This window comes from Tropicibacter oceani, from assembly GCF_029958925.1.
Classification (GTDB): domain Bacteria; phylum Pseudomonadota; class Alphaproteobacteria; order Rhodobacterales; family Rhodobacteraceae; genus Pacificoceanicola; species Pacificoceanicola oceani.
Genome location: NZ_CP124616.1, coordinates 732,394 through 846,954, shown reverse-complemented (window position 1 = coordinate 846,954; position 114,561 = coordinate 732,394). Strand labels below are relative to the sequence as shown.

The window sequence follows — 114,561 nt, the reverse complement described above, 5'->3', positions numbered from 1 at the left end:
TGCAACTCTGGCCCCGGATCGGCCTTGGCCATCAGGCTGTCCGGCACGTCGCGCCACAACAGCGTCGAAAGATCGACGTCCAGCGTCAGCGGCCAGCGCGACAGGATCGCCTGCCCGCCCTGCCCCGCGAAATAGCCAAAGCCCTGCGCATCCCTTGGCCCGCCCTTGCGCCCGTCGCCGTCCAGATCCAGCCCGGTGGTCATGCCGGTATTGGGACGCAGCGCAAAACGGTACGGCAGATCCAGCCCCCGCGCCGCGATCCTGTCTTGAAAGGCCTGCAAGGCGGCGTGCCCGGCGTCATAGTCGAAATCGGTCAACAGCAGGATTTCCGGCGCGGCGTTTGCGATGGTTTCGATCCCCGGCACGGGGTCATCCCTGAGAAGGTCGCGCAGCAACAGGCCCGGGCCCTTGCGGCTGAACTCTCCGGCATAGCTGGCCACGCGGATCGGATCAGCCGGGGCCGCGCAGGCAATCAGCAGGAACAGAAGGCTCAGGCAGCCGCGTGCAAATCCGCCTGCGCATAGGCGCGGCGGCGCTTTTCCTCGATCAGGTCGGCGATGCGCATCAAGGCAACGCCGCGCATGATCAGGCTTGCCGGCAGAAAGGCCCATGCGCTCATCGTCCAGATCAATGTTTGCGGGTCGGCCAGTGACAGTTTGTAGGCATAGGCCGAAGCGGCCTGCAAAACCGCCGGGATAATGAATGGCAGCAGAAACCCTAAGGCAACGTTAACGTGGCTGTCGCGCTTGAGGCGGCTCAGGATATCGCCCCCGGCCGTGGGGTCGAACAGCGGCAGGTTGACCCAGAAATTGAACGCGCCATGCCGGATGGGCCAGTTCAGAAGCCGCACGAAGACGACAAAGAACAACAGTGTCACCAGCGAAATCAGATAGGCCAGACCGGCGGTGGTCCGCAGCAGTTCAAGCCGGTCCAGCGACGTACCCTCGGGCGCAAGCAACACCATCAGCCGCACCGGAGAAAACGGGAAATCCATGGCGGCGCCGATCTGCCCGCCGATCACCGTCAGCAAACCGCTGATCGGCGTATGATAGACTTGGCCCCGGATGATCAGACAGATCAGCAGAATGGTCACGAACAGCGCCAGGAAGCGCATCCGGTTGTAAGGCGCCGCATCGCGGAATTCGATGAGGGAGGGGTAATCCGAAACGTATTCGACAAAGGTCAGGGTCGCCGCGACAAGCGACAAAAGCGCCACCATCTGGACGGCGTCTGCTGTCACACCCGGCAACATCATTGCTGGCATTGAAATCACCAATGCCACAAGAAACGCCCGTGCGCCCGCACTGACCATTCGTTTGATCACTGACCTGCCCCTTCAGTTCGGACGGGGTCGATGCGATGCCGCCCCCTTGTTCCTGACTGATATGACCGCCGATTGTGGCGGCTTGCCTCATTCTTGCCCAAGTTTTGCCCCTTTTCAGGCCACACGACAACATGCGCGAACCATGATCTACATATTTTGGACGATTTCGGGGTTTCAGTGGTGCGGGAATGCATCAATCCAGCGGCAAGACTGTGGCAAGCCTATGTAATTTAACTATATATTGGGATGCATTTGAAACGTGCCACAATTCGGGCACCTTGGGCGCAGAACAATTTCTTAACCTTTGACGGGAAACGCCGCCCGGGTGTCCGGACGGCGCAGCGGCATTTCAGTCAGGATTGGCCGGGGATCAGACCCAGGGACGGGCCTGTGCGGCCTTTTCTTCAAAGGCGTCGATCGCGGCGACCTTTTCCAAAGACAGGCCGATATCGTCCAGCCCGTTCATCAGGCAATGCTTCTTGAACGAATCGACCTCAAAGGCGAATTCCTCACCGTCCGAGGTGGTCACGACCTGGTTTTCCAGATCGACGGTCATGCGCGCGTTCGATCCCTTTTCGGCGTCCTTCATCAGGACATCGACGGCCTCTTGCGGCAGGACGATCGGCAGGATGCCGTTCTTGAAGCAGTTGTTGAAGAAGATGTCGGCAAAGCTGGTCGAGATGACCGACTTGATCCCGAAATCCTTCAGCGCCCAGGGCGCATGTTCACGCGACGAACCGCAGCCAAAGTTGTCGCCGGCCACCAGGATTTCCGCATCGCGGTACTGGGGCTGGTTCAGCACGAAATCGGGGATCTCGTTGCCCTGGCGGTCATAGCGCATTTCGTCGAACAGGTTCACACCCAGACCCGACCGCTTGATGGTCTTGAGAAAGACCTTGGGGATGATCATGTCGGTGTCGATGTTGACCAGCGGCATGGGGGCCGCGATCCCGGTGAGTTTTTCGAACTTTTCCATTTTGAGTTTCCTCGTGCTGATCGCCGTCACAGGGCGATTTCGAAGTCAATGTCCCGCGCGAAACGCGCGATAAAGCTGTCAGGGTCGGGCATGTGCCGTTCATGGTAGGGCCGGATCATCGAGGCATACAGATGAATGCCTTGGGTCTTTTCGGTCAGCCAGCCATCGACACCGCCCTTGGGGTTGAAAAAGGCGTCGGTAAACACCCCGCGCACCGGATAATAGACATCCGGCGACTTGAGATGCTTGAATTCGCCCTGATTGCGCATGGTATGCTTGAGCGCGCGCGGCCCGACAGAGGGGCGCGCCAGCCGAAAGGCCGCCAGCATCCGCTTGCCCGGGGGGGCCTTGGCCACCTTGGCCTGCTGCTGTTCGGTCAGCCAGTGCGGCACCCATTCGGGGTCCGCGAACCATTCAAGCAACAGGTTCAATGTGGGCGAGGTTCTGGGCAGCTTGAGCACCGCGCCGTTGACCGTGCCGCTTGGCTCGCGCCCGACATGATAGACGTCGGGCGACAAGGGGCGGTAACACAGCACATCGGCGTCGATCCAGACGCAGTCAGTCTTGCGCAGCAGGTGCAGCCGGAAGATATCCGACTGCATCGAGGCAGGGGCCCCTTCGTGACCGGCGGCCTTGGCATCCCAGATTTCCGCGGCGGGGCGGGTTTCCACCCCATCGGGAACCCTGGGCGCCGCGTCCATCTCTGAATAGTACAGAGTCACGCGGTGACCACGGTGAACGAAACTGGCCAGCGAAAGCTGGTGAAGCCAGTTCAGCTCACCGCCGATCCAAAGGGTGGCGACGTCCTGCAAGGCCGCGCCAGCCCCCTGCTGCGCAGGCGTTTTCACACCAGGTCCCGCACATCGGTCAGGTGACCGGTGATCGCCGCCGCAGCGGCCATCGCCGGCGACAACAGATGCGTGCGCCCCTTGTAGCCCTGACGCCCTTCAAAGTTGCGGTTCGAGGTCGATGCGCAACGCTCGCCCTCGGACAGCTGGTCGGGGTTCATGGCAAGGCACATGGAACACCCCGCAAGGCGCCATTCGAAACCGGCCTCCTTGAAGATGTCGGCCAGACCCTCTTCCTCGGCCTGCGCCCGTACCAGACCCGAGCCAGGCACGACCAAGGCGCGCATGCCTTCCTTGATCTTCTTGCCTTTCAGGATCTCGGCGGCGGCGCGCAGATCTTCGATCCGACCGTTGGTGCAGGACCCGATAAAGACCGTGTCGATCTGAATGTCGGTCAGTTTCTGACCCGGGGTCAGCCCCATGTATTCGATCGCGCGCTTTGCCGCCTCGACCTTGCCACCCTTGAAGCTTTCGGGGGCGGGCACCACGGCGGAAATCGGCAGCACGTCCTCGGGCGAGGTGCCCCAGGTCACGACCGGCTCGATCTCTTCGCCCTTCAGGGTCACGACCTTGTCCCAATGCGCGTCGTCATCGGAATACAGGGTCTTCCACCAGGCCAGCGCGGCCTCGAACTGGGCACCCTTGGGCGCGTGCGGGCGGCCCTTGACGTATTCAAAGGTCTTTTCGTCCGGCGCGATCAGGCCGGCGCGCGCGCCGCCTTCGATGGCCATGTTGCAGACGGTCATGCGGCCTTCCATCGACAGGTCGCGGATCGCTTCGCCGCAATATTCGATGACATAACCGGTGCCGCCTGCGGTGCCGGTTTCCCCGATCACGGCCAGCGTGATGTCCTTGGCGGTCACGCCCGGCTTGAGCTTGCCGGTGATCTCGACCTTCATGTTCTTGGACTTCTTCTGGATCAGCGTCTGGGTGGCCAGAACATGCTCGACCTCGGACGTGCCGATGCCATGCGCCAGCGCGCCGAATGCACCATGCGTGGCCGTATGCGAGTCGCCACAAACCACGGTCATGCCCGGCAGGGTCCAGCCCTGTTCGGGGCCGACGATGTGCACGATGCCCTGACGCACGTCAGAGACCGGGTAATAATGCACGCCGAAATCCTTGGCGTTCTTGTCCAGCGCCTCGACCTGGATGCGGGATTCTTCGTTGTCGATGCCCTTGGCACGGTCCAGCGTGGTCGGAACGTTGTGATCCGGCACGGCGATGGTCTTTTCCGGGGCGCGCACCTTGCGGCCCGCCATGCGCAGGCCTTCAAAGGCCTGGGGGCTGGTCACCTCGTGGACAAGGTGGCGGTCGATATACAGAAGGCAGGTGCCGTCGGCGTCTTCCTGGACGACGTGGGCATCCCAGATTTTGTCATAGAGCGTTTTGGGGGACATGGGTCCTCTCCCGTTCGTTATGTAAGGGGTCTGTGAAGGAGGTCTATCAAGACAGGGCGCGCCAACAGGCGCGGCGCCTCATAGGCGCGCAAGAACGGTGTGCGTTGCACCGTAGAACCGTTCGCGCAGGCGGGCGCGGTCGCCGACATTGAAAATTTTTGCCATGACAGGCGAGATACGCGCTTTGCCCGAGTCTATCAAGAGTTGGCTTTGCCGCGCATATCCCTGTCAGGCAATCAACCAGTCGCTGCGTCCCGTTATGTCGGCATAGTTGTCCGAAGAGCCCAGCCAATCCAGCGCTTCGTCGGGATCGACGAACAGGCACACGTCCAGAAATTCTGCTGACTGAGCGAAGGCTTCGTACATGCGTGCGATACCGTAGGCGGTACTGCCTTCGGGGGCATAGAGCGCGATCCGGGCGCTTCGCTTCAGTTCCGCACGCTCGTACTGTTGAGAGGTGGCCATTGTCATGATGTCGCCGCCGCGAATATCTGCGTCAGTCATGAGCGACAAATCGACAAAGGCGGTATTGCGCCGGTCCGAAGGAACCGAATGCCGCAGCGCAAGCCGTTCGATGAACCCGTCACCCATCTGGAACAGCCCGACAACCCGAACAACGAAAATTCCATCGTTCAGAAACAGATAGCGCAGTCTTTTCCGGCTTTCCAACATCTGACGGCTGTCCCTTCGACGCTTAAGCTGCAGAACAATAGCGCAATCCTTTGCGCAGACCACAGCGTTTCATCAAACACCGGCAAAGATGTCGCATTGAAGCGACGCGCTTGCGCACTTTTTATAGACGGTCTTTAACGAGGATCTCCCCGACGATGCGTAGCCCGCTGAACTTTGTGACCGTACTGATGATCGCCGTCCTTGGGGTGGCGGCCCTGACCGTGCAGGCCGACCAGGGGCCCTCGGTGACGGCCCCTGTCGTCACGCTGCACTAAAGCCCGCCCTTGCCTGCGCGCCATTGCGGTGCCAGTCTGATCCCGACAAGGGGCGCGCATGAATCCTGACACTACTCCACTGCAAGAGGCCCTCGCCCCGATCAGCACCGAGGTTAACGGCCTGCTGACCCAGGCCCAGGCCCTGCTGACCAACCTGTTGCGACCCTGGGCCGGGTATCAGCTGCTGATCGCGCTGGCGGTTTTCGTCTGCGTTCACCTGCTGGCGGCCGCCCTGCGCCCCAGGCTGAACGACTGGCTGCGCACGCGCGAAGGCTGGCCCAAGTGGAAACTGCGCATCGGCCTGATCGTCCATCGCCGGTTGCGCATGATCTTCTTTGTCATCGTGATCTGGATCGTCGTGCTGGTCATGCGCGAAGTGACCTGGCCGTCACGGTCCTATATCCTTGGCATCATTGCCAATCTTGCCACCGCCTGGCTTTTCATCGTCTTTGCCACCCGGCTGATCATCAATCCGCTGCTGCGCAACCTTGCCCGCTATGGCGCCTGGACCTGGGTGACCCTGTCGATCCTGGGCATCACGGACGAAACTCAGGCGGTGCTGGAGTCCATCGCGCTGACGATCGGCGAAACGCGTCTTTCGCTATGGCTGGTGGTCAAGGCGTTCGTGCTTTTGGCGCTGCTGATTGCCATTGCCCGGTTTGCCGCCAGCACCAGCGCATCGGGCATTCGCAACAACAAGGACATCAGCCCCTCGATGCAGGTGCTGGCGATCAAGTTCCTTCAGGTGGTTCTGTACGGCAGCGCCTTTTTCATGGGACTCAAGCTGGTCGGCTTTGACCTGACCGGTCTTGCCGTGCTGTCGGGCGCTATCGGTGTCGGCCTGGGTTTCGGGTTGCAAAAGGTCGTGTCGAACCTGGTGTCCGGCATCATCATCCTGCTCGACAAGTCGATCAAGCCCGGCGATGTCATCAGCCTGGGTGAAACCTTTGGCTGGATCCAAAGCCTGGGCGCCCGCTATGTCAGCGTCGTCACCCGTGACGGCAAGGAATACCTGATCCCGAACGAAGACCTGATCACCGGGCAGGTGGTCAACTGGTCCCATACCAACGATTTCGTGCGGCTGGATATCTACTTTGGCACCGCCTATTCGGACGACCCCCACCTGGTGCGCAAGATCGCGGTCGAGGCCGCGAAGGGCGTTGAACGCGTTCTCAGCTTCAAGCCGCCGGTCTGCCATATCGTCGGCTTTGGCGACAGCAGCGTGGACTATATCCTGCGCTTCTGGATCACCGATCCGACAGGCGGGCTGACCAACATTCGCGGCAATGTCTACCTGGCGCTTTGGGATGCGTTCAAGGAAAACGACATCTCGATCCCCTTCCCCCAGCGCGAAGTGAAGATCCTGGAAAACAACGGTTTTACCAATCCACAGGAAAAATCTTTGGACGCCCCGGACATTTAAAGGTTTGGTAAGGGTCCATGGGCAATTTGAGCCCATGTCTTACTCCGATGATAAATGGCACGACCTGGCCCGGCGGCGATACGCCGATGGGCCGGGTCCGCATGTCCCCGCCAGGGGCGAACGCCCCGCCGATCTCTCACTTGGCGCGGCGATCAGATCACTTGTTGCCCGCTGGAGCCGGCCCAAGGTCAAACTTGCGCCGCCCCAGGATGCCAGCGGCCGCCGCCTGCGCTGATCCTGCCCTGGGCAGGCGGCGGCCCCAGCACACCATGCGCACAGTCTGCCGGCCGATCACGCCCAAAGGTCGGTAGACAGGTATTTCAGGCCGCTGTCACAGATGACGATGGCGATGCAGCCTCCCCGCTCGGGACCCTTTAGCAGTCGGGCGGCGGCGCAAAGGTTCGCGCCCGCGGAATAACCGCCAAAAATCCCTTCGTGCTGCGCCAACAGCCGGGCATGGTCGCGTGCTTCCTTGCCGCTGACGGCCAGGTGGCCCGCCATTGGCACGCCGCGCAGATGCGCAAGATCGCCCATCAGATAGCCGCCGCCCTGGATCGGGTGATCCGGAGTGTCGACGGCCCCGCCCGCGATCGCCTGCGCGCCTTCTGGCTCGACCGCATAGCTGCGCACCCCCTGCCCCGCAAAGAACCGCGCGGCCCCGCCAAGTGTCCCGCCCGAGCCTGCGAAATCGCAAAACGCCGTCACAGCCCCGCCGGACTGCCGCCAGATTTCCGGGGCCGTGCCGGTTTCATGGGCCGCCGGGTTGCCCGGATGGGCAAACTGATCGGCCCGAAAGGCCCCGCGCTCTGCCGTGATCTGCTGCGCTTGCGCCTCGACCAAGGCAAGGTCAGCGCCTGAAACCTGGCCGGGGCGCCCGCCGCTGGCCTGCGGAACAAGGACCACCTCGGCCCCCAGCGCGCGCATCATTCGCGCCCGCTCGACCGAGTTTCCCGCGCTCATCACCGCAACGAAAGGATGTCCCAGCACGCCGCAGACAATCGCCAGGCCGGTGCCCATGTTGCCCGACGTCAGTTCGACCACGACCTGCCCAGGCATCAGCGTGCCATCCGCGCGCGCCGCTTCGATGATCGCCTTGGCGGCCCGGTCCTTTTTCGAAAAGCCCGGCAACAGATAATCCAGCTTGGCCAGGATGCGACCCTCAAGCCCCAGCTGCGCGGTCAACCGTGACAGGTCGACCAGAGGCGTGTCGCCGATGGCGTCGATGACTGAGGGCAGGATCATTGCGGGCTCTCGATGGCTTTGCCGCAGGCTGAAGTGCGGCGACAGGCCTGTCAAGCAAGGCGCTGTGACGAAACGTTGCGGCTGACAACTGGCCCGAAGGCCCGCATAGTTCCCCCAACCAACTGCAGGAGCGGAAGATGAGCGACGATATTGTTATCCTTGGCGGTGCACGCACGGCCATCGGCACCTTTGGCGGATCGCTGGCGGGCACGCCGCCCAGCGATCTGGGCGCAGCGGCGGCCAAGGCCGCGCTGGAACGCTCGGGCGTCGAGGGCGCCCAGATCGGCCACGTCGTTTTCGGCAATGTCATCAACACCGAACCCAAGGACATGTACCTGTCCCGCGTTGCCGCGATGAAGGCCGGAGTGCCGGACAGCGTGCCTGCGATGAACGTCAACCGGTTGTGTGGATCGGGCGCGCAGGCCATCGTTTCGGGCGCGCAATCGCTGATGCTGGGGGATGCCGAATTTGCACTGGTCGGCGGCGCTGAAAACATGTCGCGGTCGCCCTATATCGTTCCGGACCAGCGCTGGGGCGCCAAGATGGGCGATATCCGCACGCTCGACATGATGCTGGGCACACTGAACTGCCCCTTTGGCAGCGGTCACATGGGGGTGACGGCGGAAAACGTTTCGGGCGAACATGATATCAGCCGCGCCGCGCAGGATGCCTTTGCCCTAGAAAGCCAGACGCGCGCCGCCAAGGCCATCGCCGAAGGCCGCTTTGCCGACCAGATCACCCCGGTCGAGGTTCGCGTCAAACGCGACATGGTGCTTTTTGCGCAGGACGAACACCCCAAGGCCACGACGCTCGAGGCGCTGGCAGGCCTGCGCCCGGCCTTCAAAAAGGACGGCAGCGTGACGGCGGGCAACGCATCGGGCATCAACGACGGCGCGGCCGCGCTGGTTCTGGCAACGGCAGGGGCTGCGGCCAAGGCCGGTCTGACCCCGCGCGCGCGGATCATCGGCTATGCCCATGCCGGTGTGCGCCCCGAGGTCATGGGCATCGGCCCGGTCCCCGCCTGCCGCGCCCTGTTCGCCCGCACCGGCCTTGGCCCCGATGATTTCGACGTGATCGAAAGCAACGAAGCCTTTGCCGCGCAGGCGCTGGCAGTGAACAAGGAACTGGGGCTTGATCCGGCCAAGGTGAACCCGAACGGCGGCGCAATCGCGCTGGGTCATCCGGTCGGCGCCACCGGCGCCATCATCACCATCAAGGCGCTGTATGAACTGGAACGCATCGGCGGCAAACGCGCACTGATCACCATGTGCATCGGCGGCGGACAGGGCATCGCTCTGGCCATCGAACGCCTCTAATCAGCTTTGGCCACAACTTGCCGCGATCAAACCACGGGTCGCGGCAAGACCACTGCCCGTCTCAGCGCAGCTCGATCAGCACGCGGCCCGATTGGCCCCGTGCGTCGATCACCGACAAAACCGTATAGCCCAAGCCCGACACCGGGGCCGTGAACTCGGCCCCGCGCAGGTTGCTTGCCACCACAGCCCCATCCGCCAACAGCGTGTAGGGCGGGGTTCCCCCCCGCAGCTTGACCGGGATGACGCTGCCCGCCGCCAGTTGCGCACCCTGCGGTGGAAAGGTCAGTTGCAGATCGGGCGCCGCCTCGCGCGGGCCAAAGCGTTGCAGGTTCCCCGGCAGCCCGGCGCGACCAACCAGCAAGGTTTCTGGCGGCGGCGGAGGCAAGGGGGTCACACGTGGATCGGCGCGGCCAAGAACCTCGAACAGCATCGGCGCGGCAAGATCGCCGCCAAAGGCCCCGGGAACCGGCGTGCCATCAGGCCGACCCAGCCAGACCCCCGCCACATAGCGGCCGTTCCAGCCCAACGCCCAGGCATCGCGGTGCCCGTATGACGTACCCGTCTTGTAGGCCACCCGCCCCGGCGGTCCGGCCTGCGGCGGTGGCGCCAGTCCCGCCAGAATGTGCCCGACCTGCCAGGCCGAGGCGCGCGTCATGACCGGCCCCAGCGGCGCGGGGGCATCGCCCTTTTCCCAGATCAGCGCCTTGCCCTGACCACCGCGCGCCAAGGCGCCGTATAGCTGCACCATTTCTTCCAGCGTCACCCCGACACCGCCCAGCGACAGCGCCAGTCCCGGTGCACCGCCCTGCAGGCCCGGGTTGACCCCGGCACGCCTGAGCGCCGTCATCAGGTGCGCGGGCCCCAGCGCCTCGGTCAGGCGGATCACCGGGATGTTCAGCGACAGTTGCAGCGCGCGCCGCACCGGCAATTCCCCCCGGAAAATCCCGTCAAAGTTCTGCGGCGCATAGGTGCCGAACTGCACCGGCGTATCCAGGATCAGCGTTTCGGGATGCGCCAGACCACGATCAAACGCCAACCCGTAAACCAGCGGTTTCAACGTCGACCCGGGCGACCGTTGTGCCCGCGTCATGTCGACAAAGCCCTGCCCAACCGCCGCCGTGTACAAGGGCGATCCGACCGAAGCGAGGATTTCACCGCTTTCGATACCCGCCACGACCACGGCCATCGACAGGCGCGGATCGCGGCCCGCCATATAGGTGCGGGTCAGGTCCTCGATCGCGGTTTGCAGCGCGCGATCCAGCGTCAGGTCATGCCGCCCCGGCCCGCGCGCAATTGCGCGATCCGCCATATGCGGGGCAATCTGCGGCATCGCGTGCCGCCCCAAGGGGGCCGGGTCTGTCTGCCCTGCGCGGGCGTCTTCGGTGCCGATCACCCGGGCCTGCGCCATCCGGTCGAGCACCCGGTCGCGGGCCATGCGGGCGGCGGCAGCATTTCGGTCGGGGCGACGGCTTTCGGGGGCTTGCGGCAGGGCGACCAGCAGCGCCGCCTCGGCCGGGGTCAGACGCCCCGGTTCCTTGCCCAGCCAGACCAGGGATGCTGCGCGCAATCCTTCGACGTTGCCACCATAAGGGGCCAGTTGCAGGTACAGGTCCAGGATCTGCGCCTTGCTCAGCCGCCGTTCCAGCGCCAGCGCCAGCCGCACCTGCCGCAGCTTGCCCTGCCATTGGCCGGTGGTCCCGTCCTCGAGCAGGCGCGCGACCTGCATCGTCAGGGTCGAGGCCCCCGACACGATGCGGCCATGGCGCACAGCCTGCCAGGCCGCGCGCAGGGTCGCCTGTGGATCGACCCCCTTGTGCTGGTAAAACCGCTTGTCCTCGTAAGCGACCAGCATCTTGTAGAACAACGGGTCGACCTGATCGGCGGACAGGGCCATGCGCCACAGCCCGTCCTCGATGTGATAGGCGCGCAGCAAATGCCCGTTGCGATCACGCACCTCGGGGCTGGTGGCATGCACCATCACCGGCAGTTCCGTGGCATCGACGTAGCGTTCCAGCCCGTCGCGCATCGCGGCGACGGACCAGAGCATCACGACAAGGGCGACAAGGGCGCGGGTCATGTCACGGCAGGATCGTCACCGTCCCCGAGGCCGTCGTGGCGCGATAGTCGGGGCGGTACATATCCTCGACCAGGGCCGCGGGATGGTGGAACGTGCCGGGCGATACCGCCCGCAGGATATAGGCCAGCCGCACCGGGTCCCTGCCCGAATGCGTAACGGCGGCCAGGAACCGATCACTGCGGAACTCGGCATGATCGGCCTCGGACGGCTCCAGCCAGTCCAGCGCCCGCAGATCGCCGGCGCGCAGCAGGTTGGGGTTGTCGATCTCGAACCCCGCCGGCAGGGCATCGTCGATCATCAGGCGCGCGCGCGTGTCGTCCGAGGGGCGCACGGTCAGCACCGCGACCAGCCGGTCGCCCGCGCGGACCTGATCCCCCGGCGCTTCGCCCTCCATGGTGAAATATTCGCGCGTGATGGCATAGCCATAGCCCGTCGCCTCGCTTGCCCCCTGAGGAACGCCCAAGGTGGTCAGGGTGACATCGGTTGGCAGGCTGGCGGTGTTGCGGATCGTCATTGGTTGCAGCGTTTCACCATCGAGTTTGCGCACAAAGGGCCCGACCTGCGGCACCCCGTCCACCTCCAGCCCCGAAACCGTCGGGTCCTGCACCATGGCGTGGGCCGCCAACAGCGCCCAGGCCTGTTCCTGCGTCGACAAGGGCCGGGTGACAGAGGCGATCCGCGCCGTCAAAGCATCCAGATCCAGCGCGGTCGAGCGCGCCTCGACCGCAAGGGACAAAACCCCGGCGGCATCGCGGAAATCGCTGCCGTAATCGGCGCGGTACACCCGTTCGTCAGCCTGAGCCTGACCTGCGATGCGGGCGGCGGCCTTGGCGAACATCGCATCGGCGCGCGGCTGATCGCCATAGGCGGCCAGGGCCGCGCCCAGTTGGGCCTGCGCCAGCGGCGTGGAAAAGGCGTCGGCCTTTTCATCCGCATAGTACCGCAGGTCACCCATGGCGGCCCGACCTTCGCGGGCCAGCACCATCAGGGCATAGGCGATATCCTCGCCTCCCTCGTCGAAATCGGGCGCATAGGCGATGCGGTTCTTGAGGTTGTCCAGCGCGTTGCGCATGGCCAGATCAGGCACCGATCGGCCCGCAACCTGCGCCCGGCTGAGAAAGTCGGTGACATAGGCATCCAGCCAGAAATCCCCGGCTTCGGCGCGCCACAGCCCAAAGGCCCCGTTGGACGCCTGCCGGGTCAATACCTTTGTAATCGACTGGTCGATGCGCAGGGCGATCTGCTGCGCATCGCCGATGCCCAAAGGTTCGGCAATCGAACTGAGGTACAGCAGCGGCATGGCCTGCGATGTCACCTGTTCGGTGCAGCCATAGGGATAACGGTCCAGTTGCTCCAGCAGCCCCGGCGCATCGAACCGCGCCAATGGCCCGGCAGACACCAGGGCGGAACTGCCCTCGGGGCGCAGACCTGCAAACACCTCGCGGTCCAGCGCAAAGGATTGCCCCGAAGCCAGCGACAGCCGCCGCGTCGCGCCAATCGGCGGATCGTTGGCGCGCACCCCCAGCGTCAGCGTCTTGGTCAGGCGCTGGCCATCCGGGGTGGTCAGGGCGATGGCGATGGTGTGATCGCCGGTCTGATCTGCGGTCACCGGAATGGTCAAGGCCAGCTTGCCCTGATCCGCCAGCGCAACGCTGGCCGGAATGGCGGCGGCGTCCAGCGCCACACCGGTTGCCGTGACCGACAGCGGCATATCACCCGCCGCGCCCTTGGCATGGGTCAGCTCCACCAAAAGGCGCGAGGCATCGCCCGGCGCAAGAAAGCGGGGCAGCGAGGCGCTGATAACCACCGGATCGCGCACCAGAACATCGGCCTCGGCCTGTCCGACGCCCTTGTCAGACCAGGCCACGGCCATCAGCCGCACGGTGCCGTTGAAATCCGGGATATCAAACGACACCTCGGCGCGGCCCAGCGCGTCCACCGTCACCGGCCCCTGGAAAAAGGCGACCAAGGCTTCGGTCGGGGGTGGGCTTTGCATCCGCATCGAGGCCGAGCCATCGCCGCCCGAACGCACCTGCCCCATCGCCCCGTTCATGCCGTCGATCAACCGACCATAGATATCGCGCAATTCAACGCCCAGACGGCGCTGGCCAAAGTAATGGGCCGCCGGGTCGGGGCTGGCAAAGGCGGTCAGGTTCAGGATGCCCAGATCGACCGCGGCAACCGTGACATGCGCCGCCTCGCCCGCCGACAATCCGTCAATCTGAACGGCGGCGGTCAACGCGCTGCGCGGTGCGGCCTCGGTCGGGGCGTCAAAGCTGACGGTCAGCTTGCGATCCTGCGGATCGACCGCCGCATGGGCCAGACCCAGGGCGCGCGCCGGGTTGTGGCCTGCGGCCACATCCATCGGCCGGATCACCTGCGCCGTGACATAGACCCCCGCGCCCCACTCTTCGGTGACAGGCAATTGCAGCAGGTTTTCGCCCTCGGACACCTCGATGGCCTGCATCGAGATCACGCGGTCGGCCAGAACCGTGACCAGTGCCTTGCCCGCGTAGCGCGGCACCATGCGCAATTGGGCCACCTCGCCCGGCGCGTATTGGCGTTTGTCCAGCGACAACTCCAGCATATCCGGGGTGTCGGCGGCGTTGGCAGGCGCGTACCAGCCCGCGCTGAACGCCATCGACGCCGCGACATAGCCGCCGTCGGTGCGTTCCACGACCACCTCGTATTCGCCCCATTCCACATCGGCGGTGATCGCCATGGGATCGGCGCCCAGCGTCCCGGTGCCGCGCGCCACGGTGGTCCGTGTCGTCACCGGTTCCCAGTTCCAGTTGCCGTACAGCTGATACCACTGATAGCGCGTGTTCACGCGGTTGACCTGCCATGTGACCTGCATCGGTTGCGGTGTCAGGTCGGGGCCCAGCGCGATCACGTCGAACCGCGCCTCGGCCCCTTCGGGCAGGGTGTCGTCAAAGGCCGGGCGAATGCCGATCATCGGCGTCGGCGGCGCGACAGGCCGGGTGATGCTGCGTTCGACCGGACGGCCCGACCCTTCGGCGATGCGCAGGGTCACGCGGGCCTCCATCGGGCGACCCTCTGGATCCATATCCGGGAAAGGCAGGGTCAGGTCGGCCAGACCAGCGGGATCGGTGAACAGATCCGCGGCAAAGCTTTCGGTGCGCACGGCAATGCCCTGATCGTGGCGGCCAAAGCGGTAGCGCGGAAAGGCCTCCAGCCCGGATTGCGCGCGCAGCGTCAGTTCGCCCTCGATAGGCAGATCGCCTCCGGGCGCGCCAAACAGGTAGCGCGCATTGACCGTCAATTGCGGCGCGTCCAGCGGGTTGATCACGCCTTCGGGCAGGGTCAGGTCGAAATCAATGCGTTCGGGCACGAAATCCTCGACCAGCAGGGTTTGCGAGGCCAGGGCAGGTGCGTCCGGGTCGGCAAACATCTCAAGCCGCCAGGTCCCGCGCGGAACCGACCCCGCCAGCGGCAGGGCAAAAACATGCCCGCCGTCCAGACCGCCCGCCGACACGTGGCGCGAATACTCAACCCCGTCAGGGCGGGTCAGCACCGCCGTCACCGGCAGATCGCCCAGCGCCTTGGCCTGTGCATCGCGGGTCAGGGTGGTGACATGGATCACCTCGCCCGCGCGATAGGCCCCGCGGTCGGTGGTCAGAAAGGTATCAATCGGGCCAGAGGGCGCGCGCCCCTCGACGCCGCGATCGGACAGGTCAAATGCCGGGTCGGTCAGCGACAAGAACGCGATATCCTCGTCGCCCCGCTTGGCCACCACCAGCGCAGGCTGCGCGCCGCCAGCGCCGCGCAGCAGCCCGACGTCGAACCGCGCCACGCCCTGCGCATCGGTCTGCACCGTCTCCAGCACCCGGTTGGACCCGGACAGCAAGGCCACCTCAAGTCCCGTCATCGGCTGCGCATCGCTCAGGGCGCGGGCAAAGACGGTCAGCCCGTCGTTACCCTGCATCGTCGTCAGGCCAATATCGGACAGGATGAACCACTGCGTCGCACGCCCATCGTCATAGGGGTCGCTGCCCGGCGCCGAGGCCGTCAGCGCATAGATCCCCGCAGGCAGATCGCCCACCACACTGCCCAGCGGCAGGCGGGTCAGCACATCGGCGTTCAGGCGGTTTTCAACCTCGCCCGTGCCGGTCCAGATCTCTTCGGCGATATCGGCGCCAAAGTACTGTTCCTCATAGGCGTTCAGCGGCTGGCCGAAATAGTTGTCCTGAAGCGCGCGCAGCAGGTTGCGGTCGGACACGCGGCGCAGCGTCAGGGCGACCTGTGACAGGTTCACCGTTTCAATCGGCAGGCCCGCGTCGGCGCTGCGCGGCAGAACATACGCCCGACCCGGAAAGCCCACAGCCGGGCTGCGGTCGCGGACATAGGCGGTGATCTCGACATCGCGGACCAGTTCCTCGCCGCTCGCGGCGGGCAGGCCAGAGCGGAAGGTCACGGTATAGCGGCCGCCGTGTTCGACACCGCTGATGCAGATGCGCTGATCATCGGCTTCGATCGAAAGGCGCGGGTCGGGCAGTCGGACATAGGGGGCATAATCCTGCCCGGCACGGATCAACGGTTCGGAAAACTGCGCGCAGATGCGCGGCGTGGCGCTGTCGGCCTCGACCTGATGTTCCTGCACGCGGAAACCGTATTTGCCGACGGCATCGTCCAGCAGGCGGGTCACCTTGGGGTCGTCTGTCAGGCTTTCGGCCAGACGCAGCGGCGCAATCATGTCGCGCCCGCGCCCGGTCTTTTCCAATGCCTTCGCCATAGTGGTTAGCGCCAGCGCGCGGGGGGCGTCCCCGGCGCTGCGCAGATAGGCGTTGATCGAGGCAAGCAAGGCGCGATTTCGGTACATGCGCTGATCGCTGCCGCTCAGCGTTTCGGCGACTTCGGCGGACCAGTCGGCGTATTGCATCCACAGCGCCGGGTCATCAGTCTGGGCCAGCGCCGCGCCGGTCCAGTGGATGGCGTCGCGCAGATTGCCGGTAGACCGCGACTTGGTCGCGGCGTCCAGCAGCGCCTCGGGGGTCCATTGGCCGCCGCCGTGGCGAATGCCCAGGTTCCCCGCCTCGTTCCGGGCCTGTTCCAGGTCCGAATCGCGCAGAAAGGCCAGGTCGGGTTTGCGCTGTGCCGCCAGGTCCAGCTGGGCGCGGCCGACTTCGATCACCTGCGCGGAAATCGCGCCTTCATAGGGCTGGCGGTCGGTGATGTCGGTTTTCGGAAAACAGGCGTTTGACCGTTTGTTGAAGGTAAAAGCCTTGCAGGCAGAATTGGACAGGCACTGCGCCTCGCAGGCATCCAGCGTGGTGTCGAAAAGCGCCTGAAGGTCCGCGCCGTAGAAATCCACATCCCGCGTCACGATCAGCCGCCGGTCTGGGATCGCCTCTTGGGCAAGGGCGGCGGACGGGCTGACAAAACCCAGGACGAGGGCCAGAATAAGACGGCGCATGATAAAAACTCCTTTCAAGGAATGCCTCATGGTGACACGCGCCCTGACACTGTGGCAAGGATTCGGCTGTACCGGAAAACCATACCCGGCCGGGCTGATCCTTCATCGCGTGGACGGTTTCGCCGGTCATTGATCCAAGGTCCGAAACAAGAATTTTTTAAGCAGATTTTCACCCCAAGGCGGCAAAGTGCCCTCGCATTTCGGAGGGCAATGCATGGAGATGGCCGACCGTCTGGCCGAAGAACGACGCGCCCGCCTGTCGGCGGAACGCCTGCTTGAACTCAAGCAGGCCGAACTTGTCGCTGCCAACAGGAAACTGGGCGCCCATGCGCTGCAACTTAGCCACGAAATCACGGAAACCCGCGCCGAAGTCGCCGAGGTGCGGGACGAAAACCGGCGCGTCATCACGCAACTGGGCGAAGCCACCCAAAAGATCGAGCTGGTCGAAGACCAGCTGTGGAAGGCGCTTGAAACCGTGCGCGACGGGTTTGCCATGTTCGATTCCCAGAACCGGCTGGAAATCGCGAACCCCGCCTACATGTCGATCTTCGAAGGGATGGACTGCATCGACGTGGGCACGACCTACGCCGAAATCCTGAAAGTGCTGGTCGAAGAGGGGTCCGTGGACCTGCAGGGCGAAGGGTCCGAAGACTGGCAGGCGCGGATGTATGCCCGCTGGGCCGCAGACCCGATCCCGGCCGAAACCATCCGCCTGTGGAACGGGCGGTTCGTCAAGATCCAGGACCGCAGGACACCCGATGGCGGTGTCGTGTCGCTTTGCGTGGACATCACCGAACTCATGCGGATGTGGTCCGCCGTCGAGGAACTGCCCGACGGCTTTGTCCTTTATGACGAAGACGACCGTTTGTTGATGTGCAACGAGCCGTACAAAAAGATCTATGCCGCCAGCGCCCCCGCCATCGCCCCGGGCGCCACCTTTGAGGAAATCCTGAGGTTCGGACTGGATCGCGGACAATACGTCGAAGCGATCGGCCACGAGGACGAGTGGCTGGAAGAACGCCTGCTTGCGCATCGCACCGCCGACCGCGAACTGGAACAGCAACTGGCCGACGGCCGCTGGCTGCGGATTTACGAACGCGAAACGCGCGGCGGCGGACGGGTCGGCCTGCGCATGGACATCACCGAAATCAAGAAGGACCAGCAGCGCCTGAAAGAGGCGACCATCAGGGCCGAGGCCGCCAACCGTGCCAAATCCGCCTTTCTTGCCAACATGAGCCACGAAATCCGCACGCCGATGAATGGCGTCGTGGGCATGGCCGACCTGATGGCGGAAACCGACCTGACCGACGAACAACGCCTGTACCTCGATACGATCCGCAGCTCGGGCGAGGCCTTGCTTGTCATCATCAACGACATCCTCGACTACTCCAAGATCGAGGCGGAAAAGCTGCAGCTGCACCCAGAACCCTTTGATCTGGAACGCGCGATCCACGAGGTGATCATGCTGCTTCAGCCCACGGCGCGGGACAAGGACATCCAGTTGCTTGTCGATTTCGACATGTTCCTGCCCACCCGTTTCATCGGTGATCCGGGCCGCATCCGGCAAATCCTGACCAACCTGATCGGCAATGCCGTCAAGTTCACCGTCGAAGGCCATGTTTTGGTGCGGGTGGTGGGCATGGTCGCGGACAACGGCCCATCGGCGGTGCACATCACGATCGAGGATACCGGCATCGGCATCCCCGCCGACAAGGTCAACCATGTCTTTGGCGAATTCAACCAAGTCGAAGACGAACGGAACCGCCAGTTCGAGGGCACCGGTCTTGGGCTTGCGATCACCAAGCGCCTTGTCGAATTGATGGATGGCGAAGTCTGGGTCGATTCGGAATTCGGCAAGGGCAGTTGTTTCGGTTTGCGCATCATGTTGCCCACCGACGAACCCGCCACCTTCGAACGCGCCCGCCTGCCCGAACATCTGAAACGCGTGCTGGTTGTGGATGACCACAGCGCGAACCAGACGATCCTGTCCAAGCAGCTGGACATCCTCGGGCTGCACACCGAATTTTGCAAGACCGGGGCCGAGGCGATCGACCGGATGCAATCGCCTCCGGACCTGTTGATCGTCGAACAGGACCTGCCCGACATGCAGGGCCAGGAGCTGGCCGCGCAATTGCACCTGTCAGGGCACCGCGTTCCGGTGATCCTTCTGGCGGACAACCCGACGCAGCTGGCGTCGGTCAACCGTGCGGAAATCCAGGTCGTTCTGCAAAAGCCCGCGCCGCGCAGGCTTTTGTTCTCGGCGCTAGAATCGGTCAAGCCGGCCTCCTCGGCGCCAAGGCCGGTCGATCCGGTGATTGTCGAAAAACGCCCCGCGCCCGCCGCCATTGCCGAAGACAGCGAACCGCCCCTGGACGTTCTGGTTGCCGAGGACAACAAGACGAACCAGCTGGTGTTTCGCAAGATGGCGGCTTCTTTCAACGTCACCCTGCGCTTTGCCAACAACGGCATCGAGGCGATCGAGGCCTACAGGGCGCAGCGCCCCGACATGATCTTCATGGACATTTCCATGCCGCGCATGGACGGCAAACAGGCAACGCGGGAAATCCGCGTGCTGGAAGGCAAGGGGCCGCGCGTGCCCATCGTCGCGGTGACCGCGCATGCCATGTCAGGCGACCGCGAATCCATCCTTGAGGCCGGGTTGGACGACTATCTGACCAAGCCCCTGCGCAAGGCGGAACTGGGTCAGAAGATCCAGACCTACCGCAAAAAGATCCGCACCGCGAAAGCCTCGTGAGGTCAGGCCTGTGCGGCGCGCAGAAACACGGGCTTGTCCGGCTCGGACAGCTCGGGGCGGTATTCGTACCCACCGCTGTCGAAATCCGTCAGGCTGGCCGGATCGGTCAGGCGGTGTTGGATGATATACCGGGCCATCGCCCCGCGCGCCCGCTTGGCGTAAAAGCTGACGATCTTGGGCGTACCGTTCTTGTCTTCCATGAATTGCGGGGTGATGACCCGCAGCTTTAGTGCCTTGGCCGGAACCGCGCCGAAATATTCCTGGCTGGCGCAATTCACCAGAACATCGGTGCCCAGCGCCTGCCCCTGCGCATTCAGCGCCTTGGCCAACCCGTCGCGCCAATAGTCGTACAGGTTCCCGCCGCGGCGGGTTTTCAGGCGCGACCCCATTTCAAGCCGATAGGCCTGTATCCCGTCCAGCGGCCGCAGCAAACCGTACAGCCCGGAAAGGATGCGCAGGTGATCCTGCGCCCATCCCATTTCCTCGGCGTCCAGCGTGTCTGCCTCGAGCCCCTGATAGGTATCCCCCGCAAAGGCCAGCGCGGCGGGGCGGATGTCTTCGGACCCGGGCGTGTCGGTGTAGGCCTTGAAGCGGTCGCGGTTCAGGCGCGCCAGATCGTCCGACAGGTCCATCAACCCCTTGAGATCGCCCAGGGTCAGATTACGGGCCGTCCGGGCCAGCCGCCCGGCGTCATCCAGAAAATCCGGCGTGGTCATGTCGACCTTGCGTTCGGTCCAGTCCAGCCGTTTGGCAGGTGAAATCACAACCAGCATTTTGCCCCCAAGGTTTTTGGTGTCCGGTTCGATCTAGTGCGCCCACTGGCAAAGGTCCAGATCGGCGCCAAACCGGAAATCCTTGGAAAAAGACCGATTCGGGGGCATGCTGTCCGGATTGAACCGACTATTTCAGGAGACGATTTATGAAAAAGCATCTTGCTGCTGCCCTGTTGGCCTGCGCCGCAATCACACCCGCCAGCACGGCGATTGCCAGGGAAAAGACCTATTCGCCCCATCCCTGGGACAAGGGCTGTGACGCGGTCAACTGCTATGCGCCCTACACGTCCTACATGACGGGTCACTATTCGTACCTGACCTGCAAGGACCCCCACAAATACCTGACCTACCGCAACGGCGTGCTGCAATGCGTGCCGCACAAATACGTGGCGAAATAGGGCTAGGCCCCCTGCGCGTCGCGCAACACCGCAAGGAAGGCCGGGCCGAAACGCTCGGCCTTTTTGTCACCCAGCAGCCGCTGCATGGTGTTTTCGCACCCGGGGCGTTGTTCGGCCACCTTGGCCAACAAGGACGCCGAACACGACAGCGGTTTGTCCATGCCTTCGGGGCCGCGCACCAGTTGCGCCTGTGCCTCCATCAGCGCGTCATAGAGCGCCCCGGCATCGCGCCCGGCCAGTTTGCGGCGGGTCGGGTGCATCTGCTCGGCCTCGCCGTTGATCACCTCAAGGAAAGCCGCGCCATAGCGTTCCAGTTTCTTGGCGCCAACACCGCTGATCCGCGCCATGTCGTCCAGCGTGCGGGGCCGCTGCGTCGCCATTTCGATCAAGGTCCGGTCGGGAAAGATGACATAGGCCGGGGCACGCGCGGCCTCGGCCAGGGCGCGGCGCTTGGCCTTGAGCGCGGACATCAGCGGCGCGTCTTCCTCGCTGACCAGTTCCTTGACCGCCGGTCGGCGTTCCGTGGCGCGCACGACAGCGTCGCGGCGCAGCTGGATCGTGTCCTCTCCGCGCAACAAAGGCAGCGCGCGGTCTGTCATCACCAGCGCACCATGGCGATCCGCATCCGGGCGCATCAGGTCGTGTCCCATCATCTGCCGGAACACCGCCTGCCATTGCCCCTTGGACAGGTCCTTGCCCACACCGAAGGTCGGCAGATTGTCGTGACCGCGCGCGCTGATCTTGTCCGTCATCTTGCCCATCAGGATGTCGATCAGATGTCCCGCGCCAAAGCTTTCTTCGGTGCGCAGCGCTGCAGACAAGGCCTTGCGCACCGCCTCGGTGCCGTCGAACACCTCGGGCGGGCTGTCACACAGATCGCAATTCCCGCAGGGCTCGGCCTGTTCATCGAAATACCCCAGCAGGGCCTGCCTGCGGCAGCCCAGCGCCTCGGCCAGACCCAGCAGCGCGTTCAGCCGGCCGTGGTCGGCATCGCGCCGGTCCGCCGGTGCCAGCCCTTCGTCGATCTGGGTACGGCGCAGGCGAATATCCTCGGGGCCGTACAGCGTCAGGGTTTCGGCAGGGGCGCCATCGCGCCCGGCACGGCCGATTTCCTGGTAATAGGCCTCGATCGACTTGGGCAGATCGGCGTGGGCGACCCAGCGGATATCGGGTTTGTCGACCCCCATACCAAAGGCCACGGTGGCCACGACGATCAACCCATCCTCGGTGGCAAAGCGTTCCTCGACCGCGCGGCGATCTTCGGCCTCCATCCCGCCATGATAGTGACAGGCGGAATGCCCCTCGCTGCGCAGCGCCTGCGCCAGCGTTTCGGTCTTGGCGCGGGTGCCGCAATAGACGATGCCGGACTGGCCTTTGCGCGCGCCGGCAAAGGATAGGATCTGCTGGCGCGGCCCGTCCTTGGCCTGAAAGGCAAGGTGGATGTTCGGCCGGTCGAACCCGCGCAGAAAGGTCGACGGCGCCACGCCATCGAACAACCGCGTGACGATTTCTTCCTGCGTTTCGGCATCTGCCGTCGCGGTAAAGGCCGCCAGGGGCACATCCAGCGCGCGCCGCAACTCGCCGATGCGCAGGTAATCGGGGCGGAAATCATGGCCCCACTGGCTGACGCAATGCGCCTCGTCCACGGCAATCAGGCTGACGCCGGCCTGTGACAGCATCCGCTGGGTGCCGCCATTGGCCAGCCGTTCAGGCGCCAGATACAGCAGTTTCAGCGTGCCTTGCTGCAGCATGTCCCAGACTGCATCGGTTTCTTCCTGGGTGTTGCCACTGGTCAGGGCGCCCGCGGCGACCCCCGCCTCGCGCAGCCCGCGCACCTGGTCGCGCATCAGGGCGATCAGCGGGGAAATCACCACGGTGATCCCGCCGCGCATCAGCGCAGGCAGTTGAAAACACAGGGATTTGCCACCGCCCGTCGGCATGATCGCCAAGACGTTTTCGCCCCGTGCGACAGCCTCGACAATCTCGCCCTGACCGGGGCGAAATCCATCGAAACCAAAGATATCCTTCAAAAGCGCCTCGGCGGACGCAGTGTCGCGGGGCATGGGGGTCCTGCCGGTTTTTTACGAGATCTGCTTTGGTCGCGACAATCACATACTGGGAATCGGTGAATCAAGCCCCGATGACCAAAACGCGCAACGGTGAACAGGTTTTTCGACGAAAAACCTGTTCTTCTTCAACCGCGCTCAGAAACCGTAAAAGAACGAAGCGTTGTTCGCGAGAATGATCCGAAGCGCGTAAACCCCGATCAGCACCGCAAGCGGCGCAAGGTCAAGCCCGCCCATCGGCGGCAAAAGCCGCCGGATGCGGCTGTACAGCGGCTCAAGGATGCGGTTTAGGCCGTCCCAGATTTGCGCCACCAGCGGCTGGCGCAGGTTCAAAACCTGGAAATTGATCAGCCAGCTCATGATCACATGGGCGATGATGAAGAACCAGACAATGTCGAGGATCAGCATCAGGATCTGGAAAAGCGACTGCATCATATACCCTTTGTGTTCACTTGCGCCGCGCAAGACCTAAGCACTGCGTCCCCAAAGGGCAAGTCGGACGCAAGGTCGTGGTTGACGCGCCCGCCCCACAGGCGCACGAGGGGATCAACCGCAGGAGCCCCCCATGTATCCATTCATTCGTCTTTTCAAGGACATGTACCTTGCCCGCCGCGCGCCGCGTCTGAACATCCTGGACACCCATGTGTCGCACCACATCTGCTGGCCGCATGATCTGGACATGTGGGTCGAGCTGAACAACGGCCGGACCCTGACGATCTTTGATCTTGGCCGCATTCCCTTTGCCCAGCGCACCGGGCTGATCCGCACGCTGAAGGAACAGCGCTGGGGCCTGACGGTCGCCGGATCGGTCGTTCGCTATCGCCGCCGGGTGCGGATGTTCGACCGGGTCGAGATGCGTTCGCGGCTTTTGGCCTGGGACAAACGGTTCATGTACATCGAACAGGGCATGTGGAAGACCAACGGCGACTGCGCCAATCACGCGGTTTTCCGCACTGCCGTCACCGACAAGAACGGCATTGTCACCACCGACCGGATCATGCAGGCCATGGGCCTGCAAGCGACGTCGCCCGAGATGCCCGACTGGGTCGCCCGCTGGATCGAGGCCGAGGACATGCGCCCCTGGCCCCCCATGCAGGACACCGCCCCGGAATAAACCCGGTCAAGGGCTTGCCAGATCAGGCCCTTCCCTGTTCTATCGCGCCGAAACAGGGGGCAGGGCATGGCGCAACCATCACACCGCAAACGCATTTGGGGTTGGTTCTTTTTCGACTGGGCCAGCCAGCCCTACAACACCCTGTTGATCACCTTCATCTTTGGCCCCTACGTGGGCCAGTTGATCGGCGATGGATCGCGGGCGCAGGCGGCCTGGGGCTTTGGCATCGCGGCCGCCGGCATCGTGATCGCCTTGCTGGCCCCGATCCTTGGCGCCATGGCCGATACCGGGGGCAACCGGCTGCGCTGGATCTGGCTGTTCTCGGGGCTTTACGTGGTTGGATCGGGCATGCTGTGGTTTGCCGCGCCGACGAATTTCGACCTGTTCCAGACGCTGTTCTTCTTTGCGCTTGGGCTGATCGGGATGGAGTTCGCGACGATCTTTACCAACGCCATGCTGCCCGATCTGGGCAGCCGCGAGGAAATCGGTCGAATTTCCGGCAACGGCTGGGCCTTTGGATATCTTGGCGGGCTGCTGACCCTGGTCATCATGCTGGCCTTCTTTGCCGAAAGCCCCGAAACCGGGCTGACCTATGCCAAGCTGAATCCCCTGTTCGGGCTGGATGCCGAAGCCCGCGAAGGCACCCGTTTTGTCGGTCCGCTGACCGCGATCTGGTACGCGATCTTCATGATCCCCTTTTTCCTGTGGGTGCGCGACCCGCGCAGCGCGCCCGCCCCAAAGGGCGCCGTCCGCAAGGCGCTGCAAACCCTGTGGCGCAATATCCGCCACCTGCCCCGCCATCCGTCGCGCTTTGCCTACCTGGCCTCAAGCATGTTCTACCGCGATGCGCTGAACGGCATGTATACCTTTGGCGGCATCTACGCGGTTGGCGTTCTGGGCTGGACCGTGGTCGACACCGCCGTCTTTGGCATCCTGGCCATCATTTCCGGCGCCGTCTTTGCCATGATCGGCGGCCATTGCGACAGCGCCTTTGGCCCCAAGCCGGTGATCAAGGTCTGCGTCATCATCCTGATGGGCGTGGCCATCGGCATCGTCACGATTCAGCCCGGTTCGGTCCTTGGCATTCAGGTCGGTGCAGACTCGACCTTGCCCGACGTGGCCTTTTACGTCTTCGGCGCGATCATCGGCGCGGCGGGCGGGGTGATCCAGTCTGCCTCGCGCACCATGATGGTCCGGCAGGCCGACCCGGCCCATATCACCGAATCCTTTGGTCTTTATGCCCTGACGGGCAAGGCCACCTCGTTCCTTGCCCCTTTGCTGATCGGTGTGACGACCGCGCTTACCGGATCGCAGCAATTGGGCGTTTCCCCGCTGATCGCCCTTTTCGCCATCGGGCTTCTTCTGCTACGCTGGGTGCAACCAGACGGAGATTGACCCCATGTTCCGAGTGCTCTTGACCCTGTCCCTGGTCGCAACGCTGACCGCCTGTGTCGGCGGCGGGCAGGGGCGCGATATTTCCGGCGAAAGGATCAAGGCACCCGCGCAGCCGATTGATCCGGTCCTGTCGTCGAAACAGGCCAAACAACTGTTCGGCGCCAAGGCCAGTGCCTCGGCTCAGCCTTCCGCGCCGTTCGGGTCCTATTCCAAGGGCTGTCAGGCCGGGGCCGCCCAGCTGCCCGAAACCGGGCCGACCTGGCAGGCCATGCGCCTGTCGCGCAACCGTAACTGGGGCCAGCCCGAGCTGGTCGACTTTGTTCAGGACCTCAGCCGCAAGGCCGCGCGCCAGCCCGGCTGGAAGGGTCTCTATGTCGGCGATCTAAGCCAGCCGCGCGGCGGACCCATGCTGACCGGTCACGCCAGCCACCAGATCGGCCTTGATGCCGATATCTGGATGCTGCCTGCAAACGATCTGAACCTCACTGTCCAGCAGCGCGAGAACATCTCGTCCATCTCGATGCGCCGTTCGTCGGGCGCCTATACCAACAACAACTGGACCCGCGCCCATCACGAAATCATCAAGGCCGCCGCCAGCGACCCGCGCGTCGCCCGGATTTTCATCTTTCCCGGCGCCAAGGTGCAGATGTGCAACGATGAAAAGGGCGATCGCGCCTGGCTGCGCAAGGTGCGGCCATGGTGGGGACACCACTATCATTTCCACGTACGCCTGAACTGCCCCAAGGGCGCCAAAGGCTGCGTCGATCAAAGCCCGCCGCCCGCCGGGGATGGCTGCGCCGATGCCGAACAGTGGGTGCGCAACATCCTGAACCCGCCGCCGCCCGATCCCAACGCCCCTGCGCCCAAACCCAAGCGCGAACTGACCTTGGCGGACCTTCCCGGTCAATGCGGCCAGGTGCTGACCTCGAACTGAAACGGTCCAGGACATGAAAACCCCAAACCTGGGCAGCCTTCTGGCTGTCGGTCTGACTTGCCTTTTCGCGCAGGTCACAACCGTGCTGGCGGCGGAAAAGGCCACATATCTAGGCAGCTACACCTGGCGCAGCGGCGATGCCGAACTTGGCGGCCTGTCGGGCATCGAAATCACCGACAACGGCATGGGCTTTGTCGCGCTCAGCGACCGCGCCAAGCTGGTCAAGGGCAGCTTTACCCGCGACAAGACCCGCATCACCGGGGTTCAGAACGCTGGCTGGCAGGCGCTGCGCGACCCCAAGGGCCAACCGCTAAAGGATGCCCTTGCCGATTCCGAAGGGCTGGCACTGGCGGACGATGGCACGCTGTTCATCTCGTTCGAATGGCGGCACCGCGTCTGGGCCTATTCCCCCGGCGGCAAGGCAACCGCCCTGCCCCGCGCGCAGGATTTCAAGGGTTTGCAGGCCAACTCGGGGCTCGAGGCGCTGGCCATCGACGCGCGGGGGCGGCTGTATACCCTGCCCGAACGCTCGGGGCAGATGACCCGGCCCTTTCCGGTCTGGCGCTTTGACGGCAAAGGCTGGAGCCAGCCTTTCAGCCTGCGCCGCGATGCGGGCTTTTTGCCCGTGGGTGCCGATTTCGGCCCCGATGGCTGGTTTTACCTGCTGGAACGCCAGTTCACCGGCTACGGATTTCGCAGCCGCGTCCGGCGCTTTGATGTGACCGGAGACAAGGTCCACCGCGAAGAAACGCTTCTTGAAAGCCCCGCGCTCAGGCACGACAACCTCGAAGGCATCTCGGTCTGGCGCGCCAATGACGGCACGATCCGGATGACCATGGTCTCGGACGACAACTTTCGCCCCTTTCTGCAGCGGACCGAGTTCGTGGAATACGCCGTGACGGAATCCCTTGCGTCACAATCGACCAAGCGTTAAAGCCCGCCCGTCCGGCACCCTGCCGGGCCAAGTCCCCGCAACCTTGCAAAAACGGGTAACCGATATGACGCGCACTTACCTTCCCGGCATTCTTGCCATGGCCGCCATCGTCGTGGCCTCGAACATCCTCGTCCAATTCCTTGTGCTTGATGGCCTGCTGACCTGGGGCGCCTTCACCTATCCGCTGGCCTTTCTGGTGACAGACGTGATGAACCGCGTCTATGGCGCCGGCCCCGCGCGCAAGGTCGTCGCCGCCGGCTTTGTCACCGGCGTCCTGTGTTCGCTGATCGGCAGCCAGATCATGCTGCAGGGCGACGGTTATGAATACGCCGCCGTACCGCTGCGCATTGCCGTCGCCTCGGGCATCGGCTTTCTCGTGGCGCAGCTGACCGACATCACCGTGTTCAACCGCTTTCGCGCGGGCAAATGGTGGCGCGCGCCGCTGATCTCGACGCTGGTCGGCTCGGCCCTCGACACCGTGCTGTTCTTTTCCATCGCCTTTTCCGCCACGATCACCCTGTTCGGCGCCGACGCCGACAGCGCCATCAACTGGGCATGGGAGGCCGTGCCCTTCATGAACGCGGGCCCCATGGCGCCGCTCTGGGTGTCGCTTGCCTTTGCCGATTGGCTGGTGAAACTGTCCCTCGCCCTGATCGCCCTGGTCCCCTTCAAACTGATCGTTTCGCGGGCGACCCGGCCGGAAATTCCGGCCTGAGGGAAAAAAAGTCTTTGTGGATCACCTTACCCGTGCCAACATCATCTTGAGGCGGCGGTGCGGGAACACCCCACATCAGCCATGACGCCTCGCGCGTTTTAACAGCTGAAAGGAGGTGATCCAGTGGTCAGAGAAACATTGGAGAGAGGTGTCGGAACAGTCGGAGGAAAAGCGATCTAGGGCAGACCCTGGGGCGCGAATTCCCCCAACTGGCGAGCAGCCTAACCGGCCCCGCCTCCTAATTCTCGAAGGGTCGCCTGCAGGGGCGGCCCTTTTCGTTTACCCCTGCCATTCACCACGCCCGCGATCTGCTGTAGCAAAGTCCCATGCGCATCAACGACCACATCACCATCGAAGACTGGGAACTGACCGAACAGTTCATCCGCTCGTCCGGTCCGGGCGGCCAGAACGTCAACAAGGTTTCGACCGCCGTCGAACTGCGCTTCGAGGCCGAGCGCTCACCCAACCTGCCCGCGCCGGTCAAGAACCGCCTGCGCAAACTGGCCGGACGGCGCTGGACCAAAGAGGGCACGCTGGTCATCCAGGTCGAAGACACCCGCAGTCAGGCCCGCAACCGCGAAATCGCGCGTGACCGTCTGGCCGAACTGATCCGCCAGGCCTGCGAAAAACCCAAACGGCGCATCGCGACGCGCCCCACCCTGGGCTCAAAGAAACGTCGCATCAAAGCCAAGAAAGAGCGCGCCGAGGTCAAATCCCTGCGCGGCAAGGTCGATCCTCACACCTGATCTTCTTCTTGGCGCAAATACTCCCGCCGGAGGCATCCGCCCGTCGCCACAAACGCAGGCGCCGGTCTTTCGCCCCAACATCCGCCCCGGGCGCAAACAAGACACCTGCGCGCCGCAGGCGCTCAATCAGATCAGAACCGGTCCAAAAGCCGCTCCAGGTAATCCAGTTCCGCCCGGGGGCGCTCTGCGTCACCCGACCGCTGGCGCAATTCGTCCAGCAGTTCCTGCGCCCGACGATAGACATCCTCACCCTGCAACAGCCCCTCATCCGATCCGACCTGACCGGAATTCCCGGGATCACGACCCAGCGGGTCGCGTTGTTCCTGCGGCTGACCGCCCTCGGCAAAGCCCTGCTGGCCCTGATTTTGCTGTTGCTGTTGCGCCAGCGCCTCGCCCAGATTGCGCAGGCCCTCGCGCAGCGCCTCCATGGCTTCGGACTGCTGGTCGATCGCCTCGGCAAGATCGCCGTCACGCAGCGCCTCTTCGGCGCCGTCCATGGCCCCCTCGGCCCGGCCCAGCGCCTCGGCCGCGCTTTCGCCGCCTTCGGTGCCCTGCCCTGGCAGATTGCGCCTCTGCCGGTTCAACTCGTCCCGCAAGGCGCGTTGGCGATCGGCCAGGCTCTGCTCCAGCGACTGACCGTTCTGGCCTTGTCCTTGCTCTTGCCCCTGACCTTGCTGCTGGCCGGGTTGCTGCTGGCCTTGGCCCTCGCCTTGCTGTTGCCCGGGTTGTTGCTGACCCTGCTGGCCCTCTTGCTGCCCTTGTTGCTGACCTTCTTGGCCCTCTCCGCGGTTGAACTGCTCTTGCAGATCGCGGAACGCTTCGTCCGACAGCTCCTGCTGGTCGCGCAGGGTTTCCGACAGGCCTTCCATCGCCTGTTCACCCGGCGACTGGCCGCCCTGGCCCTGGCCTTCGGTGATCTGCATGTTCTCCAGCATTTCCTGAAGCTGCCGCATCGCCTCCATGGCCTCGTCCATGCGGCCTTCTTCCATCAGTTCCTGAATCCGGTCCATCATGCGCTGGATATCGTCCTGCGACATCTCGATCATGTTCTGCGGGTCCTGCTGCGCCATGTCCGGGTTCTGTTCGGCCTGGCGGCGCTGTTCCTGCGCCAGTTGCCGCATGTAATCCTGCGTCGCCTCGCGCAGTTCCTGCATCAACTCGGCAATTTCCTGATCCGAGGCGCCGTTCTTCATCGCCTCGGCCAGCCGCTCCTGCGCCCGTTTCAGCCGCTCGCGGGCATCATCCAGATCCCCCTCTTCCAGCTCTAGCGCCAGATCCCACATCGCCTGCGCAATCTCGGCCTGCGCCTCATCGCTCAGCCCATAGCGTGCCGAAACCTCGATCCGCTGCAAAAGCGTTCTCAGCCGCAGGTAAAGAACCTCTTTGCGAAACAGGCTGCCGGGTTTGTTCGAAACCGCCCGCAGGATCATCGAAATGTCGCGGGCATTGTCGCGATTCCACAACAGCGCCTGACGTTGCTCGATCAGCGCCGCCGCCACGGGGTCAAAGAACCGGCGTCCCGGCAGAGTCAGAACCTGGGGTTCCGACAGGCCCTTCTGCCCACGCGCATCCGATACGCTCAGCTCCAGCCGCACCGGCAGATTGGCCCAGGGATGAAGCGAGAAATTCTCGACCAGAGACTGGGTAAACTCCGCCCGACTGCCCGAAATCGGCATCGGCAACGGAACCTCCAGCGCGGGGCGCGCCTCGGGCGCCATACGGCGGCCATAGCGGCGATCCACATCCTCCAGCGACAGGGTAAAAACAGCCGTCCCGGCCTCGATCCCGTGATCGTCGCTGGCAGCAAACGGGATCTGCGCCTCGCCCTCATAGCTGACCTCGATTTCGCCCTCGCGAACCACGGTCGGCGCGATGTCGGGGATCATCGCGATGTCCCAAACTCGGCCTCCCGGCCCGTCAATGGCCAGTTGGCCCGACCGCACAACTTCGAAATCCTGCGCGGTGGCTTGCGCCGCTTCTTCCGGCAGGGGGCGGCCCGATACGGTTTCGTCCACCACCAACGCGCCAACCTCGCCGTACATCCGCAAGGTGATCTGCGCGCCCTCCGGCACCTCCAAAGACCCCGCGATGATGTCATTGAGGTAAATCGACGGCATCCGCGTATAGCCCGGCGGGGCCATCCAGCCTTCCCAGCTGGGGCCCTGGGTCAGGTCCGGCCCACCGGCCCCCATTCCCGTCACCGATTGCACCCGCATCAGCGATCCGAACAGGATCGCCACCGACAGCATCAACAAGGCGGCATAGCGCAACGCAAAGGGGTCAGCGCGCGACACCCGCAGGTCCGGTTCGACCGCCCGCGCTTCGCGCAGCCGCGCGCGCATACGTTCCTGATGCGCCTTCCAGACCGCCAAAGACGCGGCATCCCCCGCGCCAATGGCCTGCCGGTCCATGGTCGCCTGAATCGGATTGCCACGAAGCGTTCCGTCCAGCCGCAACAGCGCACCGTCCCGCGTCGGCCAGCGGAACTGCCGCGCCCCGCGCACCAGCGCCCAAAGCGCGCCCAGCCCCAGAACCGCCCCAATGCCCCAGACCCATTCGACCGCGACCGTGTCCTGCACACCCAGCATCAACAGCGCCAGTCCGACGATCAGGATCGACCACAGCGGCCAGAACGCCCGCACCAGCCGTTCCGCCACCATCCCCCACCGGGTCAGCAGCAGAGGCCAGCGAATTTCGCCAAGAATATCCTTGAGATCGGACTTGCCGGACGCCATGCATCGCTCCTTGCGGATCACTCGCCGCAAGGACGACACCCTACAGCCATTCGGGGATGGTATCGCGATTTATGATCTCGTCAAAGGTTGGCCTTGCGCGGATAACCGCGAATTGATCGCCCTTGACCAGAACCTCGGGAATCAGCGGGCGGGTATTGTACTCGCTGCTCATCACCGCGCCATAGGCTCCGGCACTGCGAAACGCCAACAAATCACCGGCCTGCACCGGGGGCATCAACCGCCCCTTGGCAAAGGTATCACCCGACTCGCAGACCGGACCGACGATGTCATAGGGCGACAATTCCGCCGCTGGCTCTGCCTCATCAACAGGCACGATTTCGTGGTGCGCGTCGTACATGGCCGGGCGGATCAGGTCATTCATCGCCGCATCCAGAATCAAAAAGGCGCGCCCGTCGCCCTGCTTGACGTAAATGACACCGGACACCAAAAGCCCCGCGTTGCCCGCGATGAACCGCCCCGGCTCGATCTCGATCTCACAGCCCAGATGGCCCAACGTGCGCTGGATCAAGGCACCGTAATCCGACGGCAGCGGCGGCGCCTCGTTCGAACGGGTATAGGGGATGCCCAGACCGCCGCCCAGATCCAGACGGGTGATCTCGTGGCCATCCGCGCGCAGCGCCTCGGTCAGTTCCGCCACCTTCTGATAGGCCAGCTCATAGGGCGCCAACTCGGTCAGCTGCGATCCGATGTGCACATCAATGCCCACCACCTTCAGCCCCGGCAGCCGCGCCGCCTCGGCATAGACCTCGCGCGCCCAGGCAATCGGAATGCCGAACTTGTTCTCGGACTTGCCCGTGGCGATCTTGGCATGGGTCTTGGCGTCGACATCGGGGTTCACGCGTATGGTGATCGGCGCGACAACACCCATGGCACTGGCCACCTCTGAAATCGCCCGCATCTCGGGTTCGCTTTCGACGTTGAACTGCCGAAGACCCCCTTCAAGCGCCAAGCGAATTTCGCCCTGGGTCTTGCCCACGCCGGAAAAGACGATCCGCTCGCCCGGAACACCCGCGGCCTTGGCGCGCGCATATTCACCACCCGAAACCACGTCCATCCCCGCGCCTTCAGCGGCCAGGGTTTTCAGGATCGCCTGATTGCTGGCCGCCTTCATGGCGTAACAGATCAGATGCGGACCCCAGTCCAGCGCCTCGTCGAACAACCGGTAATGCCGGACCAGGGTGGCTGTCGAATAGACATAAAATGGCGTTCCGACCGCCGCTGCGATCTCGGCTATAGGCACGTCCTCGGCAAACAGCGCCCCGTCACGATAAAGAAAATGATCCAAGGCGGCCTCCTGCGCGAAATCAGCGCCGATGTAGCCCAGAGAGCGAGGCAAGGAAAGGGGGCGCTGCCCCCGTCCTTCGGACTCCCCCGGAGTATTTTCCCCAAGAAGAAGAGCAAAAAAGGAAGCGGTTCCGGCTTCTTCTTGGCCCAAGTACTCCGGGGGTGAGGCCGCAGGCCGAGGGGGCAGCGCCCCCTTGCCGCCCTTCAGAGGGGCTTTGACCTGAAATACAGGTACAGCGGCAACCCGCAGCTGACGCCGATGCAGAAGGTCGCCGGAATCGCCAGCAGGGCGATCACGTTCCGCCGTACCGCGACCTCGGCCAATATCCACAGCGTCAGTGTGATCGCCGCGATGGTCAGATCCCAGGTCAGGCCCGTGGTCGAGGCATTGACGTACCAGGCGTCGATCATCACCCAGATGTCCCAGTCGTTCTGCGAAAGGAACGTCAGGAAATAATACATCGGATGCACCGCGCCCCACAGCGCGAGGGCAAGCCAGACGTGGCGCAAGCTCATTGGTCTGACTGTTCGGCGCCGGGGCGGATGGGGTCTCCATCCGCGCCGCAAGCCGCGAGGGCCAACAAGGCCAGGATCAGGGCGATCCTCATGCCAGTTTCTCCTTCCAACGGGCCACCTGCGCGCGGACCTGATCCGGTGCGGTTCCACCGTAGCTGGTTCGCGACGCGACCGATTTATGCACCGTCAGCACGTCAAAGATCCCTTCCGTGATCGCGGCGTTCACCGCCTTCATGTCCTCCAGCGACAGGTCGGGCAGATCGCAGCCCTTATTTTCCGCCAGCGCGACAAGCGCCCCGGTGACATGGTGCGCCTCGCGGAAAGGTAGCCCGGTTTCGCGCACCAGCCAATCGGCCAGATCGGTCGCGGTCGAAAAACCAGACGCCGCGGCGGCTTCAAGCTGGGGTTTGTTGCCGGACATGTCGCGCACCATCCCCTCCATCGCGGCCAGCGCAAGCATCAGGTTGTCGGCGGCGTCAAAGACCTGCTCCTTGTCTTCCTGCATGTCCTTGGAATAAGCCAGCGGCAGCCCCTTCATCACCATCATCAGCGCGACGTTCGCGCCGAAAATGCGGCCCACCTTGGCGCGGATCAGTTCCGCCGCATCGGGGTTCTTTTTCTGCGGCATGATGGACGACCCGGTACTGAACCGATCCGACAGGGTGACAAAGCGGAACTGCGCAGAGGACCAGATCACCAACTCTTCGGCAAAGCGGCTCAGGTGCATGGCGCAGATCGACGCGGCGCCCAGGAACTCCAGCGCGAAATCGCGGTCCGACACGGCGTCCAGCGAATTGGCCATGGGCCGGTCAAATCCCAGCGCCTGCGCCGTCATGTGCCGATCAATCGGGAACCCCGTCCCGGCCAGCGCCGCAGCCCCCAGCGGCGATTCGTTCATCCGCGCCCGCGCGTCGCGCACCCGGCCCAGATCGCGCCCGAACATTTCAACATAGGCCATCATGTGATGGCCCCAGGTCACCGGCTGCGCCGTCTGCAGATGCGTGAACCCCGGCATGACCCAATCGGCCCCCGCCTCGGCCTGCACCAGCAGCGCCCGGATCAGCGCCAGCAGCCCGGCCTCGGCCGCATCCAGCTGATCGCGCACCCATAGCCGGAAATCCGTCGCCACCTGATCATTGCGCGACCGCCCCGTGTGCAACCGCCCCGCCGGTTCGCCGATTACCTCTTTCAGCCGCGCCTCGACGTTCATGTGGATGTCTTCCAGCGCGGTGGAAAATTCGAACGTTCCGCCCTCGATCTCTGACAACACCGTGAGCAACCCTTCCCGGATCGCGTCAGCATCGCTATCACTGATGATGCCTGTGGCGGCCAACATGGCGGCATGGGCCCTTGACCCTGCGATATCCTGCGCCGCCAACCGCTTGTCAAAACCGATCGAGGCATTAATTGCCTCCATGATCGCATCGGGCCCAGCGGCAAAGCGGCCGCCCCACATCTGGTTCGAGGATTTGTCCGACATCACGTTGTCCTTCGGAGGGAATATGAGAAACCTTGGTCTTGCGCTGCTCTATACCGCCACGCTGGCGCTTGCAAATCCGGCGCTGGCCGATACGGCCGCGGCGCAGGCCGCTGTCGCCGGCGACATGAAGAAACTGACCTTTCATGCCGAACCCAAAGCCGCCGGCACAGCCGACTTCATGACCTTCGAGGGCGAGCCGCTGACCCTGTCGCAGTGGCAGGGCAAATGGGTTCTGGTGAACTTCTGGGCCACGTGGTGCGCCCCCTGCCGCAAGGAAATGCCGATGCTTGCGGCGTTGCAAACCGACCTTGGCGGCGAGCGTTTCGAGGTGCTGACCATCGCCACCTCGCGCAACCCGCCGCCCAAGATGAAGCAGTTCTTTGAGGAAATCGGCGTCGACAACCTGCCGCTGCACCGCGATCCCAAATCGGCGCTGGCGCGCGAAATGGGTGTGCTGGGCCTGCCGGTGACGCTGATCCTGAACCCCGACGGGCAGGAAGTCGCCCGGCTGACCGGCGATGCCGACTGGGCGTCGAAGGACGCGCGCGCGGTTCTGACCGCGCTGATCGGGGCCGACGACTGACCGGGGGCTTGCCGTTCCGGCCATCAAATCAGAAACTTGCCTGTGGCAGAGCCCGAAGGCTGCGGGCATAGTCACCTTGCCGCGCCCGTTTCGGCGCGCTCTGATTTGACCAAGGACGCCCGAATGACTGACCTGCGCTTTCTCCATACGTCGGATCTGCACCTGGGCAAGTCGTTCGGGCCCTACACCGATGGGCCCCGCCTGACCGAAGCCCGCCACCAGTCGCTGGTCCGGTTGATCCAGGCGGCGCGGTCAAACGATGCACCGCATATCCTTGTGGCGGGCGATGTCTTTGACGTTCCGACCCCGGCCCCGACCACCTGGCGGCAGGCCATTGCGACAATGGCCGAAGCATCGGACATCACCTGGTGGCTGATGCCCGGCAACCACGACAACCTGCGCGAAGCTCAGGCAACCTGGGAACAGATCGCAGCCCTTGGCCACCCCAACATACAGACCATGACCACGACAGAGCCGCGTACCCTGCAACCCGGCGCGGTGCTTTTGCCCGCCCCGCTGATGACCCGGCACCCGTCCTCTGATCCGTCCGAGGCGCTTGCCGCGACCGAAGGCGAGGTGATCCGTATCGGGCTGGCCCATGGGCCGATCACCGGCTTTGGCGAGGACGAGGCCCGCCCCGGCGTCATCGCCCCCGACCGCGACAAACGCGCCAGTCTGGATTATCTTGCCCTGGGTGATTGGCATCGGCAGATGAAGGTTTCGGACCGGGTCTGGTATTCGGGCGCGCCGGAATACACCGATTTCCGCCACCTTGGTCAGGGCGGCTGCCTTTTGGTGTCGATCGCCGCGCCGGGCGCCCGGCCCGATGTGACACCGATCGCGATTGGCGCCTTTCATTGGGCGCCCTTGTCGGTTTCGCTGTTGCCGGGCGACGACCCGTTGCAGGCCATCACGCAGGCGCTGCCGCAAAGCCCGCGCCGCGACACGCTGGTCAAGCTGGAGATCTCGGGCCGCGCCCGGCTGGCCGAGGCATCGCAGCTGTCCGGGCTCGGCGCGCAGATCGGCCCTGAATTCTGCCATTTTGACTTTGACGTGACGGGCCTGCACCTGGACCTGGACACCTCGGATCTGGATGAAATCGCCCCGACCGGGGCCCTGCGCCATGCCGCCGACGCCCTGGCCGCCGATTCCACCGACCCGGCGCTGTCTGAACGCGAACGGCAGGTTGCGGCGGCCGCGCTGCGCAGGCTGCATTCCATCGTCGCAGGGGGCGCCGCATGAAAATCCGCTCCATCACGCTCGACAATGTGCGCCGCTTTACCGATCCGGTGACGGTGGGGCCCATCGCTGACGGCATCACCCTGCTGTGCCAGCCGAACGAAAGCGGAAAATCCACGCTGTTCGACGCCTTGCACGCCTTCTTTTTCGTCAAATATTCCGCCTGGCGCGCCGAGATCGCCGCGCTGCAACCGCATTCCGGCGGCAAGATCGCCGTGGCCCTGACGCTGGAGGTCGACGGCCAGGAATGGCGCGTCCGCAAACAATGGCAGCGCGGGTCCGGCGGCGAAATCCGCGCCTGGCAGGGAGGGACCCTGCGCCATCAGGGCGACGACGCGGAACATTGGTTGACCGATCTTGTCCGGGGCGACGGCAGCGGGCCTTCGGGACTGCTTTGGGTGCGCCAAGGGCGGGTGACGCTGTCGGTGGACGGCAAATACGGCGGACAGGACGCCAAGGGCGAAGAACACGAACAGCGGCGCAACCTGCTGACCATGATCACCGGCGCCATGGACGATCTGACCGGCGGCAAGACCATGGATGGTGCGCTGGACAGCTGCCTTGGTGAATTGGCCCAGCTGCAAACCTCGACCGGGCGGCCCAAGGCCGGGGGGGCCTGGGCCGAAGCCCAGGCGCTGGTCGATGATCTGCAAGCCCGGGAAGCCCGCCTGGCCGCCCAGGCGGACGAATTGCACGATGCCCTGACCGAACGCCGCCGCCTTGGCACGCAGTTGCGCGATCTCGAAGATCCGGACACCCGGGCCCGCGACACGCAGGACCTGAACACCGCCGAGGCTGCCCTGAAGGATGCCGAACGCCATGCATCGCAGGTTGCCCAGGCCGCGACCGAGGCCGCTCTGGCCCGCCAGACCCATAGCGCGGCCCTGGCCGAGGCAAAGGCCGCCGAACAGCGCCGCAAGGAACGCCGCGACGCGCAAGGCCTTGCCGCCCAGACCGAAACCGCTGCCAAGGCCGCCCTGGACAAACTGACCGAGGCAACCACCGCATGGGAAACAGCCTCTGCCGCCCTGCGCGCGGCGGAACAGGACGAAAAAACCGCCCGGGACCATGTTCAGCGCGTGGCCCGACGCGACGCGGCGCAGGCCGCCGTCGCCCAGCGGCAGAAGATGTCCGAGGTACTGACAAAGGCCGAAGCGGCCGAAACCCGGGCCGCCAAGGCTCTGGCCGAGGCCGGGCGCGGCCCCGAGCAGGCCGTGGTGGACCGGATCGAGGCGCTGCAACGCAAACTGGAAACCGCCCGCGCCGTGCGCGAAGCCGCCGGGCCCAAGCTGACGGTACAGTATCACGATGGCGCGCCGCTGCTGGCTTTGGACGGCACGCCCATGCCCGACGGCATGGTGCATGCGGTGACGGGGCGCAGCCGCATCGACATACCCGGGATCGGAACCCTGACCATCAGCCCGGCGCAGGACGGCGCGGCCGATCCGGTCAAACAGGCCGAAATGGCGCTGTCTCAGGCACTTGATGCCGCGGGCTGGCCCGATCTGGACAAGATGCGGCAGGCCGCGCTGGCCCGGGCCGATGCGCTGCGCATGGCGCAACTGGCCCAGCAGGAACTAAGAACCCTGGCGCCCGAGGGCCTGCAGGCGCTGCGCAACGATCTGGCGCGGTTGCCCGTCATCGACGATGGCGACGACACCCCCCTGCCCGACGCCGAAACCACCGAGGCGGCGGCCCATGCGGCGGCGCAAGCACTGTCCCTGGCGCGCGAAGTCGAAACCGAAAGCCGATCCCGGCGCGACGCCGCCAAAGATCTGTCGACGGAAACCCGCGCCCATGCCAGCGCCGCGGCGGCGCGCCTGGACCGCGCCAGACAGGCGGCCGGGGACCTGCCCGATCAGCACGATGACACCGAGAGGCAGCGGATCGAGGCGCTGAGACTATCGGCAGAAGAGGCAGAGGCGCGGCACCGGGCCCTGGCCGATGGTGCCCCCAACCTGTCGGCGGCAACGGCCCGGCTGAACCGGATCCGCGCGGTGATCCAGCAGCGCGCCGACGCCATCCAGACCGCGCGCCTGCGGCTTGCCGAACTGCGTGCCATCATCGACACCCGCGCCGAAGAAGGTGTCGAAGAGGCCCTGCAGGACACGCGGTTGCGGCTTGAGGCGGCGCGCGAACGGCTGGACCGTGTCAGCTTTGAGGTCGAAGTGTTGCGTCGTCTGGCCGCCGCCCTGCAAGGCGCGCAAACCGCCGCGCGCGACCGGTATTATGCCCCCATCGCCGCAGAACTGCGCCCCCTGCTGGAAGAGCTGTGGGACGATGCCGAACTGGTCTGGTCGGACGATACCCTGCTGCCCAGCGGCATGATCCGCAAAGGCGAGACCGAGCCGATCGACACGCTGTCAGGCGGCACGCAGGAACAGATCGCGCTGTTGGTCCGGCTGGCCTTTGCCAGACTGCTGGCCAAGGCCGGGCGGCATGCGCCGCTGATCCTGGACGATGCGTTGGTCTATTCCGACGACGACCGCATCGAACATCTGTTCAACGCGCTGCACGGCGCGGCACAGGATCTGCAGATCATCGTCCTGTCCTGCCGCCAACGCGCCTTTCGGGCGCTGGGGGCGCCTCAGGTCGATTTCCTGCCTGCGCAGATCGAAACGCCCTGAGCCGCGCCCGTCATGGGCGCGGCATCGGCAGGCACCCGCGCAACCCGGCCGGCAACACGACCAGCGCGCCTTGGCGGTATAGCGTTGCGGCCAGCCCAGGGCTGTCTGACGTCACGGTGACACTGAAATCCGAGCTGGCCAAGATTGACACATCGCGCGGCAGGGCGCCCAAAAACGCACCATCCGGAAACAGCACCGCATAGGCGGGTGCGGCATCGCTCAGCAGGGCGACCAGAACCAGCGTAACGATCCAGCCCAGCAGCATCGCTGGAACGCCGATCAGGACGGTCCTAATAGTCATGCACATGCTCCAGCCGCAGCCCCAAGGCATCAAGCTGGCGCAGCCGGTCGGCCAACTCTGCCACCGGAACCACGATCAGGTGCCGGAAATCCCCCGCGCCCTGACGCGCCCGGCTGAAAATGGCGCCGGGGGCTTGTGGTGCATCGGACAGGGCCGTGAACAGGATATCGTCGTTCCCGGCGATTTCGACGAACGCCATGCCTGCCTTGGCAAAAGCCACCAGAAGATGTGTCAGCGCGCGATAGCGCGGCACCTCGATCTCGGTCCCGGCGGGGTGCTGGCGCAGGACGGTGACGCCCTTGAACCCGGCGATCTGGTCCGGCGATGCCCCGGTGACGATCATCCGCAGCGTCAGTTCATCCGCGCCAACCTGCGCAACCGCCTGTTCGATGATCCCGGCATAGGCGGCCTTGGCCCCGTATTCGAGGCCCAGCGCAAGGCCGCGTTCACGGTCGCGCAGCGCCATGGTGGCGGCGGCGCGCAGGTCCTGCGCATCCTCGCGAAATTGCCATTTGTACCAGGGAACCTGCTGCAAGAACGCCGCATACTGCGCCGCCTGACGGGCGGAAAGTGCATCCAGAGGCGCGCGTTCAGGACCGCGCAGCGCTGCGAAAAGCCGGCCCAGGGTTTCCTCGTAGGCCGCCTTCAACAGAAATTCGGCGGTAAAGCTGACGCCGATCACATAGACCATCTGCCGCGTTTCTCCGTCGATCTCTCCGTGCGCGGGGGCGGTGCGGGACAGCGCGCAAAGCGACGTCCAGAACCCGCCGATGCCGCGCAGAAACCCATAGTCATGCGGATCGCCCGTGGCGATGACCCGGGCGTAATCCTCGTAGGCGTGGACGATGTCCCATTCGGGATAGGTCATCAGGGTACGCGATTCCGGGCGCTGGAATTCCGGCGCGATCAGCGGCGCATAGGGCCGCGCCACTGCCGTCCCCCGGCACATCGTTTCGGTATAGGCGACCGGTGCCAACAGCCCCAGCACCAGAACCGCCACCACAAGCAAAAGCCGCTTGAGGATTTTCCAAAGCCGGCTCATCCGCGTTGACCGTTCCAGAAAAAGCCGGCCCAGACCGCGATCCCGCCAAGCGCTAGATGCGGCAGGTTGGCAAGCACCCGCGGCAGCGACAGGTCAAGCCCGGCCGAAGCATTGGTGAATATCCCCAGGTCCAGGAATCCATAGCCGGTAAAGAACCCAAAGACCCCATCGCCAAGATAGGCCAGACCGAACAGGATCAGGAAATTGCGGGCGGCGGCGCGCGACAAAAGTCCGGCAATCAGCGCCCAAAGCGCCGAGGCCACGTGCAGGGCATCGTCATAAAGATCCAGCGCAAAGATCCCAAAGGCCAGCCCGTCCTGATCCGTCAGGCCGGGGATATAGTTCAACGAGGCCGCGGCCATCAGGGCTGCGAAATAGCCCAGGCATAGTTTTTGCAGGTTTGTCATAGCTGTCCCAGGTAGCTGTCCCAAAGGGCGTTGCGCAGAACAAGCCCCGGGTCCAATTGTCGTTTGGCGGCGGCGAATTCCCCGGCCCTGGCATAGGCGGCGGCCATCTGATCGGGCGTCGCATGGGGCCTGTAGGGCAGGTAATAGCTGCCGCCGATCGCGGTGATGCGGTCGATCAAGGCCCGTGTCATGCGGGCCATGTCTGCCTCGGCCCGTTGGGTAAGCTCCTGGCTGAACGACATGACCGCCGCGATTCTTGGCGTCCTGGCGTAGGACAGAACACTTTCGTCATCCTGCGCCACGTAGCGCAGGGTCACGTTCAGGAACTCCTGGTACGAGGCTGGGATGATCTTTTGGCAGATGGTCAGGAAATCGTCGAAGGCGTCGAAACCGACAAAGTATTCGTGCAGGATGTCAGTGCGGTCCGGGTTGCGGTCATCCAGCGTCACGACCGGTTCGTTGATCAGCGAATTGCGTGTCGCGGCGCCCGATCCCAGCGCCGGGCCGACGCGGGTTTCGGTCCACCAGCGGAACCCCTTGAGGCGTTCGTTGCCCAGTTGCGCCCGGTACAGGCGGCTGGCCGCGTGCGACATCCAGCCTGACCCGGACGCCAGCGGAATATCCGTCTGGTCATCGTCCTCGCGGTAAGTGATCAAAAGCGCCTTTTCGAAAAAGCTGTCCCGCTCGACGTTGAGCCGGCCATAGGCCATGGACACGGCCGGGTCCTTGATCGCCTGGTCAAAGGCCTGTGCAAACCCGCCCGCCTGCATCCTGTCGAAGGTCGGCACAAGGCGCGTGTTCCGGACCATCTCGACCTCAAGGTCAACGACCACGCCGATCAACCCATAGCCGCCCATGGCCAGGTTGAACAACTCCGTGTTCTGCGCGCGCGAACAGGTCACCAATTCCCCCGAGGGCAGCACCATCCGCAAGGACCGGACCGTTGCGCCCATCGGCCCGAAAGGCACCGGCCAGCCGTGGGCATTGACGGAAAAGGTCGCGGCGATCCCGAAATCGTTGTTGGATTGCATGACCTTGTGCGACCACCCGGCCGGGTCAAGCGCGGCGATAACCTGTGACCAGCGCGCCCCGGAATGCACCCGAAAGGCCTGTCCAGCGCTGTCCAGCGCAACCGACCCGTTGTCAAAGGTCAGCGCCGTTCCGTTGCGCGGAATGGCCTGCCCGCCCATCGAATGCCGGGCCGCACCAACGTTCAGCGGGCGTTTGTCCGCCTGCGCCTCGGCCAGTTCGCGGCGGATCAGGTCGATCATAGTGTCGCCCGCATCCTGCGTGACGACGATGTGTTTGTGGATCGGCGTGGCCGACAGTCCGCTGGCATCGTTCATGACGGTCGGACCCGTGGTCGCGACAATCCTGTCGGTGCCATCATAAACCGGCAGATTGGACCGAAGTGCGCCGGACATCCCCCAGCCCAACAGCCCTCCGGCACCCAAAAGCGCGCCACGTCGCGTGATTTTTGTCATCTTCGGCTGTCTTTCGTACTGGGCCTGATCCTGCGGCCCGACCAATCGGACCCGTCACAAAGTGGTGGCTCAGCACCGAAGAAAGCTCAAGGTAAGGAAATGCCCAATGGCCAATCCGGGCCAAGGGGGCGGGCACGGTTTCCGGCGGCCTGCCCCCTTGGCCCGGATTGCAGTCAACCGTCAGACAAGGCTGGCCAGCCACAGATACAGCGGCAGACCGACCGTGATGTTGAAAGGAAAGGTCACACCCAAGGAAAGCGTCAGGTAAATCCCCGCCTCGGCCTGCGGCAGGGCAATCCGCATCGCCGCGGGCACCGCGATATAGGACGCCGATGCCGACAGGACCATCAACAAGAAGATGCTGCCGGTTTGCAGACCGATGGCAGCGCCAAGGCAGAGGCCCAGAACCGCCCCGATGATCGGCATCAGCAGGCCAAAGGAAAACAGCCCCAGGCTCAGAAAATGCCGGTTACGCAGCAGGCTGCGCCCGGCGTTCAGGCCCATGTCCAGCAGGAACAGGCACAAGATCCCGGTAAAGGGGGTCACGACAAAGGGGGCGATCATCTCCATCCCTTTTTCCTGCGTCACGGCCCCGATGACAAAGGCCCCGGTCAGCAACACGATCGAACCATTGGCGAACAGTTCGCGCAAAGGCACGCAGCCGGCGCCGGTATCCTTGCCGAACCTGTGGGCGATCCATAGCGCCGAAAGGATGGCGGGCACCTCCATCGTGGCGGCCACCGCCACCATGAACCCGTCCGAGGATACGCCAGACAGCTCAAGCAGGCTGGAGGCCGCCACAAAGGTCACGATCGAAATGGACCCATAGTGCCCCGCGACTGCCGCAGCGTTCATCGCGTCCAAACGCGTCATGACCCGCAGCAGCGCAAAGGCGATGAAAGGGATCAGGAACGACAGCGCCAATCCCGCACCCAGCGCCAGGAAGACATCGCTGCTCAGCCCGTGGTCGGCCAGACTGTGACCACCTTTGAACCCGATGGCCAGCAGCAGGTACAGCGACATGAACTTGGCGGCGCCCTCGGGGATCGACAGATCGCTGCGCACGGCGGCCGCGATCAAGCCCAGAACAAAGAACAGGATGGTGGGCACCATGAGATTGCCGATCAGGCTGTCGAATACGGGCGGCATCTGCGAAACTCCTTTGCGTGTTTCGCGCCTGTTGCCGTAAAATTTGGAATAGCTTAAATACATTAATCGCATGACTACCATAGCCAGGAGCTATGAATGAGACCCACGTTCCGGCAATTGGAATACATCGTCACCGTTCACCAACTGGGCAGTTTCGGACTTGCGGCCGATGTTCTGCACGTCAGCCAACCCAGCCTGTCCAACCAGATCGCCGCGGTCGAAACCGAATTGGGCGTGCGGCTGTTCAATCGCGGGCGCAGCGGCGCCAGCGCAACGGCCAAGGGCATGGAGTTCGTCAGCCGCGCAAGGCGCATCCTGTCCGAGGTGGAAAGCCTGCGCGGCGCGATGCTGTCCGATGTGCCGTTCGGCGGGCGACTGCGGCTTGGGGTTCTGCCCTCGATCGGGCCTTACCTGTTGCCGCAGGTGATGCAACGGCTGCACCGCGAACAACCCAACCTGCGTGTCATCGTGCGCGAAGAAAACACCCTGAGCCTGGAAGAAGGCATTCGCAGCGCGCGCTTTGACGCCATCATCTCGACCCCCGAGGACCACCCGAATACACGCCAACGCCCCCTGTTCACCGAATCCCTGTGGGTGGCCGTGTCACACGATCACCCGCTGGCGGGGCTGCCCCGTATCAGGGCCGAAAACCTGGCCGGTCAACGGCTTTTGACGCTGGATACCGGGCACCGTCTGGCCCGCATCGTCTATGGCATCGCCGGGCTGAGCGGCGGCATCGTTTCCGACGATTACGAAGGCACAAGCCTGGATTCCATCCTGTTGATGGCCGCCACCGGGGCCGGCGTGGCCATCATCCCCGATCTTTTTGCACGCCGTCAGGCCATACACCGCGACGAAGTCGTGATCCGGCCCTTGACCATGCGCGACGCGAACCGGGGAATCAGCCTTCTGTTCCCGGCCGACCAGACGCTGGACGACAACCACGAAGACCTTGCCCGCGTCCTGCGTGAAACCGCGCAATCGCTTGATCTGACGGCAACCGCTGTCTGAAACGAAACGGTCGCCGCCCTTGCCCGTCCAGCGTCCGACTGTGTTGCGAACTGTAGGGGCGCGTATCTTTGCCCGTCAAAGACAGAAAACCCAATGCCTTGAGCCGGGAATTGATCCTAAAAATTTGCGCGTTTTGAGCGCATAACCATGCGTCTCACTCGATCTCGCATCATGTAGCACCTTCTTGCGACGCCAAGGCGGCCTGACGGCTGAGCCTATGACGCGGATGGCTGGCGAAGAATTGGGGGGCGTTCGTCAGGAAAACGGCCCACCGGGGCCATTCCTGTTCCTCCTTGCTTAACGATATTCCTCTCCGATTTGAGGATACGGCTCTTGCGACAAAGCCGTTCGGTCCATGCCGCAAGCCCGCGATCCTCGGGCGATACCACGTCCGTGTCACGGTGCGCCTTGATCCATTTCTAAAGGCTCGAAATCCCGGCCCAAGATCATCAGCGACAAGGTCAGACCGGCTTGGCGTTTCCAAAAAAGTTTTTCGTTTGGCTTAGTCGGCACCCTGCAAAACTCGTTCGGATCATTTCTGAAACGGCTCAGGCAGACAGTCCTTGGGCAAGGCCAAGCCGTTGAAACAACTGCCGAGTTAAGAGAATGCCAGCTTAATTTCTTTACAACTCCGATTCGGTGAGTCGGAGCAAAACCCTATGGCGACTATCAACGGAGGCGACGGCAACGACAGTTTGGCGGGGTCTCCAGAAGCGGACTCCATATACTCCGGTGCCGGAAATGACACGATCCTTGCACAGGCGGGCAAGGATACCATCGCCGCAGGAACTGGCGACGATGCCGTCTACGGTGGCGATGATGGCGATAGCTTTATCATTTCGAACGCCTTTGGCAACGACACCATTGTTGGCGGCGAAGGTGGCATCGGTGACGACACCATCGACATGCGCGCGGTCACCACCGGGGCCACCGTCACCTATGACGGCGTCGAGTCCGGAAGCATCGTTTCTGGCAGCGACACCATCACCTTTTCCGAAGTCGAGCAGCTTTGGCTGAGCAGCAGCACTGACTCGCTGGATGGAACGGCCAGCACCGCAAACCTTGCCGTGCGCGGCATGGATGGCAACGACACGCTGGTAGGGGGCAGCGGCAACGACTGGCTGGACGGCGGCCAGGACAACGACGTGATCTACGGCGGCGAGGGCAAAGACAACCTCGGCGGTGACTATGGCAACGACACGGTGCATGGCGGGTTCGGCAATGACACCGTGCAGGGCAGTTTTGGCAATGACAGCCTGTCAGGGGACGACGGCAACGATTACGTCTATGGCGGCTTTGGCGACGACACCGTTTTGGCGGGCGATGGTGACGACACGCTGGGAGGCGGTCGAAACAACGACCTGGTAGACGGCGGAAGTGGTTCGGATTCAATCTTTTACGAAACGAGCCTGGGCACCGACACCATCCTTGGCGGTGAAGGCGGCAGTGACGAGGATACGCTGGCCGCGGTGTCCTACATGTCCAATGCGGTCACCGTCACCTATTCCGGGAACGAAGCCGGGACATTGGTGGAGGGCGTCAACACCATCACCTTCTCGGGCATCGAACATCAGTACCTGACGCTCGGCGATGACAGCGTCGATGCCACGCTGGACGGCTCCTCCTCCGGGTTTCGCGGCGGGGCCGGGGCGGACACGATCCGCGCCGGTTCCGGCAATGACACCATCGACGGAGGCACCGGCAATGACAGTCTGGATGGCGGGTCCGGGTCGGACAGGTTCCTGGTGTCCGACGGGTTCGGCACGGATACCATCATCGGCGGCGAAGGCGGAACGGATCTCGATACCATCGACCTTGGCGGGCTGACGGGTGCGGTTACGGCGACCATCAGCGCGACCGAGAGCGGGAGCATCAGCCTTGGGGCCAATACGATCAGCTTTTCCCAGATCGAAGCGCTGACCCTCACCGGATATGGCGATGCCCTGACGGTGGTCAATTCCCCTGCAACAGGCATGGTCATCAACAGCGGCGCAGGGAACGATTCGATCTCGGTGCGCAGGTCCGGAAACGTGGTCGACGGTGGGTCTGGAGACGACAGTCTTTTTGCGGCGGATGGTCAAAATACGCTGATCGGCGGGGATGGGAACGACACGCTGACCTTCGGCTTCAACGGCCGTGGCATGATGGACGGCGGTGCCGGAAACGACCTTTTGTCGGGGTATGCCGGCAATGATCATATCCTGGGCGGCGCAGGCGACGACACGATCGCCACGGGTGGCGGGGGCAGCGACACATTGTTCGGCGGCGCCGGCGCAGACGTGTTCAAAGTCCACTATGTCAATGGGACGCCCGGGGACTCTCTTGGGGATGCAACCATCGACGGCGGCGAGGAAGACGCCGCCGTCGATACGGTCGACTTCAGCGCGCACAAGCAGGGCGTCACGGTGACCTACATAGGGGCGGAAGAGGCGCTGTTCACCGATGGCGTCGATGCCGGACAGTTCACCGGGATCGAGCGTGTCGTGCTGACGGATTTCGCGGACAGCGTTACGGGCGGTGTCGGTGATGACAGCATCGAGGCGGGCGCCGGTAACGACACGCTAGACGGCGGGTCCGGCAACGATACCATTGTCGGCGGCGATGGGAATGACCGTCTTTATGGTGGCGCGGGCAATGACCGCCTTGAGGGTGGCGCCGGCGGTGACTGGTTTTACACTGACGCAGGTGCCGACACGATGCTCGGCGGCACCGGTCGTGATCTCTATTATGCCGAGGACGGCTTTGACGGAGACGTCATCAACTTTGGCGGTCATGAGATCGTCGTCGATAACGGGGACTACAGCGAATACCTGAGTTTTTACGATGTCACCACGTCGGTCGACATTTTCTTTACCTCTGCCACGGGCGGAACGGGAACGAGCGGCGCTGGCGACAGTCTGAGCTTCTCCAATGTCGACGGGTTCGAAGGGGCCTGGAGTGTCGGCGGCACTTTCGATGCGCAACTGGCCGGGTTCGGCGTTACCTTCTTCGACTATGGCGGTGTGACCTCCGTGGTCGGGTCCGGATATGGTGACCTGCTTGTCGCTTATGGGGCCGATCCGCTGGGCATTACCGACCGCCATTATGACGGTGGCGCGGGAAACGACACGATCGACACAGGCGATGGCAACGATACGATCCTGGGCGGTGATGGGAACGACAATATCTTTGCGCGCGATGGCAACGACAGCATCGACGGCGGCAGCGGGAACGACACGATCTTTGGCGGTCTGGGTGGCGACACCATCGCGGGGGGCGATGGAGACGATTATATCGACGGCGGTGATGGCGACGACTTCCTGACCACCGGTCTTGGGCAGGATACGCTGATCGGCGGCGCGGGCAACGACACGCTGATGAACTCGGCGGGCGATGACAGCCTTGTGGGGGGCGCGGGTGACGACAGCATCGTGGCCACCCTGGGCAACGATACGCTTGAGGGCGGCGACGGCAACGATACGCTGGACGGTGGCGCCGACAACGACAGCCTTTCGGGTGGCGCGGGCGACGACGTGCTCGAAGGCGGGTCCGGCGACGATTACATGGACGGCGGCGACGATCAGGATAGGTTCATCCTGCGCGACGGTTTTGGCACCGATACGATCATAGGCGGTGAAGGTGGTGTAGATTTCGACACCATCGACCTAAGCGCGCTGACCGTCGCTGTGACGGTCACCTATACCGGCAGCGAGGCTGGCACGATCAGCGATGGCACCAATACCATCACGTTTTCCGAAATCGAACATCTGAACCTGACCGATGGCAGCGACACAGTGGATGCTGTCACGAATTGGGCGGATGCCATCCATGTCGACGGGCGCGGCGGCGACGACAGCATCGAAGGCGGCGTCAGTTTGGTAGCTGGCGATACGCTGATCGGTGGGGCGGGCAACGATACATTGCGTGGTTGGGACGGCGACGACACCCTGATCGGCGGTGATGGAAACGACGTTCTTACGGGGGACCAGGGCTCGGACAGCCTGGAGGGCGGTGCCGGGAACGACCAGCTGAGCAGCTATGGCGGCGCAGCGACCCTGTCGGGTGGCGACGGGTCCGATCTCTTCTCGATATTCGATTCTTCCGTCGCTTTCGGCGGCACCCCGGGAATCGACGGCGTCGTCATCGACGGCGGCGAAGGGGGCAGCGATCAGGATCTGGTGTCGCTTGCATCCTTCGCAACCGGCGCCACGGTCACATTCACCGCTGATGAAGACGGCACAATCGCAGCAGGCGGCGAGACGGCCAGTTTCAGCAACATCGAAGCCTTCTACGGCTCCAACTCGGATGACTTGTTCGATGCGACGGCCACCTACTCTGGGCTCATCGGGGATACGCCAGGCGTCATCATCTACGCGCTGAGCGGCAACGATACCGTAATGGGTGGTCGTGGCGGTGACACGCTGGACGGTGGTGACGGAGCCGATTCCATCGACGGCGGCTACGGCGACGACACCCTTTCCGGGGGGAGCGGCGCAGATACGATCAGTGGCGGCTTGGGTAACGATACCATTGATGGCGGTGCCGGCGATGATGTGTTCACCTACGCCGCCGGAGACGGCGCGGATACGATCACCGATTTCAACAGTGGCAACAGCGGCGCCTTGAATGACGGTGACACGACCAACAACGACTTCATCGACCTGTCGGCGTTTTACGACGACATCTTCGAACTGCGCGCCGACTTTGCCGATGACGGCATCCTGAACCAGTCCAACGCGACGGATCCGGGCGGCGATGCCGTCGACTATTCCAACAATGCCCAGTTCGCGCCTGGCGACGGCCTGACATTTCAGGGCGCGAACCAAAGCAGTTTTGCAACCGACAACACAGGCGTCGTCTGTTTTGCAGCCGGTACTTTGATCCTGACCCCATCGGGCAAAGTGCCGATCGAACGTCTTCGTCCCGGTGATCTTGTGGTGACCATGGATAATGGTCCCAAACCCTTGGTCTGGATCGGTAAGCGGCGCCTCGACGCCCTTGAGCTGAACCGAATGCCCCACCTCAAGCCAGTCGAGATCAAACCCGGGGCCTTTGGCGATCACGGCGCTCTTGTCGTGTCGCCCCAGCATGGGCTGCTGCTACGCCTAGAAAAAGAGCAGGTGATGGTCCGGGCCAAGCATCTGGCTGAATTACAGAGCGGCGCGGTGCGCATAAAGAAGGGGTGCCGAAGCGTAACCTACTACCACCTCTTGTTCGAGCAGCACGAGGTGATCTTTTCCAACGGCTTGCCCAGCGAAAGCTTTTTCCCGGGCACAGAGGCGATCAAGACGCTGGACAGCGGTTCCTATGTCGAGTTGATCACGCTCTTTCCTTCACTCAGCAGCGAGCACGGAAAAGATGGTGTCCTGCGAAACTACGCGCAAACAGCCCGAGGATTCTTGCGGCGTAAAGATATTCCCGCAGAAATCAGCGCGCTGAGACCCCTTTAGCCGCCGTTCGTGCGAAAGCAGATTTGTGTCAGGCTACATGGCCAATAGATGACACTTGCCACAAGGACGATGGCCCAGAAGAATGTCTTGGGGCTTCTGCCGTATCCGGGGTTGCGACCCAAAGCCAGTCCTTGAATCTGTCGAAGACTGCTCGGCAGCGCGGAGCGCAGCAGTGTCACAATAAGGCGATTGCGCCGCTTGTCATGGTTCACGGTCGTCTTGCGTTGTTTTCGATCAGAGGTTCAGGGGCGTATCCCTGCGTCTTGCAACGTTACACGGGACCAATCGGCGTGATAGCCCCGGCCCCGGGCGGCAAGCCAAGCAATATTGGCTGTAGGCATTGCTCGGCACGCACGAAACGCGCTGCCCGACCAGCGCCTGTGCCGCGTCGCTGTCGCCGGCAGCAATTACGGTGCTCGCGCCTTTGTTGTCTGCCGGCAGCTTCAGCCCGGGACGGGCCTTGGACGCGGCGTTGACCGGTCCGGGTACCTTGGCCACGAATTTGCCGGGACCATACCGGGCATTTTTCACCTCCGCGCGCCGACCAAAACGGCAAGGTCGGATGGATTGACCGGCGCTGCCTTCATCCGCACCAGGACTTGATTGCCGGTGGTGGCCATCTCCGGGCTTCCGCTTTTTTGGGGGCATGTCGCGTGAACAGGTAGGACAAAGCCGCCCCAACTCCCGCCCGGTACGCGCTCCATACGAGGATGCGCAATGTAACGTCTAGGTGATCTGAGGCATTGGCTCGACCAAAGGCAGGAACCCAAACTGCCCCGGAGGGTTGGTTCTTTGATGAATGAAGGAGCCACCATGTCTACCATCACGACGACCAACCCCGCAAACGGCGAGGCCATCGAGACCTATTCGTTGATGACCAGAAATGAGGCCGTGCAGAAACTGGAGGCCGCGCATGCAGCTTTCCTGGACTGGCGCGGGAAATCCCATGCCAAGCGCGCGCCCTATCTGATACGGATCGCCAAGGTTCTGCGCGACCACGCCGACGAGCTGGCCAAGCTGATGACCCGTGAGACGGGCAAGCTGTACAAGGACGGCAAGACCGAAGTCGAGATCTGCGCCGCGATCCTTGAATACACCGCGCAGCACGGACCTGACGTGCTGGCCGACGAAGAGCGTACCCACGGTACCAAGGGCGCGCGCGGTGTTGTCAGCCATCAACCCATCGGTGTGATCTATTCGATCCAGCCGTGGAATTTCCCGCTTTACCAGCCCGTACGTGTGCTGGCCGCGAACCTCATGGCGGGCAACGCCTGCGTGCTGAAACACGCCAGCATCTGTACTGGATCGGGGCTGCGCCTGCGCGAACTGTGCATCGAGGCCGGCCTGCCCGCAGACCTGTTCCAGGTCATCCTGATCGACCACGACACCAGCGACGCGCTGATCGAACACCCCCTTGTGCGGGGCGTCACGATGACTGGCAGCGACGGCGCCGGCCGGCACATCGGCGGCGTGGCTGCCAAGGCGCTGAAGAAGACACTGCTGGAGCTTGGCTCGAATGATGCCTACCTCGTGCTGGAGGATGCCGACATCGAAACAGCAGTAAAATATTCCGTTATGGGGCGGCTCTACAACAACGGCGAAACCTGCGTATCAGCCAAGCGTTTCGTGGTGACCGAAAAGGTCTATGACGCCTTCGTCTCGGCCTTTGTCGATCAGATGCAGTCGATCGTCATGGGTGACCCGATGGATGAGGACACCCAACTGGGCCCGTTGTCCAGCGACGACCAGTTTCAGACGGTCAAGGAACAGGTAACGCAAAGCATCGCAAAAGGCGCCAAGGTGCTGTGCGGTGGCACCGCGCCCGAGCGCAGCGGCGCCTATTATCCCGCCACCGTGCTGGTGGACGTGGCGCCAGGGATGCCGGCCTATGACGACGAAATCTTTGGTCCGGTTGCCGCGGTGATCCGCGCCCGGGACGACGAGGATGCGATGCGCATCGCCAACGACAGCCGCTACGGCCTTGGCGGCGGGATCTTTTGCCAGGACGAAGAGCGTGCGCTGAAACTCGCCCGCGATCACTTCGACACCGGCATGGTGCGGATCAACTCCTTTGGTGCCGCCGATCCGAACATGCCCTTTGGGGGCGTGAAGGATTCCGGCTATGGCCGCGAACATGGCGGCTTTGGCATGAAGGAATTTACCAACGCAAAGGCGATCTTCCTGCCATGATCACGTTGCACGCTTTGAAATATTCGCGCGCGACCCGTGTCTTGTGGTTGCTGGCCGACCTTGGCCAGCCCTGCAATCGGGTCGACTATGACCGCACCGAGGCCTTCCGCGCCCCCGAAGCGTTGGCACGGGTGCATCCTCTGGGCAAATCCCCGGTCATCGAGGACGAAGGTGAGTTGATCGCCGAATCCGCCACGATCCTGCGTTATCTCGCGGCCAAGTACGGCGACACCACCCACGCACCGCCGCCGGGCACGCCAGCCTTTTGGCAGCACGAGGCGCAGCTGGACTATGTGGAGGCTTCGTTGGCCGAAGCCGCCCTGCAGGCGATTTTGCCCGCCTTTCGCGGCAAGCCCGCGCCGGACGATGCGCTCGCTGCGCTGAACCGCCACCTCGACTACATCGCGCAGGCCATCGGTGATGGCCCGCTGCTGTTCGGGGAGCGGGCCATGTTGGCGGACATCCAGCTGTCTTATATCGTGGCGCTTCTGGCTCGATTTGATCTGCTTACCGACCACCCCGCCATCGCGTCCTATTGGAACGCCCTGCAGAAACAGCCCGGCTACATCGCCGCCACGCAGGCCGCCGGCCCGATGGCTCCGCCTGCGCCATGACTTGGAAAGGAACAGATATGTCCAAGAGAATTCTCGTCGCCGGTGCCAGCGGTAAAACCGGCCGCATCCTGACCCGGGACCTTGTGGATCAGGGCCACAAGGTCGTCGCGCTTACAAGGGACAGCTCGGACATCAGCGTCTTGCCCAAAGCCGCAAACCTGCGCCATGCCGACCTGACTCATTCATGGTCTTGATCGGCTCAGCAAAACGAAGGTCGAACTTCAGTGCCGATTTTTACGGTTGTAGAAGACCGTCCGAAACGGGGGGCTTCACAATTCCCCTATAAGTCATTGATAAATATAATTTATTAAGAATAATCCTATCCGCGGCACGCAAAAAAATATGCGCGCCGCGAAAAAATATGCGCTCACCTACACGACCTTAAAAGTCGAGGTTCGCCACGCTCAGCGCGTTGTCCTGGATGAACTCCCGGCGTGGTTCCACAACATCGCCCATCAGCTTGGTGAACAGATCGTCCGCCTCGGCCATGTCGTCGATGGTCACGCGCAGCAGGGTGCGGGCGTCCGGGTCCAGCGTGGTTTCCCACAGCTGGCCGGGGTTCATTTCCCCAAGCCCCTTGTAGCGCTGAAGGGTCAGACCCTTTTCGCCTTCGTCCAGAATGGCCTGCAACAGGTCCAGCGGGCCGTGGATCATCTGACGGCGATCCTTGCGTTCCAGCACCGCAGGGGTGTTGTAGACGTTCTGCAGGCTTTGGGTAAAGGTGCCGGTCTTGCGCGCCTCGCCTGATCGAAGCATCGGGCCGTCCATGGTCCGAACCTCTTCGACGCCGCGCAGGATGCGCGCCAGGCGAATGCCCTTGTCCTGCGTGATCCGGCCCTGCCAGCCGCGTTCATATTCCAGCGCCACCAGATCCAGACGCGCCGCGACCTTGTCGGCCACGCCTTGCAGGTCGGCATCCACCGCGCCGGGCACAAAGGCCCCGGCAATGGCGGCCTGTTCCAGGATATGGCGCGGGTAATGCGTGGGAAAGGCGTCCAGAACGCGGCGCAGCTGGCGCGCCTCTTCGACCACGCGCACCAGATCCTGACCGACGATGACTTCGCCGTGGCCCAGTTTCAGCTGCGCCCCTTCGATCCCCATCTGGATCAGGTAGTCGTCCAAGGCGGCCTGGTCCTTGAGGTAAACCTCGGATTTGCCACGCGCGACCTTATAAAGCGGCGGCTGCGCGATATACAGGTGCCCGCGTTCGATCAGCTGCGGCATCTGTCGATAGAAGAAGGTCAGCAGCAGCGTGCGGATATGCGCGCCGTCCACGTCGGCGTCGGTCATGATGACGATCTTGTGGTAACGCAGCTTGTCGATGTTGAATTCATCACGGCCAATGCCGGTGCCCAAAGCCATGACAAGGTTGCCGATTTCCTGGCTGCCCAGCATCCGGTCAAACCGCGCGCGTTCGACGTTCAGGATCTTGCCGCGCAGGGGCAGGATGGCCTGTGTGCGGCGGTCGCGCCCGGTCTGCGCCGACCCCCCGGCCGAGTCGCCCTCGACCAGGAACAATTCGGTCTTGGAGGCATCTTTTTCCGAACAATCCTTCAGCTTGGCGGCGTTGAAACTGACGTCCATGGCGGTCTTGCGCCGGGTCAGTTCGCGTGCCTTGCGGGCGGCTTCGCGGGCAAAGGCGGCTTCGATGATCTTGCTGATGATCTGCTTGGCCTGCGCCGGGTTCTCTTCGAACCATTCCTGCAGCTTTTCGTTCATCATGCTTTCGACGGCCGGGCGCACCTCGGACGAAACCAGTTTGTCCTTGGTCTGAGAGCTGAACTTGGGGTCCGGCACCTTGACCGACAGCACGGCGGTCAGACCTTCGCGCGCGTCATCGCCGGTAAAGTTGACCTTCTCGCGCTTGGCGATCCCGGTTTCCTGCGCGTATTTCTGGATCGTCCGCGTCAGCGCCCCGCGAAAGCCCGCCAGATGCGTGCCGCCATCGCGCTGCGGAATGTTGTTGGTAAAGGGCAGGACGTTTTCGTGATAGCTGTCGTTCCACCACATGGCGATTTCGACGCCGATGTCGTCCTTTTCGCCGATGATATAGATCGGCTCGTCCATGACGGACTGCTTGTGCCGGTCCAGGTATTTGACGAATTCCTTCACGCCGCCTTCGTAGAACAGCTCAGAGCGCAGCGGCTCGGTCGGGCGTTCATCCTCAAGAATGATCCGCACGCCCGAGTTCAGAAAAGCCAGTTCGCGCAGGCGTTTTTCCAGCGTCTCGAAACTGTAGTCAAGGTTGCTGAAAGTATCGGTCGAGGCAAGAAAACGCACCTCGGTCCCGGTTTCGCCCTCGGCGTCGCCGACCACGCGCAGGTGTTCCGTCGTCTCGCCATGTTCGAACTTGGCGAAATGTTCCTTGCCGTTGCGCCAGACGCGCAGCTCCAGCCAGACCGACAGCGCGTTCACCACCGAAACGCCGACCCCGTGCAGACCGCCCGAAACCTTGTAGGAATTGCTGTCGAATTTGCCACCCGCGTGCAGCTGGGTCATGATGACCTCGGCGGCGGAAACGCCTTCTTCGGCGTGGATGGCGACCGGAATGCCGCGCCCGTTGTCACGCACCGAAACGCTGCTGTCGTCATGGATTTTGACGTGAACATAGTCGGCGTGCTTGGCCAATGCCTCGTCGATGCCGTTGTCCACGACCTCGTAGACCATGTGATGCAGGCCCGAGCCATCGTCGGTGTCCCCGATATACATGCCGGGACGCTTGCGAACAGCCTCCAAGCCCTTGAGAACCTTGATGGAATCTGCGCCGTATTCTTCGGGGGCGCCTGCAGCGTCGGACATGCCGTCTTCCTTTGTTATTTTGTCCGGATTTATAGCGGTATCAGGGGGGAATGTCACGCCGCAGACACAAGATTTGGTATCAATTCCCCAGACGCGCCACGAGCGATTCACCCGCCTCGTCCGTCACTTCCAGATGCTGGGCCCGGTCGCCCAGATCCCCGAAAAGCTCGGGGCCCGTTCCGGTCATCCAGGCCTGTGCCCCAAGCGCGCAAATCTCGTCATAAAGCGCGGCACGGCGGCCTGCATCCAGGTGCGCGGCAACCTCGTCCAGCAACACGATCGGAGGCGCGCCAAGGTCCTGCGCCAGGGCACGCGCATTGGCCAGGATCAAGGAGATCAACAGCGCCTTCTGCTCCCCCGTCGAACAGTCGGACGCCGGCACTCCCTTTGCCGCGAATACCCCGTACAGATCCGCCCGATGCGGCCCGACCAGTGACCGCCCCGCCGCCATGTCGCGAAACCGGCTTTCGGCCAGGGCGGCGCGCAGATCGGCTTCGCTCTGGGGCATTTCGCCCTCGGTCTGGGTCAACTCCAGTTCGGCCACCGGGAACTGCGTCTCGGCCTCTTGCTGCGACAGGGCCAACCGCTCGACGCTGGCAACGCGGTTGGCATGCACGGCGGCCCCCGCCTTGGCCATCTGCGCCTCAAGCGCGCCATACCAATGGGCATCGCGCACCTGCTCTTTCAGCAGGCGGTTGCGCTCGCGCATGGCCTTTTCGTAATCCAGCACCGCCTGCGCATGATCGGGGAAAAACGACAGGGTCATGCGATCAATGAAGCGCCGCCGACCCTCGGCGCCTTCGATCCACAAACGGTCCATCGCCGGGATCAACCAGACCACCCGCGCGACCCGCCCCAAGGCCACCTGAGACGCCGCCTTGTCGTCGATCTGAACCTGACGCGCCGCACCATTCTCAGAGGAAAAGGCGATCTCGTGCGCGCCGTCCGGGCCATTCAAGGTGCCCGCGATCTTCCAGCCCAGCGCCTCGGGCCGGCGTGCCATTTCCGCCGCCGAGGCCCGGCGCAGCCCGCGTCCGGGGGAAAACAATGACACCGCTTCGATCAGGTTGGTCTTGCCCGCGCCATTCGGCCCGTAAATGGCCACAGGGCGCGCATCCATGTCCAGCCGCACCAACCGGTGCGACCGGAAATGCGACAGGGTCAGACGCGACAGATACATCTACGCGCCTCCCCTTCTCTTCTTCTTGGTCAAAATACTCCCGCCGGAGGCACGATTTTTCGCAGAAAAATCGCCCTGCTCAGACGCGCATCGGCATGACGACATAGACCGCGCTGGTGTCATTGCCTTCGCGCATCAACGTGGGGTCGCCCGACGAATTGAACATGAACACCGCGTTCTCGCGATCCACCTGAGACGCGATTTCCAGCAGGTACTTGGCGTTGAATCCGATTTCCAGCGGCTCGTCGCCATAGGCCACGGCCAGCTCTTCCTCGGCGGCGCCGCTGTCGGGGGCGTTCACCGACAGGATCAGGCGATCCTCGTCCAGTTGCAGCTTGACGGCGCGCGAACGTTCCGACGACACGGTGGCCACACGGTCCACCGCCTTGGCGAACTCGCTGGCGTCCACTTCCAGCTTGCGGGTGTTGCCCTGCGGAATAACGCGGGTGTAATCCGGAAAAGTGCCGTCGATCACCTTGGAGGTCAGCGTGATTTCCGGCGTCGCAAAGCGCACCTTGGTTTCCGACACCGACACGGCGATATCCATGTCGTCATCATCCAGCAGCTTGCGCATTTCACCCACGGTCTTGCGCGGCACGATCACGCCAGGCATGTCCCCCGCCCCATCAGGCAAGGGCGCGTCAATCCGCGCCAGGCGGTGACCATCGGTGGCAACGCAGCGCAGCACCTTGCCACCATCGGCGTCGGCCACGTGCATGTAGACACCGTTCAGGTAATACCGGGTTTCCTCGGTCGAGATGGCGAATTTCGACTTGTCGAACAACCGCCGCAGCACGGCGGCCTTGGCGGTGAAATTCGACGCGTATTCCGAGCTGGCCATGACCGGGAAATCATCCCGCGGCAGCGTTGCAAGCGAAAAGTTCGACCGCCCCGCCGCGACGGTCAACCGCCCCGTGCCCGCCTCTTCGGTCAGCGACACCAGCGCGCCATCCGGCAGCTTGCGGACGATTTCATGCAGGGTCACGGCCGACACGGTCGTGCCGCCGGCCTTTTCGACCTGCGCGGGGGCCTTGTCCTGCACCTCGATGTCCAGATCGGTGGCGCGGAAGGTGACGGTATCGCCCTCGGCTTCGATCAGCACGTTGGCCAGGATCGGAATGGTGTTCCGACGCTCAACAACCGATTGCGCCTGCGCCACGGCGCGCAGCAGCGTCGCCCGTTCAATGCTGATCTTCATTGCCCTACCCTCTGCAAAGCCGGAGGCGCACCCTAGCCTGTGGATGCGCGCACTCCAAGCCCGTTTTCACGTTTTGTCGGACGGTTGTCAAAGCCCGTCAAGGTCCCGTCAAGCCAAAGGGGCGATCCAAGGACCGCCCCGATCAAACCTGTTGTGCCAGAGTCTCAGGATCAGGCTTCCAATGCGCGGCGCAGCATTTCCACATCCTCGTCGATCTGGCCGTCCTGCTGGCGCAGCTCTTCGATGCGGCGCACCCCGTGCATGACGGTGGTGTGGTCGCGCCCGCCAAAGCGGCGTCCGATTTCCGGCAAGCTGCGCGAGGTCAGCTGTTTGCACAGGTACATCGCCACCTGCCGCGGGCGGGCAAAGGTGCGCACACGCTTGGGCCCGACGATATCCGACAGGCGGATGTTGTAGTGGTCCGCCACCTTGCGCTGGATCTCGTCGATGGAAATCTTGCGCTCCGAGGCGCGCAGCACATCGGCCAAGCTGTCGTGCACCAGATCCATGTTGATCGGCTTGCCCACAAGGCTGGCAAAGGCGAACAAACGGGTCAAAGCCCCTTCGAGAACGCGCACATTGGTGCTGATCCGTTGGGCGAGGAATTCCAGAACGCCATCGTCGATCTGAAGGCCCGGGTAGTGGGCGCGGTACATTTCCGCCTTGGTCTGAAGGATGCCCAAGCGCAGCTCGTAATCCGTCGGGTGCAGGTCGACCACAAGACCCGATTGCAGACGCGACCGAATGCGGTTTTCCAGGTCCTTGATCTCGTCGGGGGCACGATCGGCCGAAATGATGATCTGTTTGTTCTGATCGACCAGCGCGTTGAAAGTGTGAAAGAACTCTTCCTGCGTGCTGTCCTTGCCGGCGATGAACTGCACGTCATCGACCATCAGCACGTCGACGCTGCGGAACATTTCCTTGAAATCCATCATCCGGCGTTCGCGCAGCGCCTGCACGAACCGGTACATGAACTGTTCCGCCGACAAGTAAAGCACGACCAGACCGGGATTGCGCGCCCGCAATTCCCACGCGATGGCGTGCATCAGGTGGGTCTTGCCCAGGCCGACGCCGCCATACAGGAACAGCGGGTTGAACGTGACGGGGCCGCCTTCTGCCACGCGCTTGGCTGCCGCATGGGCCAATTCGTTCGGCTTGCCCACGACAAAGCTGTCAAAGGTGAACCGGCTGTCCAGAGGCGCGCCGGGCAGTTCATCGCGCGCAGGTTGGGCGGCGGCGGCAGGCTCGGGCTTGGGCGCGGGCGGCGTGGCAACGGAATTGGCGGCATCCCCGACCTTGAAGGTCAGACGTCTGACACCGGGATTCACGCTGGCGATCTGCGAGATCAGCAAATCCCCAAAATTCTGCGACACGTAGTTTCCAAAGAAATTCGTCGGGGCGTCGAATCGTGCGACCCCCCCTTCCAGACCACAGAATCGGAGCGGCTTGATCCAGGTCTGATAGTTGTTGTCCCCCACCGTCTTACAAATCGTTGTTTGTAATGCGCCCCACTGTTCGTCAGTCATTTGTCCCCGTTCCGTGTCTTCGTCTTGCCTATGCCCGCACCGGCTGCAAACCCGGCGGCTGTCACTTGCTCGCAAACAATACGCAGCCATCCCATGCCAATGCGGCATGAGTTTGGCCTTGGGCCTTGAGTGTCTGCGATGGCAGCCCTGGCAGCAGCTAGAGCAAGGCCGATGCGACCCGCGTTTTGTCATTGGACATGGCCGGGGTTTCCCCCGCTACTGTCGCACGCCTTGGCAGCGGCATTCAGCATTCGAACGCAGTGTCAGAAGCGATCCTGACCCCGCGTTGGCAACCTGTCCCCCCTGCGATGTGACTCGCTTGGGGAAATTAGCAAGCTTGCCATCGTTCGGGCAACTGATCTTCGCATCTTGACTCGGGATTCCCGGAAAAGAATCTCTTTCCGTGTCAAATAGTTACAGAAACGAAAAACGGCGCCACATATAGTGGCGCCGCCTAAATAATTACACATTATGTAGTGGTGGGCTTAGCCCAGCGACTTCACACGCGATGCCAGACGCGACATTTTGCGCGATGCGGTGTTCTTGTGGAAAACGCCTTTGGTGACGCCGCGCATCAGTTCGGGCTGTGCCTCGCGCAGAGCGGCGGTTGCGGCCTCTTTGTCGCCCGATGCGATGGCTTCTTCGACCTTGCGCAGGAAGGTGCGGATGCGCGAACGGCGGGCTTTGTTGACTGCAAAACGCTTTTCGCTCTGACGTGCGCGTTTCTTCGACTGGGGCGAATTGGCCATGATGATCTGTCCTGGTTTTTCGTGTCTGAATTTCGAATGCGCAACGCCTACGAGACCCGAATTTCCTGTCGGACCGATTCTTGCCTAGCGGGCATCACGCGCATGTATCACCGGCGCCTATACAGCGCCGGGGTCTTGTGGGCAAGGCCTTTCCGACCTTGCCCCCTTGTCTCAGCGGTCGCGGAACTGTGCGCTGCGCTTTTCGGTGAAGGCGGCCATGCCTTCCTTTTGGTCATCGGTCGCGAACAGCGAATGGAACAGACGGCGTTCGTAAAGCAACCCCTCTGACAGGGTTGTTTCATAGGCCCGGTTGACTGCTTCCTTGACCGCAATCGTGGTCAGCATCGACTTTTCGGCGATCTTGTCCGCGGCGGCGCGGGCCTCTTCCATCAGGGTCTTGGCCGGAACGACGCGGCTGACCAGCCCCGAACGCTCGGCTTCGTCCGCATCCATGAAGCGGCCCGTCAGATTCATTTCCATCGCCTTCGACTTGCCGACAAAGCGCGTCAGGCGCTGAGTGCCGCCAAGGCCGGGCATGACGCCCAGGTTGATTTCCGGCTGGCCAAACTTGGCCGTGTCCGCCGCGATGATGAAATCGCACATCATCGCCAGCTCGCAACCGCCGCCCAGCGCATAGCCGGCCACCGCTGCGATGATCGGCTTGCGGGTGCGGCAGATGGTTTCGCCTTCGCGTCCGAAGAAATCGGACAGGAACATGTCGACATAGCTTTTCTCGGACATCTCCTTGATGTCCGCGCCAGCGGCGAATGCCTTGGTCGATCCGGTGATGATGATGCACCGCACCTTGTCGTTCTGGTCCGCATCGGTCAGGGCGTCACCCAATTCACCCAGCAGGTGCGAATTCAACGCGTTCAACGCGTCGGGGCGATTCAGCTTGATCGTGCAGACGTGGTCTTCGACTTCGACGATGATCGTCTCATAGGCCATAGGGTTCGGCTCCGGTCCATTTCCGTCAGGCGCTAACGCTTACCATTCTCGCGCCTTGGTTCAAGCTATCTTTGACACGAAGGGCAGTAGAAGGACGACCGCCCCGACTGGACGATTCGCCTGACATGATCGGTACAGCCCGGGGTTTTGCAGGGTGCCCCCTCTCTGCCGTAGACGTCGAAACTGTGCTGAAAATATCCAAGTTCTCCATCAGCTTGCCGAAAATCCTTCAGGCTGGAACCGCCGGCTTCGATGGCTTCGGACAGCACCTGCCGGATGATCGGAACAAGCGCGGCAATGCGCCGCTGGGCGATTTTCGTGACGCGGCGTGCTGGGTGAATTCGGCCACGGTAAAGCGTTTCGCAAACGTAGATATTGCCCAGACCGGCGACGATTTTCTGATCCAGAAGCGCCGATTTGATCGGCATGGAACGCCCCTTGAGCGCCGCCACCAGATGGGATTCGCTGAACCCGTTGCCCAAGGGTTCCGGCCCGATCGAGGCCAGCAGCGGATGCGCCTCGGCCGTGGCCGTGGGCAGCAGATCCATCGCGCCAAAGCGGCGCGGATCGTTAAAGGTGATGCGCGCGCCATTTGCCATGTCCAGCACCACATGGTCATGCTTTTCCGGCGCGGGGTGGTCGTGCACGAACTGCCCCAGGGGATCGCCCGACACCAGCATCCGCCCCGACATGCCCAGGTGGATCAACAGGCTTTCGCCCCGGTCCAGATCCGCAAGGATATACTTCGACCTCCGCCGCAGTCCCAGAACCCGCGCACCGGTCAGCCGCTGTGCCATGTTGTCCGGAAAGGGCCAGCGCAGGTCGGGCCGGTTCACCCGTGCCAGCGTGATCACCTGCCCTTCCATCGCGGGGGCAAGACCACGGCGGACGGTTTCGACCTCTGGCAATTCGGGCATCTTACCTCTTGTTGATTTCCAACGCGTTGAGAATGCAGTCCTTGAACACGTCGTGGCCGGTGATCCAACGCAGGATATAGGCCGAGCGACCGTCCTCGAATTCGAGCCTGTAGGACTCGGAGCTATCCTGCTCTGCCCAGACAAGCTGTGCAAGGTCATAGGTCTGGTGCCGGAACCGCCAATCCAGTTTGTGCATCTCGTTGCCATCCAGGACGATGCGCAACCGATAGTTCAAGGTGCACAGATAGGCACTGCCCGCCAGAAAGACGACCAACGCGATCCAATCCGATCCACCCCTCATTTCACCCATCTGGAACAACAGGATCACGATCCAGACAATCAGAAGCGGCGGCAGGTACTTGGCGCCCTTGGTCGCCTCGAACAGCGCCATCCCACCGATCTGTTTCGGCCCCCTCTTGGTGCCTGCATTGTAGATGGTGCGCGCATCCTGACCGTGTTCGGAAAAGAAGACCTTGACCCCCTTGCGCATGTCCTTGAAGCCGAAAAGCCTGCGGAACAGGACAAAGCGCAGCAGGGGCACCGTGATCACCAACGGAACGATGCAGTACATCAGCAACATGGTCATCTGAAATGGCTCCCCTGATTTGCGCGGATTTGACCGTTTGTCCTTTGACTCGCATGAGTTTAAGCACAAATGCGACAGTAGGATGGCTGGATCGGACCGATTGCATGACTGAACCGCATGAAAAGACGACGCATTTCGGGTTTCAGGATGTTCCCGAACAGGAAAAGGCGGGGCGCGTTCAGGGTGTCTTCAACTCTGTCGCATCAAAATACGACGTGATGAACGACGCCATGTCCCTTGGCATCCACCGCATCTGGAAAGACGCGATGATGGACTGGCTTGCCCCGCGCCCCGGTCAGAAACTGCTGGATGTGGCCGGCGGCACCGGTGACATTTCGTTTCGCTTTCTGAAACGGGCGGGCAGCGGACATGCCACCGTGCTGGACCTGACCGAACCCATGCTGATCGAAGGCCGCAAACGCGCCGAGGCCGATGCCATGGCCGACAGCCTTGATTGGGTGGTCGGCGACGCCATGGCCCTGCCCTTTGCCGACAACACCTTTGACGTCTACACGATCTCGTTCGGCATCCGGAACGTGACCCGCCCCCAAGAGGCCCTGAACGAAGCCTTCCGCGTCCTGCGCCCTGGGGGGCGCCTGATGGTGCTGGAATTCAACCAGATCCCCAATGACCTGATGCAAAAGGTCTATGACCTTTATTCGTTCAACATCATCCCGCGCCTTGGCCAGGCCATCGCGGGAGATCGCGACAGCTATCAGTACCTTGTAGAATCCATTCGTAAATTCCCTGATCAGGAAACCTTTCTTGGGATGGTGCGCGCGGCCGGATTCGACAACGCCAAATATCGTAACCTGTCGATGGGCATCGCCTGTCTGCATTCGGGGTGGAAAATCTAGGTGCGCGGTCCTCACAACATCTGGCGCCTGATCCAGACCGGCGCAACGCTGGAACGCACCGGCGCCATGCGGTCGGTGCTGGACGCGATGGAGGCCCCCGCCCCCCTGCGCATCGCCGCGCGCGTTCTGGGCTGGCCGTTGAAATGGCTTGGCGAAAAGGGTGATCCTTCGATGCCCGCGCCATCGCGCGCCCTGACCGCGCTTGGCCCCGCCTACATCAAGTTCGGCCAGATCCTGTCGACCCGCCCCGACGTGGTGGGTGATATCATGGCGCAGGAATTGCGCATCCTTCAGGATAAACTGCCGCCATTTTCGGTGGCCCAGGCCAAGGCCGCCGTCGAGGCCGAGCTTGGCCGCCCCATAAACGAGGTCTTTTCCGAGTTCTCCGAACCGGTCGCCGCCGCCTCGATCGCGCAGGTCCACAAAGCCCGGCTTGTCGAAACCGGAGAGGTCGTCGCCGTCAAGGTGCTGCGCCCCGGGATCGAACGCGCCTTTCGCCGCGACATCGACGCCTTCTACTTTTCGGCCTCCGTGATCGAAGCGCTTTCCCCCGCCTCGCGCCGGTTGCGCCCAACAGACGTGATCGCCCACTTCGAAGGCGTCGTCATGGGCGAACTGGACTTGCGGCTGGAAAGCGCCTCGGCCAGTGAATTCGCTGCCAACACCGGCACCGATGCCGGCTTTCAACTACCTGAAATAAAATGGAAATACTCGGGTCGCCGGGTCATGACGCTGGGCTGGGCCGATGGCCTGCCGCTGGGCGACAACGCGGCGCTGGACGCCGCCGGGCATGACCGTGTTGCGCTGTCGGAACGGGTCCTGCAACTGTTCCTAAGCCACGCCCTGCGCGACGGGTTCTTTCACGCCGACATGCACCAGGGCAACCTGAAGGTCGCCGCCAATGGCGATATCATCGCCTATGATTTCGGCATCATGGGGCATATCGACGAATACACCCGCCGCGTCTATGCCGAGATCCTCTATGGCTTTATCCGGCGCGATTATCAGCGGGTCGCCGAGGTGCATTTCGAGGCAGGCTATGTACCCGCCGACCGCGACGTCGACGAATTCGCCCGCGCCCTGCGCGCCGTCGGCGAACCGATTTTCGGCATGGATGCCACCGGCATTTCGATGGGCAAACTGCTGGCCTACCTGTTCGAGGTGACCGAACGCTTTGGCATGGAAACCCGCACGGAACTGATCCTGTTGCAGCGCACCATGGTCGTGGTCGAAGGCGTCGCGCGCTCGCTCAACCCCAACATGAACATCTGGAAGACCGCCCAGCCCGTCGTCGAGGATTACATCAAGCAGTCGATCGGGCCGCGTGCGATTGCCCGCGATCTGGGGCAGACGCTGCGCGTCCTGTCGCGCTTTGGCCCCCGCCTGCCCACCCTGGTCGAGGCAGCCCTGATCCGGCAATCGACCGAACCGGTCAAGCGGGTCGACCACCCGTGGCGCGCCCGGGTGGCCTATGTTCTGCTGGGTCTGGCGGTCGGAGTCGGTTCCGTCCTGATGTGGCAGTCCCTTTAACGCCTTAGCCCGCCGTGGGCGTGCGCAGGCCGGTCACCATGGTCGACGGGATCTCGGTTCCGTCGGACAGGCGCACCACGATGTCATTGTCGTCCGAGCGGACCTCGACAATCCGGTTATAGCTAAGCGGCGTCGCCGTCGCCAAAAGCGTCTGACCTTCGTAGTGTTCGATCTGGAAGCTGTAGACATCGACCGGCAGCAGCGCGCCCTCTTCGTCGGTGCCGGTCCAGACAACGTCTTCGGGCAGCCCGTTCAGATCAAAGGTCTGCACCAGATCGCCGCTGGAATTCCTGACCAGAAGCTTGGCCGAATCCGCATTCTCCGGATACTCGGGCCGGATCGAGATCGGGCTGTCGTTGAACCAGACCGGAGCCCGCGCCAGCGCCTCCATCCCGATCCACTGACCGGCCTGCTGCAAACCGGCGCCGCCCAGCTGCGCCGCCATCTCTTTCAGCAGGTCATTGGTCAGCACCTGCTGTTCGACCGACGAAAAGGTCGCCAGCTGGGTCGCATAATCCGTCGAATCAACCGGGTTCAACGGGTCCTGGTTTTGCACCTGAACCGTCAACATGCGGATGAACGTATCGAAATCCGAACTGAGCGCCGCATTCGCGTCGCTCTTGCTTTCGCTGGCTGCAACACGGGTCTGAATGCCCGCAGCCGAAGTTGCCGAACTGACGTCAACCATTCTGGTACCTCATATCCTGATATCCATTCCGCCCGTCTGGGCGATTGTTTCGGTGATCGGCCCTGGCGATTCGTCCTGCGTCAGCCCCGGCTTGCCGCTGGCAATCCCGCCCTCCGCGCCCTGATCCCCCTCGGGGCCGCTGCCCTGGGGGCGGTCATCGCCAAAGGTGAACCCGGCCGCCTCATGGCCCGCCTCTGCCAGATCCTGCGCCAACTGGTCGATGTTCCGACGCAGCAGATCCAACGTTTCCGGCCGATCGGCCTGAATATGCACCGTCATCCCCTGCTCGCCGGCAATCAGCCGCATATGCACCCGGCCCAGCTCTTCGGGGCTCAGGCGAATGTCGATCTGACCCTCTGTCAGCCGCGGCAAGTTTTCGGAAATCTGACGCAGAACGGCGGCCGAGGCCTCTCGGTGTGTCGCGGCGCTTTGGCCCGTTTGCGCGCCGGTCACGGTTTGCAGGCGCATTTCCTCTGTCGCTGCGACAGTGAACATGTCGGCTCGCTCCGAATCGGATGTGGGCACCCTTGGCTCCATCAAGGACGGGTTGGTGACCTGCGCGTCCACAAGGCGGATTTGCGCGGGAACCAACGGCGCACTGGGGGCCGCTTTCAGCGGTTCCGCCATCTTGGCCATGCCAGTATCCGGGACATCATCGCGCCGCCTTGCCCCGGCCGCAACCGGAGCCGTTTCGGTATTCCCGACCGTTTCCCGGGCCAGCCCCGCAAAGGTAATGCCGGCCGAAGTCTGGGCTGCAACCGGCACCACCATGGCCTCGGGGGCCACAGCGGCGGCAGGCACAGGCGCCTGAACGGGCGGTTCAGACGGGCGCTGGATCTCCGCGCCCGGCAAAGCGCCGGTGAAGGGCGCACGCGCCGGTTCGACAGCCGGGGCGTTCCAAACGCCTGACGCAAAGGCAGCGGGCATCGCCGGGGCAGGATCGCGCAGCGCTGTAACAGGGTCACCCGGACGATATTCAAAGCTGTCCGCCGATGGCAAAACCGGCGTGTTGACCACGGATACCCGCACCTGGGGATTGTCGACATCCATTGGCGAACCCGCAAGGACGGACCCAACCGGCTGGCTGGTTTCGATCACTCCGGTCACGCGGTCCGATGGCTTTGCGGCAAAGCTGACCTGAACGCCCCCCTCTGACGGCACCTCATGCCGCGCCGTCCGAATCGCTGCGCCGAACCCTTGGATGTCCACCGGCCTCTGATCTTCTCTGCCCTGCGATGGTCTGCCAACATCGGGCAGTTTCGGGCCGACTTCGTTTCCTACAGGCGCGACCTGCCGAAACGTCTCGGCCGCAGCAAGATCAGGCTGCTTTGCTGTGGGCTTGAACATCGGCTCCGCCGGTCCGCTGGATGCAACCGGCGGCGCCATTTCGGGAACCACGGGTGTTGCTTCCAGCCGAGAGCCCTGCGGCGCCACAGGCAACGGCGGCTTCGAAGCGACCGGGTTCAACACATCCGCTGACGATGTTTCTGCCCCCGGGATCATACGGCCAAAGCGTTGCCCTTGCGGCGTCACCAAAGACGACTCTGCGGGCGCCGTTTGCGAAACAGGGGCGGGAATTTCAGCTTGTTTGAAATCGCTTCTGGTCACAGGCGTGAATACCGCAGTCCCGCCTTGCCCGGGCTCTGCGCGCGCCTGCTCTGGCGGCACGACAGCGCGCGAAATTTCCCGGGTCAAAACGGCATCACCCTGAAGCGTATCGGGGGCCATCTGAACCCGCGCTGAGGACTGCAAAGGACTCTGCGGTGCCAGAGGTGCATCTGCACGAACCCCGACCATGCCGCCATCAAGTTGTGTCAACATCGGCCGTCCCTGTCCGTGCAGAGGGCGGTCCATGGGCAGTGCCCCCACGCTGGGCGGCACAGGCGTAGTACGTTCGCCCTGAACGCTGTCGGTGGCTTTCGCCGCTGGCAGGTCTGCCGCCAATGCGCCCGGCACCGACCAAGCCATGTGTCGGATTTCCTGCGACGGGGAGGTGTCCGCAAAACCGGTGGTTCGGGTCGATTCGCTACCGGGCACCTCGGCCCTTTCCATCGGCACCGGGGCTTGCGGCATGGGTCCTGCCGCACTGCTGCGGCGAACGCTTTGAAATGCCACAACGCCCGGCATTTCCGTCTCACTTTGCTTTTCGAACCGTGCGAAATCCTCGGCCTCGGGTCTATCGTCCCAGGGTTCTTCCAGCGTCTGCGCGGCGTCCATATCGTCATCGATCATGGCACTGTCGTCGGCCGAGGCCGCGGCCTCGATCGCCTCTGGCTCTGCGACAGCCTGCTGCGGATCGGCGTCTTTTTCGGGGGTTTGGCCCGCCAGTTGATTGAACACTTCGGAAAAATCAGCGCCCTCGCGCGCCTGTTTGGGCGCACCGTCGACCGGGGGTTTCGGAGCCAGTCCAAGAAGACTGGTGAGCTGGATAAGCATTTGCGTGCCTCGGGATTTCTTCCGTCGCTCCTTTCTAGATCGCACATCCTTACCGGTTCTTTACCGCCTTCGCAGAAAACTGGGTGAAGTGAGTCGAATTGGAGACAACACAATGGATATCCCCCCGATCCCTGCCGCCCCCAGGCAGATACAGGACAAGGCGCTGAAAGCCGCCGCACAGGGTCTCGAAGCCAGCTTTCTGGCCGAAATGCTCGAGGCTGCCGGCGTTGGAAAGACCCCCGAAAGCTTTGGCGGCGGCGCGGGCGAGGATCAATTCTCGTCCTTCCTGGTGCAGGAACAGGCCCGCGCGATGGCCGCCAAGGGCGGTATCGGCCTTGCCGACACGCTTTATCGTTCAATGAAGGAGAAATTCGATGACCAATGACACCGACCTTATCCGCCTGGAAGAACTCATCGCAGCCGAGCGGCAGGCCCTGCTCGAAGGTGACTTTGACCGAATCGCCGACCTGATGGAGGAAAAGCAGGATCTGGCATTCGGGCTGGCCAAGACCACAAATGACGAAACCAAGGTCGCGCCGCTGCGCGACGGGCTGCGCCGGAATCAGGAGCTGTTCGATCACGCGCTGGCCGGTTTGCGCAATGTCGCGAACCGCCTGAATCACCTGAACCACCTGCGCAAAACACTGGACACCTATGACGAAAAGGGCCGTCGCACACCGCTGAGCACACCGGCAGAAAACAAGCTGGAACGCAGGGCGTGAGAATTTGGTTCAAATTGGCTGAAATGGACCGTTCGGAATTAGCGCAACGTTAGGATTCCGGACCCATGTTGGCCCTGCACTCGGAAGGGTGGCACAGGCCGGAAACGCCGGGCTGTAAACGTCAGAAAGACGTCAGAGATGCCTTAACCGGCAAATGAAACCGGCGCAAAAGCGCCAACTAGCAAGGACAAAATGCATGTCTAGCATCCTGACGAACAACGGCGCCATGGTGGCGCTTCAGACCCTGAAATCGATCAACTCGGGCCTGGCCCAGACCCAGTCGGAAATCTCGACCGGCAAGCGGGTTTCCAGCGCCAAGGACAACTCGGCGGTTTGGGCGATCTCCAAGGTCATGGAGGCCGACGTTAAGGGCTTCAAGGGCATCTCGGACAGCCTCAACCTGGGTCAGTCGACCGTCGCCGTGGCCCGCCAGGCCGCTGAAACGACGACTGAGCTGCTGACCGACATCAAGGGCAAGATCGTCGCCGCACAGGAAGAAAACGTCGATCGTGAAAAGATCCAGACCGACATCAACGCCCTGCGCGACCAGATCTCGGCTGTTGTGGGCGCAGCCCAGTTCAACGGCCTGAACCTGCTGTCCAACACCGACAAGACGGCCAACACCGGCAGCATCAACGTGCTGGCATCGCTTGACCGTTCGGGCACCGGTGTAACCGCAAGCGACATCAATGTCGGCAAGCAGGACCTTGGCACCGGCGCTTCGGCGATCACCGGTACGGCCCAGGCAACCGGCGGCACCCAGATGTCCGGCGCGGCAGCGGGCGCAGCTATCACCCTGACGGGTGCCGGCACCGCACCGACCACGACCTTCACCATTGTTCCGGACGAAGTTGCTGCAGGCGTTGGTTATGCCATCACCCTGGCATCCGGCGCATCGGGTCTGGCCGGAGCGAACACCGCTGCGACCACAGGCAAACCGTCCGAGATCATGTATGTGGCTCGCGATGGCGATACCGCTCAGGACGTCTTTGACGGTCTGAACGATGCCATGGTCAAGCACCTCGAAGCCAACGGTGTGGATACTGCCGATCTGTCGATGTCCTTTACCGCATCGACCGGCGCCGTGGCCGTGACCGGATCGACCACCACCGGCAACAACGTGTCGTTCCGCGCGGATACCTTTGCTGCGGCCGGCAACACCATCGGTGGCCGCCTCGAATCGCTCAGCGATATCGACGTGACCACCCAGGCGGGCGCTGATGCGGCTCTCGAAGAAATCGAAGGTCTGATCCAGATCTCGATCGACTCGGCTGCAAACTTCGGTTCGGCCCAGGGCCGCATCGAAACCCAGACCGACTTCATCACCGGCCTGACCGATGCGCTGAAGTCCGGGATCGGCACCCTTGTCGACGCCGACATGGAAGAGGCCTCGGCCCGTCTGCAGGCCCTGCAGGTCCAGCAGCAGCTGGGTGTCCAGGCGCTGTCGATCGCCAACCAGGCACCGCAGCAGCTTCTGTCGCTGTTCCGCTAATGGTCCTGATCGGAGGCCGGTCAACCGGCCTCCGATCTCCATATATCCATCGTAGCCACAACCAGAAGGTTTTGCAGTGAACGCCCATTCCCTTGCCCAGCACGCCTATTCGCAGACGGCGCGGACGACAAAGACGCCCCGTGGCACCGAATACGAACTGATTGCCCGCGTAACCCATCGCATCAAGTCAGCCGCAGAAGCCGGGCCCAAGGCCTATCCAAGACTGGTCGAAGCGCTTTCGGAAAACCAGCGCCTTTGGACCATGTTGGCGGTCGACGTCGCCGACAAGGAAAACGGCCTGCCCCAAGATCTAAGGGCGCGTATCTTCTACCTGGCCGAGTTTGTGCAAAAACACACCTCCCAGGTCTTGATGAAGCAAGCTCGGATTACCCCCCTTCTGGAAATAAATGCCGCCGTCCTGCGTGGACTGAGCGGTCGGAGAACAACCTGATGAGCGGATTGGTTCTGAAACTTGGCCCTCGCGAACGCGTCTTGATCAACGGGGCCGTCATCGAAAACGGGGATCGGCGCAGCCGGCTTTCCATCGTGACCCCGAATGCGAATGTCTTGCGGTTGCGCGACGCCATTCATCCCGAAGAAGCGCAGACACCCGTGCGGCGCCTTTGCTATACCGCCCAGCTGATCCTGACCGGTGACGCAGAGCCTGGTGATGCGAAAAAACAATTGCTGCCTCGGATCGAGGAGCTGAGCCATATCCTGATCGACCCGGACAGCCGCCGCCTGTTGGCGCAGGCCAGCAACGCCCTGCTGACGGAACAGTTCTATCAGTGCCTCAAAGCGCTGCGCGCCTTGATCCCGCGAGAGGACCGGCTTTTGGCCGCGTCTCGGCAATGAGCTTTCAGCCGGTCATTGTCGGCAGCGGTCTGGTCGGGTGGCAATTCCTCAAGGCCACCCAGGATACACAGCGCCAGGTTTTCGAAAAGTCCGCCGACCTTGTGCGCGACACGGACTACTTCAAGGAAAACATCGGTCAGATCAAGACCGCCGAAGACCTGGTGTCCGACCGCCGGCTGTTGCGGGTCGCGCTTGGGGCCTTTGGACTGCAGGATGATATCAACAATAAGTTTTTCATCCGCAAGATCCTGGAAGAAGGCGGCGCAGACCCGCAAAGCCTGGCCAACAAGCTGTCCGATGATCGCTACGGCGCAATCGCCAGCGCTTTTGCGTTCGATTCGCCGGTCGGGGCGCGGACGCAACTCAGTTATTTCGGCGATGAAATCGTCGCCAAATATCGCGAACAATCCTTCGAGGTTGCGGTCGGCGATCAGGATGACAGCCTGAGATTGGCCCTGAATTTTCAGCGAAGCCTGCCCGAACTTGCCGAAGGAAGCGGCGGCAACGACACCAAATGGTTCAAGGTTATGGGCACCACCGCCCTGCGCACGGTGTTCGAAACCGCAATGGGCCTGCCCAGTGGCTTTGGCCAGCTCGACATCGACCAACAACTCGAGGTTTTTCGCGACAAGGCTCAAAGCAGGTTCGGTGTAACCGAGGTAAGTGAACTGGCGGACCCCGAAGTCATGGAAAAGGTCGTTCAGACCTACCTGCTGCAAACCCAGGTTCAGGACTTTTCGCAATCATCGGCGGGTCTGGTCGCCTTGTCGTTGCTGCAGTCCATTCCGCGCACCTCCTTGCTGGGCTGACCGCGACATTCGAACGTCGCGGCCGCCGATATCCAACCAGTCAACGGCCTCGCACGGTCGGGCGGATCGCTGCCCGGCCGTTTTGCTTTGGCCCCCGGCCAGCCTGAAGCGCCGCGCCCGCATTCGTACCGGCACCCGACCGTCTGAGAACCAGTTCCAGCTTGTTGAAAGCATTGGTCGGACCGCCCGGCGACTCCTCGGCGATGAATCCGTCCAGATCCGCCCAGGCGCGAATCGCCTGATCCAGAACCGGGTCCTCTCCATCCCGGTACAGCCCGGCGCGGATCATCGTCTCGGACCGGGTGTAAGCACCCAACAGCTGGCGCACCCGAGAGATCAGTTCATTTTCATGCGGGGTCGCGGCCTCGGGCAAACTGCGGGACACCGACCGCAACAGATCGATCGCCGGAAATCTGCCGCGCTCGGCGATCTGGCGATCCATCACCACATGCCCGTCCAGAACACCGCGCAGGATGTCGGCGACGGGTTCATCCATGTCCGACCCCGCGACCAGCACGCTGAAAACGGCGGTGATATCCCCCGCTTCGGGCAATCCTGGACCGGCGCGTTCAGCCAGCCGCATGATCTGATGCGCAACCGACGGCGGGTGGCCGCGCAGCGCGGGCAGTTCTCCCGACGCGATGGCCACTTCGCGGTGCGCCTCGGCAAAGCGGGTGATCGAATCGGCCAGGTAAAGCACGTGCTTGCCCTGGTCCCGAAAGTGTTCGGCAATGGTCATGGCCGCCAGCGGGCAGCGCCGCCGCTCCATCGGAGACCGGTCCGAGGTCGCCGCAACGACCACGCTGCGCGCCATCCCCTCGGGGCCCAGCACATGGCGCACGAACTCCTGCACCTCGCGCCCGCGTTCGCCGACAAGCGCCAGCACGACCACGTCGGCTTGCATCCCCTGCGCCAATTGCGACAGCAACCGTGATTTGCCGACACCCGATCCGGCGAAAAGCCCGATTCTCTGCCCTTGGACGATGGGCAGCAGCGTGTCGAAAACCGCCAGTCCCGTGTTCAGCCTTGCGCCCAACCCGCGGCGCGCGGCGGCAGGGGGCGGGCTGGCGCGAAACGGTCGGCGGTGGGGGCCCGGCCCCAGCGGCGCGCCGTCCAGCGGCCGCCCATAGGGGTCGATCACCCGGCCAATCCACGAATCGCAGGGCGCCAGTACGGGGGCGCCCATGACGGCCACCCGATCGCCCTGCGAAACCCCATCGGCAGCCTCGTCCGGCAGCATTGCGACCAATTCGTCTCGAATTCTCAGCACTTCGCCCTCAAGCGCGCCGCCAGGGTGAAACAGCCGCAACCGATCGCCGATACAGGCGGTATGCGCCAGGCCGCTGACCCAGATCGTTGTTCCGTCCACGGATCGCACGCGACCGACATTCCGAACCGGCTGCATCTGCGCGATTCGCGCGCTGAGCCCTTTGATCACACTATTGTCCATCGAACGCTCCGTTCAGTTTTCTGCAAACCGTTTCTAAAGGAATCACGGTTAAGCCTTGATTTAAGTAATCGAGGGAGAAGCCCCGATGTTCCAAAACCTGGACGTCTTCAGAACGGCGATGGCGATGGCCAAACATGCTGGCCACAAGCAAGCGATCAGCGCCCAAAACATCGCAAACGCGGATACCCCGGGGTATCGCGCGAAAGAACTGCCCGCATTCGAGACAACCCTGCGCGGGTCTCTGTCCGAACAGCGCGCAACCCGCACGGGGCACCTGAACGGTCAAAGCGACCGCATGGTCGCGACAAGCGATCGGCGCGACGCGATGGACCCCAACGGCAACACCGTTTCGCTCGAAATCGAAATGATCGAGGCCGTCGATGCCAAACGCCAGCACGACCGCGCCTTGGCAATTTACCGCAACAGCCTGTCCGTCATCCGGGCAAGCCTTGGCCGCAGCTGAAGGAGCTAAGGGATGAGTGCCTTTTCCGACGCGCTAAGCGTCACCGCCAGCGGACTGAAAGCCCAGGCAACCCGCCTGCGCGTGGTCTCGGAAAACATCGCGAACATGGACACCCCCGGCTTTCGCCGCAAATCGGTGCCCTTCCAGCTGGACAAGGGCGACACCGCGCTGTCGCGGGTGGAAACCGGGCGTGTGCGGCTGGATCGTTCCGAGCTTGAACAGATCTATGACCCCTCGCATCCGCTGGCCGATGAAACCGGGAACTATGACGGATCGAACGTCGACCTGGTGATCGAAATCGCCGACGCGCGCGAAGCCCAGCGCAGCTATGAGGCCAACCTCAAGATGTTTGACCAGACCCGCCAGATGTCCACCGGACTGATGGACCTGCTGAGACGCTGAATTTTCCGAAACCCGTGAAAGGAGACCAGAATGGACGTCCGATCGCTCTATGCAGCACAGAAATACGCCGCCTCGCTTCCCGCGATGGAACCCGATGCTACCCAAAAGCCCAGCCTGCAGGGCAGCTTTGCCCAGGCCGCGCAGGATTTCGTCGGCACCCTTCGCGAAGCCGAGCAAACCGCGCAGCAGAACATGGCCGGCGATGCCGATCCCCATGCGCTGGTCGAGGCATTGGCCCAGTCCGAACTGGCCGTCGAAACCGTGGTTGCCGTGCGCAACAAGGTGGTCGAAGCCTACCAGGAAATCCTGCGGATGCCGGTCTGATCCCATGATGACAGAAGCCATCTTTTTCGACACGCTGCGCCAGGGGCTGTGGATCGCCACGGTCACCTCGATCCCGATCCTGACCGCCGCGCTTGTCGCGGGCGTCGGCGTGGGCCTGTTTCAGGCGCTCACCTCGATCCAGGAAATGACGCTGACCTTTGTGCCGAAACTCATGGCGATCGTCGTCGTCTTCTGGATGTCGATGAGCTTCATGACACGCACCCTGGTCGAATTCTTCCAGGCCCAGATCATTCCCATCATCGTCGGAGGTTGACATGGAAGCCACAGGATACGCTGCCCTTTCGCGCCTTTCGGGGCTCAAGCGGGAAATGCAGGTCATTGCCAACAATATCGCCAACGCCAATACCACCGGCTTTCGGCAGCAGGGGATCATCTTTTCCGAATACGTGCAGGATGCCGATGGCGGCGCGTCGGTTGCCATGTCGGCGGCCCGCATCCGCAACACATCCTTTGTGCAGGGCACGCTTGAGCAGACCAACGGCATGTTCGACATGGCCATCGAGGGCGACGGGTTCTTCCTGATCGACGCGCCCAATGGCCAGCGCCTGACCCGTGCCGGCAGCTTTACCCCCAGCAACGAGGGCACGCTTGTCACCCCTGACGGCTATCCGGTTCTGGGCAACGGCGGTGCGCCGGTCTTTGTGCCGCCCGATGCCACGGATCTGGCCATTGGCCGCGACGGCACCATCAGTTCCAAGGGCGTTCCGCTGGGCCAGATCGGCGTGGTCCGCCCGCTGGAACCCACCCAGATGGTGCGCGAGGGCAGCGTGCTGTTCCGCGCCGACGCCGGGTTCGAACCGATGGAGGAACCGGGCGTCATGCAGGGCTTTGTCGAAGCCTCCAACGTCAATCCGATCCTCCAGATTTCCCGGATGGTCGAGGTGCAGCGCGCCTATGAACTGGGCCAAAGTTTTCTGGACAAGGAAGACGAACGCATCCGGTCCGCCATCAACGCCTTTATCAAGTAACAGGAGCCAACCATGCGCGCCCTTCAAATCGCCGCCACGGGCATGAGTGCCCAGCAAACCCGGGTCGAGGTCATCTCGAACAACCTCTCGAACATGAGCACCACGGGTTACAACGCCCGCCGGGCCGAATTCGCCGACCTGCACTATCAACAGGCCGCCCGCCCCGGCACGGTCAATGCCTCGGACGGCACCGTGCTGCCCACCGGCGTGCAGCTGGGCCTGGGTGTCCGGCCCTCCTCGGTGTCGGTGATGCTGTCGCAGGGCGCGCTGTCCTCGACCGGGGGCGATCTGGACGTCGCCATCGAAGGCGCCGGCTATCTCGAGGTGACGCTGCCTTCTGGCCAGGCCGCCTATACCCGCGACGGCGCACTGAAACGCACCGGCGAAGGGCTGATCGTCAACTCCGAAGGCTTCCCCGTCTCGCCGGAAATCACCATTCCCGACGATGCCCGCAGCATTTCGATCAACGGCGACGGCGAGGTTTACGCCTATTTCGCGGATTCAGCCGAGGCGCAGCTGCTGGGGCAGTTCACCATGGTCGGATTTACCAACGCCAAGGGGCTCGAGGCCATCGGCTCGAACCTTTTCGTGGAAACCGAAGCCTCGGGCGCGGCGCTTCAGACAACGCCGGGCCAGGACGGCCTCGGCACCCTGCGCCAAGGCTTTCTCGAAGAAAGCTCGGTCGATCCGGTCAAGGAAATCACCGACCTGATCGAGGCCCAGCGCGGCTATGAGCTGAATTCCAAAGTCATCTCGGCCGCCGACCAGATGCTGGCCGCAACAAGTCAGATCCGCTGATGCGCGCGCTTGCGGTCATGATCGCCCTCATCGCGGGCCCCGGTTTCGCCGACACGGTGATCGCCACCCGTACGATCCGGCCGCAACAGCTGGTTTCGGCAAGCGACGTGCGGATCGACCCCACCACCGTCGAAGGCGCCCACCAAAGCCTGGGCGAGGTCATCGGCCAAGAGGCGCGCATCGCGCTTTATCCCGGTCGTGCGGTCATGCACGGCGCGGTCGGCGAACCGGCCCTGATCGACCGCAACCAGGTGGTCGAACTGGTCTATTCGACCGGCGGCCTGCGCATCGTGGCCGAGGGCCGGGCCCTTGGCCGCGGCGGTATCGGTGAACGGATTCGCGTCATGAACACCGGATCCAGAACAGTTCTTTTCGGCCAGATTGCCCCGGACGGCTCTGTGCTGGTCACAAAATGAGGAAAAGTATGCTGCGAAATAGCTGCCTTGTCGTTCTGATCCTTGCCCTGGCCGCCTGCGGGCGTGCCGGCCATATCGGCAAGGAACCCGATTTTACCCCCACGACGCAAAGCCCCGAACGTGTCGCCATGATCGCCCAGGGCATCCCGACGACGCCGCTGCCGCTGCGCACCACCGATCGGGCCTCGCTTTGGAGCGGCGGGCAAGGCTCGCTTTTGGGGGATCGCCGCGCTGTCAATCGCGGGGATATCCTGACAGTGGTCATCGACATCAAGGAACAGGCGGCGATTTCCAACAGCTCTGCCCGGTCGCGGTCCGGTTCCGAAAGCCTGGGTGTGCCCGACCTGTTCGGCATCCCCGAACGGATCAACCAGGGCATCACCGACGGCGCCAGCCTGGACAGCGCCGTGTCGCTGGACAGCTCCAGCCAGTCGCGCGGCGACGGATCGGTCAAGCGCAGCGAACAGCTGACCCTGCGCGTCGCCGCCACCATTGTCGACGTGCTGCCCAACGGCGTTCTGGCCATCGAAGGCAGCCAGGAGGTCCGCGTGAACTTTGAACTGCGCGAACTGCTGGTCACCGGTTACGTGCGCCCCGAAGACATCTCGCGGCAGAACGAAATCACCTATGACAAGATCGCATCGGCTCGCATTTCCTATGGCGGTCGTGGCCAGATCAGCGACATGCAGCAACCCAGGTACGGACAGCAGGTGCTGGACGTGATCCTGCCCTTCTAAGGAGCCATCCATGCGCAAGCTGTTGCCCATCATCCTGGCCCTGATCGGAACGGGTGCGGGTGTCGGCGCGGGGTTCTTCCTCGCGCCCCCCGCCGCCGAGGAACACGCCGAAGGCGCTGCCGTCGAATGCGTCCCGCCCGCCGAACACGCCGACGCCGAAACCGCGCCCGAAGACGAGGACGCGCCCGCGACCCGCGAATATGTCAAGCTGAACAACCAGTTCGTGATCCCCGTCGTCGGAACCGACAAGGTGACAGCGCTGGTGGTTGCCTCGCTCAGCGTAGAGGTCCAGACAGGGACGACAGAGGCGGTCTATGCCCGGGAACCCAAGCTGCGCGACGTGTTCCTGCAGGTCATGTTCGATCACGCCAATGTCGGCGGCTTCAAGGGTAACTTCACCACCGGCAACCGCATGGAAGACCTGCGAAGCGCCCTTCTTGAAGCGGCCCGTCCGGTTTTGGGCGACACCGTCAGCGATGTCCTGATCACCGAAATCGCGCGCCAGGATTCGTGATCAGCGAAACCAGCGGTCCCAGCCATCCAGGTAATAACCGACCAGCGCGTGGGACTGGATGTCATTCACCTCGGCCGGCACTTCGCCATTGTCGGCGCCGAACACCTGCGCCGTCTGCCAGCCCTCGGCGGTCAGATAGGACAGTCCCGCCGGCAGCTTTGGCACCCGGTCGGCCAGCGGCGCAAAGCTGGCCATGGCAAAGCCCCAGTCCCCGAAGCTGGGCACATAGACGTGGTAGGGCCGCACCGCCAACCCGTCGCCCGGCGCCAGCGGATTGCGGGTTTCGCGCAGGGTGTGAACCGTCGACCAGAATGCCTCGCGCGCAAAAAGAGGAGAGCCCGCCTGCGTCACGATCAAGCCGTTGGCCGACAGCCGTTCCGCCACCAGGGCATAGAACTGCCGCGAATACAGCTTGGACAGGGCGATGTTCTTGGGGTCCGGCAGGTCCAACAGGATGACGTCGTAGACAGCGTCGCTTTCGTCGACGAATTGCCAGGCGTCCTGGTTCAGGATGGTCACCCGCGGGTCCGAAAGGGACCGGTTGTTCAGCTCTGCCAGCTCGGGGTGATCGCGGAACAGAGCGGTGACCCTTGGATCAAGATCGACAAGCGTCACCTGTTTCACCCGGTCATGGCGAAGCACTTCGCGGGCCGCCATGCCATCGCCGCCACCCAGGATCAGAACGCTTTCTATGCGCGGCGCCAGTCCCAGCGCCGGGTGAACCAGCAATTCGTGATAGCGGTATTCATCCATCGTATCGAACTGGATCGAATAGTCCAGGAACAGCCGGGTGCGGTCGCGGAACCGGGTGACGGTGATCTGCTGATAGGGCGTCGCCTCGGACAGGATCACGTCGTCTTCGAACAACTGGGTTTCGGTGATCGACACCAGCCGCTCGGACTGGGCCAGCGCGGCGGTGGAACACAGCAAGGCGATCGTCCAGGCGGCCCATTGCGTGCGGCTGGACACCTCTCGGAACAGGTACAGCGACAGCCCGGCCACCAACAGGTTCAGGCAGCCAAAGACCAGGCTGGCCGACATCAGCCCCAGGTGCGGAATGATCAACAACGGAAAGGCCAATGACGCCGCCAGCGCCCCGACGTAGTCGACGCTCAGCACGTTTTCGAACCGGAAATCCGGCGCGCCGATTTCCTTGAGAACCCGCGCGATCAGCGGAATTTCCATGCCCGACAGAACGCCCACCGCGATCAGCATGCCATACAGCGGCATCGCCACTTCGCCCAGCCAGGCATAGGCAAAGAACAAGACCGGCGCCATGAAGCCGCCCACCACGCCCAGCGCGATCTGTGCCCAGGAAAAGCCGCGCATCGCCTGGCCGACAAAGCGCGACGCCCAGGCGCCGACGCCCATCGCGCTTAGGAACACGCCGATGACGATGCTGAACTGGCGAACGGAATCGCCCAGAAGATAGCTTGAAACGGTGGCCGCGATCAGCTCATAGACCAGCCCGGCGACGGCGATCAGAAAGGTCGCCGCCAGCAGCCAGGCCTCGCGCAGGCGCGGCGCCGGGGCCGTGCTCACGACAGGATCACGGCCGCGATGATGATGGACAGGGCGACAAAGACCGACCCGATCAGGATCGCAAGCGAGGTGTTCTGGTCTTCCTCGATTTCCTTGATCACCGAGAACGGCGTCATGATGTTGATGATCCACCAGAAGATGCCCATCAGGACCACCCCGAGGACCGTGTAAAAGATGGTGCTGAACACTTCGGCCAGCTGAATTGCTGAAAACAGATCCATTTCGATCCCCCTGTTATTTTACCCTGCCGACCACACCGCCGACGCGCCCGCCCGACGCGACCCGCACCGATTGGTCCAGATCCGTGCTTTCGCCGCCTGCCCCGTAATAGGACACATAAGAAGTGCCACCGATCGCAGCGGTGGAAAGGACAATGAAGGCCACGCGGAAAATAGTCATCTCAGTCGTCGTCCCAATCGCTGTGTTTCCAACGGCGCATCCGGTGATAGTGCCTACGGCCATAGGTCAAAACCGCGATGGCTGCAAAGCCCGCGAACAACACGTACATCCAGAACCCCGACGACATCCCCTGCCGCGCCGAAACCGTGACATCCGTCGCCGGGCGGATGTTGGTGGTGCCCCAGGTGCCGGTTTCCGGCTGGTCGATGCTCAGCGTATAGGTGCCGGTTCCGGGCGGCCGGAAATAAAGCGCGGTGGTGCGGCTGCCCTCGCTCCAGTTTTCGCCGTCCTCGCGCCCATAGTAGTATTCCACCGTGCGCCCGGCCTCGAACACCGGCGCATCCTCGGGGTCGGTCAGCTCCATCTCGTAATAGGACCAGGCGTTCGACACGTTGCTGTTCAGGCGGATGCCGGCCAGCTTGCTGTCGTCGGTGATGTCAAAACTGACCTCCTGCGGCAGCGATGCGGTGCTCAGCGTGGTCGGCGCCAGGATCTGGAACCCCGGCAGTGCCGAAAAGGTGATCGCGATCACCAGGCAGGCGGCGGCGGCCACCGTGCTGGCAAAGGCCAGGAAATCGGTGTTTTCGCCCGCCTTGTAGGGTTGCAACGCATGTACGCCCCGCGGCACCAGATCCTTGGGCGCCAGTCCAAAGGCCTTCATCGTCGCGCCGTGCGGCAGATAGGTCGACCGATAGATTTCCCGCTCGGACCCGGTTTCGGAAAAATCCAGCATGGCGCCTGGGGACATGGCCGAAATCGTCGTCGTCGCCTCTCCGACGTTGGGCGCCCAGGTGAATTCGCCCTCGGCAAAGGTCAGGCGGCTTTTGGTCGTTTGCAGGTATTTGAAGGTCTCGCCGCGGTGGCTGACGTGCGGGACGTTCTCGGCGGTTTCGACCCAGCGTTCGCTGATCCACAGCGCCTGTGGCGCACCGCGCACCCGCCGCGCATAGGTCAGGTGGCCATCCTCGACCGTCAGCCAGGCATAGCCATGGGTTGGCGAATACAGCTGATGTTCGACCCAGGTCCACGACTTGCCGCCCCAATCCTCGCGGTGGCCAAGCGTGCCGATGATCGTCCAGTCGACGCCCATGATCTTGCCCGTCTGGCCAAGCGAAAAGGGCGTGTCCGGCCGCGGCATGTCCGAGAATTTGCGCAGCGCGCGGTAATCGTCGCGGGCATCCAGTTCGGTGGCGCAATAGGGGCAGATGTGGGTGGTGACCCGGCCACCGCCCAGCAGGTCCAGCCCCGCCCCGCAGGCCGTGCAATTGATCGCCTGAAGGCTGGCGGTGCGGGTCATGGATGCACCTCGATGCGCACATCGAAGGGATCAAACCAGAAGCCCAGGAACCAGCTGCGCCCGCCCTCCCAGAATTCGCCGGACATCAGCGCACCGCTGTCTGACTGCGCATTGACAAAGCTATAGCGCTCGCCAACGGCCAGCTGTTCTCCGAACGATCCCTTCAGGGCAATGCATTCCGCCTTGTCGCGTTCGATCACGCGCCAAGTTTCGTCGCGGTGTTGAAAGGTCGATCCCAGCGGCGCGGCGGGCGCAACCGGCGGCCAGAATTCGGCCTTCACCGGGTATTGCAGGACGATGTCGCCTTCGTCGACCGACACCCAGACACTGCGCTGGCTTTCGTCGAGGCCCCAGAATTCATCCCACCAGCCGCGGCCATAGGAAAACCGCGCATGTCCCAGGATCTGCACCGTCGCATCGCCAAGCCCGACCGTATCGCCTAGATCGAACAGCTTGGGCCCGTCATGCATTTCGCCCGATTGGCCAGCCGCGTGCAGACCCGCACCATCAAGATAAAGCGTTGTGCTGCAGGACGGGCAAGTGACCATCGTCACATAGGAAATCTGCGCCGGAACCGCGTCACCACAATTGGGACAATTGAAATCGGACATGCGGGCAAAATGCGCCAATTACCCTTTGGATTGCAACGCCAAATTCAGCGCATCTGGCGCGATGCGGGGCAGGCGTTCCAACGCCTCGATCACCGCCGCACGGGCCTGCGCGCCCTCCCAGTCGGCGGGCAGCAGGGCATCGGCCAGCGGCGATTGCCGCAACACCAGACGACGCCAGTGGTGCAAAATGATCAGCCGCAGCAGCAGCCGTTTATCCGGATCCTCAGGCAACTGCTCCAACGCCTGCCGGGTCAGCCGCGTCAGCACCGCAAACTCGCTGCGCAGGGGTTTGCCCGCCAGCGCCAGCGCCACCCATTTCGGCAAGGTGCCTTCGTGCAGCGGCGCCGCCAACAGCCGCCGGTCCAACGTCTTTTCCCCCGCGACCAGGGCGCAGCGCGTCGACAATTGCATCGCCGAGGGCGGCAAGACCGTCATCAAGGGCGGCGTCAGATCAGGCGGCGCCACAACCAGCGTCACAGCTTCGGGGCGTGGGCCGACGGCGTCGTAGACCAGTGCGCGCACTGCCTCGGTTTCGGCCCGGCCGCGCGCCGACAACAGGTGCAACGATTCCCGCCCCTCGCGGCGGCTTTCGATCCAGCCGTCTTTCTTCAGCCGGTGCACCGCCACCCGCAACGCCTGTTCTGAAATCGCCATAGGCCCGGCCAATCCGGCCAGAGCCCGCCCGCTGATCGCATCCTCGGGCGCGCGCAGAAGGTCGCCCATGATCGTCGCGATCACCGACCAGGTGCGCAGCGGCCCGCAGGACGCAAAGGCGGCGATTTCAGTCGCCATGTCATAGGCTTGAGCGGTCATTCCCCCAGCCTAGACCCCGCCGCGCCCCGCCTCAAGCCGCGTTCATGGTCAACAGCTCGTATTCCGCAACCTTGTCGCCGTCCTGATCCAGCAGCGTCACATGCCAGCGCACCTCGCCATAGTCGGCGTTGCGCGGCGTCTTGGCCTTGACCGTCAGGCGCACGTGGATCGCCGACCCGGCGCTGACCGGCTTCATAAAGCGCAGGTTGTCCAGCCCGGTATTGGCCAGAACCGGCCCTTCGTTGGGTTCCACGAACAGACCCGCCGCAAAGGACAACAGCAGATAGCCATGCGCCACGCGCCCCGGGAAAAACGGGTTCCGCTTGGCCGCTGCGTCATCCATGTGGGCATAGAACGTATCGCCGGTGAACTCGGCGAAATGGGCGATATCCTCCAGCGTGACGGTGCGCGGCGCGGTCACGATGGTTTCCCCGATCTCCAGCACGCCAAAGCGCCGGGTAAAGGGATGCGCCCCGCCGTCCTTTTGCGTGGCCCCCGGCACCCAGGTGCCCCCGATGGCCGTCAGCATGTCGGGCGACCCCTGCACCGCCGTGCGCTGCATGTAATGTTTCACCCCGCGCACGCCGCCCAGTTCTTCGCCGCCCCCGGCGCGCCCCGGCCCGCCGTGGATCATGTGCGGCATCGGCGCGCCATGGCCCGTGCTTTCCTTCATCGAGGTGCGGTCATTGATGTAGATCCGCCCGTGATAGGCCGCCGCCCCCAGCACCACGTCGCGCGCGACACCCGCATCATGCGTGATGACCGAGGTGACAAGCGACCCGCCGCCGCGATTGGCCAGCGCGATGGCGTGATCCAGATCGCGATAGGGCAATAGCGTGCTGACCGGGCCAAATGCCTCGGTATCGTGCACGCGCTGGGCGCCGTCGGGATCGGCGCACAGCAACAGCATCGGCGGCAAGAACGCCCCGGCGCTGTCCGCGAAATCATCGGGGTTGCCGCACAGGCGCTGAACCTCGGCTCCCAGCTCGGCCACCCGCGCCAGTACGTCGGCCTTTTGACCCTTGGACACCAGCGCGCCCATGCGCGTCGCCTCGTCCCTCGGATCGCCAACCACGGTTTTCGCCAATCGCTGGGCCAGCGCGTCCGACACGGCCTCGATGCGGTCTTCGGGCACCAGAATGCGCCGGATCGCGGTGCATTTCTGCCCCGCCTTGGTGGTCATCTCGCGGTGCACTTCCTTGACGAACAGATCAAATTCCGGTGTTCCCGGCTCGGCGTCCGGCCCCAGAATGCTGGCGTTCAGGCTGTCCTGTTCCGCCACAAAGCGCACGGCATTGCCCAGCAGCCGGGGGTTGCTGCGCAGTTTCAGCGCCGTCGCGGCCGAGCCGGTGAAGCTGACCGCATCCTGACAGTCCAGCCGGTCCAGCAGATCGCCCACGCCGCCCGCAATGAATTGCAGCGCCCCTGCGGGCAAAATCCCGCTGTCCAGCATGATCTTGACCGCCAGTTCAGTGACATAGCAGGTGTCGGTCGCCGGTTTCACGATGGCAGGCACCCCCGCCAACAGCGTCGGCGCCAGCTTTTCCAGCATCCCCCACAGCGGAAAATTGTAGGCGTTGATATGCACGGCCGCGCCCAAAAGCGGCGTGCAGATGTGTTGCCCCAGAAAGGCGCCCGTCTTGCCCAGTTGCTCGGGGCTGCCGTCCAGATAGACCTGCCCATCGGGCATTTCCCGCCGCCCTTTCGACGCAAAGACAAACATCGTCCCGATGCCGCCGTCGATATCAAAGGCATGGTCGCTGCGCGTCGCCCCGGTCAGATAACTGATCTCGTACAGCGCGTCCTTGTGCTTGTTCAGCTCCAGCGCCAGCGCCTTGAGCATCCGCGCCCGGTCATGAAACGTCAGCTTGCGCAGGGCTGGCCCGCCGGTGCTGCGGGCGAAGTCGAGAACCTCTTGCATATCCAGCGCAGCGCCGCCGGCTTGCGCGATCACCTGCCCGTCGATGGCACTGGCGATCTGCCGCGCGTCATCCCCCGGCGCGATCCAGCGCCCCGCAACGAAACTTTGCACATTCTGAACGGTCATGGCGGGCCTCCCTCTGGCTTTGTTATTTATTGACCAACCGTTCGGTTTATGCAAGGTCAAGGAAAGGGAGGACATGCAGATGAGCGAGACCATATTGGTCGCGGATCACGGGGCTTGGGTGGAAATCACCCTGAACCGGCCGGACCGCCTGAACAGTTTCAACGACGAAATGCACCTTGCCCTGCGCGCCGCGCTGGAAAGCGCCCGCGACACCGGCAAACGCTGTGTCCTGCTGACCGGCGCCGGGCGCGGGTTCTGCGCGGGGCAGGATCTGGGCGACCGCGATCCGTCAAAGATGGATGGCCCCCCCGACCTGTCGAAAACCGTCCGCACCTTTTACGCGCCCTTGGTCAACCTGATCCGCAGCCTGGATTTCCCCGTGATCTGCGCCGTCAACGGCGTCGCCGCAGGCGCGGGCGCGAATCTGAGCCTCGCCTGTGACGTGGTGCTTGCCGCGCAATCGGCCAAGTTCATCCAATCCTTCTCCAAGGTCGGCTTGATCCCCGACACTGGCGGATCATGGCACCTACCCCGCCTGCTGGGCGAAGCGCGCGCCAAGGGTCTTGCCCTGACCGCCGAGCCCCTGCCCGCCCAAAAGGCCGAAGACTGGGGCCTGATCTGGAAGGCTCTGCCAGACGACGACCTGATGCCCCAGGCCCGCGCCATGGCCGAAAAATTCGCGGCAGGACCGACCCTTGGCTATGCGCTGACCAAACAGGCAATCCAGGCCAGCGCCACCGACACCCTGCACGACCACCTGGAACTCGAGGCCGACTTCATGAAACGATGCGGTCAAAGCAGCGACTACGCCGAGGGTGTCAGCGCCTTTTTGCAAAAACGAGAGCCGAGGTTCACAGGCCAATGACCCCCAAGGAACGCGCCGAAAGATCCGCCGCCGCGATGTGGGCCAACGACAAGGCCAGCCAATGGCTTGGCCTGCGCCTTACCCATGTCGACGAAGGCACCGCCACGCTGGAAATGACCGTGCAGGACCACCACTGCAACGGCCACGGCATCTGTCACGGCGGGTTCACCTTTACCCTGGCCGACAGTGCCTTTGCCTTTGCATGCAATTCGCGCAACCAAAACACCGTCGCCCAGCACAACCTGATCAGCTATCTCGCACCGGGGCAAAAGGGCGACACCCTGACCGCCACCGCGACCGAAGTCAGTCTACAGGGCCGCAGCGGCATCTATGACATCACCGTAACCCGGCAAGACGGCACAAAAATCGCCGAATTCCGCGGCTTTTCCCGCTCTATCAAGGGCCAGCTCTTCGCCGAAGAGGACACCATATGAAAGACCTCACCCCCGACCGCGCCAGCCTTGACCCGATCGAAATCGCCTCGCGCGATGAAATCGCCGCCCTGCAACTGGACCGCCTGAAATGGTCGCTGAAACACGCCTATGACAACGTGCCGATGTACCGCCAGCGCTTTGACGCGGCGGGCGTGCACCCGGAGGATCTGCACACGCTGGCGGATCTCGCGAAATTTCCTTTCACCTATAAAACCGACCTGCGCGACAACTATCCCTTTGGCATGTTCGCCGTGCCGCAAAACCAGATCACCCGCGTCCACGCCTCGTCCGGCACCACCGGCAAACCCACCGTGGTCGGCTATACGAAAAACGACATCGACAACTGGGCCGATCTGGTCGCCCGTTCGATGCGCGCAAGCGGCACCCGGCCCGGCGACATCGTGCACATCGCCTATGGCTATGGCCTTTTCACCGGCGGACTGGGCGCGCATTACGGCGCCGAACGGCTGGGCTGCACCGTTGTCCCAGTCTCGGGCGGCATGACCGAACGGCAGGTCACGCTGATCAACGATTTCAAACCGACGACCATCATGGTCACACCCTCCTACCTGCTCAACATCCTGGAAGGCTTTCACAAGGCCGGCCTCGACCCGCGCGAATCCTCGCTTCAGGTCGGCATCTTCGGCGCCGAACCCTGGACCGACGCCATGCGCGCCGAGATGGAGCAAGCCTTTGACATGCACGCCGTCGACATCTACGGCCTGTCCGAAATCATGGGGCCCGGCGTCGCCAATGAATGCGTCGAAACCAAGGACGGTCCGGTGATCTGGGAGGACCATTTCTATCCCGAAATCATCGACCCGCAGACCGGCGAAGTGCTGCCGGATGGCGAAATGGGCGAGTTGGTCTTTACCACCCTGACCAAGGAAGGCCTGCCCATGGTCCGCTATCGCACCCGCGATCTGACCCGCCTTTTGCCCGGCACCGCCCGCAGCATGCGCCGCATGGAAAAGATCACCGGGCGCAGCGACGACATGATGATCCTGCGCGGCGTCAACGTCTTCCCGTCCCAGATCGAAGAACAGGTCATGGCCACCGGCGGCATCGCCGCGCATTACCAGATCGAGCTGTACAAATCCGGCCGAATGGACGCCATGCGCATCTTTGTCGAGGCCGAGATCACCGCCGCCGACGATGCCTCGCGCAATGCCGCGGCGCGGATGTTGTCGAAACGGATCAAGGATGTGGTCGGCGTATCCACCGAAATCATTGTCGGCGATCCCGGCGCGGTGGAACGTTCACAGGGCAAGGCCCGCCGCGTCATCGACAACCGGGGCAAAGATTGATGGCCCGCACCATCGCCAAGGATCACGAAGAAAAGCGCGGCCAGATCCTGAAATCCGCCGCCAAGGTGTTCGCGACCGAGGGGTTTGACCGCGCCTCGATGGCGCTTTTGGCGCGCGAATGCGGGATCTCCAAGGCCAACATCTACCACTACTACGAAAGCAAGGATGCGATCCTGTTCGACATCCTCGACACCTACCTGACCGGGCTTCGACAGCGGATTTGCGGGCTGAAACTGGACGGCTTGACCGCACAGCAACGCCTGCGCCGCGTCATAGGCGAGGTGCTCATGGCCTATCAGGGCCAGGACCACGAACATCAGGTTCAGGTCAACGGGCTGGGCGCCTTGCCCGAGGATCAACAGCACCTGCTGCGCGGTTATCAGCGTGATCTCGTGCGCTTTGTCGGCGACGTCATCGCCGATTGCGCGCCGCCCGGCCTGCGCGACGACCGCGCCAAGCTGCGCGCCGTGACCATGTCGGTCTTTGGCATGTTGAACTGGTACTACATGTGGAACGCCGAGGCCGACAAAACCGCCCGCGAGGAATACGCCGGGCTGGTCTGCGATCTGACTTTGAACGGCCTGACCGGCATGTAACCCTTGAAGGGCGGGATGTAGGCCGGGCTTCAGCCCGGCAAACCGCATACCGGCCCGTTACCCCTCCGCACGCCGGACTAACCGCGATTGCCGGCAAAAATCCGATCCTGCACAGCGCCGGAATTAACCACGGCCTACTGATCGTAGTCGACAACCACCGTATCGGTCAGCGGATAGGATTGGCACGACAGCACATAGCCCTTTTCGACCTCGTAATCCTCAAGCGCGTTGTTCGCCAGCATCTCGACCTCGCCCTCGATTACCCGGCAGCGACAGGTCGAACAAACCCCCGCCTTGCAGGCATAAGGCGCGTCCAGATTGTTCTGCAAAGCCGCATCCAGAACCGAGGTATCCTTGTCCATCGTGATCGTCCGCGTCGACCCGTCCAGCGTGATTTTGGCCGTCGTCGCGTGCCCCGCAACCACCCCATCCTTGGACACCACCTGCCGTTTGGCCCGCCCCGGCTGGCCGCTGGCGAACAGTTCATACTTGATCTGATCGTCAGAAAGACCATGATCTTTCAATGCTTTGGCAATCCCCAGCATCATCGGTTCGGGCCCACAGATGAACGCCAGATCGACCGATGCGATATCCACCCAGCCCGACCGGAACAGCTGCGCGCATTTCTCTTCGGTCACCAATCCGGTGAACAGATCAATCTCTTGCGCGTCGCTTTCCAGCACGTGGATCACGTTGAACCGGCCCATGTAGCGGTTCTTGAGGTCTTCCAGTTCCTCGCGGAACATGATCGTCGTCACCGCCTTGTTGGCGTAGACCAGCGTAAAGGCGCTGCCCGGTTCGCGCGCCAGAACCGTCTTGATGATCGACAGCACCGGCGTGATCCCGGAGCCGCCTGCAAACCCTAGATAATGCTTGGCTTTTTCCGGCTCGACCGCGGCAAAGAAATTGCCCATGGGCGGCATCGCTTCCAGCGTATCGCCGACCTTCAGGTCCTCGTTGGCATAGGTCGAAAAGGCCCCGCCCTCGACCCGCTTGATCCCCACCTGCAACACGCCGTCATCCAGCCCAGCGCAGATTGAATAGGACCGGCGCAGCTCTTCCCCGTCGAACGCCTTGCGAAAGGTCAGGTACTGGCCCTGGGTAAAGCTGAACGCCTCGGGTTCGGTCGGGCGCAGGGTCACGACCACCGCATCGCGGATTGTCTTATGAATATCAGTCACTTCAAGGGCGTGAAAGCGGGCCATGGTCACCTCGTCAGATGCATTTGAAATAGTCAAAGGGTTCAAGGCAGTCCTTGCACCGCCATTGCGCCTTGCACGGGGTCGATCCGAACTGGCTAAGCCGTTCAAGGTTCTCACCCTGACATCGCGGGCACCGCTGCGGACCGCCCGCAGGTTGCGGCGGCGCGATGCCGTATTCCTCCAGCTTGGCGCGGCCTTTTTCAGTCAGCCAATCGGTGGTCCAGGCCGGCGAAAGCTGGCGTTTCAGGGCGATCTTGTCGATACCATGCGCACGCAGGGCCGTTTCGATGTCCAGATTGATGATGCTGGTCGCCGGGCACCCGGAATATGTCGGCGTCACAGTGACTTGCAGGGTATCGCCCTGCCATGCCACGTCCCGGATGATCCCCAGGTCAACCAGCGAAATCACCGGGATTTCCGGGTCTGGCACCGCGTCCAGCCATTCCCAAATCTGTTCGACCGAAGCCCCCATGGCGCTTACCACTTGGCCCCGGGATAGGCCCGTTGCAGCCATTGCATGGTGCACAGGATATGCCCCAGATGCTCCGTATGCATCCGCCCGTCGCGCCCGCCCTTGTGGTGGAAATCGCCCTCGGGGATGGTCAGCGTCGCCTCGCTCAGCTTGGCGCCGACCAGCGCATCATACTCGGCCCACAAGGCACCCGGATCAGGGGCAACGCCGGCCTGAACCATCGCCGCGTCGGTGGCATCGCTGTCGAACATCTCGCCCACATAGGGCCAAAGCCGTTCCAGCGCCGCCTGCATCCGCGCATGGCTTTCTTTGGTCCCGTCGCCCAGCCCGATCACAGTCCCGGCGGACCGTTCAAGGTGATAGGTCACTTCCTTGCTGGCTTTTTCCGCAATGTCAGCCACTTGCTGATCCGAGGACCCCTGCAGATGCCGCAGCATGATGACCTGCCAAGCATCGAACAGGAACTGCCGCATCAGGGTCTGGCCGAAATCACCATTCGGCAATTCGACCATCAGCACGTTCCGGAAATCCCAAGCATCGCGCAGAAAGGCCAGATCGTCTGCGGAACGCCCCTTGCCCTCGACCTGCGCGGCATAGCCCAGCCACAGCTGAGTCTGCCCGATCAGGTCCAGCGCGGTATTGGCCAGCGCGATGTCTTCTTCAAGCACCGGCGCATGGCCGCACCATTCCGACACCCGATGCCCAAGGATCAGGGTATTGTCCCCCATCCGGCACAGGAATTCGAAAAGCGCCGTTTTATCAATCACCTCGGCCATCACATGTGGCCCACTTCGTCAGGAATGTCGAAGAAGGTCGGGTGGCGATAGACCTTGCTTTCCGACGGCTCGTACAGCGGCCCCTTGTCCGACGGGCTGCTGGCGGTGATCTGCGCGGCCTCGACCACCCAGATCGAAACGCCTTCGTTGCGGCGGGTATAGACGTCGCGCGCATTGCGGATCGCGGTTTCGGCGTCAGGCGCATGAAGCGAGCCGACATGCCGGTGGCTCATCCCGTGCTGACCACGGATGAAGATTTCCCAGAGGGGCCATTCCTTGGACATTTCGCTTACCCTTACTCGGCCGCAACGCGTGCGGCGCGTTTCTTTTCCGCGTGGGCCAGCAGACCGTCGCGCACCCATGCGCCATCGTCCCAGGCCTTGTTGCGGGCTTCCATGCGTTCATGATTGCAAGGGCCATTACCCTTGAGAACGTTGAAGAATTCCGTCCAATCGGGTTCCGAGAAATCCCAGCCCTGCTTGTCCTCGTTCCATGTCAGGTTGTCGTCCGGGATGGTCAGGCCAAGGTACTTCGCCTGCGGAACGGTCTGATCGACAAACTTCTGACGCAGCCCATCGTTGCTGTCGATCTTGATCTTCCAGGCCATGCTTTGCGCCGAATGCACGCTTTCGGCATCAGAGGGGCCGAACATCATCAGCGACGGATACCAAAAACGGTTCAGCGCATCCTGCGCCATGCGTTTTTGCGCCTCGGTGCCCTGCGCCATCTTCATCATGATGTCGTAGCCTTGACGCTGGTGGAACGATTCCTCTTTGCAGATGCGGATCATCGCGCGGGAATACGGTCCAAATGACGTGCGCTGCAAAGGCACCTGGTTCATGATCGCAGCGCCATCGACCAGCCAGCCAACCGCGCCGATATCGGCCCAGGTCAGCGTCGGATAGTTGAAGATCGACGAATATTTCATCCGCCCGTCCAACAACATTTCCGTCAGCTCGTCGCGCGACACGCCCAGCGTTTCAGCGGCGCAATAAAGGTACAATCCGTGCCCCGCCTCGTCCTGCACCTTGGCCAGCAGGATCGCCTTGCGCTCCAGCGTCGGGGCGCGGGTGATCCAGTTGCCCTCGGGCAATTGGCCGACAATCTCGGAATGGGCGTGCTGGCCGATCTGCCGGATCAGCGTCTTGCGATAGCCTTGGGGCATCCAGTCCTTCGGCTCGATCTTTTCACCGGCGTCGATGCGCGCCTGAAAGGCAGCCAGCAGTGCCGGATCGTCATTCGTAGCCTCGGATTTCACCATCTGAGCATACATTGGATCGTCTCCTTATACCCGTTCAAGGATCAGGGCCGCGCCCTGTCCGACACCGACACACATGGTGCACAGGGCATAGCGCCCGCCGGTGCGTTGCAGTTGATAGGCCGCCGTCAGAACCAGCCGCGCACCCGACATGCCCAGCGGATGGCCCAGCGCGATAGCCCCGCCGTTGGGGTTCACATGCGCAGCGTCATCCGCGACACCCAGTTCGCGCAAGGTGGCAAGACCCTGAGCGGCAAAGGCCTCGTTCAATTCTATCACATCCATCTGCGCAATGGTGAGTCCCGTGCGCGCCAGGACCTTGCGCGTGGCAGGCACCGGGCCAATACCCATGACGCGCGGCGCGACGCCCGCGCTGGCCATGCCGACGATTCGCGCCATCGGGATCAATCCATTGGCTTTTGCCGCTGCTTCACTCGCCAACAGGATCGCCGCCGCGCCGTCGTTCACGCCGCTGGCATTGCCTGCGGTCACTGACAATTCCGGGCCGTTGACCCCCTTCAACCGCGCCAGTTGCGCCGCATCGGTGCCGGGGCGCGGATGTTCATCGGTGTCCACGATCACCGGATCGCCCTTGCGGACCGGCACGGTGACCGGCGTGATCTCGTCCCCGAAAATCCCCGCCTCATGCGCCGCCGCCCAGCGCGCCTGCGACCGCGCGGCAAAGGCGTCCTGATCTTCGCGGCCGATGCCATAATCCGCGGCCACGTTGTCCGCGGTCTGGGGCATCGAATCCGTGCCGTACATCTGCTCCATCTTCGGGTTCACGAAACGCCAGCCGATGGTGGTGTCATAGACCGCGTTCGCCCGGGTAAAGGCGCTGGTCGCCTTGGGCATCACAAAGGGCGCGCGCGACATCGATTCAACGCCGCCCGCGATCACCATGTCGTAATCCCCGGCCTTGATCCCGCGCGAGGCCATGCCAACCGCGTCCATACCACTGGCGCACAGGCGGTTGATCGTGGTTCCCGGAACCTCGACCGGCAGGCCGGCCAGCAGCGCCGCCATCCGCGCGACATTGCGGTTATCCTCGCCCGCCTGATTGGCGCTGCCATAGATCACATCGTCCAAAGCGGCCCAGTCGACCTGTGGATTGCGCGCCTTGAGCGCGGCAATCGGAAGCGCGGCCAGATCGTCGGCGCGAATGGATGAAAGGGCGCCGCCGTAGCGGCCAATCGGCGTACGGGTGGCATCGCAGATGAAGGCATCTGTGGTCATGGTTGCGCGTCTCCTCCTGCCGGCATTCGCCGACCGCGGGGTCGGTTTATGCCGAAAACCGATTCGGAGCAAGAAAAACGTTACGAAGACGCAGGCGTCTTCGGATTTTCGTAACGCAAATGTGGGGCTTTGCCTGTCGCCTCAAGCGCTCATATAGGTCAGCTTGCCCGGCTCGATCAGGGCCGCGGTCAGCTTGCCCGTCGCATAAGCCCCCGTATCCAAAGGAATACGCCCATTGTCGGCCTTGGCCTCGCGGGTGATGACATGGCCATAGGCAACCCAGACGCCATCCTTGCGGATGTCTTCGAAAAACCCGGACCGCCCCCATATCAGCGCCTTTTCCCCCTGCCGCGCTATCGGCAGGTTGGGATCGGCGCCGGCGTGGGTCACCGCAACGTTGCCGGTTTGCCAATGCAACGGCAGCGCCCTGAGCCAGGTGATGATTTCTTCACCGATGCTGTCGCGCAACCGAGCGCCCAGATCCTGCCAGACCTCGGGCGACGCCGTTTCCGGTGCACCCGGAAGCCGGTAACTGGCCAAGGTCTGCAATCCGCCATTGCGCATCCATCGAACCCCCTGCCCGGCCGGATCGTCCAGGAAATTCAACAACATACGTTCGTGGTTGCCCATCAGGCACACCATCATCCCACCCGACTCCGTCTGCATTGCATGCAGCCGTTTCAGAACTTGGGCACTTTCCTCGCCCCGGTCGACATAGTCACCGACACAGATCAGGCGCGCCGACGGATGCGCATCGGCGGCAAACCTGTCGAACAGCTTGGCCAGAAGGCCGTCACATCCATGAATATCCCCGACCGCATAGAACGGGTGATCCGGCGCCAAGGGGGCGTCGAACACGGGCTTGGGGGCGGGTTTGGAACCGAACAATCGCATGGCTTGGAATTAGGCGTTTTCACCCCGATCGCCAAGGGGACTTTGACGTCAGCCTTACCAATCCTCGCCAAATCCTCCGCGCAACCGGCCAAGCGCCTCGAGCGTTTCGGTCTGCGCAAGCAGGCGTTTTTCACGCGATTTGCGCTGCTCTTCGGCCTGAAGATCCCGGGCGGCGTCAAACCGGGCCTGGGCCGTCTTGGCACGGGCCAGGCTGTCGGCCTCTTTCGCGCGGGCCATCGCCATTTCCTGAAGGATGCTGGCCCGCTTGCGCACAAGCCATGTTTGCCACAAGGTATCCGCCCCCGACAAACGCCGCGCCCCCAGCGAAGCCGTGTCCGCCTGGACGGCCTGCCGATAGTTGTCGATCTGGGCCAGCTCCTGTTTCAGGCGGCGGCTTTCGGTCAGGTTCTGACGGTGCTTGTTCAGCGCCCTTTCCTGCAACAGATCGCTGACCTGAATGAGATCTTGATAGTTTTGTGTCATCACCATCCCCTTGTGCGGGCCTTGGCGCGCATCTTTTCCGCAAAGCGGATCGCTGCGGCCACCGGCTTGTAATGTTCGGCCGAAATCTCGTCGCCGATCTCGGTCGTGGCATATAGCGCCCTTGCCGTCGGCGGGTCCGAGTGGATCGGCACCTTGTTTTCCTCGGCGATTTCACGGATGCGCAGCGCGATTTGGTCCACACCCTTGGCTACGCATTCCGGCGCGGCGCCCGGCATCCGGCTCCACTTGAGGGCGACGGCGTAATGCGTCGGGTTGACGATCACCACATCGGCGTCGGGCACCACGCCCATCATCTGCGCCAGCGCGATTTCCTGCGCCCGGCCCCTGCGCGCCTGTTTGAAATGCGGATCACCTTCGGATTCCTTGAACTCGTCGCGCAGCTCTTTCAGGGTCATGCGGTTCTTGCGCATATGCTCGGCCCGCTGCCAGAAGAAATCCAAGCCCCCGATCGTCATTGCAATCAGGACCACCAGGATCAGGAATTGCATCATCAGCTCGGTCATCATGACGACGCTTTCGGGCGCCGAGGCATAGATGCTGCCGATGATCTGCTCCATCTTGCCACTTAGAAACAGCGCCAGGCAGATCGAATAGACCGTCAGCTTGACGAAACTCTTGAAGAACTCGAACAACCCGCGCCGGCCGAACTTGTTCTTGGCGTTTGAAATCGGGTCGAGGCGCTGGCCCTTGGGCACCAGTTTCGACGGGGTGAACAGAATGCCGCGCGACGCCAGAAGCGTCAGCAGCACCATGATCCCCGGGATCGTCAGGATCGGAAGGGTCGGCACCAGGGTCGCGGACAGCAGGTTTCCGGCAATACTTTGCGCGCCATCCTTGAAGAACAGCGAATGCAGGCGATCGGGCTGTTCGATCAGCGGCAGCAGGGCATTGGCGAATTCGCGCAGGATCGACCCGCCCAGCAATAGCCCGCAAAGCAATAGTCCAAGGTAGGACATCGCCGTGGACAGGTCCGGGGCACGGGGAATTTCGCCTTTCTTTCGGGCCTCTTCCAGCTTGCGCGGGGATGGTTCGTGGCTCTTTTCTGCGCTGTCGTCCTGGTCCGACATGGCGCTACCGGAACGGGTTCGCCAGGAACCCTTCGAGGGCTTCCAGCCAGACGCTCAGAATGATCGGGGCGCACAAAAGCAACATGCCGATCGACCCCAACGTGATCACCGGCGCGCCGACAAAGGCCACCATCAGCTGCGGCATCGCTTTGTTGATGACGCCCAGCGTCAGATTGTACAGCACCGACAGGATCACGAAGGGCGCGGCCAGGCTGAACCCAAGCGCCACGCTTTTGCCAACCTGGGCACGCCCCGCATCCGCGACAGCCGAAGGATCGGGAAAGGCAAAAGGCGGCAGGATATCGTAGGACAGCACCAGGTAGGCCGCTGCCTTGACGTGGAACCCCGTCGCCATCAGCAGCGCCAGCGCGGAAATCGTAAGGATGTGCCCCACCGCTGGCAAAGGGTCCAACCCCTGGCCGCCAAAGATCTGCGCCAGCGACGTGGCCTGCGCCGCGATCGATCCGGCCATCTGGATCGCAAGAATGAACAGCCGCAGCATGATGCCCATGAAAAGCCCCGAGAGGCTTTCCGTGACCAGCGCGCTGACAAAGCCACCCATTCCCATGGTGGGCAGATCCATGTTCGGCAGGACTGCGGGCGCCACGACCGAGGTCAGGACAAGCGCCAGCACCAGTTTCACCCGCGACGACAGCATCTGTTCGCCCAGCGCGGGCAGCACCGCCATCGCCGCGCCAACCCGAAAAAACACCATCAAGCCGCCCCAAAGCGCCGATGTGCTCAGCGCCAGCGCATCTTCGAGCCCCGCGATCACGCGGCAACCACGCCGATCAGGGCCGGGCGCGCCTCAAGCCCAATTTCCTCGAAGGACATCACCGGGTTGGTCATTCCCTTGGCCGCCATGACGGTCCGCAAGAACCGCCGCCGCCGGGACGACGTGACGATGGCCGGAACGACACCGCGGTTGCCGGCCGCGCCGATCTGTTCTGCCAGCCCCTCGGTCAGGGCCTCGAAACGGTCCGGCGGCAAGGCCACGTCCAACGCGCCATGCCCGCCTTCGATCTGGTAGGAAAGAAAGGTTTCCTCCCATTCGGGGGCAAGTTGGATCAGCGGGATGGTGCCATCCTTGCGGCGCAGATTGGCGACCAGCTGAAAGCCCAGCCGCTGCCGGACATGTTCGCAGATCGACTCGGGTTGGGTCTGCTGACCGCGCATTTCAGCAATGGCCTCGAGGATCAGCGGCAGGTTGCGCACCGACACCTGTTCATCCAGCAACAGCCGCAGAACGTGATGCAGCGTGTCGATCTGCACCTTGTCGGGGATCAGTTCATCAATCAGCTTGCGATTCGCCTCGGCGCGCGTGGGATTGGTCAGCGACACCATTTCGTCCAGCAGCCGGCGCAGCGATTTCAACGTCAGCAACCGGCCAAAGTTGCGGCGAATCACCTCGAGCAGATGGGTCGCCAGAACCTCGGTCGGGGTGACGATCGTGGCACCGGTGATCGCCGCGCGTTCCTGATCTTCGGGCCGAATCCAACGGGCGGGCGCACCGTAGACTGGTTCGGTCACATCGTGCCCCGCTGGCAGCGCGCCGCGATCCTCGGGCATCAGGGCAAGCACAAGGTCGCCGTTTAGCTCGCCGCGCGCCATTTCGACGCCGTGAATCCGCACGACATAGGTGCCCGTCGTCAATTCCGGAGCATCCGTCAGTCGGATTTCCGGCAGGATCAACCCGTAATGCGAAGCGACATGCGTGCGCATGTTGGCAATCCGCACGTCCAGCCCCGTCCCCGGATCCAGCACCATGTTCACAAGGTCCGGGGCGAATTCGACGTGGATGTCGTCAAGGTCCAGAACATCCCCCATGGGGCGCGATCTGGGTGCCTCTGCTTCGGTCTGCTCTTCTTCCTTTTCTTCTTCGACTTCGGGGCGATTGGATATCCACCAGGCCGCGCCGCAAAGAATGATCGCCCCCAAGATGAAAGGCAGGAACGGCAGCCCCGGCACCAGCGCGAAAAGCCCCATAAGCACGCCAACCGTGGCCAGCGCAGAAGGATGACGGCCAAGCTGGCTGAGAATCGCAAGGTCGGTGGCCCCTGTCGCGCCGCCCCGCGCCAAAAGCAGGCCAGCCGCGATCGAGATGATGACAGCCGGGATCTGGGTCACAAGCCCATCGCCAACCGTCAGGATCGCATAGGTTTCCACTGCACTGGCAAAGCCCATGTCATGCACGAAGACACCCATCGAGATGCCCATGATGAAATTGAGCGCGGTGATCAAAAGACCGGCAACCGCATCCCCCTTCACGAATTTTGACGCACCGTCCAGAGACCCGAAAAAGGTGGTTTCCTGCTGTTCGCGCTCGCGGCGGGCCTTGGCTTCGGCGTGGTCGATGGCGCCGGCCGCCATGTCAGCGTCAATCGCCAACTGCTTGCCCGGCATGGCGTCCAGCGCGAACCGCGCCGACACCTCGGCCATGCGCGCGGCGCCCTTGGTGATGACCGTAAAGTTGACGATCATCAGAACGCCAAAGACCACGAGACCAAGGAAAACACTGCCGCCCATCACGAAATTGGCAAAACCTTCGATCACCTCGCCAGCGGCATGGGTGCCGCTGTGGCCATTCCCGATGATCAATTTGGTTGAGCTGACGTTCAACGACAGGCGCAGCATAAGGGACGTCAGAAGGATCGTGGGAAAGGCCGAAAAATCGAGGGGCCGCTCGATGAACAGCGTCACCGTAAAGATCAGGATCGCCAACCCGAACGAGGCCGCAAGCCCCACGTCCAGCACCCACGAAGGCATGGGCAGAATCATCATGACGATGATCGCCATCAGCGCCAAGGCCAGCAGGATCGTCGGCTTGAAAAAGGCCGAGACGCTCATGTTCATGGCCGCCACCTTGAAATTGCGCATCTGCTTGCCTGCAAGGCGCCGATGATCGCAGGTGCGGCGTCAAATCGCCCTTGCCCGGTTGATATTACTATTGGTTTTTCCGCGACTGCCATTTCTTGGCCCTTTGGATCACTGGATCGACGCTTTCTGGCGTTCAAACATTGCTAGGGGTCAGACCTTTATTTTTGGTAAGTTTCCGTTAGCCACCCGCACCAATCTGCGTCGCGTCAAGCAGTGCGCGCAAAGTCTGCCGGGTTTCCGCACTTTGGCCTGTCAGGGTTTCGGCATAGCCAAGGCTGGGCGCCTCGGGAACGGGATTGTCCTGACTGGTCAATCGGGCCGCCTGCGCCAAGGGGGTTTCGCCTTCCTCGGCGACCCTGTCCCAATCACCCGATAGCCAGGCTGCGTTCAGGGCCTCTTCGGTTTCGCCCATTTCTTCATAAAGCGTGCGTGCATAGTCGTGGTCACCCATCTGACGGCGCGCTTCGGCCCGCAGGGCGGCAATGTTTTCGCCGCGCAAGCCGACCAGGACGATTTCAGCCTCCTCCGGGCGCGACAAGGCCAGCAAGGCTTGGGCCCGAGCCAGTCGGAAATCACGTGCCCCCGGTATGTCCGGCGTCTCGTCAAGGCGGGTCAGCGCCTCGTCGGGCATTCCCAGCGCAAGAAGGCGCTGAATGATCGCCAGATCCAGTCCGGGATCGCCCAGATCGCCCGACTCCAGCATGCCACCCATCGCGTATTTCAGGAATTCAAGGTCATCGGATTGTTCGGCGATCGCCTTGAACACCTCGATGGTCGTATCGCGAAGCATGTCTGCCGGAATGCCTTCGGCGTCTTGCAGCCCCTGAAAACTGCGGGCAAATTCCTTGTTCAGGAGGCGCGATCTGATGTGTGCCTGCCATAGGCCGGGACCCTGTTCGCTGTTTTTCAGTTCTGCAGCAAAGGCTTCGGTCAGCTCTGCAACTTCGGCCGAGACGGGAATATCCTTTGCCCGCGCGATATCGACCGCCGTCGTGATCGCTTCGGGGGCGTCGGCTTCGGGCAAGGCCTCGATGGATTTCAAGGTCGCATCGGCCTTGGCGACATTGCCTTCACGCAGTTCAAGCTGCGCGGCGCTCAGTGCCAAGCTGGCCGTCGGCCCGCCGTGAAGCCGCTCCAGCCGCCGCAACACGTCGCGCGCGATGTCGGATTTGCCCGCTTTCGACAGCCGTTCCGCCAAAAGCGGACCCAAATGATCGCGCAAGTGAGCAGGCAAGGCCTCCAACCCGCGAAGGATCGCCTCTGAGCTATAGCGGGTGTCCTCGGGGCGAACACCGCCGCTCATCGCGGCCCAAAACGCGGCGTAGGTATCGCAGTTCGCCTGGCTGGCGAACCACCCGGTCGGGTCGTTTTCGGCATCGACGATATAGCTGATCGCCAGCAACATCGGGTCCGGCCCTTCGGGGTCAGTCCCCAGGACGGCGCGCGCCTCGGCGCCAAAACCAAAGTGCAGCAAGGCACGGGAATAATTGAGCAAAGCCTGTTTGTTGACCTTGTCGAACTCGCCGAACAAGGCGCTTCTGTCGCGGGCAAGGACCTCGAGAACGCTGTCAGCCTGCGCCCAATCGCCGATCCGCAACTTCTTGTCCGAGGCGCATTGAACGCCGCCAATCGAAATGACGCCTTTCCTTGACGAATCCGGGTCGAGCTCTGCCAACTGCGCGGCAAGATCGTTCAACGGGCCCTGGCCAGCGCTCGTATCCGCCGGGGGCGTATCTGAATGCAGTGTGACATGTGCGGGATCCGGGACAGCCCGCAGCGCAGGTTCCAAAAGCCCCTGGGTCGCCGCCCTTGCCAGATCCGCCGCGATCGAATCGCCCACGGCATAGGGGTTGGTGGTTGCGGGTGCGGCATTTGCCGTCCTGCCCTGGGGTTCGAGCGGGCGCAAAACGGACACGCTGGGCATCAAGGGGTCGGGCCGCTTGTTCGGGCCAATCCCTGGTACACCGTCGATCCTGACGGTCGAAAGATCTTGGGCAAGCGTGGTGTCCTGTGCGGATGGCGTTGCCGAAGGCGCGGGTTCGGCCGCCTGGGCAAGCGCATCGACATCAGCCCCGTCGCGAAAATCGAACACGACCATCCTGCCGCGCAACGTAAAGCTTTCGGCAGTGCAATTGCAGTTCAACCGGATGTCTATCGCAGATCGCCCGGCAACTGGATCCAGCGCCGCAATCCGCGCATTCCCGATCTTCTGGAAGGCGCGAGTTGTATCAAATTTTAATCCTTCGCGCTGCAAAACAAACCGTTTGCCGTTGGCTCCCTCGATCTCTTCCAGCGTCCACTGGATTCCGGCCGGTACATCAAAGACCAGGCGCGTGAAATCATCGTGCTCGCCTCCGCGCACGATGATTTGTTGGGCATAGGCCGACATGGGCCAGAAAAGCGCGAAGAAAAAGAGCGGGATAAGCCTCATGCTGCCTCCTGCTTGACCGATTTCAAGGCTTCTTCCAGCTCGATGAAGCTGGGCCGGAAATGCGAGGGAGCATTCTGACGACCCACCTCGATACAGATGTTGGTGGCGTGGTTGTGCAGGTTTGCGACCAGAACCTCGCGGATCAGTTGGTAGAAATGCATGTCCTCTTCGACCACGGCCTTGACCTTGGACGCGAAGGGCGCGGCCAGACCGTAGGCCAAGAACACCCCAAGAAATGTACCGACCAGGGCGCCACCGATCAGCTTGCCAAGAACTTCGGGCGGCTGGTCGATCGAGGCCATGGTCTTGATGACGCCCAGAACGGCGGCCACGATCCCAAGCGCGGGCAGGGCGTCGGCCATCGACTGAAGCGCGTGACTTGAATGCAGCGCATGATGCGCCATGCCTTCGATACGCTTGTCCAGGACCTCTTCGACCTGATGCGGATCGTCATAGTTCATCGAAACCGACCGCATGGTATCGCAGATCAGTTCCAGCGCGTATTTGTCTGCCAGGATCTTGGGGTATTTCTGGAAAATCGTGGATTCGGCGGGCGTTTCGATGTGCTCTTCGATGGCCACCGGGCTGCTGCGCGCCAGGCGGATCAACTCGAACAGCAGGCAAAGCAGATCCCGGTAGTCATCCGGTTTCCACTTGGCCCCTTTGAAGACCTTGCCGACATCCTTCAAGGTGTGCTTGACCGCGCCCCCGTCATTGCTGATCAGAAAGGCGCCGGCGGCGGCCCCCCCGATCATCATGAATTCGAAAGGCAGCGCTTTCAAAATGATCCCAAGTTTTCCGCCCGCCAGAAGGTATCCACCAAAAACCATGATGAACATAACGGCGATACCGATGATTCCCAGCATTCCCGGACTCCCAATCCTAAACTCTCGTCAACGATGACAGTCAGCCGTTAAGAACCTCTCACCGGCTGACGAGAAAATCGCTACATCACGACGAACTCTGCGTGCAGGGCACCTGCCGCCTTGATGCTTTTGAGGATGTCGATCATGTCGCGCGGACTGACGCCCAGGGCGTTCAATCCCGCTATCACCTCGGACAAGGAGGTGCCCGCAGGCACTTCGGCAAGACCGATACCCGGCTCTTCGATGATTCCGGCGGCGCTGCGCGGTACGACCACTGTCTGACCTTCGGCAAAGGGGTTGGGCTGCACGGCAAGCGGCGCTTCTTCGATGCGCAGGGTCAGGTTGCCCTGCGAAACCGCCACGCGTGAAATCCGGACATCCGACCCCATCACAATCGTGCCCGAGCGTTGATCGACGACCACCCGCGCGCGACGTTCCGGCTCGACCGCCAGGTTTTCGATCGCGACGACGGCGCGCGCCGGCGACCCGGCGCCGGTTCTTTGCAGATCGACGGTGATGGTCCCGGCGTCCAGCATTGTTGCGGCGCGGCGTCCGATTGCCCTGTTGATGACCTCCTCGATCCTGGCGGCGGTCGTGAAATCCGGTTCGCGCAGGGCCAGCCGCAGATTGGACAGTTGCGTGAAATCAAAGGAAACTTCCCGTTCGACCCGTGCGCCTGACGGGATCACCCCGGCGGTTGGCACCCCTTGTACCACCCGGGCGGCATCGCCTTCGGCCTCGACCCCGCCAGCGATCACCGTTCCCTGAGCGACCGCATAAATGTCACCGTCCGCCGCATTCAAGGGCGTCATGATCAAGGTTCCGCCCAGCAGGCTTTTGGCATCGCCAATCGCCGAAACCGTGACGTCGATCTGGTTGCCTACCCGCGAAAACGCCGGCAACCGCCCCGTGACGATCACCGCCGCCACGTTGCGTGGGCGAAACTGTTCGCCGGTGACGTTCACGCCCAACCGTTCGAGGATGTTGGTCATGATCTCCTCGGTAAAGGGCGAATTCCGCAGCCCGTCCCCTGTGCCGTTCAGGCCAACCACCAGGCCATAGCCGACCAGATCGTTGGACCGCACGCCATCGACTTCGACCAGGTCCTTGATCCGCACCGACTGGGCCTGCGCCATGCCGAACCAAAGGAAAAACGCGCAAAATGCGGCTATAATTTTCCCCATCAGAGATACTCCGCCAGCGAAAGCCGCTGCGAGCGTGCCGTGATGGTGTAAAGGCTTTCCAGTTGGCTACGGATGGTTTCATAGCGGGCGGCGGTTTCATATTGATCGGTGCCCACCAGATCCAGCTTGGCCAGGCTGGTTGCGGTGCGTTCAGCCGAGTTTCGTGTCTGGGTTTCCTCGATCCGCGCCTCGAGCGATCCAAGCCCCGCACGCAGTTCGACAAGAGGTTTCTGAGCGCCCAGCAGATCGCGACCGGCGGTCGCCAGCAGTTCGCTTTGCACGGTCGAGTCCAACCCAAGCGTCCCATCGGCGGCAAGCGCCGCCATGGCCAGCGGCTTGAGCAATTCGCGGAACACCGGATCGGTGGCGCGAATATCGACGCTGGCGGTTTCATTCTCGCTTAGCCGCATGGGGGCCAGACCAGTGGCAGACCCCTGGTAAATCGTTGTTTCAAACGTGCCGCCAGCATCAAAGAACACATCCAGCGCCGCTTCGATCCCGGCAAGGTCGGTCTGCCCGGCCACGGCGGTGCGCAGTTCGATCATCATCTCGTCGAGCCCGGCAACAGCGGCGCGATCCGTCGCGGTTCCCGAAAACAGGAACCGCCCGGCCACCGATCTGTTCATGCCATTCAGAACCTGGCCCATCGCGCTTTTGGCATCCTCGGACATCGTGGAAAGCAGTTCACCCGAGGTCGTCAGATCGGCCGCGATCAGCGTACCTGACAGGGTCTGCGTACGGGTTTGCATCTCGTCCAGCGTGGTCTGCATGGTCGAGGTCAGATAGGCCGCCTCGGTGGTATTGACGCGGTAGGCATCCAGTTTGGACAGGGACCGGTCGATCGCCATCAGGCCGGTCAGATCGCCGCCCAGGTGTTTCCCCGTGTCCTTGGTCAGGCCGGTCGAAACCTCGACGGCCAGCTTGTCCATTTCCTCGCGCAAGCGCACCTGGTTGGTGCGGAGCACCAACGAGCGTGCCAAATTTCCTACAGAATCCATTCTGGTTCTCCTCAGATGCTCATCAGGCGTTCAAGCAGCTGGTCAACTGTCGACATCACCTTGGCGTTGGCCGTGTAAAGCTGTTCAATCTGCATCAGCATTTGCAGCTCGAAGTCGGTATCGACCCCTTTCGAAAGCTCGATTTCCTTGAGCCCCGTGTTTTGCGAAATCGCGAAGGTCTGTTCGTTTTCGGCGCGCACACGAGTTCCGACGACGTCAGACCCAAAGTTGGCCACCTGGTTGATAAAGCTGCTGGGCACCGCGTCCAAAGCGGCCGATCCCGGCAGGGCCTGCGCCTCGAGCGCGGCGGAAATCGCAACAAGAAGCGAGGCATCGCCAACTTCACCCTGCGTGGCGGCACCAAGGCCATCGCGCAGCTTCCAGGATTGACCGCTGCCCGGTGCGACAAGGGCATTGATTTCGATGCGGCCTGCGATCCCGTTTTCGTTCAAGGGATCAAAGGCAATGCCGGCATCAGTGAACAACCCGGGATCCAAAGCGCCAAGGGTCGAGTCCGGCCCGCCGGGGCCCAGACGGTCGATCAGATCGCGGGCGATCCCGTCCAGCTGTGCCTGACGTTCGACGGTCGCGACGTCGCGCAGTTCGAACTGCGCGCCCAGACGCCCGCCGGCAAACATCCCCGACTCGGTCGAGTTGACCGGCAGCCCGGCCAGGGTCAGCCCGTTCAACTGACCGCCAGACAGGCTCATCCCCGCGCCAATTGACGGGGTCTGCTCAAAGCCGACCTCGACCGGGCGTCCATCCAGCAGCACGGCGCCGCCTTGGGTAAACAGGGCGATTTCACCGCGCTCTCGGGCAACCACGCGCAGCGGCACGATCTCGGAAATCCCGTCGATCAGCCTTTGCCGTTCGTCCAGCAGGGTCGAAACATCGCCGCCCGTACTGTTCGCCTTGACCACGTCGTCGTTGATTTCGTCCAGGCGGACCACCGCTTCGTTCAGCGACGTCACGTGGCGGGCGATGGTGGCATCCGCCCCTTGCCGCGCAAGCTGCACCTCGTCGGACAGTTTGTTCAGTGACTTTGCCAGATCATTCGCCGTGGTGGCGATGTTTTCCAGCCTCTGGGTCGCGGCAGGGTTCGATGCCGCGTTGATCAGAGCGTTTTCAAGCGAGGTCACCCGATCCGTCAACGAACCAGAGGTGCCGCTTTCGCCGACAAGATCCTCCATCCGGCGGGCAAAGGTGTACATGTCGCCGGCCGCACCCATGTTGGCATCGGACAGGCGGCGGTCTGCCGTCAGGACCGGATCGGAGTGGCGGATCACGCCCTTGATCGTGACGCCCCCGTGGGTTCCGGCGACGCCGGCAGACAGCGCCAATTCCCGGCGCCCATAGCTTTCGGTTGTCGCGTTCGAGATGTTCGTCGACACCAAAGCCGCAGCGCGGGAATTGGCCTTGAGGCCGCTGAACGCATTGTAAAGTGCACCCGTTAGTGACATATCGCAGCCCCCTTAAAAGCTGACGGAACCCCGTCAGCGCTTGATGTTCGTGGTTTCCTGAAGCATCTCGTCGACGGTCTGGATGACCTTCGCGTTCGATGAATAGGCGCGCTGGGTCTGGATCATGTCGGTCAGCTCGCTTGCCACGTCGGTGGTGCTTTCCTCGCGGGCGTAGGACACGATATCGCCCGTCGGTCCGTCACCGGCATCCCAAAGGAAGAAGCTGCCGCTTTCGGGCGATGGCATGTAAAGCTGGTTGTCCAGCGCCACCATTCCGTTCGGGTTCGGCACGTCGACCATCGGTACCTGATAGATCGTCTGAGTGATCCCGGTATCGAAGAAGGCATAGACAAAGCCGTTTTCGTCAATCTCGACCGAGGTCATGTTGCCCGCGGGCGACCCGTCTTTGGCGATGTTCAGCGGCGCAAAGGAATCCGAACGCTGGGTCAGGCCGCCGTTCGATCCGGGTGTGCCGATGGTGATTTCGATCGGGCCACCCGCGACGTTCACGATGAACGACCCCGTCGTCGCGTTGTAGGCGCCGCCCGAAACGTCGGTCACGGTGCCCAGCGTCCCGCCGTCGGCCTGGGTGTCGTTGAAGGTGACCGTGTATTCGCCGATCGGGTTGGTCGCGCTGGCCGAATCGGCGATCACGACCGTCCATTCGTTCGACGCCCCGGTGGCCGGAACCGTCGGCGTGAAGGTCACCGTCAGGTTTTCCGACCGCCCGAAGTTGTCGAAGTATTCGACCGGAAGGGTCAGGTCGTCCCCCGATGCGCCCGAATAGGTTTCGGTCGCAGGCAGGTTTACCCCCAGCGTCACCGCGGTCGTCGGCTCGCTCAGGTATTGGTTCAGGGCAATCTGTACCGGTTCCAGCGAAGCCGAGGTATCACGCGCATTGGTCGGGATCGACCCATCCGCATTGGCCGGCCAGCCAAGCAGCATAAGGCCCGACTCGGTCCGCAGATAGCCATCGGCATCCACCCGGAACGATCCGGTCGTCGTCAGGAACATCTGCGGATCGCCATTGCCGGCCAGAACCTCGGTCGCCTGGGCGACGGGAAGGAACCCGCGTCCGCGCACCGCAAGATCCGTGGCATTGGTCGTCGCCACAAGGGCGCCGGATTCGTCGATCAGGCGCTGCGTCGTCGTTCGCACGCCGCCCGCCGTGTAAGTACCGCCCGTGGACCCGATCACCATGGACTGGAAATCGGTTTCCACACGCTTGTAGCCATTGGTGGCCGAGTTCGCGATGTTATCAGAGATGGTCCCAAGCCGCGTCGCATTCGCCGCGAGGCCCGCCACACCGGCATTGAGGGAAGAAGAGATCGTCATGACACGCCTTTCTGCTGTCTCGGTACTATTCCGAGGACAACAGATAAGGACGTTGGTTTAACGCGACGCTAACAGCTAAAATTCAATCCAATCTTCCACTATTCTTTTCCCTTTCTCAGAAAGACCACCTCGATCCGGTTGTTGCGTGCATCCATCCGGTTTTCCTGGCGCGGTTCGCGGTCGGCATGGGACGTCACCCGTTGCACGCGGGCCTGTGGCAACGCGCCGTCAAACAGCAGTTCCCGAAAGGCCGCGGCCCGCATTGCGGATACATCCCACGACGGATTGCGCGCAAGAACAACAGGATAGGCCGCCGTGTGACCTTCGATTGCCAGGGGGTTGGTCACGATCTGCGCCGCCCGGCCCAGAACGATCGCCAAGTCCCGCATCAACTGCGTCGGCTCGGCCTCGCCCGTGAACAGGGGTGCCTCTTCGGTTTCAAAGAATTCGACGATCAGGCCTTCGTCGGTGACCTCGGTATAGATGTGCTTCATCAGCTCATCGGCCACCATGCTTTCACCGCCACGCCCCATCAACATGTCTTCGGCTTGCTCGAAAACCTCGTTCTGGGCGTCCTGATCTGCATCGTCCCCCTGGGAAAAGCTGCCCTTTTCCCGGTTGTCCGCCGTCGGGCGCAGACTGGTCGAGCCTGTCCCCATGCGTGGAAGCACGTTTTCCGCAAAGACGGATTCGCCCCCCAGAGGGCCATTCCCACCGCCCGAAACCCGGGCCATGGCCACCGTCGGACTGAAATAGTCCGCGATCCCCTTGCGTTGTTTTTCGGTTGTCGCGTTCAACAGCCACATCAACAGGAAGAAAGCCATCATGGCGGTCACGAAGTCGGCATACGCCACCTTCCATGCACCCCCGTGGTGGCCATCGCCACCCACGACTTTCTTGCGTTTGATAATGACTGGCGCAACATTGCTGTCGCCACCCATCTCACCACCTTTTTTCTCACCGAGGACCGGTATACTCTGGCGGGGTTTACCAGCGACTTAACGATTAAAAATGTTCCGTTAATGCGTGACAGGCCCGTTTTGCCCAAGGCAACGGCGTGCCGATTTTCCCACAAACTGCCGGGACGTCAGCGCCATCAATGGACAGATGCGCCGAAAATGACTAGCACGGACGTATCAAAAGGACCTTTTGAAAGGGGCAGGGCATGCCGGACATTTTCTCTGCTGTGACGCGGCACAGGGCTCGACTGAACGGGCTTGGGCTCGTGATGGCGTCGGGCCTGGCGGGGTCGGCCGCCATGGCGCAGGATGCCCCCTTTGTTCCCAGCCACAACCTTTTCGGTGTGCCTGGCCTTGTCGACATGCCCACCGGCGAAGTCGATCCGGATGCGACCATCGCCGCGACCATGGCGCAGATCGGGGACACCCGCCGCACGACGATCTCGTTCCAGATCACGCCGCGGCTGTCCGGTACATTCCGCTATTCCGGCATCGGCAGCTTTCGCCACCCCGACAGTGTCAACGGTGTCTTCTACGACCGCAGCTTTGACCTGCGCTATCAGCTGCTCAAGGAAGGCGACATCATGCCTTCGGTCGTGGTCGGCTTTCAGGATCTGATCGGCACCGGGCTGTATGGCGGCGAATACCTTGTTGCGACCAAGTCCGTGGCGCCGGGGCTGAAGCTGACCGGTGGTCTGGGCTGGGGCCGGCTGGGCAGCTACAATTCCTTCGGCACGACCGGGACGCGGCCGAACGTGGTGCTGGGGCGCGGCGGCGTGCCGACCTATGACCGCTGGTTCCGCGGTCCTGTCGCCGGATTTGGCGGCCTGAGCTATGCGCCCAACGCCAACTGGAACTTCTCGCTCGAATATTCCTCGGACAACTACAACATCGAAACCGCCCGCGGGAACATGTCCAAGGACAGCCCCTGGAACTTCGGCATCGACTACCGGTTCCGCAGTGGGTCGCAATTGTCGCTGTACCACTTCAATGGCAACGAGGTCGGCGCCCAGTTCACCCTGGTGATGAACCCCAAGACCTTCGGTGTGGGCGGCGGGATCGAGCAGGCCTCGTTTCCGGTCAAGGTGCGCCCCGCAGGGTCCGCCAGCGATCTTGGCTGGATCGGCAACACCGCCGTCATCGACTCGGCCAACCAGGAACTGCGCGCACTGGCCGCCAAGGACGGCCTGCATGTCGAAGGCCTGACGCTGGAAGCGAACCGCGCCACCGTCCGCCTGGTCAACCCGCGCTATGGCGCGCCGTCGCAGGCCATTGGCCGCACCGCCCGCGCCATGAGCCGCACCCTGCCCGCCTCGGTCGAGGAATTCGTCATCGTCCCGGTCGAAAGCGGCATGGCCATGTCCGCCGTGGTGATGCGGCGGTCCGATCTGGAACGCCTGGAACACGAAGGCGCCGAGCAGATGCTGGCCCGCACTTCGATCGTCGATGCCTATGGCCGCCTACCCGAGCTGGACCCCGGGCTGTACCCCAAGTTCAGCTGGGCATTCGGCCCCTACGCCGCGATTTCGCTTTTTGATCCCGACAACCCCCTTGGGCTTGAGGTCGGGCTGCGCGCCAATGCCGACTGGCAGGTCGCGCCGAACATCATCCTGTCCGGGGCCGTCACCAAGGAACTGGGCAACAACAGCGGCGACAAGATCCGCGTCGACAAATCCAACCTGCCGCGCGTGCGTACCGACCGGGCGCAATACGCCACGCAGGGCGATCCCGCGATCAAATACCTTCAGGTTGCCATGTACGGACGGCCCGGCCGCAACCTCTATAGCCGCCTGACTCTGGGCTATCTGGAATCGATGTATGCCGGGGCCTCGGGCGAAGTCCTGTGGAAACCGGTGAACAGCCGCTTCGCGCTGGGCGCCGAGCTGAACTACGTGATGCGCCGCGACTATGACCAGTTGTTCGGCCTGCAAAGTATGACCACCACCGACCCGGTAACCGGGATCAAGCGCGACATTCCCAATCTGAACGGCCATCTGTCGGCCTACTACAGCTTTGGCAACGGCTTCCACGGCCAGCTGGACGTGGGCCGCTATCTGGCGGGCGACTATGGCGCGACCATCGCGCTGGACCGCGAATTCGCCAATGGCTGGCGGATCGGTGCCTATGCGACCAAGACCAACGCCTCGTTCGAGGACTTTGGCGAAGGGTCGTTCGACAAGGGCCTGCGGTTCACGATCCCCATCGCATCCTTCATCGGAACCCCGACGCGCAAGAACGATTCGTTCACCCTGCAATCCCTGACCCGCGATGGCGGCGCAAGGCTGTCGGTGCGCGGTCGCCTGTACGACCAGGTGCGCGACTATCACGAACCCGATGTGGTCAACTCCTGGGGAAGGTTCTGGCGATGAAAATGACCAATCCGTTTCGGCTGGGCCTTGCCCTTGCGCTGGGTCTGACCCTGTCCGCCTGTGGCACCGAAAAGAACCCGGTCGTCGAGGCGGTCAAGGCGCTGCCCTCGACCTTCCTGAAAAAATCCGATGGCGAAGCCACCGGCGGCGTGACCGAAGACCAGATGACCAGCCTGCTGGCCGCAACCCCGGCGCCGGTAGAATTCTTTCACTTCGAATCCCGCAAGGCGCAGTTCATGATGCTCGAGATCGAGCGCAACGGCCCCTATCAAAGCTATGGCAGCCCGGACCGTCGCGGCATCGTCCTGCGCAGCGGGATGATCACCGCCACACGCGGCTTTGGCGGCGATCTGATGAGCGTCGAGGAAGACGCGCTGCTGCGGCTGGTGCAATCGCGTCAGGCTGGCTCGGCCTCTTATCAGCAGCGTTTCCTGACGCCCGAAGACGTGACCGAGACCAGGACCTATACCTGCGACGTGACCCCCGGCGCCCGCCAGCCCGTCACCGCGGGCGAAATCAACGGCAGCGGCATCATCATGACCGCGCTGTGCCGGGGCGAAGGGGTGAAATTCACCAACACCTATATCGTCGACAACGCCGGTTCGATCATCACGGGGCGGCAGTGGATCGGCTTTCCGATCGGCTATGTCGGCAACCAGGCGCTGCGCCGCTGATCGGCCGCAACGCTTGCTGATCCGGGAAAGGCCCGCCTAGTGCGGGTCGACCCCACGAAACACCGTCGCGAACATCACCCGGAAATCGGTGCAGATGTTGCGCCGGGGTTCGTACAGCCTGTCGATCTGGGCCTTGCGCGGGATGCAGCGGCGGCAATAGACCTGCTCGGTTTCCTGCGCGGTCCTGCATTGCGCCAAAAGTCGTTCTTCGTGCTTGTGGAACACGACGCTGGCAAGCCCGGTGATCCCCGGCCGTGATTTCAACACTTCGCGATAGATTGACGGGTACATCTCGACATAGCGGCGCAGCGGCGGGCGCGGCCCGACCAGACTGACATCGCCGCGCAGCAGGTTGAACAGCTGCGGCAGCTCGTCCAGACGTTTACGCCGCAGCATGGCCCCGGTCTTGGTGATGCGGTCCGACTTGTCCCCACCCGACACGCCCCGGTCACCGGCATCGGGGCGCATGGTGCGGAATTTCCAAAGCAAGAAGCCCTTGTCCGCGGTTTTCATCCGCTCGGCCTTGTAAAGGATCGGGCGCCCCTCCTTGACCAGCAGCAGAACCGTGACCCACAGGATCAGCGGCATCAGCACGGTGCCCAGGACAAAGGCGCTGAGAATGTCGATCAGGCGGCGAAAGGGGGTCATGGCCAGACCCCGGTGGCGCGGGCGGCATTGACCAGATAGGCGGCCTTGGCGCTGTCTTGCGGGAATTCATGGATCGATTGCAGGCGGCTGCAGTCCAGTTGCACCACCGGCAAGGCCGAGTCCGGCGCGGGCACCCAGTCGATTTCGGCGCCGGCGGCCAGCGCGATCTGGTCCATTCCCGTTGCCATCGGCGCGCAGACATTCACCGGCCCGGTCAGATCACTGCCCACCAACGCCAGGATCGCGGCGGCCAGATCCTGCGGCGCGATATAGCTGCGCCTTGGCGCGGTGCCGTCCGGAAACCTGTCCAGCCGAATGCGCGCCCCCCGCCCAAGGTTCGCAAACAGGCTGTCCGCCCCGGCGACATTGCCGATCCGCATCAGCACGCTGTCCGGTCCTCCGGGGTTGTCGGCCTGCCAACGGGCAATCTTGGCCTCCATCGCCACCTTGGCCGCGCCATAGCCGCTGGGCGGGATCAAGCTGGCCTCTTCGTGCAAGGGCACGGGCCCGGGCTGATAGACCGCCGCGCTTGAGGCATGCAGCACCTTTTTGGCGCCCAGAGCGCGGCCCAGCTCCATCGCGGCAAGGCCCAGCGCGGCGTTCTGGTCCAGATCGGCCCCGGGCCCCGGCTTGACGCCCCAAAGCGCAACAATCGCGTCAACCTGTGGCAAATTGGCGGCATCCTGGCCGGGGGCCCAGCACAAGGCGTCGGCATCATTCGGCGCCTGCCTGAAAACAGGCTTTATATCAAAATCTTGGCCGGCGGATTCGTGCCAGACCGCCCGCACCATCCGACCCAGCAACCCGCTGGCGCCCAACAAAATAACGCTGAAAGCGGGGGTCCTGGGGGCCACGGTTTTTCTCATTCTTCTTCCAATCCGGCGTCAGACTATCTATCAACGTCGCAACCGGTTAGAAACTAAAAAACCGGACGGTGATGTCGGGGGACGACGTGAAGGCAAGACACAAGTTTTTGACGCTGATCGCTGCGCTGCTGGCCCTGTCAGCCTGCAGCCTGCCGCGCGGCGCCGCGCTTCAATCCGAAGTGCTGGCGGAACAGAATTCCGAAACCCCGACCTTCCAGGTGGTCCAGGTCACCCGCGCCAACATCCCCGGATTGGCGCAATGGCCCGCTTCGGGCTGGCATGGTCATTTCCACTGGCCCAACGCCTCGAACGGCGCGTCCTCTTCGGTGATCCGCACCGGGGACCGGGTCGATGTCACCATCTGGGACAGCCAGGAAAATTCGCTGATCACCAACCCCGGCCAGCGCTTTACCGAAATCAAAGGGGTCGAGGTCGACGACAACGGCTCGATCTTCCTGCCTTATGTCAACAAGGTCGGAATTCGCGGTCTGACGGCCTCGGGCGCTCGGTCCAAGATCCAAAGCCGCCTGGAACCGATCGTACCGTCCGCGCAGGTGCAGGTCAGCCTGCAACAGGGGCGCGACAGTTCGGTTGACGTGGTCGGCGGCGTGTCCAAGCCCGGCGCCTATCCCATGACCTCGCGCAATTACAAGATCCTCAACGTCTTGTCGGATGCAGGCGGCATTCCCAGTGGCCTGCGCAACCCGCAGGTGCGGCTGATCCGCGGCTCTGACACCTATGAAATCTCGGCGGACGAACTGTTTGCCGATGGCTCAAAGAACGCCTTGTTGTACCCGCGCGACACCGTCGTGGTCGAGGCGGATGAACGCGCCTTTACCGCCCTTGGTGCATCGGGTCAGGAAAACCTGATCTATTTCCCCAAGGACGATATCAGCGCGATCGAGGCCCTGTCCCTGATGGGCGGCCTGTCTGACACCCGCGCCGATCCAAAGGGCGTTCTGGTGCTGCGGGAATACAAGGCCGAACACCTGTCGCCGGGCGGAAACGGTCCGACCCATCAGCAAGTGGTCTTTGCCCTTGATCTGACCAGCGCCGACGGCCTGTTTGCCGCACGCAAGTTCATGATCAACCCCGATGACACCGTTCTGGCCACGGAATCCCCGGTCAATGCGGTCCAGACTGTCTTTGGGCTGGTGGGGTCGGTCTTTGGACTGACGGCACGGGCGACCGCGCTGGCCAACTGATCCGGCTTGCCGACCCATGAAAAAAGGCGCGCCCAGCGGCGCGCCTTTGTCGTTTCAGCCTGTGGCCGATGGCTTATTCAGCAGCCGGGCCAACCGATGCCAGATAGGCATAGATGTCTTCGCCACCATCCTTCAGACGGAAGGACATTTTCGACCGTGCAGCCGAGCCAAGGTAGTCGGACAGGAATTTCTTGGGGTCCTGGACATAGGCGGCAAATTGCGCTTCGTCCCAGACAAGGCCAGCTTCGCCAGCGGCCACCAGATCGGCGCCATAATTGAAGCCTTCGTAGGTGCCCGCGGTGCGGCCGACGATGCCGTACAGGTTCGGGCCGGTCTTGCCGCCCTTGACGATATCGGTGCCTTCGGCGTCCTGGATCATGTGGCAGGACTTGCACTTGCCAAAGGCCTTTTCGCCCGCTTCGGCATCGCCCGACGCGCCGTGGCTTTCGGCAAAGGCGCCGGTGGCCATGGTCATGGCGGCGATGGCGGTGATGATCTTGAATTTCATTCGTAGTCTCCCGTTACAGGTATCTGGTTCAGTACCTAATGCAATGCCCACAGAGTCAACAAGCGCTTCGGTTTCGTTACCGGGGGTGTTAGCGTTATATGGCTCAATATGCCGCGCTTGACCTGCCAGCCGTGATGCGACAGGACACCGCAATGCCAGAAAACACCGAAACCACACCGGACATGCATACGATGATCCCCGCCTGGATCAACGGCACCTTGGTGCCGGTCGACAAGCTTCGGGCGCATCTGGACGGGCTGCGCCACAAGGCCGTGTCGGTCTTTGTCGTTCGGGACGGGCAAACCCTGATCCAGCGCCGCGCACTGGGCAAGTACCACACCCCCGGGCTGTGGGCGAACACCTGCTGCACGCATCCGCATTGGGACGAAGCCCCGGAAACCTGTGCCCGGCGGCGCCTGCAACAGGAACTGGGGATCACCGGGACAAACCCGGTTTTCCGTCAGCAGGTCGAATACCGCGCCGATGTCGGCGGCGGCATGATCGAACACGAGGTCGTCGACATCTTTCTGGCCGAGGCGCCCGCCGA

The 114,561-nt window shown here is 63.1% G+C and carries 104 protein-coding genes and 1 pseudogene (2 of these 105 cut by a window edge); 44 read left to right on the top strand and 61 right to left on the bottom strand.

Annotation, left to right across the window (positions count from 1 at the left end; genetic code table 11):
• The 6 genes from QF118_RS03995 to QF118_RS03970 all read right to left on the bottom strand — a co-directional run.
• On the bottom strand, positions 1–440 hold the beginning of the coding sequence (locus QF118_RS03995; protein ID WP_282301358.1) for an endonuclease/exonuclease/phosphatase family protein. 457 nt of this gene lie to the left of the window's left edge; 440 of the gene's 897 nt are visible here — the first part of the coding sequence; the start codon lies at positions 438–440; its stop codon lies off the left edge, out of view.
• A 50-nt stretch (positions 441–490) separates the two neighbouring features.
• Complete coding sequence (locus tag QF118_RS03990) at positions 491–1,312, bottom strand: hypothetical protein (protein ID WP_282302398.1); 822 nt, start codon at positions 1,310–1,312, stop codon at positions 491–493.
• Positions 1,313–1,694: 382 nt separating this feature from the next.
• On the bottom strand, positions 1,695–2,300 hold the full coding sequence (gene leuD, locus QF118_RS03985) for a 3-isopropylmalate dehydratase small subunit (RefSeq protein WP_282301357.1): 606 nt from the start codon (positions 2,298–2,300) through the stop codon (positions 1,695–1,697).
• Between the two features lie 26 nt (positions 2,301–2,326).
• Positions 2,327–3,148, bottom strand: coding sequence for a glycosyltransferase family 32 protein (locus QF118_RS03980; protein WP_282301356.1), 822 nt, complete (start codon positions 3,146–3,148; stop codon positions 2,327–2,329).
• Positions 3,145–4,548: a 3-isopropylmalate dehydratase large subunit gene (leuC, locus tag QF118_RS03975; protein WP_282301355.1), complete on the bottom strand. Its 1,404-nt coding sequence runs from the start codon at positions 4,546–4,548 to the stop codon at positions 3,145–3,147. The genes QF118_RS03980 and leuC overlap by 4 nt, the downstream gene beginning before the upstream one ends.
• Positions 4,549–4,776: 228 nt before the next feature.
• The gene (locus tag QF118_RS03970) at positions 4,777–5,220 is read right to left on the bottom strand and encodes a hypothetical protein (protein ID WP_282301354.1); all 444 of its coding nucleotides are present in this window, start codon (positions 5,218–5,220) and stop codon (positions 4,777–4,779) included.
• 333 nt (positions 5,221–5,553) lie between these two features.
• Here QF118_RS03970 and QF118_RS03965 point away from each other — a divergent pair, with 333 nt between their 5' ends.
• Entirely contained in the window at positions 5,554–6,918 is a 1,365-nt protein-coding gene (locus QF118_RS03965; protein WP_282301353.1) for a mechanosensitive ion channel family protein, read from the top strand.
• Positions 6,919–7,209: 291 nt separating this feature from the next.
• Here the strand turns inward: QF118_RS03965 and QF118_RS03960 are convergent, their stop codons facing one another.
• Positions 7,210–8,160, bottom strand: a complete 951-nt coding sequence (locus QF118_RS03960; RefSeq protein WP_282301352.1) for a PLP-dependent cysteine synthase family protein — start codon at positions 8,158–8,160, stop codon at positions 7,210–7,212.
• Between the two features lie 137 nt (positions 8,161–8,297).
• On the opposite strand from QF118_RS03960, the gene QF118_RS03955 reads away from it, so the two are divergent.
• Positions 8,298–9,476 (top strand): acetyl-CoA C-acyltransferase family protein, encoded by a 1,179-nt coding sequence (locus QF118_RS03955; protein ID WP_282301351.1) that lies wholly within the window; start codon positions 8,298–8,300, stop codon positions 9,474–9,476.
• Positions 9,477–9,537: 61 nt separating this feature from the next.
• On the opposite strand, the gene pbpC is transcribed toward QF118_RS03955, so the two are convergent.
• Together pbpC and QF118_RS03945 are read right to left on the bottom strand one after the other, a co-directional pair.
• On the bottom strand, positions 9,538–11,553 hold the full coding sequence (pbpC, locus tag QF118_RS03950; RefSeq protein ID WP_282301350.1) for a penicillin-binding protein 1C: 2,016 nt from the start codon (positions 11,551–11,553) through the stop codon (positions 9,538–9,540).
• A 1-nt stretch (position 11,554) separates the two neighbouring features.
• Positions 11,555–16,987: an alpha-2-macroglobulin family protein gene (locus tag QF118_RS03945; RefSeq protein WP_282301349.1), complete on the bottom strand. Its 5,433-nt coding sequence runs from the start codon at positions 16,985–16,987 to the stop codon at positions 11,555–11,557.
• Positions 16,988–17,201: 214 nt separating this feature from the next.
• On the opposite strand from QF118_RS03945, the gene QF118_RS03940 reads away from it, so the two are divergent.
• A complete protein-coding gene (locus QF118_RS03940; protein WP_282301348.1) occupies positions 17,202–19,742 on the top strand; it encodes a response regulator in 2,541 nt (846 codons plus the stop codon).
• A 2-nt stretch (positions 19,743–19,744) separates the two neighbouring features.
• Here QF118_RS03940 and yaaA read toward each other — a convergent pair whose 3' ends face one another.
• Positions 19,745–20,515: a peroxide stress protein YaaA gene (gene yaaA, locus QF118_RS03935; protein WP_282301347.1), complete on the bottom strand. Its 771-nt coding sequence runs from the start codon at positions 20,513–20,515 to the stop codon at positions 19,745–19,747.
• 146 nt (positions 20,516–20,661) lie between these two features.
• Between yaaA and QF118_RS03930 the strand changes: the two genes are divergently transcribed.
• Positions 20,662–20,913, top strand: coding sequence for a hypothetical protein (locus QF118_RS03930; RefSeq protein ID WP_282301346.1), 252 nt, complete (start codon positions 20,662–20,664; stop codon positions 20,911–20,913).
• A 2-nt stretch (positions 20,914–20,915) separates the two neighbouring features.
• Here QF118_RS03930 and recQ read toward each other — a convergent pair whose 3' ends face one another.
• Both recQ and QF118_RS03920 read right to left on the bottom strand, forming a co-directional pair.
• Entirely contained in the window at positions 20,916–22,976 is a 2,061-nt protein-coding gene (gene recQ / locus QF118_RS03925) for a DNA helicase RecQ (RefSeq protein ID WP_282301345.1), read from the bottom strand.
• A gap of 141 nt (positions 22,977–23,117) precedes the next feature.
• Positions 23,118–23,411: a YggT family protein gene (locus tag QF118_RS03920; protein WP_282302397.1), complete on the bottom strand. Its 294-nt coding sequence runs from the start codon at positions 23,409–23,411 to the stop codon at positions 23,118–23,120.
• 133 nt (positions 23,412–23,544) lie between these two features.
• Between QF118_RS03920 and QF118_RS03915 the strand changes: the two genes are divergently transcribed.
• From QF118_RS03915 to arfB, 6 genes are all read left to right on the top strand, one after another.
• Positions 23,545–24,093, top strand: a complete 549-nt coding sequence (locus tag QF118_RS03915) for an acyl-CoA thioesterase (protein WP_282301344.1) — start codon at positions 23,545–23,547, stop codon at positions 24,091–24,093.
• A gap of 66 nt (positions 24,094–24,159) precedes the next feature.
• Positions 24,160–25,488 (top strand): MFS transporter, encoded by a 1,329-nt coding sequence (locus QF118_RS03910; protein WP_282301343.1) that lies wholly within the window; start codon positions 24,160–24,162, stop codon positions 25,486–25,488.
• Positions 25,489–25,492: 4 nt separating this feature from the next.
• Positions 25,493–26,422: a penicillin-insensitive murein endopeptidase gene (gene mepA / locus QF118_RS03905; RefSeq protein ID WP_282301342.1), complete on the top strand. Its 930-nt coding sequence runs from the start codon at positions 25,493–25,495 to the stop codon at positions 26,420–26,422.
• A gap of 13 nt (positions 26,423–26,435) precedes the next feature.
• Entirely contained in the window at positions 26,436–27,356 is a 921-nt protein-coding gene (locus QF118_RS03900) for an esterase-like activity of phytase family protein (RefSeq protein ID WP_282301341.1), read from the top strand.
• A 64-nt stretch (positions 27,357–27,420) separates the two neighbouring features.
• Complete coding sequence (locus QF118_RS03895) at positions 27,421–28,071, top strand: queuosine precursor transporter (RefSeq protein ID WP_282301340.1); 651 nt, start codon at positions 27,421–27,423, stop codon at positions 28,069–28,071.
• A gap of 326 nt (positions 28,072–28,397) precedes the next feature.
• Positions 28,398–28,817, top strand: coding sequence for an alternative ribosome rescue aminoacyl-tRNA hydrolase ArfB (arfB, locus tag QF118_RS03890; RefSeq protein ID WP_282301339.1), 420 nt, complete (start codon positions 28,398–28,400; stop codon positions 28,815–28,817).
• 131 nt (positions 28,818–28,948) lie between these two features.
• On the opposite strand, the gene QF118_RS03885 is transcribed toward arfB, so the two are convergent.
• The 4 genes from QF118_RS03885 to argH all read right to left on the bottom strand — a co-directional run bounded on the left by QF118_RS03885 (position 28,949) and on the right by argH (position 34,853).
• The gene (locus QF118_RS03885) at positions 28,949–31,552 is read right to left on the bottom strand and encodes a TIGR02302 family protein (protein WP_282301338.1); all 2,604 of its coding nucleotides are present in this window, start codon (positions 31,550–31,552) and stop codon (positions 28,949–28,951) included.
• Positions 31,553–31,592: 40 nt separating this feature from the next.
• Entirely contained in the window at positions 31,593–32,858 is a 1,266-nt protein-coding gene (gene lysA / locus QF118_RS03880; protein WP_282301337.1) for a diaminopimelate decarboxylase, read from the bottom strand.
• Between the two features lie 203 nt (positions 32,859–33,061).
• Positions 33,062–33,373 carry a DUF2834 domain-containing protein gene (locus tag QF118_RS03875; RefSeq protein ID WP_282301336.1) on the bottom strand — a complete coding sequence of 104 codons (312 nt, stop codon included), beginning with the start codon at positions 33,371–33,373 and terminating at the stop codon, positions 33,062–33,064.
• Positions 33,374–33,461: 88 nt separating this feature from the next.
• Positions 33,462–34,853: an argininosuccinate lyase gene (argH, locus tag QF118_RS03870; RefSeq protein ID WP_282301335.1), complete on the bottom strand. Its 1,392-nt coding sequence runs from the start codon at positions 34,851–34,853 to the stop codon at positions 33,462–33,464.
• Between the two features lie 22 nt (positions 34,854–34,875).
• Here argH and QF118_RS03865 point away from each other — a divergent pair, with 22 nt between their 5' ends.
• The 3 genes from QF118_RS03865 to QF118_RS03855 all read left to right on the top strand — a co-directional run bounded on the left by QF118_RS03865 (position 34,876) and on the right by QF118_RS03855 (position 39,302).
• Complete coding sequence (locus QF118_RS03865) at positions 34,876–35,436, top strand: TlpA family protein disulfide reductase (RefSeq protein WP_282301334.1); 561 nt, start codon at positions 34,876–34,878, stop codon at positions 35,434–35,436.
• Between the two features lie 123 nt (positions 35,437–35,559).
• The gene (locus tag QF118_RS03860) at positions 35,560–36,678 is read left to right on the top strand and encodes a metallophosphoesterase family protein (RefSeq protein WP_282301333.1); all 1,119 of its coding nucleotides are present in this window, start codon (positions 35,560–35,562) and stop codon (positions 36,676–36,678) included.
• Complete coding sequence (locus QF118_RS03855) at positions 36,675–39,302, top strand: AAA family ATPase (protein WP_282301332.1); 2,628 nt, start codon at positions 36,675–36,677, stop codon at positions 39,300–39,302. Before QF118_RS03860 ends, QF118_RS03855 begins: the two co-directional genes overlap by 4 nt.
• A gap of 10 nt (positions 39,303–39,312) precedes the next feature.
• Here the strand turns inward: QF118_RS03855 and QF118_RS03850 are convergent, their stop codons facing one another.
• From QF118_RS03850 to QF118_RS03830, 5 genes are all read right to left on the bottom strand, one after another.
• Positions 39,313–39,603 carry a hypothetical protein gene (locus QF118_RS03850; protein ID WP_282301331.1) on the bottom strand — a complete coding sequence of 97 codons (291 nt, stop codon included), beginning with the start codon at positions 39,601–39,603 and terminating at the stop codon, positions 39,313–39,315.
• Entirely contained in the window at positions 39,593–40,645 is a 1,053-nt protein-coding gene (locus QF118_RS03845) for a hypothetical protein (RefSeq protein ID WP_282301330.1), read from the bottom strand. The genes QF118_RS03850 and QF118_RS03845 overlap by 11 nt, the downstream gene beginning before the upstream one ends.
• The gene (locus QF118_RS03840) at positions 40,642–41,052 is read right to left on the bottom strand and encodes a DUF4383 domain-containing protein (RefSeq protein WP_282301329.1); all 411 of its coding nucleotides are present in this window, start codon (positions 41,050–41,052) and stop codon (positions 40,642–40,644) included. Before QF118_RS03840 ends, QF118_RS03845 begins: the two co-directional genes overlap by 4 nt.
• A complete protein-coding gene (locus QF118_RS03835; protein ID WP_282301328.1) occupies positions 41,049–42,536 on the bottom strand; it encodes an FAD-binding oxidoreductase in 1,488 nt (495 codons plus the stop codon). The genes QF118_RS03840 and QF118_RS03835 overlap by 4 nt, the downstream gene beginning before the upstream one ends.
• A gap of 180 nt (positions 42,537–42,716) precedes the next feature.
• Complete coding sequence (locus QF118_RS03830; RefSeq protein ID WP_282301327.1) at positions 42,717–43,685, bottom strand: sodium-dependent bicarbonate transport family permease; 969 nt, start codon at positions 43,683–43,685, stop codon at positions 42,717–42,719.
• 96 nt (positions 43,686–43,781) lie between these two features.
• Here QF118_RS03830 and QF118_RS03825 point away from each other — a divergent pair, with 96 nt between their 5' ends.
• Positions 43,782–44,696 carry a hydrogen peroxide-inducible genes activator gene (locus QF118_RS03825; protein WP_282301326.1) on the top strand — a complete coding sequence of 305 codons (915 nt, stop codon included), beginning with the start codon at positions 43,782–43,784 and terminating at the stop codon, positions 44,694–44,696.
• 293 nt (positions 44,697–44,989) lie between these two features.
• On the opposite strand, the pseudogene QF118_RS03820 reads toward QF118_RS03825, so the two are convergent.
• Positions 44,990–45,153 (bottom strand): annotated as a pseudogene (locus QF118_RS03820) (IS3 family transposase); the annotation flags it as partial.
• A gap of 202 nt (positions 45,154–45,355) precedes the next feature.
• On the opposite strand from QF118_RS03820, the gene QF118_RS03815 reads away from it, so the two are divergent.
• From QF118_RS03815 to QF118_RS03800, 4 genes are all read left to right on the top strand, one after another.
• Positions 45,356–50,125: a Hint domain-containing protein gene (locus tag QF118_RS03815; protein ID WP_282301325.1), complete on the top strand. Its 4,770-nt coding sequence runs from the start codon at positions 45,356–45,358 to the stop codon at positions 50,123–50,125.
• A gap of 813 nt (positions 50,126–50,938) precedes the next feature.
• Positions 50,939–52,315 (top strand): NAD-dependent succinate-semialdehyde dehydrogenase, encoded by a 1,377-nt coding sequence (locus tag QF118_RS03810; RefSeq protein WP_282301324.1) that lies wholly within the window; start codon positions 50,939–50,941, stop codon positions 52,313–52,315.
• A complete protein-coding gene (locus QF118_RS03805; protein ID WP_282301323.1) occupies positions 52,312–52,929 on the top strand; it encodes a glutathione S-transferase family protein in 618 nt (205 codons plus the stop codon). Before QF118_RS03810 ends, QF118_RS03805 begins: the two co-directional genes overlap by 4 nt.
• 17 nt (positions 52,930–52,946) lie before the next feature.
• Positions 52,947–53,123 (top strand): NAD(P)H-binding protein, encoded by a 177-nt coding sequence (locus QF118_RS03800; RefSeq protein ID WP_282301322.1) that lies wholly within the window; start codon positions 52,947–52,949, stop codon positions 53,121–53,123.
• 187 nt (positions 53,124–53,310) lie between these two features.
• On the opposite strand, the gene gyrB is transcribed toward QF118_RS03800, so the two are convergent.
• From gyrB to QF118_RS03760, 8 genes are all read right to left on the bottom strand, one after another.
• On the bottom strand, positions 53,311–55,728 hold the full coding sequence (gyrB, locus tag QF118_RS03795) for a DNA topoisomerase (ATP-hydrolyzing) subunit B (protein ID WP_282301321.1): 2,418 nt from the start codon (positions 55,726–55,728) through the stop codon (positions 53,311–53,313).
• 79 nt (positions 55,729–55,807) lie between these two features.
• The gene (gene recF, locus QF118_RS03790) at positions 55,808–56,908 is read right to left on the bottom strand and encodes a DNA replication/repair protein RecF (protein WP_282301320.1); all 1,101 of its coding nucleotides are present in this window, start codon (positions 56,906–56,908) and stop codon (positions 55,808–55,810) included.
• A 79-nt stretch (positions 56,909–56,987) separates the two neighbouring features.
• A complete protein-coding gene (dnaN, locus tag QF118_RS03785) occupies positions 56,988–58,106 on the bottom strand; it encodes a DNA polymerase III subunit beta (RefSeq protein ID WP_282301319.1) in 1,119 nt (372 codons plus the stop codon).
• 170 nt (positions 58,107–58,276) lie between these two features.
• Positions 58,277–59,632, bottom strand: coding sequence for a chromosomal replication initiator protein DnaA (gene dnaA / locus QF118_RS03780; RefSeq protein ID WP_282301318.1), 1,356 nt, complete (start codon positions 59,630–59,632; stop codon positions 58,277–58,279).
• 485 nt (positions 59,633–60,117) lie between these two features.
• Complete coding sequence (gene rpsT, locus QF118_RS03775) at positions 60,118–60,381, bottom strand: 30S ribosomal protein S20 (protein WP_282301317.1); 264 nt, start codon at positions 60,379–60,381, stop codon at positions 60,118–60,120.
• A 171-nt stretch (positions 60,382–60,552) separates the two neighbouring features.
• On the bottom strand, positions 60,553–61,329 hold the full coding sequence (locus QF118_RS03770) for an enoyl-CoA hydratase (RefSeq protein WP_282301316.1): 777 nt from the start codon (positions 61,327–61,329) through the stop codon (positions 60,553–60,555).
• 65 nt (positions 61,330–61,394) lie between these two features.
• Positions 61,395–62,246: a bifunctional DNA-formamidopyrimidine glycosylase/DNA-(apurinic or apyrimidinic site) lyase gene (gene mutM, locus QF118_RS03765; protein ID WP_282301315.1), complete on the bottom strand. Its 852-nt coding sequence runs from the start codon at positions 62,244–62,246 to the stop codon at positions 61,395–61,397.
• A gap of 1 nt (position 62,247) precedes the next feature.
• Complete coding sequence (locus QF118_RS03760) at positions 62,248–62,832, bottom strand: hypothetical protein (protein ID WP_282301314.1); 585 nt, start codon at positions 62,830–62,832, stop codon at positions 62,248–62,250.
• 104 nt (positions 62,833–62,936) lie between these two features.
• Between QF118_RS03760 and ubiE the strand changes: the two genes are divergently transcribed.
• Positions 62,937–63,689 (top strand): bifunctional demethylmenaquinone methyltransferase/2-methoxy-6-polyprenyl-1,4-benzoquinol methylase UbiE, encoded by a 753-nt coding sequence (gene ubiE, locus QF118_RS03755; protein ID WP_282301313.1) that lies wholly within the window; start codon positions 62,937–62,939, stop codon positions 63,687–63,689.
• Complete coding sequence (gene ubiB / locus QF118_RS03750; RefSeq protein WP_282301312.1) at positions 63,690–65,219, top strand: 2-polyprenylphenol 6-hydroxylase; 1,530 nt, start codon at positions 63,690–63,692, stop codon at positions 65,217–65,219.
• A gap of 4 nt (positions 65,220–65,223) precedes the next feature.
• Here the strand turns inward: ubiB and QF118_RS03745 are convergent, their stop codons facing one another.
• Both QF118_RS03745 and QF118_RS03740 read right to left on the bottom strand, forming a co-directional pair.
• Entirely contained in the window at positions 65,224–65,907 is a 684-nt protein-coding gene (locus QF118_RS03745; protein WP_282301311.1) for a flagellar hook capping FlgD N-terminal domain-containing protein, read from the bottom strand.
• Positions 65,908–65,916: 9 nt separating this feature from the next.
• On the bottom strand, positions 65,917–68,343 hold the full coding sequence (locus QF118_RS03740) for a flagellar hook-length control protein FliK (protein ID WP_282301310.1): 2,427 nt from the start codon (positions 68,341–68,343) through the stop codon (positions 65,917–65,919).
• 112 nt (positions 68,344–68,455) lie between these two features.
• Here QF118_RS03740 and QF118_RS03735 point away from each other — a divergent pair, with 112 nt between their 5' ends.
• The 6 genes from QF118_RS03735 (at position 68,456) to QF118_RS03710 (ending at position 72,221) form a co-directional block, all read left to right on the top strand.
• Positions 68,456–68,728, top strand: coding sequence for a rod-binding protein (locus QF118_RS03735; protein WP_282301309.1), 273 nt, complete (start codon positions 68,456–68,458; stop codon positions 68,726–68,728).
• Complete coding sequence (locus QF118_RS03730; RefSeq protein ID WP_282301308.1) at positions 68,718–69,065, top strand: flagellar protein FlgN; 348 nt, start codon at positions 68,718–68,720, stop codon at positions 69,063–69,065. The genes QF118_RS03735 and QF118_RS03730 overlap by 11 nt, the downstream gene beginning before the upstream one ends.
• Before the next feature lie 196 nt (positions 69,066–69,261).
• Positions 69,262–70,557, top strand: coding sequence for a flagellin N-terminal helical domain-containing protein (locus QF118_RS03725; protein ID WP_282301307.1), 1,296 nt, complete (start codon positions 69,262–69,264; stop codon positions 70,555–70,557).
• Between the two features lie 76 nt (positions 70,558–70,633).
• Positions 70,634–71,008 (top strand): flagellar biosynthesis regulator FlaF, encoded by a 375-nt coding sequence (gene flaF / locus QF118_RS03720; RefSeq protein WP_282301306.1) that lies wholly within the window; start codon positions 70,634–70,636, stop codon positions 71,006–71,008.
• Positions 71,008–71,412, top strand: a complete 405-nt coding sequence (flbT, locus tag QF118_RS03715) for a flagellar biosynthesis repressor FlbT (protein WP_282301305.1) — start codon at positions 71,008–71,010, stop codon at positions 71,410–71,412. The genes flaF and flbT overlap by 1 nt, the downstream gene beginning before the upstream one ends.
• Positions 71,409–72,221 (top strand): DUF1217 domain-containing protein, encoded by an 813-nt coding sequence (locus QF118_RS03710; protein WP_282301304.1) that lies wholly within the window; start codon positions 71,409–71,411, stop codon positions 72,219–72,221. The genes flbT and QF118_RS03710 overlap by 4 nt, the downstream gene beginning before the upstream one ends.
• A 40-nt stretch (positions 72,222–72,261) precedes the next feature.
• On the opposite strand, the gene QF118_RS03705 is transcribed toward QF118_RS03710, so the two are convergent.
• Positions 72,262–73,671, bottom strand: coding sequence for a FliI/YscN family ATPase (locus QF118_RS03705; RefSeq protein ID WP_282301303.1), 1,410 nt, complete (start codon positions 73,669–73,671; stop codon positions 72,262–72,264).
• Positions 73,672–73,756: 85 nt separating this feature from the next.
• Here QF118_RS03705 and QF118_RS03700 point away from each other — a divergent pair, with 85 nt between their 5' ends.
• The 9 genes from QF118_RS03700 to QF118_RS03660 are packed head-to-tail and all read left to right on the top strand — an operon-like array spanning position 73,757 to position 78,314.
• Positions 73,757–74,134: a FlgB family protein gene (locus QF118_RS03700; RefSeq protein WP_282301302.1), complete on the top strand. Its 378-nt coding sequence runs from the start codon at positions 73,757–73,759 to the stop codon at positions 74,132–74,134.
• 12 nt (positions 74,135–74,146) lie between these two features.
• Positions 74,147–74,536: a flagellar basal body rod protein FlgC gene (flgC, locus tag QF118_RS03695; protein WP_282301301.1), complete on the top strand. Its 390-nt coding sequence runs from the start codon at positions 74,147–74,149 to the stop codon at positions 74,534–74,536.
• Positions 74,537–74,566: 30 nt separating this feature from the next.
• Positions 74,567–74,860 (top strand): flagellar hook-basal body complex protein FliE, encoded by a 294-nt coding sequence (fliE, locus tag QF118_RS03690; RefSeq protein WP_282301300.1) that lies wholly within the window; start codon positions 74,567–74,569, stop codon positions 74,858–74,860.
• A 4-nt stretch (positions 74,861–74,864) separates the two neighbouring features.
• Positions 74,865–75,134: a flagellar biosynthetic protein FliQ gene (locus QF118_RS03685; protein ID WP_282301299.1), complete on the top strand. Its 270-nt coding sequence runs from the start codon at positions 74,865–74,867 to the stop codon at positions 75,132–75,134.
• Between the two features lies 1 nt (position 75,135).
• Positions 75,136–75,849 (top strand): flagellar hook-basal body complex protein, encoded by a 714-nt coding sequence (locus QF118_RS03680; protein ID WP_282301298.1) that lies wholly within the window; start codon positions 75,136–75,138, stop codon positions 75,847–75,849.
• 12 nt (positions 75,850–75,861) lie between these two features.
• A complete protein-coding gene (gene flgG, locus QF118_RS03675) occupies positions 75,862–76,647 on the top strand; it encodes a flagellar basal-body rod protein FlgG (RefSeq protein WP_282301297.1) in 786 nt (261 codons plus the stop codon).
• A gap of 17 nt (positions 76,648–76,664) precedes the next feature.
• The gene (gene flgA / locus QF118_RS03670) at positions 76,665–77,063 is read left to right on the top strand and encodes a flagellar basal body P-ring formation chaperone FlgA (RefSeq protein ID WP_282301296.1); all 399 of its coding nucleotides are present in this window, start codon (positions 76,665–76,667) and stop codon (positions 77,061–77,063) included.
• Positions 77,064–77,071: 8 nt separating this feature from the next.
• The gene (gene flgH, locus QF118_RS03665; protein WP_282301295.1) at positions 77,072–77,800 is read left to right on the top strand and encodes a flagellar basal body L-ring protein FlgH; all 729 of its coding nucleotides are present in this window, start codon (positions 77,072–77,074) and stop codon (positions 77,798–77,800) included.
• A 10-nt stretch (positions 77,801–77,810) separates the two neighbouring features.
• Entirely contained in the window at positions 77,811–78,314 is a 504-nt protein-coding gene (locus tag QF118_RS03660; RefSeq protein ID WP_282301294.1) for a flagellar basal body-associated FliL family protein, read from the top strand.
• On the opposite strand, the gene QF118_RS03655 is transcribed toward QF118_RS03660, so the two are convergent.
• The 7 genes from QF118_RS03655 to paaZ are packed head-to-tail and all read right to left on the bottom strand — an operon-like array spanning position 78,315 to position 85,023.
• Positions 78,315–79,856, bottom strand: a complete 1,542-nt coding sequence (locus tag QF118_RS03655) for a polyamine aminopropyltransferase (protein WP_282301293.1) — start codon at positions 79,854–79,856, stop codon at positions 78,315–78,317.
• The gene (locus tag QF118_RS03650; protein ID WP_282301292.1) at positions 79,853–80,077 is read right to left on the bottom strand and encodes a DUF350 domain-containing protein; all 225 of its coding nucleotides are present in this window, start codon (positions 80,075–80,077) and stop codon (positions 79,853–79,855) included. Before QF118_RS03650 ends, QF118_RS03655 begins: the two co-directional genes overlap by 4 nt.
• Before the next feature lie 13 nt (positions 80,078–80,090).
• Positions 80,091–80,255 (bottom strand): hypothetical protein, encoded by a 165-nt coding sequence (locus QF118_RS03645; RefSeq protein WP_282301291.1) that lies wholly within the window; start codon positions 80,253–80,255, stop codon positions 80,091–80,093.
• A 1-nt stretch (position 80,256) separates the two neighbouring features.
• Complete coding sequence (locus tag QF118_RS03640) at positions 80,257–81,552, bottom strand: DUF4178 domain-containing protein (RefSeq protein WP_282301290.1); 1,296 nt, start codon at positions 81,550–81,552, stop codon at positions 80,257–80,259.
• Positions 81,549–82,163 (bottom strand): DUF4178 domain-containing protein, encoded by a 615-nt coding sequence (locus tag QF118_RS03635; RefSeq protein WP_282301289.1) that lies wholly within the window; start codon positions 82,161–82,163, stop codon positions 81,549–81,551. The genes QF118_RS03640 and QF118_RS03635 overlap by 4 nt, the downstream gene beginning before the upstream one ends.
• Positions 82,164–82,181: 18 nt before the next feature.
• Entirely contained in the window at positions 82,182–82,976 is a 795-nt protein-coding gene (locus QF118_RS03630) for a PaaX family transcriptional regulator C-terminal domain-containing protein (RefSeq protein ID WP_282301287.1), read from the bottom strand.
• Positions 82,977–83,007: 31 nt separating this feature from the next.
• Entirely contained in the window at positions 83,008–85,023 is a 2,016-nt protein-coding gene (gene paaZ / locus QF118_RS03625; protein WP_282301286.1) for a phenylacetic acid degradation bifunctional protein PaaZ, read from the bottom strand.
• Positions 85,024–85,102: 79 nt separating this feature from the next.
• Between paaZ and paaG the strand changes: the two genes are divergently transcribed.
• Genes paaG through QF118_RS03605 form a run of 4 tightly spaced genes read left to right on the top strand, consistent with a single transcriptional unit; the run spans position 85,103 to position 88,225 of the window.
• Positions 85,103–85,888 carry a 2-(1,2-epoxy-1,2-dihydrophenyl)acetyl-CoA isomerase PaaG gene (gene paaG / locus QF118_RS03620; RefSeq protein ID WP_282301285.1) on the top strand — a complete coding sequence of 262 codons (786 nt, stop codon included), beginning with the start codon at positions 85,103–85,105 and terminating at the stop codon, positions 85,886–85,888.
• Entirely contained in the window at positions 85,885–86,322 is a 438-nt protein-coding gene (gene paaI, locus QF118_RS03615) for a hydroxyphenylacetyl-CoA thioesterase PaaI (RefSeq protein ID WP_282301284.1), read from the top strand. Before paaG ends, paaI begins: the two co-directional genes overlap by 4 nt.
• Complete coding sequence (paaK, locus tag QF118_RS03610) at positions 86,319–87,629, top strand: phenylacetate--CoA ligase PaaK (protein WP_282301283.1); 1,311 nt, start codon at positions 86,319–86,321, stop codon at positions 87,627–87,629. The genes paaI and paaK overlap by 4 nt, the downstream gene beginning before the upstream one ends.
• On the top strand, positions 87,629–88,225 hold the full coding sequence (locus tag QF118_RS03605) for a TetR/AcrR family transcriptional regulator (protein WP_282301282.1): 597 nt from the start codon (positions 87,629–87,631) through the stop codon (positions 88,223–88,225). Before paaK ends, QF118_RS03605 begins: the two co-directional genes overlap by 1 nt.
• 134 nt (positions 88,226–88,359) lie before the next feature.
• On the opposite strand, the gene QF118_RS03600 is transcribed toward QF118_RS03605, so the two are convergent.
• The 18 genes from QF118_RS03600 to QF118_RS03515 all read right to left on the bottom strand — a co-directional run bounded on the left by QF118_RS03600 (position 88,360) and on the right by QF118_RS03515 (position 107,726).
• Positions 88,360–89,430 (bottom strand): 2Fe-2S iron-sulfur cluster-binding protein, encoded by a 1,071-nt coding sequence (locus QF118_RS03600; protein ID WP_282301281.1) that lies wholly within the window; start codon positions 89,428–89,430, stop codon positions 88,360–88,362.
• 10 nt (positions 89,431–89,440) lie between these two features.
• The gene (gene paaD / locus QF118_RS03595) at positions 89,441–89,899 is read right to left on the bottom strand and encodes a 1,2-phenylacetyl-CoA epoxidase subunit PaaD (RefSeq protein WP_282302396.1); all 459 of its coding nucleotides are present in this window, start codon (positions 89,897–89,899) and stop codon (positions 89,441–89,443) included.
• A 5-nt stretch (positions 89,900–89,904) separates the two neighbouring features.
• Entirely contained in the window at positions 89,905–90,675 is a 771-nt protein-coding gene (paaC, locus tag QF118_RS03590; RefSeq protein WP_282301280.1) for a 1,2-phenylacetyl-CoA epoxidase subunit PaaC, read from the bottom strand.
• Entirely contained in the window at positions 90,675–90,959 is a 285-nt protein-coding gene (paaB, locus tag QF118_RS03585) for a 1,2-phenylacetyl-CoA epoxidase subunit PaaB (protein WP_282301279.1), read from the bottom strand. The genes paaC and paaB overlap by 1 nt, the downstream gene beginning before the upstream one ends.
• A gap of 11 nt (positions 90,960–90,970) precedes the next feature.
• Positions 90,971–91,948 carry a 1,2-phenylacetyl-CoA epoxidase subunit PaaA gene (gene paaA, locus QF118_RS03580; protein WP_282301278.1) on the bottom strand — a complete coding sequence of 326 codons (978 nt, stop codon included), beginning with the start codon at positions 91,946–91,948 and terminating at the stop codon, positions 90,971–90,973.
• Between the two features lie 12 nt (positions 91,949–91,960).
• The gene (gene pcaF, locus QF118_RS03575) at positions 91,961–93,169 is read right to left on the bottom strand and encodes a 3-oxoadipyl-CoA thiolase (protein WP_282301277.1); all 1,209 of its coding nucleotides are present in this window, start codon (positions 93,167–93,169) and stop codon (positions 91,961–91,963) included.
• Positions 93,170–93,310: 141 nt separating this feature from the next.
• Complete coding sequence (locus QF118_RS03570; RefSeq protein WP_282301276.1) at positions 93,311–94,063, bottom strand: metallophosphoesterase family protein; 753 nt, start codon at positions 94,061–94,063, stop codon at positions 93,311–93,313.
• Positions 94,064–94,117: 54 nt separating this feature from the next.
• Positions 94,118–94,546, bottom strand: a complete 429-nt coding sequence (locus QF118_RS03565) for a hypothetical protein (protein WP_282301275.1) — start codon at positions 94,544–94,546, stop codon at positions 94,118–94,120.
• Positions 94,546–95,634: an EscU/YscU/HrcU family type III secretion system export apparatus switch protein gene (locus QF118_RS03560; protein ID WP_282301274.1), complete on the bottom strand. Its 1,089-nt coding sequence runs from the start codon at positions 95,632–95,634 to the stop codon at positions 94,546–94,548. Before QF118_RS03560 ends, QF118_RS03565 begins: the two co-directional genes overlap by 1 nt.
• Positions 95,635–95,638: 4 nt before the next feature.
• Positions 95,639–96,406, bottom strand: coding sequence for a flagellar biosynthetic protein FliR (locus QF118_RS03555; protein ID WP_394357082.1), 768 nt, complete (start codon positions 96,404–96,406; stop codon positions 95,639–95,641).
• The gene (gene flhA / locus QF118_RS03550; RefSeq protein WP_282301273.1) at positions 96,406–98,511 is read right to left on the bottom strand and encodes a flagellar biosynthesis protein FlhA; all 2,106 of its coding nucleotides are present in this window, start codon (positions 98,509–98,511) and stop codon (positions 96,406–96,408) included. The genes QF118_RS03555 and flhA overlap by 1 nt, the downstream gene beginning before the upstream one ends.
• Positions 98,512–98,689: 178 nt before the next feature.
• Positions 98,690–100,942, bottom strand: coding sequence for a hypothetical protein (locus QF118_RS03545; protein ID WP_282301272.1), 2,253 nt, complete (start codon positions 100,940–100,942; stop codon positions 98,690–98,692).
• Entirely contained in the window at positions 100,939–101,808 is an 870-nt protein-coding gene (gene motA, locus QF118_RS03540) for a flagellar motor stator protein MotA (RefSeq protein ID WP_282301271.1), read from the bottom strand. Before motA ends, QF118_RS03545 begins: the two co-directional genes overlap by 4 nt.
• Positions 101,809–101,888: 80 nt before the next feature.
• Positions 101,889–102,944, bottom strand: coding sequence for a flagellar basal body P-ring protein FlgI (locus QF118_RS03535; RefSeq protein ID WP_282301270.1), 1,056 nt, complete (start codon positions 102,942–102,944; stop codon positions 101,889–101,891).
• A gap of 47 nt (positions 102,945–102,991) precedes the next feature.
• The gene (locus QF118_RS03530) at positions 102,992–103,990 is read right to left on the bottom strand and encodes a flagellin (protein WP_282301269.1); all 999 of its coding nucleotides are present in this window, start codon (positions 103,988–103,990) and stop codon (positions 102,992–102,994) included.
• Positions 103,991–104,001: 11 nt separating this feature from the next.
• On the bottom strand, positions 104,002–105,450 hold the full coding sequence (gene flgK, locus QF118_RS03525; RefSeq protein ID WP_282301268.1) for a flagellar hook-associated protein FlgK: 1,449 nt from the start codon (positions 105,448–105,450) through the stop codon (positions 104,002–104,004).
• A gap of 33 nt (positions 105,451–105,483) precedes the next feature.
• Positions 105,484–106,785 (bottom strand): flagellar hook protein FlgE, encoded by a 1,302-nt coding sequence (locus QF118_RS03520; RefSeq protein WP_282301267.1) that lies wholly within the window; start codon positions 106,783–106,785, stop codon positions 105,484–105,486.
• Between the two features lie 98 nt (positions 106,786–106,883).
• Positions 106,884–107,726 (bottom strand): flagellar motor protein MotB, encoded by an 843-nt coding sequence (locus QF118_RS03515; protein WP_282301266.1) that lies wholly within the window; start codon positions 107,724–107,726, stop codon positions 106,884–106,886.
• On the opposite strand from QF118_RS03515, the gene QF118_RS03510 reads away from it, so the two are divergent.
• From QF118_RS03510 to QF118_RS03500, 3 genes are read left to right on the top strand one after another with little or no spacing between them, the layout of a single operon-like run.
• Complete coding sequence (locus QF118_RS03510; protein ID WP_282302520.1) at positions 107,658–107,975, top strand: hypothetical protein; 318 nt, start codon at positions 107,658–107,660, stop codon at positions 107,973–107,975. The genes QF118_RS03515 and QF118_RS03510 overlap by 69 nt on opposite strands.
• Positions 107,951–110,113, top strand: coding sequence for a YjbH domain-containing protein (locus tag QF118_RS03505; protein ID WP_282301265.1), 2,163 nt, complete (start codon positions 107,951–107,953; stop codon positions 110,111–110,113). The genes QF118_RS03510 and QF118_RS03505 overlap by 25 nt, the downstream gene beginning before the upstream one ends.
• A 2-nt stretch (positions 110,114–110,115) precedes the next feature.
• Positions 110,116–110,787 carry a YjbF family lipoprotein gene (locus tag QF118_RS03500; RefSeq protein WP_282301264.1) on the top strand — a complete coding sequence of 224 codons (672 nt, stop codon included), beginning with the start codon at positions 110,116–110,118 and terminating at the stop codon, positions 110,785–110,787.
• Positions 110,788–110,823: 36 nt separating this feature from the next.
• On the opposite strand, the gene QF118_RS03495 is transcribed toward QF118_RS03500, so the two are convergent.
• Entirely contained in the window at positions 110,824–111,435 is a 612-nt protein-coding gene (locus QF118_RS03495) for a sugar transferase (protein ID WP_282301263.1), read from the bottom strand.
• Entirely contained in the window at positions 111,432–112,106 is a 675-nt protein-coding gene (locus tag QF118_RS03490; RefSeq protein WP_282301262.1) for an NAD-dependent epimerase/dehydratase family protein, read from the bottom strand. The genes QF118_RS03495 and QF118_RS03490 overlap by 4 nt, the downstream gene beginning before the upstream one ends.
• Before the next feature lie 302 nt (positions 112,107–112,408).
• Here QF118_RS03490 and QF118_RS03485 point away from each other — a divergent pair, with 302 nt between their 5' ends.
• On the top strand, positions 112,409–113,506 hold the full coding sequence (locus tag QF118_RS03485; RefSeq protein WP_282301261.1) for a polysaccharide biosynthesis/export family protein: 1,098 nt from the start codon (positions 112,409–112,411) through the stop codon (positions 113,504–113,506).
• Positions 113,507–113,579: 73 nt separating this feature from the next.
• On the opposite strand, the gene QF118_RS03480 is transcribed toward QF118_RS03485, so the two are convergent.
• Positions 113,580–114,014 (bottom strand): c-type cytochrome, encoded by a 435-nt coding sequence (locus QF118_RS03480; protein WP_282301260.1) that lies wholly within the window; start codon positions 114,012–114,014, stop codon positions 113,580–113,582.
• Positions 114,015–114,196: 182 nt separating this feature from the next.
• Here QF118_RS03480 and idi point away from each other — a divergent pair, with 182 nt between their 5' ends.
• Positions 114,197–114,561, top strand: the 5' portion of a protein-coding gene (idi, locus tag QF118_RS03475; RefSeq protein WP_282302394.1) for an isopentenyl-diphosphate Delta-isomerase. 157 nt of this gene lie beyond the right edge of the window; the window shows 365 of its 522 coding nt (coding positions 1–365); its start codon is at positions 114,197–114,199; its stop codon lies beyond the right edge, outside the window.

Bases quoted from the DNA above. Each gene is read 5' to 3' on its own strand.
- QF118_RS03805 (WP_282301323.1), top strand. From the start codon at position 52,312: ATGATCACGTTGCACGCTTTGAAATATTCGCGCGCGACCCGTGTCTTG.
- QF118_RS03825 (WP_282301326.1), top strand. From the start codon at position 43,782: ATGAGACCCACGTTCCGGCAATTGGAATACATCGTCACCGTTCACCAA.
- QF118_RS03705 (WP_282301303.1), bottom strand. From the start codon at position 73,671: ATGGACAATAGTGTGATCAAAGGGCTCAGCGCGCGAATCGCGCAGATG.
- dnaN (WP_282301319.1), bottom strand. From the start codon at position 58,106: ATGAAGATCAGCATTGAACGGGCGACGCTGCTGCGCGCCGTGGCGCAG.
- QF118_RS03900 (WP_282301341.1), top strand. From the start codon at position 26,436: ATGAAAACCCCAAACCTGGGCAGCCTTCTGGCTGTCGGTCTGACTTGC.
- QF118_RS03960 (WP_282301352.1), bottom strand. From the start codon at position 8,160: ATGATCCTGCCCTCAGTCATCGACGCCATCGGCGACACGCCTCTGGTC.
- recF (WP_282301320.1), bottom strand. From the start codon at position 56,908: ATGTATCTGTCGCGTCTGACCCTGTCGCATTTCCGGTCGCACCGGTTG.
- flgK (WP_282301268.1), bottom strand. From the start codon at position 105,450: ATGTCACTAACGGGTGCACTTTACAATGCGTTCAGCGGCCTCAAGGCC.
- flgG (WP_282301297.1), top strand. From the start codon at position 75,862: ATGCGCGCCCTTCAAATCGCCGCCACGGGCATGAGTGCCCAGCAAACC.
- leuD (WP_282301357.1), bottom strand. From the start codon at position 2,300: ATGGAAAAGTTCGAAAAACTCACCGGGATCGCGGCCCCCATGCCGCTG.
- QF118_RS03940 (WP_282301348.1), top strand. From the start codon at position 17,202: ATGGAGATGGCCGACCGTCTGGCCGAAGAACGACGCGCCCGCCTGTCG.
- paaG (WP_282301285.1), top strand. From the start codon at position 85,103: ATGAGCGAGACCATATTGGTCGCGGATCACGGGGCTTGGGTGGAAATC.
- QF118_RS03860 (WP_282301333.1), top strand. From the start codon at position 35,560: ATGACTGACCTGCGCTTTCTCCATACGTCGGATCTGCACCTGGGCAAG.
- arfB (WP_282301339.1), top strand. From the start codon at position 28,398: ATGCGCATCAACGACCACATCACCATCGAAGACTGGGAACTGACCGAA.
- ubiE (WP_282301313.1), top strand. From the start codon at position 62,937: ATGACTGAACCGCATGAAAAGACGACGCATTTCGGGTTTCAGGATGTT.
- yaaA (WP_282301347.1), bottom strand. From the start codon at position 20,515: ATGCTGGTTGTGATTTCACCTGCCAAACGGCTGGACTGGACCGAACGC.
- QF118_RS03915 (WP_282301344.1), top strand. From the start codon at position 23,545: ATGTATCCATTCATTCGTCTTTTCAAGGACATGTACCTTGCCCGCCGC.
- dnaA (WP_282301318.1), bottom strand. From the start codon at position 59,632: ATGACTGACGAACAGTGGGGCGCATTACAAACAACGATTTGTAAGACG.
- QF118_RS03965 (WP_282301353.1), top strand. From the start codon at position 5,554: ATGAATCCTGACACTACTCCACTGCAAGAGGCCCTCGCCCCGATCAGC.
- QF118_RS03520 (WP_282301267.1), bottom strand. From the start codon at position 106,785: ATGACGATCTCTTCTTCCCTCAATGCCGGTGTGGCGGGCCTCGCGGCG.
- QF118_RS03740 (WP_282301310.1), bottom strand. From the start codon at position 68,343: ATGCTTATCCAGCTCACCAGTCTTCTTGGACTGGCTCCGAAACCCCCG.
- paaB (WP_282301279.1), bottom strand. From the start codon at position 90,959: ATGTCCAAGGAATGGCCCCTCTGGGAAATCTTCATCCGTGGTCAGCAC.
- QF118_RS03640 (WP_282301290.1), bottom strand. From the start codon at position 81,552: ATGACCCGCACCGCCAGCCTTCAGGCGATCAATTGCACGGCCTGCGGG.
- flgC (WP_282301301.1), top strand. From the start codon at position 74,147: ATGAGTGCCTTTTCCGACGCGCTAAGCGTCACCGCCAGCGGACTGAAA.
- paaC (WP_282301280.1), bottom strand. From the start codon at position 90,675: ATGGCCGAGGTGATTGATAAAACGGCGCTTTTCGAATTCCTGTGCCGG.
- paaI (WP_282301284.1), top strand. From the start codon at position 85,885: ATGACCCCCAAGGAACGCGCCGAAAGATCCGCCGCCGCGATGTGGGCC.
- motA (WP_282301271.1), bottom strand. From the start codon at position 101,808: ATGCTGGGAATCATCGGTATCGCCGTTATGTTCATCATGGTTTTTGGT.
- mutM (WP_282301315.1), bottom strand. From the start codon at position 62,246: ATGCCCGAATTGCCAGAGGTCGAAACCGTCCGCCGTGGTCTTGCCCCC.
- QF118_RS03650 (WP_282301292.1), bottom strand. From the start codon at position 80,077: ATGGATCTGTTTTCAGCAATTCAGCTGGCCGAAGTGTTCAGCACCATC.
- QF118_RS03560 (WP_282301274.1), bottom strand. From the start codon at position 95,634: ATGTCGGACCAGGACGACAGCGCAGAAAAGAGCCACGAACCATCCCCG.
- QF118_RS03605 (WP_282301282.1), top strand. From the start codon at position 87,629: ATGGCCCGCACCATCGCCAAGGATCACGAAGAAAAGCGCGGCCAGATC.
- QF118_RS03495 (WP_282301263.1), bottom strand. From the start codon at position 111,435: ATGACCCCCTTTCGCCGCCTGATCGACATTCTCAGCGCCTTTGTCCTG.
- QF118_RS03570 (WP_282301276.1), bottom strand. From the start codon at position 94,063: ATGCGATTGTTCGGTTCCAAACCCGCCCCCAAGCCCGTGTTCGACGCC.
- QF118_RS03760 (WP_282301314.1), bottom strand. From the start codon at position 62,832: ATGACCATGTTGCTGATGTACTGCATCGTTCCGTTGGTGATCACGGTG.
- QF118_RS03945 (WP_282301349.1), bottom strand. From the start codon at position 16,987: ATGCGCCGTCTTATTCTGGCCCTCGTCCTGGGTTTTGTCAGCCCGTCC.
- QF118_RS03680 (WP_282301298.1), top strand. From the start codon at position 75,136: ATGGAAGCCACAGGATACGCTGCCCTTTCGCGCCTTTCGGGGCTCAAG.
- QF118_RS03920 (WP_282302397.1), bottom strand. From the start codon at position 23,411: ATGCAGTCGCTTTTCCAGATCCTGATGCTGATCCTCGACATTGTCTGG.
- QF118_RS03865 (WP_282301334.1), top strand. From the start codon at position 34,876: ATGAGAAACCTTGGTCTTGCGCTGCTCTATACCGCCACGCTGGCGCTT.
- QF118_RS03830 (WP_282301327.1), bottom strand. From the start codon at position 43,685: ATGCCGCCCGTATTCGACAGCCTGATCGGCAATCTCATGGTGCCCACC.
- pbpC (WP_282301350.1), bottom strand. From the start codon at position 11,553: ATGACCCGCGCCCTTGTCGCCCTTGTCGTGATGCTCTGGTCCGTCGCC.
- flbT (WP_282301305.1), top strand. From the start codon at position 71,008: ATGAGCGGATTGGTTCTGAAACTTGGCCCTCGCGAACGCGTCTTGATC.
- argH (WP_282301335.1), bottom strand. From the start codon at position 34,853: ATGTCGGACAAATCCTCGAACCAGATGTGGGGCGGCCGCTTTGCCGCT.
- rpsT (WP_282301317.1), bottom strand. From the start codon at position 60,381: ATGGCCAATTCGCCCCAGTCGAAGAAACGCGCACGTCAGAGCGAAAAG.
- QF118_RS03875 (WP_282301336.1), bottom strand. From the start codon at position 33,373: ATGAGCTTGCGCCACGTCTGGCTTGCCCTCGCGCTGTGGGGCGCGGTG.
- QF118_RS03535 (WP_282301270.1), bottom strand. From the start codon at position 102,944: ATGGCGCAGGCCCAGTCGGTGCGGATCAAGGACCTGGTCGAAGTCGAT.
- QF118_RS03635 (WP_282301289.1), bottom strand. From the start codon at position 82,163: ATGTCCGATTTCAATTGTCCCAATTGTGGTGACGCGGTTCCGGCGCAG.
- QF118_RS03600 (WP_282301281.1), bottom strand. From the start codon at position 89,430: ATGGCCCGCTTTCACGCCCTTGAAGTGACTGATATTCATAAGACAATC.
- QF118_RS03845 (WP_282301330.1), bottom strand. From the start codon at position 40,645: ATGAGCCGGCTTTGGAAAATCCTCAAGCGGCTTTTGCTTGTGGTGGCG.
- QF118_RS03800 (WP_282301322.1), top strand. From the start codon at position 52,947: ATGTCCAAGAGAATTCTCGTCGCCGGTGCCAGCGGTAAAACCGGCCGC.
- QF118_RS03835 (WP_282301328.1), bottom strand. From the start codon at position 42,536: ATGACAAAAATCACGCGACGTGGCGCGCTTTTGGGTGCCGGAGGGCTG.
- leuC (WP_282301355.1), bottom strand. From the start codon at position 4,548: ATGTCCCCCAAAACGCTCTATGACAAAATCTGGGATGCCCACGTCGTC.
- QF118_RS03565 (WP_282301275.1), bottom strand. From the start codon at position 94,546: ATGACACAAAACTATCAAGATCTCATTCAGGTCAGCGATCTGTTGCAG.
- QF118_RS03895 (WP_282301340.1), top strand. From the start codon at position 27,421: ATGACGCGCACTTACCTTCCCGGCATTCTTGCCATGGCCGCCATCGTC.
- QF118_RS03515 (WP_282301266.1), bottom strand. From the start codon at position 107,726: ATGGGTGGCGACAGCAATGTTGCGCCAGTCATTATCAAACGCAAGAAA.
- QF118_RS03500 (WP_282301264.1), top strand. From the start codon at position 110,116: ATGACCAATCCGTTTCGGCTGGGCCTTGCCCTTGCGCTGGGTCTGACC.
- flhA (WP_282301273.1), bottom strand. From the start codon at position 98,511: ATGCGCAATTTCAAGGTGGCGGCCATGAACATGAGCGTCTCGGCCTTT.
- QF118_RS03910 (WP_282301343.1), top strand. From the start codon at position 24,160: ATGGCGCAACCATCACACCGCAAACGCATTTGGGGTTGGTTCTTTTTC.
- QF118_RS03850 (WP_282301331.1), bottom strand. From the start codon at position 39,603: ATGACTATTAGGACCGTCCTGATCGGCGTTCCAGCGATGCTGCTGGGC.
- pcaF (WP_282301277.1), bottom strand. From the start codon at position 93,169: ATGACCACAGATGCCTTCATCTGCGATGCCACCCGTACGCCGATTGGC.
- QF118_RS03630 (WP_282301287.1), bottom strand. From the start codon at position 82,976: ATGACCGCTCAAGCCTATGACATGGCGACTGAAATCGCCGCCTTTGCG.
- QF118_RS03735 (WP_282301309.1), top strand. From the start codon at position 68,456: ATGGATATCCCCCCGATCCCTGCCGCCCCCAGGCAGATACAGGACAAG.
- QF118_RS03480 (WP_282301260.1), bottom strand. From the start codon at position 114,014: ATGAAATTCAAGATCATCACCGCCATCGCCGCCATGACCATGGCCACC.
- QF118_RS03810 (WP_282301324.1), top strand. From the start codon at position 50,939: ATGTCTACCATCACGACGACCAACCCCGCAAACGGCGAGGCCATCGAG.
- QF118_RS03855 (WP_282301332.1), top strand. From the start codon at position 36,675: ATGAAAATCCGCTCCATCACGCTCGACAATGTGCGCCGCTTTACCGAT.
- paaA (WP_282301278.1), bottom strand. From the start codon at position 91,948: ATGTATGCTCAGATGGTGAAATCCGAGGCTACGAATGACGATCCGGCA.
- QF118_RS03505 (WP_282301265.1), top strand. From the start codon at position 107,951: ATGCCGGACATTTTCTCTGCTGTGACGCGGCACAGGGCTCGACTGAAC.
- paaK (WP_282301283.1), top strand. From the start codon at position 86,319: ATGAAAGACCTCACCCCCGACCGCGCCAGCCTTGACCCGATCGAAATC.
- QF118_RS03840 (WP_282301329.1), bottom strand. From the start codon at position 41,052: ATGACAAACCTGCAAAAACTATGCCTGGGCTATTTCGCAGCCCTGATG.
- QF118_RS03660 (WP_282301294.1), top strand. From the start codon at position 77,811: ATGCGCAAGCTGTTGCCCATCATCCTGGCCCTGATCGGAACGGGTGCG.
- QF118_RS03725 (WP_282301307.1), top strand. From the start codon at position 69,262: ATGTCTAGCATCCTGACGAACAACGGCGCCATGGTGGCGCTTCAGACC.
- QF118_RS03745 (WP_282301311.1), bottom strand. From the start codon at position 65,907: ATGGTTGACGTCAGTTCGGCAACTTCGGCTGCGGGCATTCAGACCCGT.
- flgA (WP_282301296.1), top strand. From the start codon at position 76,665: ATGATCGCCCTCATCGCGGGCCCCGGTTTCGCCGACACGGTGATCGCC.
- QF118_RS03955 (WP_282301351.1), top strand. From the start codon at position 8,298: ATGAGCGACGATATTGTTATCCTTGGCGGTGCACGCACGGCCATCGGC.
- flgH (WP_282301295.1), top strand. From the start codon at position 77,072: ATGCTGCGAAATAGCTGCCTTGTCGTTCTGATCCTTGCCCTGGCCGCC.
- paaZ (WP_282301286.1), bottom strand. From the start codon at position 85,023: ATGACCGTTCAGAATGTGCAAAGTTTCGTTGCGGGGCGCTGGATCGCG.
- QF118_RS03930 (WP_282301346.1), top strand. From the start codon at position 20,662: ATGAAAAAGCATCTTGCTGCTGCCCTGTTGGCCTGCGCCGCAATCACA.
- QF118_RS03710 (WP_282301304.1), top strand. From the start codon at position 71,409: ATGAGCTTTCAGCCGGTCATTGTCGGCAGCGGTCTGGTCGGGTGGCAA.
- QF118_RS03970 (WP_282301354.1), bottom strand. From the start codon at position 5,220: ATGTTGGAAAGCCGGAAAAGACTGCGCTATCTGTTTCTGAACGATGGA.
- paaD (WP_282302396.1), bottom strand. From the start codon at position 89,899: ATGGGGGCTTCGGTCGAACAGATTTGGGAATGGCTGGACGCGGTGCCA.
- gyrB (WP_282301321.1), bottom strand. From the start codon at position 55,728: ATGTCCGACGCTGCAGGCGCCCCCGAAGAATACGGCGCAGATTCCATC.
- recQ (WP_282301345.1), bottom strand. From the start codon at position 22,976: ATGCCCCGCGACACTGCGTCCGCCGAGGCGCTTTTGAAGGATATCTTT.
- fliE (WP_282301300.1), top strand. From the start codon at position 74,567: ATGGACGTCCGATCGCTCTATGCAGCACAGAAATACGCCGCCTCGCTT.
- QF118_RS03885 (WP_282301338.1), bottom strand. From the start codon at position 31,552: ATGGCGTCCGGCAAGTCCGATCTCAAGGATATTCTTGGCGAAATTCGC.
- QF118_RS03645 (WP_282301291.1), bottom strand. From the start codon at position 80,255: ATGACTATTTTCCGCGTGGCCTTCATTGTCCTTTCCACCGCTGCGATC.
- QF118_RS03770 (WP_282301316.1), bottom strand. From the start codon at position 61,329: ATGGCCTATGAGACGATCATCGTCGAAGTCGAAGACCACGTCTGCACG.
- QF118_RS03990 (WP_282302398.1), bottom strand. From the start codon at position 1,312: ATGGTCAGTGCGGGCGCACGGGCGTTTCTTGTGGCATTGGTGATTTCA.
- QF118_RS03685 (WP_282301299.1), top strand. From the start codon at position 74,865: ATGATGACAGAAGCCATCTTTTTCGACACGCTGCGCCAGGGGCTGTGG.
- QF118_RS03700 (WP_282301302.1), top strand. From the start codon at position 73,757: ATGTTCCAAAACCTGGACGTCTTCAGAACGGCGATGGCGATGGCCAAA.
- QF118_RS03730 (WP_282301308.1), top strand. From the start codon at position 68,718: ATGACCAATGACACCGACCTTATCCGCCTGGAAGAACTCATCGCAGCC.
- QF118_RS03530 (WP_282301269.1), bottom strand. From the start codon at position 103,990: ATGGATTCTGTAGGAAATTTGGCACGCTCGTTGGTGCTCCGCACCAAC.
- QF118_RS03815 (WP_282301325.1), top strand. From the start codon at position 45,356: ATGGCGACTATCAACGGAGGCGACGGCAACGACAGTTTGGCGGGGTCT.
- QF118_RS03545 (WP_282301272.1), bottom strand. From the start codon at position 100,942: ATGAGGCTTATCCCGCTCTTTTTCTTCGCGCTTTTCTGGCCCATGTCG.
- mepA (WP_282301342.1), top strand. From the start codon at position 25,493: ATGTTCCGAGTGCTCTTGACCCTGTCCCTGGTCGCAACGCTGACCGCC.